104 protein-coding genes, 23 tRNA genes and 1 pseudogene (2 of these 128 running past the window's edge) are annotated in these 115,343 nt (G+C 45.1%); 50 read left to right on the top strand and 78 right to left on the bottom strand.

What is annotated here, in order from left to right; genetic code table 11:
* Positions 1–231: the beginning of a YitT family protein gene (locus J4N44_RS03410; RefSeq protein WP_005447540.1), read on the bottom strand. 372 nt of this gene lie to the left of the window's left edge; 231 of the gene's 603 nt are visible here — the first part of the coding sequence; the start codon lies at positions 229–231; its stop codon lies off the left edge, out of view.
* A gap of 347 nt (positions 232–578) precedes the next feature.
* On the opposite strand from J4N44_RS03410, the gene glyA reads away from it, so the two are divergent.
* The gene (glyA, locus tag J4N44_RS03415) at positions 579–1,829 is read left to right on the top strand and encodes a serine hydroxymethyltransferase (protein ID WP_005440106.1); all 1,251 of its coding nucleotides are present in this window, start codon (positions 579–581) and stop codon (positions 1,827–1,829) included.
* Positions 1,830–2,328: 499 nt separating this feature from the next.
* Here the strand turns inward: glyA and lipA are convergent, their stop codons facing one another.
* From lipA to leuS, 12 genes are all read right to left on the bottom strand, one after another.
* Entirely contained in the window at positions 2,329–3,294 is a 966-nt protein-coding gene (gene lipA, locus J4N44_RS03420) for a lipoyl synthase (protein WP_005447535.1), read from the bottom strand.
* Positions 3,291–3,953 (bottom strand): lipoyl(octanoyl) transferase LipB, encoded by a 663-nt coding sequence (gene lipB, locus J4N44_RS03425; RefSeq protein ID WP_005447534.1) that lies wholly within the window; start codon positions 3,951–3,953, stop codon positions 3,291–3,293. The genes lipA and lipB overlap by 4 nt, the downstream gene beginning before the upstream one ends.
* Before the next feature lie 176 nt (positions 3,954–4,129).
* Complete coding sequence (gene ybeD / locus J4N44_RS03430; RefSeq protein WP_005384135.1) at positions 4,130–4,408, bottom strand: DUF493 family protein YbeD; 279 nt, start codon at positions 4,406–4,408, stop codon at positions 4,130–4,132.
* A 126-nt stretch (positions 4,409–4,534) separates the two neighbouring features.
* Positions 4,535–5,713 (bottom strand): serine hydrolase, encoded by a 1,179-nt coding sequence (locus J4N44_RS03435; RefSeq protein WP_005447533.1) that lies wholly within the window; start codon positions 5,711–5,713, stop codon positions 4,535–4,537.
* Positions 5,714–5,805: 92 nt separating this feature from the next.
* Complete coding sequence (locus J4N44_RS03440) at positions 5,806–6,609, bottom strand: septal ring lytic transglycosylase RlpA family protein (RefSeq protein ID WP_009697737.1); 804 nt, start codon at positions 6,607–6,609, stop codon at positions 5,806–5,808.
* A 3-nt stretch (positions 6,610–6,612) separates the two neighbouring features.
* On the bottom strand, positions 6,613–7,734 hold the full coding sequence (gene rodA, locus J4N44_RS03445; protein WP_005447521.1) for a rod shape-determining protein RodA: 1,122 nt from the start codon (positions 7,732–7,734) through the stop codon (positions 6,613–6,615).
* Entirely contained in the window at positions 7,734–9,659 is a 1,926-nt protein-coding gene (mrdA, locus tag J4N44_RS03450) for a penicillin-binding protein 2 (RefSeq protein WP_252044852.1), read from the bottom strand. The genes rodA and mrdA overlap by 1 nt, the downstream gene beginning before the upstream one ends.
* 29 nt (positions 9,660–9,688) lie before the next feature.
* Positions 9,689–10,159, bottom strand: coding sequence for a 23S rRNA (pseudouridine(1915)-N(3))-methyltransferase RlmH (gene rlmH / locus J4N44_RS03455; RefSeq protein WP_005447517.1), 471 nt, complete (start codon positions 10,157–10,159; stop codon positions 9,689–9,691).
* A gap of 4 nt (positions 10,160–10,163) precedes the next feature.
* A complete protein-coding gene (gene rsfS / locus J4N44_RS03460) occupies positions 10,164–10,481 on the bottom strand; it encodes a ribosome silencing factor (RefSeq protein ID WP_009697738.1) in 318 nt (105 codons plus the stop codon).
* 90 nt (positions 10,482–10,571) lie between these two features.
* Entirely contained in the window at positions 10,572–11,591 is a 1,020-nt protein-coding gene (gene holA / locus J4N44_RS03465) for a DNA polymerase III subunit delta (RefSeq protein ID WP_005447513.1), read from the bottom strand.
* A 5-nt stretch (positions 11,592–11,596) separates the two neighbouring features.
* On the bottom strand, positions 11,597–12,154 hold the full coding sequence (locus J4N44_RS03470) for an LPS-assembly lipoprotein LptE (RefSeq protein ID WP_009697740.1): 558 nt from the start codon (positions 12,152–12,154) through the stop codon (positions 11,597–11,599).
* A gap of 171 nt (positions 12,155–12,325) precedes the next feature.
* Complete coding sequence (gene leuS, locus J4N44_RS03475; protein ID WP_009697741.1) at positions 12,326–14,899, bottom strand: leucine--tRNA ligase; 2,574 nt, start codon at positions 14,897–14,899, stop codon at positions 12,326–12,328.
* Between the two features lie 155 nt (positions 14,900–15,054).
* Here leuS and J4N44_RS03480 point away from each other — a divergent pair, with 155 nt between their 5' ends.
* Positions 15,055–15,525, top strand: a complete 471-nt coding sequence (locus J4N44_RS03480) for a zinc ribbon-containing protein (RefSeq protein ID WP_005447499.1) — start codon at positions 15,055–15,057, stop codon at positions 15,523–15,525.
* 50 nt (positions 15,526–15,575) lie between these two features.
* Here the strand turns inward: J4N44_RS03480 and lnt are convergent, their stop codons facing one another.
* The 5 genes from lnt to miaB form a co-directional block, all read right to left on the bottom strand.
* Positions 15,576–17,096, bottom strand: coding sequence for an apolipoprotein N-acyltransferase (gene lnt / locus J4N44_RS03485; protein ID WP_252044853.1), 1,521 nt, complete (start codon positions 17,094–17,096; stop codon positions 15,576–15,578).
* Positions 17,097–17,133: 37 nt separating this feature from the next.
* The gene (gene corC / locus J4N44_RS03490; RefSeq protein ID WP_005425551.1) at positions 17,134–18,033 is read right to left on the bottom strand and encodes a CNNM family magnesium/cobalt transport protein CorC; all 900 of its coding nucleotides are present in this window, start codon (positions 18,031–18,033) and stop codon (positions 17,134–17,136) included.
* Between the two features lie 106 nt (positions 18,034–18,139).
* Positions 18,140–18,604 carry an rRNA maturation RNase YbeY gene (ybeY, locus tag J4N44_RS03495; protein ID WP_005425552.1) on the bottom strand — a complete coding sequence of 155 codons (465 nt, stop codon included), beginning with the start codon at positions 18,602–18,604 and terminating at the stop codon, positions 18,140–18,142.
* Between the two features lie 2 nt (positions 18,605–18,606).
* A complete protein-coding gene (locus J4N44_RS03500; RefSeq protein WP_005447495.1) occupies positions 18,607–19,704 on the bottom strand; it encodes a PhoH family protein in 1,098 nt (365 codons plus the stop codon).
* A gap of 73 nt (positions 19,705–19,777) precedes the next feature.
* Positions 19,778–21,202, bottom strand: a complete 1,425-nt coding sequence (miaB, locus tag J4N44_RS03505) for a tRNA (N6-isopentenyl adenosine(37)-C2)-methylthiotransferase MiaB (protein WP_005438595.1) — start codon at positions 21,200–21,202, stop codon at positions 19,778–19,780.
* Between the two features lie 258 nt (positions 21,203–21,460).
* Between miaB and J4N44_RS03510 the strand changes: the two genes are divergently transcribed.
* Entirely contained in the window at positions 21,461–22,636 is a 1,176-nt protein-coding gene (locus J4N44_RS03510) for a 2-octaprenyl-3-methyl-6-methoxy-1,4-benzoquinol hydroxylase (RefSeq protein WP_053053229.1), read from the top strand.
* Between the two features lie 160 nt (positions 22,637–22,796).
* Here the strand turns inward: J4N44_RS03510 and J4N44_RS03515 are convergent.
* The 26 genes from J4N44_RS03515 to lolB all read right to left on the bottom strand — a co-directional run bounded on the left by J4N44_RS03515 (position 22,797) and on the right by lolB (position 29,903).
* A tRNA-Leu gene (locus J4N44_RS03515) sits at positions 22,797–22,881 on the bottom strand.
* 54 nt (positions 22,882–22,935) lie between these two features.
* Positions 22,936–23,010, bottom strand: a tRNA-Gln gene (locus J4N44_RS03520).
* Between the two features lie 46 nt (positions 23,011–23,056).
* Positions 23,057–23,141: transfer RNA gene (locus tag J4N44_RS03525), tRNA-Leu, on the bottom strand.
* Positions 23,142–23,162: 21 nt separating this feature from the next.
* A tRNA-Leu gene (locus tag J4N44_RS03530) sits at positions 23,163–23,247 on the bottom strand.
* An 18-nt stretch (positions 23,248–23,265) separates the two neighbouring features.
* Positions 23,266–23,342: transfer RNA gene (locus J4N44_RS03535), tRNA-Met, on the bottom strand.
* Between the two features lie 23 nt (positions 23,343–23,365).
* Positions 23,366–23,450 (bottom strand) — tRNA-Leu (locus tag J4N44_RS03540).
* 53 nt (positions 23,451–23,503) lie between these two features.
* Positions 23,504–23,578, bottom strand: a tRNA-Gln gene (locus tag J4N44_RS03545).
* 31 nt (positions 23,579–23,609) lie between these two features.
* Positions 23,610–23,694, bottom strand: a tRNA-Leu gene (locus J4N44_RS03550).
* Positions 23,695–23,727: 33 nt separating this feature from the next.
* Positions 23,728–23,802 (bottom strand) — tRNA-Gln (locus tag J4N44_RS03555).
* Positions 23,803–23,842: 40 nt separating this feature from the next.
* Positions 23,843–23,927, bottom strand: a tRNA-Leu gene (locus J4N44_RS03560).
* A 52-nt stretch (positions 23,928–23,979) separates the two neighbouring features.
* A tRNA-Met gene (locus J4N44_RS03565) sits at positions 23,980–24,056 on the bottom strand.
* 24 nt (positions 24,057–24,080) lie between these two features.
* Positions 24,081–24,165 (bottom strand) — tRNA-Leu (locus tag J4N44_RS03570).
* A 70-nt stretch (positions 24,166–24,235) separates the two neighbouring features.
* Positions 24,236–24,310, bottom strand: a tRNA-Gln gene (locus J4N44_RS03575).
* Between the two features lie 30 nt (positions 24,311–24,340).
* Positions 24,341–24,425, bottom strand: a tRNA-Leu gene (locus J4N44_RS03580).
* Positions 24,426–24,458: 33 nt separating this feature from the next.
* A tRNA-Gln gene (locus tag J4N44_RS03585) sits at positions 24,459–24,533 on the bottom strand.
* A gap of 31 nt (positions 24,534–24,564) precedes the next feature.
* Positions 24,565–24,649, bottom strand: a tRNA-Leu gene (locus J4N44_RS03590).
* A gap of 25 nt (positions 24,650–24,674) precedes the next feature.
* Positions 24,675–24,759 (bottom strand) — tRNA-Leu (locus J4N44_RS03595).
* Positions 24,760–24,831: 72 nt separating this feature from the next.
* Positions 24,832–24,908 (bottom strand) — tRNA-Met (locus J4N44_RS03600).
* A 79-nt stretch (positions 24,909–24,987) separates the two neighbouring features.
* Positions 24,988–25,062, bottom strand: a tRNA-Gln gene (locus tag J4N44_RS03605).
* 31 nt (positions 25,063–25,093) lie between these two features.
* A tRNA-Leu gene (locus tag J4N44_RS03610) sits at positions 25,094–25,178 on the bottom strand.
* A gap of 39 nt (positions 25,179–25,217) precedes the next feature.
* A tRNA-Met gene (locus J4N44_RS03615) sits at positions 25,218–25,294 on the bottom strand.
* A 285-nt stretch (positions 25,295–25,579) separates the two neighbouring features.
* Positions 25,580–26,671: a redox-regulated ATPase YchF gene (ychF, locus tag J4N44_RS03620; protein WP_005449255.1), complete on the bottom strand. Its 1,092-nt coding sequence runs from the start codon at positions 26,669–26,671 to the stop codon at positions 25,580–25,582.
* Between the two features lie 10 nt (positions 26,672–26,681).
* On the bottom strand, positions 26,682–27,272 hold the full coding sequence (pth, locus tag J4N44_RS03625) for an aminoacyl-tRNA hydrolase (protein WP_005438598.1): 591 nt from the start codon (positions 27,270–27,272) through the stop codon (positions 26,682–26,684).
* A 151-nt stretch (positions 27,273–27,423) separates the two neighbouring features.
* A complete protein-coding gene (locus tag J4N44_RS03630) occupies positions 27,424–28,368 on the bottom strand; it encodes a ribose-phosphate pyrophosphokinase (RefSeq protein ID WP_005449254.1) in 945 nt (314 codons plus the stop codon).
* 27 nt (positions 28,369–28,395) lie between these two features.
* Positions 28,396–29,268: a 4-(cytidine 5'-diphospho)-2-C-methyl-D-erythritol kinase gene (ispE, locus tag J4N44_RS03635; protein WP_009696818.1), complete on the bottom strand. Its 873-nt coding sequence runs from the start codon at positions 29,266–29,268 to the stop codon at positions 28,396–28,398.
* Complete coding sequence (gene lolB, locus J4N44_RS03640; protein WP_005449252.1) at positions 29,265–29,903, bottom strand: lipoprotein insertase outer membrane protein LolB; 639 nt, start codon at positions 29,901–29,903, stop codon at positions 29,265–29,267. Before lolB ends, ispE begins: the two co-directional genes overlap by 4 nt.
* A gap of 134 nt (positions 29,904–30,037) precedes the next feature.
* Between lolB and hemA the strand changes: the two genes are divergently transcribed.
* The 8 genes from hemA to ybaK all read left to right on the top strand — a co-directional run bounded on the left by hemA (position 30,038) and on the right by ybaK (position 38,083).
* The gene (gene hemA, locus J4N44_RS03645) at positions 30,038–31,294 is read left to right on the top strand and encodes a glutamyl-tRNA reductase (RefSeq protein ID WP_005449251.1); all 1,257 of its coding nucleotides are present in this window, start codon (positions 30,038–30,040) and stop codon (positions 31,292–31,294) included.
* A 29-nt stretch (positions 31,295–31,323) separates the two neighbouring features.
* On the top strand, positions 31,324–32,412 hold the full coding sequence (gene prfA, locus J4N44_RS03650; RefSeq protein ID WP_005449249.1) for a peptide chain release factor 1: 1,089 nt from the start codon (positions 31,324–31,326) through the stop codon (positions 32,410–32,412).
* A gap of 3 nt (positions 32,413–32,415) precedes the next feature.
* Positions 32,416–33,273 (top strand): peptide chain release factor N(5)-glutamine methyltransferase, encoded by an 858-nt coding sequence (gene prmC / locus J4N44_RS03655; protein WP_252044854.1) that lies wholly within the window; start codon positions 32,416–32,418, stop codon positions 33,271–33,273.
* Between the two features lie 40 nt (positions 33,274–33,313).
* A complete protein-coding gene (locus tag J4N44_RS03660; RefSeq protein WP_005449241.1) occupies positions 33,314–33,697 on the top strand; it encodes a SirB2 family protein in 384 nt (127 codons plus the stop codon).
* 5 nt (positions 33,698–33,702) lie between these two features.
* Complete coding sequence (locus J4N44_RS03665) at positions 33,703–34,512, top strand: SirB1 family protein (protein ID WP_005449240.1); 810 nt, start codon at positions 33,703–33,705, stop codon at positions 34,510–34,512.
* 54 nt (positions 34,513–34,566) lie between these two features.
* Positions 34,567–35,418 carry a 3-deoxy-8-phosphooctulonate synthase gene (gene kdsA, locus J4N44_RS03670; protein WP_005449239.1) on the top strand — a complete coding sequence of 284 codons (852 nt, stop codon included), beginning with the start codon at positions 34,567–34,569 and terminating at the stop codon, positions 35,416–35,418.
* 438 nt (positions 35,419–35,856) lie between these two features.
* Entirely contained in the window at positions 35,857–37,518 is a 1,662-nt protein-coding gene (ushA, locus tag J4N44_RS03675; protein WP_009696822.1) for a bifunctional UDP-sugar hydrolase/5'-nucleotidase UshA, read from the top strand.
* Between the two features lie 91 nt (positions 37,519–37,609).
* A complete protein-coding gene (ybaK, locus tag J4N44_RS03680) occupies positions 37,610–38,083 on the top strand; it encodes a Cys-tRNA(Pro) deacylase (RefSeq protein ID WP_045488662.1) in 474 nt (157 codons plus the stop codon).
* A gap of 64 nt (positions 38,084–38,147) precedes the next feature.
* Here ybaK and rluF read toward each other — a convergent pair whose 3' ends face one another.
* The 3 genes from rluF to J4N44_RS03695 form a co-directional block, all read right to left on the bottom strand.
* Positions 38,148–39,257, bottom strand: a complete 1,110-nt coding sequence (gene rluF, locus J4N44_RS03685) for a 23S rRNA pseudouridine(2604) synthase RluF (RefSeq protein WP_009696823.1) — start codon at positions 39,255–39,257, stop codon at positions 38,148–38,150.
* Between the two features lie 105 nt (positions 39,258–39,362).
* Complete coding sequence (gene smrA, locus J4N44_RS03690) at positions 39,363–39,944, bottom strand: DNA endonuclease SmrA (RefSeq protein ID WP_005449235.1); 582 nt, start codon at positions 39,942–39,944, stop codon at positions 39,363–39,365.
* Positions 39,945–40,077: 133 nt separating this feature from the next.
* Complete coding sequence (locus tag J4N44_RS03695) at positions 40,078–40,218, bottom strand: DUF3149 domain-containing protein (protein ID WP_005382236.1); 141 nt, start codon at positions 40,216–40,218, stop codon at positions 40,078–40,080.
* Positions 40,219–40,478: 260 nt separating this feature from the next.
* On the opposite strand from J4N44_RS03695, the gene J4N44_RS03700 reads away from it, so the two are divergent.
* Positions 40,479–40,555: transfer RNA gene (locus tag J4N44_RS03700), tRNA-Pro, on the top strand.
* A 718-nt stretch (positions 40,556–41,273) separates the two neighbouring features.
* Here J4N44_RS03700 and J4N44_RS03705 read toward each other — a convergent pair.
* A complete protein-coding gene (locus J4N44_RS03705) occupies positions 41,274–41,696 on the bottom strand; it encodes a hypothetical protein (RefSeq protein ID WP_017188422.1) in 423 nt (140 codons plus the stop codon).
* A gap of 151 nt (positions 41,697–41,847) precedes the next feature.
* Entirely contained in the window at positions 41,848–42,723 is an 876-nt protein-coding gene (locus tag J4N44_RS03710; RefSeq protein WP_252044855.1) for a TraB/GumN family protein, read from the bottom strand.
* Between the two features lie 458 nt (positions 42,724–43,181).
* Here J4N44_RS03710 and J4N44_RS03715 point away from each other — a divergent pair, with 458 nt between their 5' ends.
* Complete coding sequence (locus J4N44_RS03715) at positions 43,182–45,833, top strand: beta-N-acetylhexosaminidase (RefSeq protein ID WP_252044856.1); 2,652 nt, start codon at positions 43,182–43,184, stop codon at positions 45,831–45,833.
* Between the two features lie 450 nt (positions 45,834–46,283).
* A complete protein-coding gene (locus tag J4N44_RS03720) occupies positions 46,284–46,976 on the top strand; it encodes an oligogalacturonate-specific porin KdgM family protein (protein ID WP_005449231.1) in 693 nt (230 codons plus the stop codon).
* A gap of 67 nt (positions 46,977–47,043) precedes the next feature.
* Here the strand turns inward: J4N44_RS03720 and J4N44_RS03725 are convergent, their stop codons facing one another.
* The gene (locus J4N44_RS03725) at positions 47,044–47,493 is read right to left on the bottom strand and encodes a DUF411 domain-containing protein (RefSeq protein WP_005449230.1); all 450 of its coding nucleotides are present in this window, start codon (positions 47,491–47,493) and stop codon (positions 47,044–47,046) included.
* 24 nt (positions 47,494–47,517) lie between these two features.
* Positions 47,518–50,214, bottom strand: coding sequence for a heavy metal translocating P-type ATPase (locus J4N44_RS03730; RefSeq protein WP_252044857.1), 2,697 nt, complete (start codon positions 50,212–50,214; stop codon positions 47,518–47,520).
* Positions 50,215–50,687: 473 nt separating this feature from the next.
* On the opposite strand from J4N44_RS03730, the gene chiP reads away from it, so the two are divergent.
* From chiP to J4N44_RS03750, 4 genes are all read left to right on the top strand, one after another.
* Positions 50,688–51,812: a chitoporin gene (gene chiP, locus J4N44_RS03735; RefSeq protein WP_005449228.1), complete on the top strand. Its 1,125-nt coding sequence runs from the start codon at positions 50,688–50,690 to the stop codon at positions 51,810–51,812.
* A 123-nt stretch (positions 51,813–51,935) separates the two neighbouring features.
* On the top strand, positions 51,936–52,532 hold the full coding sequence (locus tag J4N44_RS03740; protein WP_252044858.1) for a YccT family protein: 597 nt from the start codon (positions 51,936–51,938) through the stop codon (positions 52,530–52,532).
* 237 nt (positions 52,533–52,769) lie between these two features.
* Positions 52,770–54,197 carry a glutamate--tRNA ligase gene (gene gltX / locus J4N44_RS03745; RefSeq protein WP_005449225.1) on the top strand — a complete coding sequence of 476 codons (1,428 nt, stop codon included), beginning with the start codon at positions 52,770–52,772 and terminating at the stop codon, positions 54,195–54,197.
* Positions 54,198–54,801: 604 nt separating this feature from the next.
* On the top strand, positions 54,802–55,761 hold the full coding sequence (locus J4N44_RS03750; protein ID WP_005449221.1) for an OmpA family protein: 960 nt from the start codon (positions 54,802–54,804) through the stop codon (positions 55,759–55,761).
* 429 nt (positions 55,762–56,190) lie between these two features.
* On the opposite strand, the gene J4N44_RS03755 is transcribed toward J4N44_RS03750, so the two are convergent.
* From J4N44_RS03755 to J4N44_RS03765, 3 genes are all read right to left on the bottom strand, one after another.
* Entirely contained in the window at positions 56,191–56,697 is a 507-nt protein-coding gene (locus tag J4N44_RS03755) for a hypothetical protein (protein ID WP_005449220.1), read from the bottom strand.
* A gap of 424 nt (positions 56,698–57,121) precedes the next feature.
* A tRNA-Arg gene (locus J4N44_RS03760) sits at positions 57,122–57,198 on the bottom strand.
* Between the two features lie 68 nt (positions 57,199–57,266).
* On the bottom strand, positions 57,267–58,400 hold the full coding sequence (locus J4N44_RS03765) for a flagellar assembly protein FlgT (protein ID WP_017188417.1): 1,134 nt from the start codon (positions 58,398–58,400) through the stop codon (positions 57,267–57,269).
* Between the two features lie 171 nt (positions 58,401–58,571).
* On the opposite strand from J4N44_RS03765, the gene J4N44_RS03770 reads away from it, so the two are divergent.
* Positions 58,572–59,210, top strand: a complete 639-nt coding sequence (locus J4N44_RS03770) for a FlgO family outer membrane protein (RefSeq protein ID WP_005449216.1) — start codon at positions 58,572–58,574, stop codon at positions 59,208–59,210.
* 9 nt (positions 59,211–59,219) lie between these two features.
* The gene (flgP, locus tag J4N44_RS03775) at positions 59,220–59,651 is read left to right on the top strand and encodes a flagellar assembly lipoprotein FlgP (RefSeq protein WP_005449214.1); all 432 of its coding nucleotides are present in this window, start codon (positions 59,220–59,222) and stop codon (positions 59,649–59,651) included.
* 153 nt (positions 59,652–59,804) lie between these two features.
* Here the strand turns inward: flgP and J4N44_RS03780 are convergent, their stop codons facing one another.
* The 3 genes from J4N44_RS03780 to flgA form a co-directional block, all read right to left on the bottom strand.
* Entirely contained in the window at positions 59,805–60,230 is a 426-nt protein-coding gene (locus J4N44_RS03780; RefSeq protein ID WP_005449212.1) for a flagella synthesis protein FlgN, read from the bottom strand.
* Between the two features lie 26 nt (positions 60,231–60,256).
* Complete coding sequence (gene flgM / locus J4N44_RS03785; RefSeq protein ID WP_005425628.1) at positions 60,257–60,571, bottom strand: flagellar biosynthesis anti-sigma factor FlgM; 315 nt, start codon at positions 60,569–60,571, stop codon at positions 60,257–60,259.
* A 115-nt stretch (positions 60,572–60,686) separates the two neighbouring features.
* Positions 60,687–61,433, bottom strand: a complete 747-nt coding sequence (gene flgA, locus J4N44_RS03790; RefSeq protein WP_045488675.1) for a flagellar basal body P-ring formation chaperone FlgA — start codon at positions 61,431–61,433, stop codon at positions 60,687–60,689.
* Between the two features lie 76 nt (positions 61,434–61,509).
* On the opposite strand from flgA, the gene J4N44_RS03795 reads away from it, so the two are divergent.
* The 16 genes and pseudogenes from J4N44_RS03795 (at position 61,510) to J4N44_RS03870 (ending at position 79,090) form a co-directional block, all read left to right on the top strand.
* Positions 61,510–62,436, top strand: coding sequence for a chemotaxis protein CheV (locus J4N44_RS03795; RefSeq protein ID WP_005449208.1), 927 nt, complete (start codon positions 61,510–61,512; stop codon positions 62,434–62,436).
* 11 nt (positions 62,437–62,447) lie between these two features.
* Complete coding sequence (locus J4N44_RS03800) at positions 62,448–63,275, top strand: protein-glutamate O-methyltransferase (RefSeq protein WP_009696835.1); 828 nt, start codon at positions 62,448–62,450, stop codon at positions 63,273–63,275.
* Between the two features lie 346 nt (positions 63,276–63,621).
* Complete coding sequence (gene flgB, locus J4N44_RS03805) at positions 63,622–64,017, top strand: flagellar basal body rod protein FlgB (RefSeq protein WP_005449205.1); 396 nt, start codon at positions 63,622–63,624, stop codon at positions 64,015–64,017.
* 5 nt (positions 64,018–64,022) lie between these two features.
* The gene (gene flgC, locus J4N44_RS03810) at positions 64,023–64,436 is read left to right on the top strand and encodes a flagellar basal body rod protein FlgC (RefSeq protein ID WP_005393132.1); all 414 of its coding nucleotides are present in this window, start codon (positions 64,023–64,025) and stop codon (positions 64,434–64,436) included.
* 17 nt (positions 64,437–64,453) lie between these two features.
* Positions 64,454–65,161, top strand: coding sequence for a flagellar hook assembly protein FlgD (gene flgD, locus J4N44_RS03815; RefSeq protein WP_005449203.1), 708 nt, complete (start codon positions 64,454–64,456; stop codon positions 65,159–65,161).
* A 31-nt stretch (positions 65,162–65,192) separates the two neighbouring features.
* Entirely contained in the window at positions 65,193–66,506 is a 1,314-nt protein-coding gene (flgE, locus tag J4N44_RS03820) for a flagellar hook protein FlgE (RefSeq protein WP_005449201.1), read from the top strand.
* A gap of 318 nt (positions 66,507–66,824) precedes the next feature.
* Positions 66,825–67,574: a flagellar basal body rod protein FlgF gene (locus tag J4N44_RS03825; protein WP_005449199.1), complete on the top strand. Its 750-nt coding sequence runs from the start codon at positions 66,825–66,827 to the stop codon at positions 67,572–67,574.
* An 18-nt stretch (positions 67,575–67,592) separates the two neighbouring features.
* Complete coding sequence (gene flgG, locus J4N44_RS03830; RefSeq protein ID WP_005449197.1) at positions 67,593–68,381, top strand: flagellar basal-body rod protein FlgG; 789 nt, start codon at positions 67,593–67,595, stop codon at positions 68,379–68,381.
* Between the two features lie 29 nt (positions 68,382–68,410).
* Positions 68,411–69,190, top strand: coding sequence for a flagellar basal body L-ring protein FlgH (flgH, locus tag J4N44_RS03835; protein ID WP_005449195.1), 780 nt, complete (start codon positions 68,411–68,413; stop codon positions 69,188–69,190).
* 44 nt (positions 69,191–69,234) lie between these two features.
* Positions 69,235–70,326 carry a flagellar basal body P-ring protein FlgI gene (locus tag J4N44_RS03840; RefSeq protein WP_005449193.1) on the top strand — a complete coding sequence of 364 codons (1,092 nt, stop codon included), beginning with the start codon at positions 69,235–69,237 and terminating at the stop codon, positions 70,324–70,326.
* An 18-nt stretch (positions 70,327–70,344) separates the two neighbouring features.
* Positions 70,345–71,271 carry a flagellar assembly peptidoglycan hydrolase FlgJ gene (gene flgJ / locus J4N44_RS03845; protein WP_005449191.1) on the top strand — a complete coding sequence of 309 codons (927 nt, stop codon included), beginning with the start codon at positions 70,345–70,347 and terminating at the stop codon, positions 71,269–71,271.
* Positions 71,272–71,438: 167 nt separating this feature from the next.
* Positions 71,439–73,352, top strand: a complete 1,914-nt coding sequence (gene flgK / locus J4N44_RS03850; protein ID WP_005449189.1) for a flagellar hook-associated protein FlgK — start codon at positions 71,439–71,441, stop codon at positions 73,350–73,352.
* 13 nt (positions 73,353–73,365) lie between these two features.
* Complete coding sequence (gene flgL, locus J4N44_RS03855; RefSeq protein ID WP_005449187.1) at positions 73,366–74,556, top strand: flagellar hook-associated protein FlgL; 1,191 nt, start codon at positions 73,366–73,368, stop codon at positions 74,554–74,556.
* A 491-nt stretch (positions 74,557–75,047) separates the two neighbouring features.
* Positions 75,048–76,202: a flagellin gene (locus J4N44_RS03860; RefSeq protein ID WP_005449185.1), complete on the top strand. Its 1,155-nt coding sequence runs from the start codon at positions 75,048–75,050 to the stop codon at positions 76,200–76,202.
* Positions 76,203–76,718: 516 nt separating this feature from the next.
* A pseudogene (locus J4N44_RS03865) lies at positions 76,719–77,851 on the top strand (flagellin).
* 114 nt (positions 77,852–77,965) lie between these two features.
* Positions 77,966–79,090 carry a flagellin gene (locus J4N44_RS03870; protein ID WP_101960880.1) on the top strand — a complete coding sequence of 375 codons (1,125 nt, stop codon included), beginning with the start codon at positions 77,966–77,968 and terminating at the stop codon, positions 79,088–79,090.
* A gap of 98 nt (positions 79,091–79,188) precedes the next feature.
* On the opposite strand, the gene crr is transcribed toward J4N44_RS03870, so the two are convergent.
* The 5 genes from crr to cysZ all read right to left on the bottom strand — a co-directional run bounded on the left by crr (position 79,189) and on the right by cysZ (position 84,102).
* The gene (gene crr / locus J4N44_RS03875; protein WP_005425608.1) at positions 79,189–79,698 is read right to left on the bottom strand and encodes a PTS glucose transporter subunit IIA; all 510 of its coding nucleotides are present in this window, start codon (positions 79,696–79,698) and stop codon (positions 79,189–79,191) included.
* Between the two features lie 105 nt (positions 79,699–79,803).
* Positions 79,804–81,528, bottom strand: a complete 1,725-nt coding sequence (gene ptsI / locus J4N44_RS03880; protein ID WP_005451541.1) for a phosphoenolpyruvate-protein phosphotransferase PtsI — start codon at positions 81,526–81,528, stop codon at positions 79,804–79,806.
* 139 nt (positions 81,529–81,667) lie between these two features.
* Positions 81,668–81,925, bottom strand: coding sequence for an HPr family phosphocarrier protein (locus J4N44_RS03885; protein WP_005436894.1), 258 nt, complete (start codon positions 81,923–81,925; stop codon positions 81,668–81,670).
* 298 nt (positions 81,926–82,223) lie between these two features.
* On the bottom strand, positions 82,224–83,192 hold the full coding sequence (gene cysK, locus J4N44_RS03890) for a cysteine synthase A (protein ID WP_005436896.1): 969 nt from the start codon (positions 83,190–83,192) through the stop codon (positions 82,224–82,226).
* 166 nt (positions 83,193–83,358) lie between these two features.
* Complete coding sequence (cysZ, locus tag J4N44_RS03895; RefSeq protein WP_005451544.1) at positions 83,359–84,102, bottom strand: sulfate transporter CysZ; 744 nt, start codon at positions 84,100–84,102, stop codon at positions 83,359–83,361.
* A gap of 249 nt (positions 84,103–84,351) precedes the next feature.
* Here cysZ and zipA point away from each other — a divergent pair, with 249 nt between their 5' ends.
* From zipA to J4N44_RS03910, 3 genes are all read left to right on the top strand, one after another.
* Positions 84,352–85,338, top strand: coding sequence for a cell division protein ZipA (gene zipA / locus J4N44_RS03900; protein WP_252044859.1), 987 nt, complete (start codon positions 84,352–84,354; stop codon positions 85,336–85,338).
* Between the two features lie 88 nt (positions 85,339–85,426).
* Positions 85,427–87,439: an NAD-dependent DNA ligase LigA gene (ligA, locus tag J4N44_RS03905; RefSeq protein ID WP_017188413.1), complete on the top strand. Its 2,013-nt coding sequence runs from the start codon at positions 85,427–85,429 to the stop codon at positions 87,437–87,439.
* Positions 87,440–87,950: 511 nt separating this feature from the next.
* Entirely contained in the window at positions 87,951–89,357 is a 1,407-nt protein-coding gene (locus J4N44_RS03910) for an OprD family porin (protein WP_005451547.1), read from the top strand.
* 40 nt (positions 89,358–89,397) lie between these two features.
* Here the strand turns inward: J4N44_RS03910 and J4N44_RS03915 are convergent, their stop codons facing one another.
* From J4N44_RS03915 to J4N44_RS03945, 7 genes are all read right to left on the bottom strand, one after another.
* The gene (locus J4N44_RS03915) at positions 89,398–89,580 is read right to left on the bottom strand and encodes a hypothetical protein (protein WP_009698603.1); all 183 of its coding nucleotides are present in this window, start codon (positions 89,578–89,580) and stop codon (positions 89,398–89,400) included.
* Positions 89,581–90,212: 632 nt separating this feature from the next.
* Entirely contained in the window at positions 90,213–90,674 is a 462-nt protein-coding gene (locus tag J4N44_RS03920; RefSeq protein ID WP_005451549.1) for an NfeD family protein, read from the bottom strand.
* Between the two features lie 9 nt (positions 90,675–90,683).
* Positions 90,684–91,598 (bottom strand): SPFH domain-containing protein, encoded by a 915-nt coding sequence (locus J4N44_RS03925; RefSeq protein WP_005451550.1) that lies wholly within the window; start codon positions 91,596–91,598, stop codon positions 90,684–90,686.
* Positions 91,599–91,755: 157 nt separating this feature from the next.
* Positions 91,756–92,610, bottom strand: a complete 855-nt coding sequence (locus J4N44_RS03930; protein ID WP_005451551.1) for a thioredoxin family protein — start codon at positions 92,608–92,610, stop codon at positions 91,756–91,758.
* 199 nt (positions 92,611–92,809) lie between these two features.
* Complete coding sequence (locus J4N44_RS03935) at positions 92,810–92,992, bottom strand: hypothetical protein (protein WP_009698600.1); 183 nt, start codon at positions 92,990–92,992, stop codon at positions 92,810–92,812.
* A 74-nt stretch (positions 92,993–93,066) separates the two neighbouring features.
* On the bottom strand, positions 93,067–93,894 hold the full coding sequence (locus J4N44_RS03940; RefSeq protein ID WP_038898879.1) for an SDR family oxidoreductase: 828 nt from the start codon (positions 93,892–93,894) through the stop codon (positions 93,067–93,069).
* Between the two features lie 37 nt (positions 93,895–93,931).
* Positions 93,932–94,849 (bottom strand): TIGR01777 family oxidoreductase, encoded by a 918-nt coding sequence (locus J4N44_RS03945; protein ID WP_005451554.1) that lies wholly within the window; start codon positions 94,847–94,849, stop codon positions 93,932–93,934.
* A 260-nt stretch (positions 94,850–95,109) separates the two neighbouring features.
* Between J4N44_RS03945 and J4N44_RS03950 the strand changes: the two genes are divergently transcribed.
* The 6 genes from J4N44_RS03950 to yfcE all read left to right on the top strand — a co-directional run bounded on the left by J4N44_RS03950 (position 95,110) and on the right by yfcE (position 98,363).
* Entirely contained in the window at positions 95,110–95,844 is a 735-nt protein-coding gene (locus J4N44_RS03950) for a DUF1538 domain-containing protein (protein WP_005451555.1), read from the top strand.
* Positions 95,841–96,632, top strand: a complete 792-nt coding sequence (locus tag J4N44_RS03955) for a DUF1538 domain-containing protein (RefSeq protein WP_005451556.1) — start codon at positions 95,841–95,843, stop codon at positions 96,630–96,632. The genes J4N44_RS03950 and J4N44_RS03955 overlap by 4 nt, the downstream gene beginning before the upstream one ends.
* Positions 96,622–96,972, top strand: coding sequence for a P-II family nitrogen regulator (locus tag J4N44_RS03960; protein WP_252044860.1), 351 nt, complete (start codon positions 96,622–96,624; stop codon positions 96,970–96,972). Before J4N44_RS03955 ends, J4N44_RS03960 begins: the two co-directional genes overlap by 11 nt.
* Positions 96,969–97,376 (top strand): CBS domain-containing protein, encoded by a 408-nt coding sequence (locus J4N44_RS03965; RefSeq protein WP_252044861.1) that lies wholly within the window; start codon positions 96,969–96,971, stop codon positions 97,374–97,376. Before J4N44_RS03960 ends, J4N44_RS03965 begins: the two co-directional genes overlap by 4 nt.
* A gap of 160 nt (positions 97,377–97,536) precedes the next feature.
* Entirely contained in the window at positions 97,537–97,746 is a 210-nt protein-coding gene (locus J4N44_RS03970) for a hypothetical protein (protein WP_009698596.1), read from the top strand.
* 71 nt (positions 97,747–97,817) lie between these two features.
* Positions 97,818–98,363: a phosphodiesterase gene (gene yfcE / locus J4N44_RS03975; RefSeq protein WP_005446373.1), complete on the top strand. Its 546-nt coding sequence runs from the start codon at positions 97,818–97,820 to the stop codon at positions 98,361–98,363.
* A gap of 43 nt (positions 98,364–98,406) precedes the next feature.
* Here yfcE and J4N44_RS03980 read toward each other — a convergent pair whose 3' ends face one another.
* Genes J4N44_RS03980 through J4N44_RS03995 form a run of 4 tightly spaced genes read right to left on the bottom strand, consistent with a single transcriptional unit; the run spans position 98,407 to position 100,924 of the window.
* The gene (locus J4N44_RS03980) at positions 98,407–98,685 is read right to left on the bottom strand and encodes an Rdx family protein (protein ID WP_005446375.1); all 279 of its coding nucleotides are present in this window, start codon (positions 98,683–98,685) and stop codon (positions 98,407–98,409) included.
* A 34-nt stretch (positions 98,686–98,719) separates the two neighbouring features.
* Entirely contained in the window at positions 98,720–99,475 is a 756-nt protein-coding gene (locus J4N44_RS03985; RefSeq protein ID WP_252044862.1) for a sulfite exporter TauE/SafE family protein, read from the bottom strand.
* Positions 99,476–99,521: 46 nt separating this feature from the next.
* Entirely contained in the window at positions 99,522–100,037 is a 516-nt protein-coding gene (gene toxS / locus J4N44_RS03990) for a transmembrane regulator ToxS (RefSeq protein ID WP_005446378.1), read from the bottom strand.
* Positions 100,038–100,048: 11 nt separating this feature from the next.
* Positions 100,049–100,924 carry a transcriptional regulator gene (locus J4N44_RS03995; RefSeq protein ID WP_252044863.1) on the bottom strand — a complete coding sequence of 292 codons (876 nt, stop codon included), beginning with the start codon at positions 100,922–100,924 and terminating at the stop codon, positions 100,049–100,051.
* A gap of 273 nt (positions 100,925–101,197) precedes the next feature.
* Between J4N44_RS03995 and htpG the strand changes: the two genes are divergently transcribed.
* From htpG to hemH, 3 genes are all read left to right on the top strand, one after another.
* Positions 101,198–103,102, top strand: coding sequence for a molecular chaperone HtpG (htpG, locus tag J4N44_RS04000; protein ID WP_047513006.1), 1,905 nt, complete (start codon positions 101,198–101,200; stop codon positions 103,100–103,102).
* Between the two features lie 317 nt (positions 103,103–103,419).
* On the top strand, positions 103,420–104,064 hold the full coding sequence (adk, locus tag J4N44_RS04005) for an adenylate kinase (protein ID WP_005425498.1): 645 nt from the start codon (positions 103,420–103,422) through the stop codon (positions 104,062–104,064).
* Positions 104,065–104,204: 140 nt separating this feature from the next.
* On the top strand, positions 104,205–105,170 hold the full coding sequence (gene hemH / locus J4N44_RS04010; RefSeq protein ID WP_017818948.1) for a ferrochelatase: 966 nt from the start codon (positions 104,205–104,207) through the stop codon (positions 105,168–105,170).
* Between the two features lie 90 nt (positions 105,171–105,260).
* Here hemH and J4N44_RS04015 read toward each other — a convergent pair whose 3' ends face one another.
* Positions 105,261–106,649 carry a peptide MFS transporter gene (locus J4N44_RS04015; protein WP_005446383.1) on the bottom strand — a complete coding sequence of 463 codons (1,389 nt, stop codon included), beginning with the start codon at positions 106,647–106,649 and terminating at the stop codon, positions 105,261–105,263.
* A gap of 334 nt (positions 106,650–106,983) precedes the next feature.
* On the opposite strand from J4N44_RS04015, the gene rfaH reads away from it, so the two are divergent.
* A complete protein-coding gene (gene rfaH, locus J4N44_RS04020; RefSeq protein ID WP_005446384.1) occupies positions 106,984–107,484 on the top strand; it encodes a transcription/translation regulatory transformer protein RfaH in 501 nt (166 codons plus the stop codon).
* A 111-nt stretch (positions 107,485–107,595) separates the two neighbouring features.
* Here the strand turns inward: rfaH and asnB are convergent, their stop codons facing one another.
* From asnB to nagA, 4 genes are all read right to left on the bottom strand, one after another.
* A complete protein-coding gene (gene asnB, locus J4N44_RS04025) occupies positions 107,596–109,260 on the bottom strand; it encodes an asparagine synthase B (RefSeq protein ID WP_009698590.1) in 1,665 nt (554 codons plus the stop codon).
* Positions 109,261–109,490: 230 nt separating this feature from the next.
* Positions 109,491–111,080, bottom strand: a complete 1,590-nt coding sequence (locus J4N44_RS04030) for a cation:proton antiporter domain-containing protein (protein ID WP_005446391.1) — start codon at positions 111,078–111,080, stop codon at positions 109,491–109,493.
* Between the two features lie 81 nt (positions 111,081–111,161).
* Positions 111,162–112,376 (bottom strand): DNA-binding transcriptional regulator NagC, encoded by a 1,215-nt coding sequence (gene nagC, locus J4N44_RS04035; RefSeq protein WP_005446392.1) that lies wholly within the window; start codon positions 112,374–112,376, stop codon positions 111,162–111,164.
* Positions 112,377–112,378: 2 nt separating this feature from the next.
* Positions 112,379–113,515: an N-acetylglucosamine-6-phosphate deacetylase gene (gene nagA / locus J4N44_RS04040; RefSeq protein WP_005446394.1), complete on the bottom strand. Its 1,137-nt coding sequence runs from the start codon at positions 113,513–113,515 to the stop codon at positions 112,379–112,381.
* Between the two features lie 489 nt (positions 113,516–114,004).
* On the opposite strand from nagA, the gene nagE reads away from it, so the two are divergent.
* On the top strand, positions 114,005–115,343 hold the 5' portion of the coding sequence (gene nagE / locus J4N44_RS04045; RefSeq protein ID WP_005446396.1) for an N-acetylglucosamine-specific PTS transporter subunit IIBC. 236 nt of this gene lie beyond the right edge of the window; the window shows 1,339 of its 1,575 coding nt (coding positions 1–1,339); its start codon is at positions 114,005–114,007; the stop codon falls past the right edge of the window.

Raw genomic sequence — 115,343 nt, forward strand, 5'->3', positions numbered from 1 at the left:
AATGGCAAAGTGACGACCGAAGCGTTTCCATGCGAGCAAGTAAAAAGGACAGTTGGCTAAAAAGTAAAGCACACCAAACGTAAAAGGTGTAAATTGGCTAATAAGCAGAGCCAATCCGGTTGTGCCTCCAGTTAAGAGGTTCGCGGATTGGAGAAAGAAAACGCCTTGAGCTACCAAAAAGGTACCTGTAAGAATTGCCATCCAGTCTTCTTTTCTTGAGTGTTTTTCCATCTAATATGCAGTCGTTTGTGATAATTCGGGCGTGCATAGTAGTAAAAAGATGATCTTTTCGGTAGCTAGAGGGTAAAATTTGCGGTAAACCTATGTAATTGTTGTTTTACAGGGTGTAAAGCACAAAATTGACAGTCAGGGAATCATGGTTAAACGATTGCAACATCGTCATGATATTTCTCGCTTGTCACCATGAAAAAACTGCATGAGAAAAATTGTAAATTTCTCTTTATGACCTAGATCAAATTATGTAGAATGCGCGCCATTAGGTCGACGAAAACGTTTGCGTTAGGTCGTTATTCAGTTTTTTTGCAACTTTCAGTACCAATCTGAGTCAGGAGATACAGATGCTTAAGCGTGATATGAACATCGCAGATTACGATGCGGAACTGTTCGCAGCTATCCAGGAAGAGACTCTTCGCCAGGAAGAACACATTGAACTTATCGCTTCTGAAAACTACACAAGTCCACGTGTAATGGAAGCTCAAGGTTCTCAGCTAACGAACAAATACGCTGAAGGCTACCCAGGCAAGCGTTACTACGGCGGTTGTGAGTACGTAGATAAAGCTGAAGCACTAGCGATCGATCGTGCATGCCAACTATTTGGTTGTGAGTACGCGAACGTACAGCCTCACTCAGGTTCTCAAGCAAACAGCGCAGTTTACATGGCGCTTCTAAACCCAGGCGACACAGTTCTAGGTATGAGCCTAGCGCACGGTGGTCACCTAACTCACGGTTCACCAGTAAACTTCTCTGGTAAGCACTACAACGTTATTCCTTACGGTATCGACGAAGCAGGTCAAATCAACTACGACGAGATGGAACAGCTAGCGCTTGAGCACAAGCCTAAGATGATCATCGGTGGTTTTTCTGCTTACTCGCAAATCGTTGATTGGAAACGCATGCGTGAAATCGCAGACAAAGTTGATGCTTACCTATTCGTAGACATGGCGCACGTTGCTGGTCTAATCGCAGCAGGCGAGTACCCGACTCCAGTTCCACATGCTCACGTTGTGACAACAACGACGCACAAAACGCTAGCAGGTCCTCGTGGTGGTCTTATCCTTTCTAACGAAGGTGAAGAGCTGTACAAGAAGCTGAACTCAGCGGTATTCCCTGGCGGCCAAGGTGGTCCTCTAATGCACGTTATTGCTGGTAAAGCTGTAGCGTTCAAAGAAGCGATGGAACCTGAATTCAAAGCTTACCAAGCTAACGTAGTGAAAAACGCGAAAGCAATGGTTGGTCAATTCCAAGAGCGTGGTTACAAAATCGTATCTAACGGTACTGAGAACCACCTATTCCTAGTTGACCTAATTGACAAAGACATTACAGGTAAAGATGCAGATGCAGCACTAGGTGCAGCAAACATCACAGTAAACAAGAACTCGGTTCCAAACGACCCACGCAGCCCATTCGTAACGTCTGGTATCCGTGTTGGTACGCCAGCAATTACTCGCCGCGGCTTCACTGAAGATGACGCGAAAGAGCTAGCAAACTGGATGTGTGATGTTCTAGATAACATCGGCAACGAGGAAGTTATCGAAGCGACGAAGCAGAAAGTTCTAGAGATCTGTAAGCGTCTACCAGTTTACGCATAGTTCTCTGTGTAAATTCGCTTTCTTTGCAAAGTAGTACAGGCTGACTCGTTCTACTTCTGCGATTCAGTGTGATAATTTGATTGATGAAAGGTCCTCGTTTGAGGACCTTTTTGTTTTTCTAGCGTATGGAAATATCAGCTTAGGCTTTTCGAAATAGCGTGCTTTGGTTTCTGAGAGACAGGTTGTTATGTGGAGGCTTGGGAGTATTTGAGTGGAAAACGAAAAAGGTTATTAGACTCTGAATATACTTTTGATTTACTCAAGAGCCCAACGTTGTCATTCCCTACAAGCGAGGAACGAGCGGGATAGGGAATCTCTAATTATCGTTGTTACTTAGAGAGTGTTGAAACAAGATATCCTGATATCTCGTAGGTTCTTCGAAATAGCGAGTTTGGTTTTAACCAGTAGGGTTATTGTTCGAATGACGATGCTTTATGTTCTATGGAGACAAAAAAGGTTGGCACAGAGCCAACCTTTTCTTATCAAAACAAGCGAGAGCTTATTTCACTTCAATACCTTGAGCCTGCATATCAGCATGGTAAGAAGAGCGAACAAATGGACCACACGCCGCGTGGGTGAAGCCAAGTTCTAGTGCAATCTCTTTTAGCTCATCAAACTCTGAAGGTGGAACGTAACGTTCTACTGGCAAGTGGTGACGGCTTGGTGCTAGGTACTGACCAAGTGTCAGCATAGTTACGCCATGTGCACGAAGATCTTTTAGTACTTCGACGATCTCTTCTTTGGTTTCACCAAGACCCATCATTAGACCTGATTTCGTCGGTACATTTGGATGCTGCTCTTTGAATTTTTGCAGCAATTGCAATGACCACTTGTAGTTCGCGCCTGGGCGAGCTTTACGGTAAAGGCGAGGGGCGGTTTCTAGGTTGTGGTTGAAGACATCCGGCGGGTTGTCTTTCATAAGATCAAGTGCCACGTCCATACGACCACGGAAGTCAGGAACCAGAGTTTCAATCTTGATGTGCGGGTTTAGTTCGCGAATTTCACGGTTACAGTTAGCAAAATGCTCTGCACCACCATCACGCAAATCATCACGGTCAACAGAAGTGATTACAACGTACTTCAGTTTCATGTCTGCGATGGTTTTCGCAAGTTTCTTTGGTTCTTCAGCTTCAACAGCAAGAGGACGACCATGGGCAACGTCACAGAAAGGACAACGGCGAGTACAGATCGCACCAAGGATCATGAAAGTTGCCGTACCGTGGTTAAAACACTCAGCTAGGTTAGGGCAAGACGCTTCTTCACATACAGAGTGAAGGTTGTTCTTACGCATTGCTGATTTGATGTCTTGAATACGTTGGCTGTCGGCTGGTAGCTTGATCTTCATCCAATCAGGCTTACGTAGCACTTCTTTCTGCTCTGTTGGCATGTTCTTTACGGGAATCAATGCCATCTTGTCGGCGTCGCGGTATTTAACGCCTTTTTCCATCTGGATTGGTTTGCTCATGCTTTGTTACCTTGAGAAGGTGCTTCTGTGCTGAAATCTACTTGCTCGTAATCAAGCAAAGTAACGAGTTCTTGTATTAGTTGTTTTTCCACGGCTTCGATGTCTTCAGGACCGCCAACTTGGCTGACTTGAACCATCTCCATTCCTTCGTAGCCACATGGGTTAATACGTAAAAAAGGACCTAAGTCCATATTGACGTTCAACGCTAGGCCGTGAAATGAGCATCCTTTTCGAATGCGAAGTCCGAGAGAACATATTTTTTTACCGCCGACATAAACGCCAGGGGCATCAGGTCGTGCAGCAGAATCGATATTGTATGCCTTAAGAGTGTTAATAACGAGGTTCTCGATGTGCGTAACGAGATCTCGCACTCCTAATTTTTTGCGACGTAGGTTGATCAAGAAGTACGCGACTAATTGACCCGGACCATGATAAGTCACCTGACCGCCACGATCGCTTTGAACAACAGGAATATCTCCGGTATTAATCAGGTGCTCGGCTTTACCTGCCTGACCTTGAGTGAATACTGGGTTATGTTCTACCAACCAAACTTCATCAGGCGTGTCGTCTGTGCGTTGGTCAGTAAACTCATGCATCGCCTTCCATACAGGCTCATAATCTTGGCGTCCAAGTCGTTTCACAACAAGTTGGTGTTGCATGGGAATTCCTGTCGATAATATATAAAGTTTTTGGATTATAAACCGGATGACCCTGATGCTCTACAGCTGAGTAACAGATTTTTAACTGAAAGTTCGAGTGGTTTGTATTATCTGTATGATAAATAAAAAGAAAGCAGCCGAAGCTGCTTTCAAAAAAAATTTAATTTATCAAAAAATTATAGAACCATGCGTACGATGTCGATTTCACCCAGTTCTTTGTATAGGGTTTCAACCTGCTCGATAGACGTTGCAGTGATGTTGATAGACACCGAGTGGTAGTTGCCCTTAGCACTTGGTTTTACTGTTGGGCTGTAGTCACCTGGAGCATGGCGCTGGATAACTTCTAGAACTAGCTCTGGAAGCTCAGGCTTTGCATGACCCATTACCTTGTAAGTAAATGAACAAGGGAACTCAAGCAGGTCTTTCAATTTTGCATCAGAGTTGATGGTTAGCATATCGGTAACTCCAGTTGGTATTCGTTGCGGTGCGAAATAGTACAGTCAAATTAGGGTGAACTCAAGATTAACAAAGCCGCCCTAGTTGGCGGCTTTGTAGACTTGTTTGTTGGTCAGAAGCGACTGTTAGAAGAAGCTCTTAAACAACAATACGATGTAGTCCCACATGCGGCTAAATAGGCTGCCTTGGTCTACTGTTTCCAGTGCCATTAGTGGGTACTCAGCAATATCTTCACCATCAATTTGATAGTATAGCTTACCAACTACATCACCTTTCTTAATTGGGGCTTCAAGTTCTTTTTCAAGTACGAAGCTTGCTTTTAGGTTCTTTGCTTCGCCCCGAGGTAGGGTTACGTAGGTATCTTGGTCAAGACCCAGAGCAATGGTGTCTTTGTTACCCATCCAGATTTTTTCTTCTACGAAAGTTTCACCCGCTTTATGAGGTGCCACTGTTTCGAAGAAACGGAAACCGTAGCTCAGAAGCTTTTTACTTTCTGATTTACGTGCATTCGCATCTTTTGTTCCCATCACAACCGCAACTAGGCGCATTTGACCTTCTGTTGCAGAGCTTACTAGGCTGTAACCAGCATTGCTTGTGTGACCCGTTTTGATACCGTCAACATTCATGCTCTTATCCCACAGTAGACCGTTACGGTTGTACTGAGTGATGCCGTTGTAAGTGAACTTCTTTTGAGAGTAGATACGGTACTCGTCTGGTACGTCACGGATCAGTGCTTTACCAAGCAGTGCCATATCGTAAGGTGTTGAGTATAGGTTAGGGTTGTCTAGACCGTGAACGTTCGCAAAGTGCGTGTTCGTCATACCGATCGTATCCGCCCAAGCATTCATTAGATCAACGAATGCGTCTTCTGAACCAGCAATGTGTTCAGCCATTGCCACACACGCATCGTTACCAGATTGGATGATGATGCCACGGTTCAGGTCTTTTACTTTTACCGTCGTGCCAACTTCAATGAACATTTTTGAAGAGTCAGGGAAGTTTTTCGCCCAAGCATTCTTACTGATGGTTACATCATCGTCTTCTGAAATATTACCACGCGCTAGCTCTTGGCCAATTACGTAGCTGGTCATCATTTTTGTCAGACTAGCAGGAGACAATTTTGTGTTCATCTCTTTCTCAGCCAGAACTTTACCTGAGTTGTAATCCATAAGTACGTAGCCTTTGGCTGCGATTTGAGGAGCATCTGGGACAACAACTGGTGAAGCAAAAGCAGATTGAGCGATGGTTGCTGATAGTGCAACCGAAGAAACGAGAATAGATTTCACAAACTTATTTTTATTCATGGTAATTCAAATTTTTTGGTTAACTGCCGACATCTTAACAGAATCCCCACTTATGTAAGAGGGGCTCTGCATAGAAAATCATGACACCAAGGTCATTTGCCAGTTTTGTGTTTTTTAATAAATGCGGACGAATAGCCGAGCAACTTTACTTTATCCAGTGTGGCTTGCGTCAGAGAATAGTCAGTATATGGACCTAACAACAAGCGATACGAACCTTCCGTGGACTCCAAGAAAGTTTCCGTATCCAGCTTTTGACCAAGCTCTTGGCCTAAAGTTCGCGCTCGATCTTCATATTTTGAAGAAGCAACCTGAATGACGTACTTAGGATGGGCCGCTAACGACTTTTCATCGGTCGGTTTATCCACCATGATGACTTCGATCTCTACGTTCGCCGTCCCAGTTTTCACTACGTCAAGCTTGTAAGCTGCCGCGTAGCTCAAATCAATGATGCGACCCTCATGGAAAGGACCTCGGTCGTTAACTCGCACAACCGTGGATTTACCATTGTCGGTATTGGTGACTTTCACGTAGCTCGGTAATGGCAGCGTTTTGTGCGCAGCAGTCATCGAGTACATGTCGTAAATCTCGCCATTCGAGGTTAAATGACCTTGGAACTTCTTGCCGTACCAAGAGGCACGACCTTTTTCCGTAAAGCCTTTTGCATCACGAACGATTTTGTAGTCTGAACCTCGAAGGTTGTAATCGCTGTTACCACCTAAGCTGTATGGTTCGTATTTTGGGTGCGCATCCTCAATGTGCTCGACTGATAATGGCTTTTCTGGAGCTACATCAGATTCAAGTTCATAACGTCCTTCCTGCGTTTTTTGATCGGTGGATGAACAACCCGCCAAAATCAAAGCAGAAAAAACTAAGGAATATAAAGCGCGTTTTTGCATGGTCTAGGTCGCCTTAGAGAATGCTTTTCGGTGTGTATGGATCGACATAAGAATGCCAAAACCAGCCATCAGTGTCACCATTGAAGTACCACCATAACTGATCAACGGTAAAGGTACGCCTACTACAGGTAGGATGCCACTTACCATGCCGATATTTACAAAAATATACACGAAGAAGCTGAGTACAATACTGCCCGCCATCATTCGACCAAACGCTGTTTGTGCTTGGCTTGCGAGGTAGAGACCTCGACCGATAATAAATAGGTAGATGGCTAATAGGCAAAGGAAGCCAATCATACCCCATTCCTCAGCGATTACTGCAAAGATAAAGTCAGTGTGTCGCTCTGGAAGAAATTCTAATTGAGATTGTGTACCTTGCAGCCAACCTTTGCCTGAAATACCACCAGAGCCGATTGCTATCTTACTTTGGATAATGTGATAGCCGGCACCAAGAGGGTCTGACTCTGGATTAAATAGAGTGCGCACACGTACCTTTTGGTATTCGCGCATCAGGAAGAACCACAAAATAGGAATAAAACCACCCAGAGCAATGGCGGCTGCGGCAATGATTTTCCAACTAATACCCGCAAGGAAGATAACGAAAATACCAGAAGCGGCGATCAGAATTGAAGTACCAAGGTCTGGCTGTTTTGCAATAAGAATGGTTGGTAGACAAACCATGATTAGTGCAACAATGAGCGTTTTGAACGTCGGAGGAAGTGGTTGACGACCGATGTAGCGCGCCACCATTAAAGGTACGGCAAGCTTAAGGAGCTCTGAGGGCTGGAAACGAACAAAGCCAAGATTGAGCCAGCGTTGGGCGCCTTTGGAGGCTTCACCAAAGAAGAGCACGCCAAACAACAGAATAACGCCACCAACAAACATTAATGGAGCAAGGCTCTCATAGGTTCTGGGCGAGATCTGTGCCAATACGATCATGACAACCAGTGACAGCACCATGCGCATTGCTTGACGATCCATCATCGCCAAACTTTGACCACTGGCACTGTACATGATGACAAGACCAAAGCCCATCAACGCAAAGATGCCGAGTAACAACGGCAAGTCGATATGGAAGCGTTCAAACAGAGCACGGTTTTTGCCTGTAGAGGGATCCATTTTCATCACTGCGCTACCTCTTTCTTCGCATTGTTTTGTTCTTCATCTGACTCGATTTTTTCAGGACCAAGGATGACACGGTCGAAGATCTTTCTCACAACAGGCGCGCCGTTACTCGAACCACCACCTGCGTTTTCCAGTACCACTGATACGACGACTTTTGGATCATCGAATGGCGCAAAACCGGTAAACAACGCGTGGTCACGTAAATGTTCTGCGACTTCATCTGCGTTGTACTCTTCGTCTTCTGCAAGACCAAATACCTGAGCGGTCCCTGACTTACCACCAGTTTGGTAATCCATATTATAGAAAGAGCGACGAGCAGTACCTTTTGGACCGTGGTTAACCAAACGCATGCCTTCCTTCGCCATATTCCAGTATTTGTCTGGCACATTTTGGATAGGAGGGTAGGTTTCGTATTCAGAGCTTTCTTGCTCCTCAAAGTCGCCACCGTTGTCGATGGTTGCTTTTAGCAAGTGAGGTGCTGTTACAGCGCCTTCGTTAACCAATACTGAGGTCGCTTTCGCTATCTGCATTGGTGTTGCTGTCCAGTAACCTTGCCCAATACCAACAGGGATAGTGTCGCCCTTGTACCAAGGTGTTTTATGACGAGCCATTTTCCATTCACGAGTTGGCATGTTTGCCTTACTTTCTTCGTAAATGTCGATGCCCGTATAATCGCCAAAACCAAACATCATCATCCAATTCGATAGGCGATCAATGCCCATGTCGTAGGCAATTTGGTAGAAGAAGGTATCGACGGATTCTTCAATTGATTTGATGATGTCGACGCGACCATGACCCCAACGTAGCCAGTCACGGAATGGACGAGTATCTGAATTTGGAATTCGCCAGTAACCAGGATCGTTTCGGGTGGTTTTCGGTGTCACAACACCTTCTTCCAGAGCCGCTACAGCAATGAAGGGTTTGATGGTTGAAGCTGGTGGGTAAATGCCAAGCGTTGTGCGGTTCACCAATGGACGGTTTTTATCGTTTAATAGTGCTCGGTATGCTTTACCTGAGATCCCGTGTACGAACGCATTTGGATCGTAGCTTGGGCTAGAAACCATAGTCAATACACCATTGTCTCGAGGGTCGAGTACTACCGCGCTACCACGACGTCCATCTAATAACTGATGCACATAGAGCTGTAGGTTGATATCGAGGTTTAAGACGATGTCTTTACCTGGCACAGGTGGAACGTATTTCAAAGTACGAATGACACGTCCGCGGCTGTTTACTTCCACTTCTTGGTAACCCGCCGTACCGTGCAATAGGTCCTCGTAGTACTTCTCGATACCTAACTTACCGATGTCACGAGTTGCTTGGTAGTTGGCGTCTTTTTCTTCGCGCACTAAGCGCTGCATGTCGCGGTCGTTAATACGAGAAACATAGCCAATCACATGGGTCAGTACTTCGCTGAATGGGTAGTAACGCTTTAGCGTAGCGCTAATCTCAACGCCCGGGAAACGGTATTGATTGACAGAGAAAACCGCAACTTGGTTTTCATCCAATTGAGTCAACAACGGAACTGACTTGAAGCGACGAGTACGCTTACGCTCACGTTGGAAGCGTTCGATTTGCTCTGGTGTGATTTCAAGGATTGTTTGTAGCTCTTTGATGGTGCCGTCAATGTCTTTGATTTTTTCTGGGGTCAGTTCCAGGTTAAAGACGGGGCGGTTTTCAGCGAGCAGAACACCATTGCGGTCGTAGATCAAACCACGGTTTGGTGCAATAGGAACCACTTTAATGCGGTTGTCATTAGAACGGGTTTTATAGTCTTGGAACTGGTTTACCTGAATGTTGTACATGTTGGCAACCAGCAAGCCCATCAAAATCACGATACCTATAAATGCAACAATAGCGCGACTAGAAAATAGACGCGCTTCTGCTTGGTAATCTCGAATTTGACTGCGGCGTTTACGAATCATTAACGCTTGTCTCTACAGCTAAGTAGCGATTATTCGCGGTGGTAAGGGTGGTTAGCAGTAATGCTCCACGCTCGGTATAAACTCTCTGCCATCACGATACGCACAAGTGGGTGTGGCAGTGTCAGTGCTGACAGTGACCAACTTTGATCTGCTGCGGCTTTACAAGCTGGCGCTAAGCCTTCAGGACCACCGATTAGGATCGACACGTCACGACCATCTAGTTTCCATGCTTCTAGCTGTTCTGCTAGCTGTGGGGTATCCCACTTTTTCCCTGGAATATCGAGAGTGACGATACGCGCACCTTTAGGTACCGCAGCCAACATCGCTTCGCCTTCTTTTTGTAAGATGCGTGCGATGTCTGCATTTTTGCCACGTTTACCCGCAGGGATTTCAACCAACTCAAGTGGCATATCATGTGGGAAGCGACGACGGTATTCTTGAAAACCTTCTTCGACCCATTTTGGCATTTTGGTGCCAACGGCAATTAGTTGAATTTTCAAAAGATTAACCCCAGAGTTTTTCTAGTTGGTATAGCTCGCGATGCTCTTCTTGCATCACGTGAAGCATTGCGTCGCCCATGTCTAGGACAACCCATTCACCTTCATTTTCGCCTTCCATACCTAGTGGCTCTAGACCAGCTTTCTTCACTTCAGATGCGACGTGATCAGCGATAGATGAAACGTGACGCTTCGACGTGCCAGTACAAATGATCATGTAATCTGTCACGCTTGATTTGCCTTCTACATTCAGAATAACAATCTCTTCCGCTTTCATGTCGTCGGCTTTATCGGCTAAAAAGTCTTTAAGTTCTTCGCGAAGCACTCGGTTTTCCTCGGTATTTTCTTTTTTGTCTGTGGGCGTTTTAATCTCGTTGAGTTAAAACTGGTCGCGCACTATATCACGCTTTGAAAGCTAAATTGCCAGCTTAATATCAGGAGAGCAGGTTTCTAGGCTCAATTGATGGATAGTTGGCCACACAGATTCATCGTATTGGGTTTTGGCTTTTATCTCAGCATGTGTGAGCAAGGATAAAAGGGCACAAATTCTTGAGGCTGACAGGCGAGTCAGCGCAGCATTATAGAATGGGCGTTTATTTTGCCACACTCGATGCTTTTCAAACACCTGACTCATGCCCATTTGGGTAAGGTCTCGATGCATGTTAAGTAATTGGTTGAACTCTTTCTGTACACTACGGATAAGGATAACAGTCTCTGTGCCTTCGGCTTCAAGCTGGCGCAAAATGCGTTGTGCTCGGTTGGCTTTCCCAGCAAGGAGAGCGTCAATCCAATGGAAAGTCGTAAAGTGGTTGTGTCGGCTCAAGGCTTCTTCAAGGCGCACAACCGTCAGTTCGCCATCTGGGTAGAGTAAAGCGAGCTTCTCTAAGCTTTGTGAGAGTGCGAACAAGTTCCCTTCATGCCACTGTGCCAACATTTGCAGTGATTGCTGATCTGCTTTTAGCCCTAATGTGCGGCAACGAGCCTGTACGAACATCGGCAAACGTTGCAGATCTGGTGTTTGGCAGCTTACCCAATCACCTTTTGCACTCAGCGCTTTAAACCATTTTGCGTTTTCTTGGGCTTTTGTCAGTTTACTGCCCACGATCACCAGCATAATGTCGTCGTGTAGCATTTCACATAGGGTTTGCAGTTCTTTACTAACTGTTGTCGTTACGCCGCTTTCTGGTAGCTCAAGTTCAATTAGTTGGCGACTGGAAAATAGGCTTAGTGCTTGGAAACAATCATATACTTGGTTCCAATCTAAACTAGCGTCAACCGCGAAACGGTGTCTTTCTTCAAAACCTTGCTGGTGCGCCATTGTTTGGATCGCTTGGCGACTTTCTTGAATAAGCAGAGGTTCATTACCAAAAATCAGGTAAACCTGTTTGATGTGTTTCGCTAGATGGTCAGCCAGCTTGTCGGCAAAAATTCGCATTCTGATTAAGAGTTAGTGTTCGTAGAGTTAGTCTTCATCACATCAGGGGTAGGTTGACCTTGTTCGTATTCCGCACGAACTCGACCTAGCTGACGCATCATTTGACTCGCCGCTTGTTGACGCATTTCGTCTTCGATAACGTCACGTTCTACCGACTTCGCCAATGCTGTTAATGGGTTATCAAGGTAGTTGCGGTTTACGGTTGTTTTGAAGTCTTTTGCACCGAAGCCAGGAATGGTCACACGGTATTTCACTACATAAGTAAGTTCTTTCTCTGCCGCACGACTGTTTTGGTACAGCGATAGTGTACGTTCGTCGATAGTCGCTTCGATCAGGTGCAGATTTGGTGTACTTGAAGATGGTTGTACTAAATCTACTTTGTTCAATTCAAGTTGAGCGCGAATATAACGCGTCAATGGGCTGTATTCATCGTAGCTAGTGAAAGACATGGTATGCAGTTCTTCCGGAACCGAGTATTCGCCACGAAGGTGGAAACCACAGGCAGAAAGAAGCCCCGCTAATACCAATACCACTGGTAGTTTAATCAAAGAGAAAAAGCGCATTGATTGTATTCATCCTAAATTGAAGGGGTTATTTACCTTAAACCACTCAGCATGAATGGCTTGAGGTAAATAAACAGGGTAGCGAACTACCCTGCTTAATGACTCTTTACAGGCGAATAAGTTCGCTCTGCTTTGAGTTATTGCTATCTACGTATCGTTTGTCGTGAAAGACTAGTTAGCAACGATGTTCAACAGTTTACCTGGTACGTAAATTACTTTACGGATTGTTAGACCATCTGTGAACTTAGTAACGTTTTCGTCATTTAGACCAAGCTCTTCAACTTGTTCTTTCGTTGCGTCAGCCGCTACAGTCAGTTTCGCACGCAGTTTACCGTTAACTTGAACAACGATAGTCTTCTCGTCTTCAACAAGTGCTTTCTCGTCGAACGTTGGCCATACAGCATTGTCGATGTCTGCTTCACCTAGCGCAGCCCATAGTTCGTATGAGATGTGCGGAGTGATTGGGTAAAGCATTGCAACAACAGCTTTTAGAGCCTCATCAAGGATTGCACGATCTTGCGCAGATTCTTGAGGCGCTTTCGCTAGCTTGTTCATCAGTTCCATGATTGCAGCGATTGCTGTGTTGAACGTTTGACGACGAGCAATATCATCAGTCACTTTCGCGATAGTTTTGTGAACGTCACGACGAAGAGCTTTTTGGTCACCAGAAAGTGCTGCTGCATCTACTGCTTCTGCTGCACCTTTTGATGTGTGCTCGTTTACTAGTTTCCAAACACGTTTCAGGAAGCGGTTAGCACCTTCTACGCCAGACTCTTGCCACTCAAGTGTCATGTCTGCTGGAGACGCGAACATCATGAATAGACGTACTGTGTCTGCGCCGTACTTGTCTACCATCTCTTGAGGGTCAATACCGTTGTTCTTGGACTTAGACATTTTGATCATGCCTGAGTGTTCAACGTTGCGACCTTCGTTATCCGTTGCAGAAGTGATGCGACCTTTACCGTCACGTTCAACTTTAACGTCAGTTGGTGCAACCCACTCTTTACCGCCTTTCTCGTTCTCGAAGTAGAACGCGTCCGCTAGTACCATGCCTTGACACAGTAGTTGCTTGAACGGCTCGTCAGACGTTACGTAGCCTGCATCACGCAGCAGTTTGTGGAAGAAGCGAGAGTACAGTAGGTGCATACAAGCGTGCTCGATACCACCGATGTACTGGTCTACCGGTAGCCAGTAGTTTGCTTTTTCTGGATCTAGGATGTCATCAGCTTGTGGTGAACAGTAACGAGCGTAGTACCAAGAAGACTCCATGAACGTATCGAATGTATCTGTCTCACGTAGAGCAGGTTCGCCGTTAAAGGTTGTCTTTGCCCACTCTTTGTCTGCTTTAATTGGGCTAGTAACGCCATCCATTACTACGTCTTCTGGAAGAATAACAGGTAGCTGGTCAGCGGGTACTGGGTGAACTTCACCGTCTTCAGTGGTTACCATTGGGATTGGTGCACCCCAGTAACGTTGGCGAGATACACCCCAGTCACGTAGACGGAAGTTAACAGTCTTAGTGCCTTTGCCTTCTGCTTCTAGCTTCGCTGCAATTGCATCGAATGCCGCTTGGAATTCTAGACCGTCGAATTCACCTGAATCGAACAGCACACCTTTCTCAGTGTATGCCGCTTCAGAGATGTCTAGCTCGCTGCCATCAACCGGCTTGATAACAGGCACGATGTCTAGACCGTACTTAGTTGCGAACTCGAAGTCACGTTGGTCGTGTGCAGGTACTGCCATTACAGCGCCTGTACCGTAGTCCATCAGTACGAAGTTTGCTACGTAAACAGGAACTTCACGACCGTTCAATGGGTGAATAGCAGTAAGGCCAGTCGCCATACCTTTCTTCTCCATTGTCGCCAGTTCAGCTTCTGCTACTTTGGTGTTCTTACACTCTTCGATGAACGCAGCAAGTTCTGGGTTGTTCTCAGCCGCGATAGTCGCTAGAGGGTGACCTGCAGCGATACCAACGTAAGTGACGCCCATTAGCGTGTCTGGACGTGTTGTGTAAACTTCTAGGTCTTGTTGACCCTTGACTTCAAACTTGAGCTCAACACCTTCAGAACGGCCGATCCAGTTGCGCTGCATGGTTTTCACCATTTCTGGCCAACCTTCAAGTTTGTCTAGATCATCCAGCAACTCTTGAGCGTATTCTGTGATCTTAATGAACCACTGAGGAATTTCTTTTTGCTCTACTGGAGTGTCACAACGCCAGCAGCAGCCATCTTCAACCTGCTCGTTCGCAAGAACAGTTTGGTCGTTTGGACACCAGTTAACAGAAGAAGTCTTTTTGTAAACCAGACCTTTCTCGTAAAGCTTAGTGAAGAACTCTTGTTCCCAACGGTAGTACTCAGGTGTACATGTTGCGAATTCACGGTTCCAATCGTAACCAAAGCCAAGAAGCTTAAGTTGGTTCTTCATGTATTCGATGTTTTCGTAAGTCCATGGTGCAGGTGCAGTGTTGTTTTTCACTGCTGCGTTTTCTGCAGGTAGACCAAATGCATCCCAACCGATTGGTTGCATTACGTTTTTGCCTTGTAGGCGTTGGAAACGAGATACTACGTCACCGATGGTGTAGTTGCGCACGTGACCCATGTGCAGTCGACCACTTGGGTATGGGAACATGGATAGACAGTAGAATTTTTCTTTATTTGGGTCTTCACTTACAACAAAGGTCTTGTTGTCATCCCAGTGCTTTTGAACTTTCTGTTCAAGGTCTTGTGGATTGTATTGTTCTTGCATCGATGGTATCCGGTTATCTTGGAATTTGTGAGTTCGGTTAGAACAGACTTAAATAGATCGTCATAGAATACCTAAAGCTAGGGATCACAACAATAGCCAATCTGTACCCATACGCCTTGAAATGGTGCTTGGTAGTAGAAAGATGGAGGTCAGTTATGCCTAAACGTAAAGCAGGTTATGAGGAAATGCTCGAGGATGTGATTGAAACCTTGAAGCACAGTCCGGATGAAGTTAACAAAGTATTCGAAACGTCGGGCAAAGTGGTGGATGCTGCCAACGACATGACCAAAGACGAGCTCTCACTGATATCAGCTTATGTCAAAGCCGATTTAAAAGAGTTTTCTGATAGCTATGAAGAAGGTAAGAGTGGACCCTTCTATCTCACAATTGCCGATTCCGTTTGGCAAGGTTTGCTCGAAATTACAGACCGAACCAAAGTGGAGTGGGTTGAACTGTTTGATGACTTAGAACATCAAGGTCTTTATGAGGCGGGAGAGGTTATTGGACTTGGCACATTGGTCTGCGATGAATGTGGTCATAAGACGACATATAACCACCCAACTGTGATCATTCCATGCATTAAGTGCAATCATACTGGCTTTAGTCGTCAGTCTCTCAAGCCATAAGAACAGCTTTAACAAACGTAAAAAAAGAGGCCTAAGAGCCTCTTTTTCACTTATGACTTTTTCTTCCTTGATAACCACCAAGCCAACATCAAACTTAATCCAGCCCAAATATACAGAGGCCAAGTGCCGACGATGCGATACGGAGTTTGACCATCGGTAGGAACAAGTTCTGCGCGAAGCACTGCGGTTTCAAATTGAGGGATTTGTTCAATCACCTTACCTTTATGGTCGGTCACTGCGGTTACGCCATTGTTGGTCGAACGAATAAGTGGCTTACCCAGCTCTAGAGCACGCATTCGAGCGATTTCCATGTGCTGTAGTGGACCAATTGAATGACCGAACCAAGCGTCGTTAGAAAGCGTTAGAATGAAATCAGTATCGTCGGTCACGTTCTGACGAACTTGTTCGCTAAAGATGATTTCATAACACAGTGCAGGATCCATGTGCTTTCCATTCGCCACGATGTTTGGCTGAATGAAATCGCCACGGCTGAAGGAAGACATTGGCAAGTTGAAGAATGGTGCAAGTGGGCGCAATACGTCTTCAAACGGCACGAACTCACCAAACGGAAGTAAGTGGTGCTTGTGGTAGCGCTTGTCCATATCAAAGCTGTAATCACCGTATGGATTTACACCCAGCGATAAAATGCTGTTGTAGAATTGACCGTCTTTTCCTTGGTTTACCACACCCGTAATAATGGCGCTGTTGTTCATTTTCGCCGCAGTATCGATGTTTCTCAAGAACGACGGGACTTCAATTTCAAATGCAGGAATGGCAGCCTCTGGCCATACGATGATGTCAGCATCCCAGTTCTCACGAGTGAGGTCTGCGTATTTCATGATGGTTGGCCAGCGTTGGCTCGGTAGCCATTTTAGGTTCTGGTCAACGTTACCTTGGATCAGCGCTACTTTGGTTGTGTCTTCAATGCGAGGAGTTACCCAATCGTATTGGCGAATACCAAAGCCTGCACTTAACAGTACCACAGGGATGATGATCATTAACCATTGCTTGTGAATCCAAGCATACGCCAATGCACCAGCACTGATCATGATGAACAGTGTTAGTAGTTCTACACCACCGATGGGTGCAAAGCTGGCAAATGGTGCGTCAATTTGACTATAGCCAAGCCATAGCCAAGGGAAACCTGTCATAACCCAGCCACGCAGCCAGTCGGTCACTAGCCATAACGCAGGAGCAGCAAGCAATGCTTTGCTTAGGGTAAATTCAGGGAAAAACTTGTTAGTGAGCCACGCAAATAAACCGGTGTATATGGATAGGTAGGCGATTAACAAGCCCATGAGGAATAGGTTTGCAATCAGCGGCATGCCGCCAAAGCCTGCAATGCTAACGTAAACCCAGCTTACTCCTGTCGCAAATTGCCCTAAACCCCATGAATAACCGATCCAAAGCGCACGCCTAGGTGACTGGTCTGCAAGAAGAATAAGTAGGATAGCAGGGCTAAGTATGGCAAGCGGCCATAGCTGATAAGGAGCAAATGCTAGGGTAGTGGAGGCGCCAACAAAAGCGGCCACTAAGGGCCGCTTGAGGCGATGAAAGAGTACATTCATCATTTTATTTTTCTGATATTCCCGATGTTAGGGTATCGCGTTACTCTTGAGTGGCTTCAACCAGCTTTTCTTCGTCTGGAATCGTCACTTGAAGTTGAATGACACGACGGTTGTCGGCTGCCGTTACTTTGAAGCTGTATGCTTCAATATCCACGACTTCGCCACGCGATGGTAGGTGACCAAAAGCAGTCATTACCATGCCGCCAACGGTATCCACTTCTTCATCACTGAAGTTGGTACCGAATGTCTCATTAAACTCTTCAATGGTTGTCAGAGCTCTGACAGCAAACGTGTGTTTGCTCAGCTTACGGATATCGGTTTCTTCATCATCATCGAACTCATCTTCAATATCCCCTACGATTTCTTCAAGGATATCTTCGATAGTTACAAGACCAGAAACACCGCCGAATTCATCGACAACAATCGCCATGTGATAACGTTCTTCACGGAATTCTTTTAGCAGGCGGTCTACACGTTTACTTTCCGGTACTACGACTGCTGGTCGAATCACTTCTTCGATATCAAATGGGTTACTGCCTGAGCCCAAGTATTTGAGTAAGTCCTTCGCTAGTAGAATGCCTTCCACATGGTCTTTATCTTCGCTGATCACAGGGTAGCGAGAGTGTTGAGCATCAGTAATTAGCGCGATCAAAGTATCAAGATCGTCTGTGCGCTCAACGGTAACCATTTGCGAACGCGGGATCATGATGTCACGCACGCGCATTTCAGAGATTTCCATAACACCTTCAAGCATGTCGCGGGTGTCGTGGTCAATCAGGTCATTAATTTCAGAGTCGCGGATTACATCCACAAGCTCTTGGCGGTCTTTTGGTTCGCCTTGAAATAGTTGACCTAGACGTTCAAAGAAGGACTTTCTACTCGGACCTTCTGCCTTTTCTTTCTTGCCTTCATTAGAAGAGGGAGAATTATCTTCGTTCATTGTTTCTCAATTAAGTAACGCTATCAGATGTGTGATAGCTCACATAGAAAGACGAGCACGAGATGGTTATCTGGGTGGTTCGCCTTTCCCTGTCGAGCAACCAAAGTTACTCTTTTTCAGCAATATACGGGTCTTCGTAACCCATACCTTGCATGATTTCTGTCTCGAGGGATTCCATCTCTTCAGCTTCATCATCCTCGATATGGTCATAACCTAGCAGATGCAAGCTGCCATGTACAACCATATGCGCCCAATGTGCTAGTAGAGGCTTGTTCTGCTCTACTGCCTCTTTTTCAACAACTTGGCGACAGATAATCAAATCGCCCAGTAGGTCCATTTCCATACCCGGTGGTACTTCGAATGGGAAAGATAGCACGTTGGTCGGCTTGTCTTTACCACGGTATTCGTGGTTTAGCTCGTGACTTTCTTGCTCGTCGACAATACGAATCGTCAGTTCCGCTTGTGGTTGGAAAAGAGGAATGGTCTTATCTAGCCACAATTGGAAATCTTGCTCAGAAGGTAAGCCTTCTTCATTTTCGACTGCCAGTTGCAAATCAAGTTCAATTGCCATGGTTATTCCTTAGTTGCCGCGACTTGTGCGCTCAGTTCTGCTTTTGCTGCTTCTAGCAATTTGGCATCACGCTCTTCACGACGGCGTTTTTCGAACTCTTTACGTTCTTTCTGGTCTTGCGCTTCCCACTTCTCATAAGCGTTAACGATACGAGCAACCACTGGGTGGCGCACTACGTCGTCAGCTTGGAAGAAGTTAAAGCTGATGTCGTCAACTTCGCTCAGTACCTCAATGGCATGACGAAGACCTGATTTCGCGCCGCGAGGTAAGTCAATCTGTGTGACGTCACCAGTGATAACCGCACGAGAGTTGAAGCCAATTCGCGTTAGGAACATCTTCATCTGCTCGACGGTGGTGTTTTGGCTCTCATCAAGAATGATGAAGGCGTCGTTTAGAGTACGACCACGCATGTAAGCAAGAGGTGCTACCTCAATCACGTTACGTTCAATCAGCTTTTCTACGCGCTCAAAGCCCAGCATTTCAAATAGGGCATCGTAGAGAGGGCGTAGGTATGGGTCGACTTTCTGGCTCAAATCACCAGGTAGGAAGCCCAGTTTCTCCCCCGCTTCAACCGCTGGACGAGTAAGTAAAATACGGCGGATCTCTTGGCGCTCTAGTGCGTCGACGGCTGCTGCAACCGCGAGGTAAGTTTTACCTGTACCAGCAGGACCGATACCGAAAGTGATATCGTGCGTCACCATGTTCATCAGGTATTGACCCTGATTTGGTGTACGAGGCTTGATCACGCCTTTTTTCGTTTTAACAAAGACTTCTTTACCGTGTTCGAAATGTGACTCGGTGTTTTGCTCCAGTACACCTGATTCTTTGATTGCCAGATGGATCTGCTCTGGTTCGATATCAGGCGTTTCGCCGCGGACAGGAGCGGTGTCTACGTAAAGGGTTTTCAGGATATCCAGCGCAGCAGCTGCGGTATGAGGTTTACCGACAATGGTGAAAAGGTCGCTACGGTGGTTAATTTCAACGCCTAGACGACGTTCTAAATGCTTGATGTTGTCATCGAATGGACCGCACAGGCTTGCTAGTCGGCGGTTGTCTGAAGGTTCTAGATTGATTTCTAGCGTTACGATTTTATTGCTCAATGTTGCCTCTCATTTTATGCCACTTAACGAGAGCCTGATAACGACCAGGCTCTCAATGGCTATTTGTACGAGCTTATGGCGTAAAAGTAGCTACACCTAGCTCATCTTCGCGACGTGTTTTCGCCATCATTTGCGTTGGTGAAATCACACTACGAAGGTCCATGTCTTTTTCAGTACGTACTAGCTCACCACGTAGCGAGTTAGCAAATACATCCGTAATCTTCACGTCAACGAACTGACCGATTAGGTCTGCGCTACCTTCAAAGTTTACTACACGGTTGTTTTCTGTACGAGCGCGAAGCTCCATTAGGTTCTTCTTAGAAGGACCTTCAACCAGAACGCGTTGCTCAGTGCCTAGCATTAGACGAGAGTAGCGCATTGCTTGTGCATTTACGGTTTGTTGTAGCTCGTATAGACGCTCTTTCTTCACTTGCTCTGATAGGTCACAAGGGTAGTCTGCCGCTGGCGTACCTGGACGTGGAGAGAAGATGAAGCTGAAGCTCATGTCAAAGTCTACGTCTTTGATTAGCTTCATTGTGTCTTGGAAATCTTTGTCTGTTTCACCAGGGAAACCAACGATAAAGTCTGAACTGATTTGGATATCAGGACGTGCTTTACGCAGTTTACGGATGATCGACTTGTACTCAATCCCAGTGTGAGGACGTTTCATCATAGTCAGCACTCGGTCACTACCACTTTGTACCGGTAGGTGAAGGAAGCTTACTAGCTCAGGTGTGTCTTCGTATACTGCGATGATGTCATCAGTAAACTCTAATGGGTGGCTTGTTGTAAAGCGGATACGATCAATACCATCGATAGACGCAACCAAACGAAGCAGTTCTGCAAATGAACAGATTTCGCCGTCGTGCATAGGACCACGGTATGCGTTTACGTTTTGACCCAGTAGGTTTACTTCACGTACGCCTTGATCTGCTAGCTGTGCGATTTCGAACAGTACGTCATCCATTGGACGGCTTACTTCTTCACCACGAGTGTACGGTACTACACAGTAAGTACAGTACTTAGAACAGCCTTCCATAATAGAAACGAATGCCGTTGCACCTTCAGCACGAGGCTCTGGTAGACGGTCAAACTTTTCGATTTCTGGGAATGAAATGTCCATTACTGGTGCTTCATCCGATTGAGATTGTTTAATCATCTCAGGAAGACGGTGAAGAGTTTGTGGACCAAAAATTACGTCAACGTATGGAGCACGCTGACGGATGTGATCCCCTTCTTGAGTTGCTACACAACCACCTACGCCGATAACTACGCCAGGTTTTTTATCTTTTAGTGTCTTCCAACGACCAAGCTGGTGGAAAACTTTCTCTTGCGCTTTTTCACGGATCGAACAGGTGTTAAGTAGAAGTACGTCTGCTTCCTCTGGCTCTTCGGTCAGCTCATAGCCGTTTGCAGCATTAAGCAGGTCGGCCATTTTTGATGAATCGTATTCGTTCATCTGGCAGCCCCAGGTTTTAATTAGCAGTTTCTTACTCATCTCACTTTCGCTCGTTCAGTTGTACTTAAATCGGAGAGCTATTGCTCAAATTATAGCCGCCATCTCGGCGGTAAGCGGCGTATTGTACTGCTTTAAAAAGCACCTGACTAGTGATCTGACGAATTCTCTGCAAACCCTGATGAAATCTAGTTTTTTGCCCTATATACAGCAAGGTTTTTTGTTAAACAATTTTGTAAAAATAGCCATGGAACGTACAATTAAAAAACGCCAATTAATCAATATGATGAAGAGCAAAAAATGAACAAGTATGACATCGCCGTAATCGGTGGCGGCATGGTCGGGGCAGCGGTGGCTGTTGGGTTTGCCAAGCAAGGCAGAAGCGTTGTAATGGTAGAAGGCGCAGAGCCAAAGGCGTTTGAGTCTTCTCAAGCGTTGGATATTCGCGTTTCCGCGATTTCTCATCAGTCGGTGAAGCTACTTGATTCATTAGGTGCATGGTCCGCGATTGAAAGCATGCGTGTGTGCCCTTATCGTCGTTTGGAAACGTGGGAACATCCTGAGTGCCGTACTCGTTTTCACTCTGATGAACTGTCATTGGAGCAGTTAGGATACATTGTTGAAAACCGCCTAATCCAACTGGGGCTTTGGCAAACTTTCGCACAATACGACAACTTAACGGTGATGTGCCCAGAGCGATTGAAAGATATTCAATTTGCCGAAGTAAACTGTGTAACGCTAGAAAGCGGCGAGCAGTTTGAAGCTAATTGGGTGATTGGTGCCGATGGCGCGAACTCGAAAGTTCGTCAATTGGCGGGTATTGGTGTAACCGCATGGGATTACCGTCAACACTGCATGTTGATCAACGTAAAAACCGAACTCCCTCAACAAGACATCACTTGGCAGCAATTTACTCCCTCAGGTCCACGTTCGTTCTTGCCGTTATGTTCACTAACTGAGGATGGTAAAGAAGTCGGGCAGGGGTCGCTGGTGTGGTATGACTCGCCAAAACGCATTAAACAATTGTGTGCGATGACGAAACCTCAGTTAAAAGAGGAGATCCTACGTCATTTCCCTGCTGAGTTAGGCGATATTGAAGTTTTACAATTTGGCTCATTCCCACTCACTCGTCGCCATGCCCAAAGCTATTCAAACAAGAATTGCGTGTTAGTGGGGGATTCTGCTCATACAATCAACCCACTTGCTGGGCAAGGTGTGAATCTCGGCTTCAAAGATGTTGATGTTCTGCTTTCGGTTACCAATCAGCAAGAGCAACTTAATGATGCTTTGCTCGCCAAGTATGAGCGCGCCCGTCGACCAGATAACTTATTAATGCAAACGGGCATGGATGTGTTCTACAAAGGCTTTAGTAATGATTTAGGTCCATTGAAGTTCGCTCGTAATGCAGCATTGAAGCTGGCGGAAAACTCAGGACCGATCAAAGCGCAAGTATTGAAGTATGCGCTAGGTATGTAAAAGACTTCTGATCACATAGAAAGCGGTCGATAGGAAAGCAATAGATAGAAAAAAAGCGAGCCATGAGCTCGCTTTTTTAATTCGATAAATCAGAGATCTACCGAGTCCAGAATTAGAAAAAAGAAAAAACCCAGCAAACTAATGCTGGGTTTCTTAAGAATGGTGCGGAAGGAGAGACTTGAACTCTCACACCTTGCGGCGCCAGAACCTAAATCTGGTGCGTCTACCAATTCCGCCACTTCCGCAACTTATTCTGTAGTTATCAAGGTAATTGGTAAAACCTCAACAACGTTGTGTAATGGCAGGGCTACCTGGATTCGAACCAGGGAATGGCGGCATCAAAAGCCGCTGCCTTACCGCTTGGCGATAGCCCTACAAGTCTTAGCCTTTCAACTAAGTGCTTTCCGATAAAGGAAAGTATGGTGCGGAAAGAGAGACTTGAACTCTCACACCTTGCGGCGCCAGAACCTAAATCTGGTGCGTCTACCAATTCCGCCATTTCCGCAAAGTATAGATTATTTTTAGATGGTGCGGAAGGAGAGACTTGAACTCTCACACCTTGCGGCGCCAGAACCTAAATCTGGTGCGTCTACCAATTCCGCCACTTCCGCATCTAAAATCTATATTAATGGTGGCTACGACGGGATTCGAACCTGTGACCCCATCATTATGAGTGATGTGCTCTAACCAGCTGAGCTACGTAGCCATTCTATATTCTTTAATCAAGTATGGTGCGGAAGGAGAGACTTGAACTCTCACACCTTGCGGCGCCAGAACCTAAATCTGGTGCGTCTACCAATTCCGCCACTTCCGCAACTTGATCTGTAGTTATTGATGTAATTGGTAAAACATCAATAGCATTGAATATGGCAGGTCTACCTGGATTCGAACCAGGGAATGGCGGCATCAAAAGCCGCTGCCTTACCGCTTGGCGATAGACCTACGGGCGATAGTCCTAAGACATATCAAATAATGGTGCGGAAGGAGAGACTTGAACTCTCACACCTTGCGGCGCCAGAACCTAAATCTGGTGCGTCTACCAATTCCGCCACTTCCGCATAATTACTGAGTAAACTCAATAATCAAAATAGTGGCAGGTCTACCTGGATTCGAACCAGGGAATGGCGGCATCAAAAGCCGCTGCCTTACCGCTTGGCGATAGACCTGCAGGCGATAGTCATAAAGACTAATCAAGTTAGAAAAGCATGGTGCGGAAGGAGAGACTTGAACTCTCACACCTTGCGGCGCCAGAACCTAAATCTGGTGCGTCTACCAATTCCGCCACTTCCGCAACTTTTCTGTCGTCATAAAGGTAATTGGTAAAACCTAAACAACGAAATAAATGGTGGCTACGACGGGATTCGAACCTGTGACCCCATCATTATGAGTGATGTGCTCTAACCAGCTGAGCTACGTAGCCAACACAATATTCTTTAAATCAAGATGGTGCGGAAGGAGAGACTTGAACTCTCACACCTTGCGGCGCCAGAACCTAAATCTGGTGCGTCTACCAATTCCGCCACTTCCGCAACTTGATTTGTCGTTACTGATATAATTGGTAAAACATCAATAACATTCCTATGTTTCAAGGAAGAATAATGGCAGGTCTACCTGGATTCGAACCAGGGAATGGCGGCATCAAAAGCCGCTGCCTTACCGCTTGGCGATAGACCTACAGCGCTCTAATAAAAGAGACTTTAATAATGGTGCGGAAGGAGAGACTTGAACTCTCACACCTTGCGGCGCCAGAACCTAAATCTGGTGCGTCTACCAATTCCGCCACTTCCGCATAATTACTGAGTAAACTCAATAATCAAAATAGTGGCAGGTCTACCTGGATTCGAACCAGGGAATGGCGGCATCAAAAGCCGCTGCCTTACCGCTTGGCGATAGACCTGCAGGCAATAGTCAAAAGACTATTCAATATATGGTGCGGAAAGAGAGACTTGAACTCTCACACCTTGCGGCGCCAGAACCTAAATCTGGTGCGTCTACCAATTCCGCCATTTCCGCATATATTGTTTAGAGCATTTCAAGATGGTGCGGAAGGAGAGACTTGAACTCTCACACCTTGCGGCGCCAGAACCTAAATCTGGTGCGTCTACCAATTCCGCCACTTCCGCATCTTGAACTCTATAAGTTGTCAGTTAATTGGTAAAAACTAACAACTAAATTTTGTCTTTCAAAAGAAAGAATGGTGGCTACGACGGGATTCGAACCTGTGACCCCATCATTATGAGTGATGTGCTCTAACCAGCTGAGCTACGTAGCCATCTTTTTGAGCGAGACAATATAAACCTTCACGCTCTAAGTGACAACCCTTTTTGTCAAAGGAATCCCACTTTAAATAATGGCAGGTCTACCTGGATTCGAACCAGGGAATGGCGGCATCAAAAGCCGCTGCCTTACCGCTTGGCGATAGACCTGCAGACAGTAGTCGTAAAACTACTTAAAACATGGTGCGGAAGGAGAGACTTGAACTCTCACACCTTGCGGCGCCAGAACCTAAATCTGGTGCGTCTACCAATTCCGCCACTTCCGCATCTATTCCTAATTGCTCTTAAAAAAGAACCTTTAGGAATGGTGGCTACGACGGGATTCGAACCTGTGACCCCATCATTATGAGTGATGTGCTCTAACCAGCTGAGCTACGTAGCCAAAACCATGTTTTCTCGTTCTCGTCGCTAAGTTGCCTTGTCGTCGGGAACGGCGCGCATTATGCGAAGTTGAGTGAGATCCGTCAACAGTTTTTTTCAATAAATCCTGCAAAATCCATCGTTCGCTTCCTTTTTAAACAAAGAGGCGCGTTTATGATCTAAAACTGGAAATAAAATGGCTTGCAGTAAGGGACTTAATTTCTTGTTGTTTTAGAAAGGTATAAAAAAAGCCAGCGCTATGGCTGGCTTTTTATGTAAATGAAGTGTTTAGAATTCATTCACTTAATTATACGTTGAAGCGGAAGTGTACAACATCACCATCTTTAACGATGTATTCTTTACCTTCTAGACGCCATTTACCTGCGTCTTTCGCGCCGCTTTCACCGTTGAATTGGATGAAATCATCGTAACCAACAACTTCAGCACGGATAAAGCCTTTTTCGAAGTCTGTGTGGATCTTCGCTGCCGCTTTTGGTGCCGTAGCGCCAACAGGGATAGTCCATGCACGAACTTCTTTCACGCCAGCTGTGAAGTAAGTTTGTAGGTTCAGTAGTTCGTAACCTGCGCGGATAACGCGGTTTAGACCTGGTTCTTCGATACCTAGGTCTGCTAGGAACTCTTCACGCTCGTCATCTTCTAGTTCAGCCATTTCTGATTCAATAGCTGCACATACAGGAACAACAACGTTGTTTTCTTTCGCTGCAAACTCACGTACTGCATCTAGGTATGCGTTGTCTTCAAAACCATCTTCGTTCACGTTAGCGATGTACATTGTTGGTTTTAGCGTTAGGAAGTTTAGGTAGCCAATTGCTGCTAGCTCTTCTTTTGCAAGATCAACAGTACGCGCCATGCCACCTTCTGTTAGTACAGGAAGCAGTTTTTCTAGAACCGTCAGTTCGAATTTCGCGTCTTTGTCACCGCCTTTTGCTTTCTTAGCGTTACGCTGGATAGCGCGTTCACAAGAATCAAGGTCAGCCATTGCTAGTTCAAGGTTGATAACTTCAATATCTTCGATTGGAGATACTTTACCTGCAACGTGAACGATGTTGTCGTTTTCGAAACAACGTACAACGTGGCCGATTGCGTCAGTTTCACGGATGTTCGCTAGGAACTTGTTACCTAGACCTTCACCACGAGATGCGCCCGCAACTAGACCTGCGATGTCTACGAATTCCATTGTGGTAGGTAGAACTTTCTGTGGGTTAACGATCTTTGCTAGAGCATCTAGACGTAGATCTGGCACAGGAACCACACCAGTGTTTGGTTCAATGGTACAGAACGGGAAGTTTGCTGCTTCAATACCCGCTTTAGTTAGTGCGTTAAACAGAGTTGATTTACCAACGTTAGGTAGACCAACGATGCCACATTTAAAACCCATGATAGTAACCTTATTCAGCTTTGAACGTGTGGAGGCGATTTTGTGCTTTTGATAGACCATCCTTAATTAGGATATCTAGACAGCGCACTGATTCGTCAGCTGCGGCGTCTAGTAGCTCTTGCTCTTTCGCTGGAGCTTTGCCTAGTACAAAACCCGCCACTTTATCTTTGTGTCCCGGATGGCCAATGCCGATACGAAGACGATAAAAATCTTTGTTATTGCCCAGTTTGCTAATAGTGTCACGCAGACCATTGTGACCACCGTGACCACCACCTTTCTTAAACTTAGCGACACCTGGCGGTAAGTCTAGCTCGTCATGAGCAACCATGATCTCTTCTGGCTTAATTTGGTAAAACTTCGCAAGTGCTGCGATTGCTTTGCCAGAGAGGTTCATGAAAGTGGTTGGGATTAGCAAACGGAGATCCTGGCCATTGACCATAATGCGTCCTGTTAGGCCAAAGAATTTTGGTTCATTCTTCAGGGTAACGTTGTGAACGCGTGCTAATTCTTCTACAACCCAAGCGCCCGCATTGTGGCGAGTTTTGGCGTATTCTGGTCCCGGATTAGCAAGACCAACAAGAAGTTTGATTGGTTGAGTCAAGGTTAGGATCTCTCTGGAATCTCAAAAAGCGCAGTATGATAGCACAGAATTCTCGCAGTGGGCGACCAAGGGATTTTCTGCCTATCGATACAAATAAAAAAACACCCCAAAGAGGGGTGCTTTTGAAATCAGTTTAACTGAAATGTTCGTATTAGTTGAACATTGCAGAGATTGACTCTTCGTTGCTGATACGACGAATCGCTTCAGCTAGCATGCGAGATAGGCTTAGTGTGGTTACTTTGCCAGTTGCAGCCATCTCTTTAGATAGAGAGATAGAGTCAGTCACGATAACTTGGTCAAGAACAGAGTTCTTAATGTTGTCCGCAGCGTTACCAGAGAATACAGCGTGAGTTGCGTAAGCGAATACACGCTTAGCACCGCGCTCTTTTAGCGCTTCAGCTGCTTTACATAGAGTGCCACCTGTATCGATCATGTCATCAACGATCACACAGTCACGACCTTCAACGTCACCGATTAGGTTCATTACTTCAGAAACGTTTGCACGTGGACGACGCTTATCAACGATAGCGATGTCGATGTCGCCTAGCGCTTTTGCAGTTGCACGAGCACGAACAACGCCACCTAGATCAGGAGAAACCACTACTGGGTTTTCTAGACCACGAGATTGCATGTCTTCTAGAAGTACTGGTGTACCGAAGATGTTATCAACTGGTACATCGAAGAAGCCTTGAATTTGCTCAGCATGTAGGTCGATAGTTAGAACGCGGTCTACGCCAACGTTAGATAGGAAATCAGCAACAACTTTTGCAGTGATTGGCACACGCGCAGAACGTACACGACGGTCTTGGCGAGCGTAGCCGAAGTAAGGAATTACTGCAGTGATACGACCTGCTGAAGCACGGCGCATTGCATCAATCATAACAACCAATTCCATTAGGTTGTCGTTAGTCGGTGCACAAGTGGATTGAATGATGAAAACATCACTACCACGAACGTTCTCATTGATTTGAACTGCAACTTCGCCATCAGAAAAGCGAGAAACAGATGCATCACCAAGAGAGATGTAAAGACGATCAGCAATACGTTGGGCTAGTTCAGGTGTTGCGTTACCAGCAAATAGCTTCATATCAGGCACGGTGGAAACCTCGGGTTTGCGTCCAGTTTAAATAGGTCGGTGTGAGGCTGATTGGTATTCAGCCAAAGTCTCTTTTAGTGGCGAAATATTTCGCCCTTGAGCGACAAATGCCGAGACTTTATCAGAGAGTTGTGCAAGGATAGTTTCTGCTTCGGATTTGCTCGAAAATTCAGCAAAAACGCAAGATCCTGTCCCCGTCAATCTTGACGGCGCGTATTGTAGCAGCCATGAAAGTTGCTTATCAACCTCTGGGTAGAGCATTCGTACAATTTTTTCGCAATCGTTTACGCTTGGCGTGTTCAAAAGCGTTTCTAAATCGCGTTTTGGCGTGTTTCGAGTCAAATCCGGATGTCCGAATATGTCGGCGGTTGCAATAGAAACATTTGGACGAACAACTAAATACCATTTCTCATCTGGATGAGCAGGAGAAAGTTTCTCACCAACGCCTTCAGCAAATGCGGCAAAACCACGCACAAATACAGGCACATCTGCACCAAGTGCAAGACCAATTTCGGCTAATTCATCATCACTAAGATGGGTTTGCCATAGGTAATTGAGCGCAACCAAAGTAGTTGCTGCGTTGGATGAGCCGCCGCCAATGCCACCGCCCATAGGTAAGATCTTATGAAGATCGATATGTGCCCCATAAGAGCATTTCGCATAACGTTGAAGTGCGGTCGCCGCTTTCCAGATCAAATTGTCTTGCAGAGGAACACCTTCGATCTCTGGCGAAATCGTGATCTCACCTGAATCGTTTGCTTGAATGGTTAGTTCATCGCCGTGATCGACGAACTGGAATAGAGTTTGTAACTCGTGGTAACCGTTTTCGGTCCGACCATTGATATAAAGAAAGAGATTCAATTTCGCTGGTGATGGCCAACGGGTTGAAAGATCGATCATTGGGTGATGTTCCATTTTGTGATCACTAAATTAATTTTTACGTCAGACGTACTGAGTTTTAGCTTGTTTGGGAGAGGTAACGTCTGGTTATGCCACTCAATATCACCGTAACGCTGGTAAGCAATATTCCAGTCGTTCAAACCGATCTGTTTGTCCAGTGCTTGGAGAGTATTGGTCGGTGATAGTTGGAAAGAGTCGGCATCTGTTGGTAAGCCAAGTAGCCAATCAGGTAAATGGTCAACTGGCATCATTAAGCCAGTTAATCGGTAAATCAGTTGGTTAGCATCACGAGCGGAGAGTACTTGGTCATCATAGGTTTCGACGGTTGCGCCTTGTGGCGTAATAGTGAGCTTTAATGCGGTTTGACCAAGTAAGGTCGTTAAGCGTAACTGGCTTAGTGACGAAGAGTGCTTCCAGAAGAAATTCAAGCTTTGTCTTTGATCGGGACCAATGTAGCCAAGTTTACCTGTGGCTTGAAAATTTTTAATGGTTTCAAGTCGCTGCTCGTGTGCCTGCCACTCTACGCTGGTGACACTTTCAGGAACAGAACTACAACCTGCGAGAACAATGCTCGACATGAGCAAGATGAGAAAGGAGCGTAAGGTCATGTTTGATGGCTTATTAATCAGTTTCATCGGTAATCGCTCACAACTATAGCATTGAAAAGCCGAGTGAAGGAAAACAAATCCGGCTTACCCTTTCAATAAATGCGTGCTTACAGTAAAATTCTGAACCTATTTTATAACCGATCTCAGAGATACCACGTTAGATGTCCTTGCTTGCTATTGGAATCAATCACAATACAGCGTCTGTTGACTTGCGAGAGAAAGTGGCGTTCGGACCCGATAAATTGGGACCAGCACTTGAGCAACTCAGAGACCATGAAGCCGTCAATGGCAGTGTGATTGTTTCTACCTGTAACCGTACCGAAGTGTACTGCGACGTGAAGCAAGGAGCGCGAAATAAGCTTATCGACTGGTTAGCCCAGTTCCATCAAGTTAGTCAAGAAGACTTGATGCCGAGCCTTTATGTCCATGAAGAGCAAGCGGCGATTAAGCACTTGATGCGTGTTTCTTGCGGCCTTGATTCACTGGTACTAGGTGAGCCTCAGATTTTGGGTCAGGTAAAACAAGCGTTTTCTGATTCCCGAGATCATCAGGCGGTGGATGCGTCGATTGATAAGTTGTTCCAAAAGACTTTCTCAGTCGCAAAACGTGTTCGAACAGAAACTGATATTGGTGGTAACGCCGTGTCGGTGGCTTATGCTGCCTGTACATTGGCGAAACACATCTTTGAATCACTGTCTGACTCAACCGTACTGTTGGTTGGTGCAGGTGAAACCATCGAATTGGTGGCAAAACACTTAGCGTCGAACGGCTGTACTAAGATGATTGTTGCAAACCGAACTCGAGAGCGAGCTCTTGGTCTAGCAGAACAATTTGGAGCAGAAGTGATCAGCTTGAATGAAATTCCTGACCATTTACCAAGAGCAGACATCGTCATCAGCTCAACGGCGAGTCCTCTACCTATCATTGGTAAAGGCATGGTTGAGACCGCGTTGAAGAAACGTCGTCATCAACCGATGTTATTGGTCGATATCGCAGTACCTCGCGATGTGGAAGCTCAGGTTGGGGAATTGAGTGACGCTTACTTGTACTCGGTGGATGACTTACAGTCGATCATTGATAGCAACATCGAACAACGTAAAGTAGAAGCCATTCAAGCAGAAGCGATCGTTAGCGAAGAAAGCGCGGCATTTATGACGTGGCTGCGTTCACTTCAAGCTGTGGATAGCATTCGTGATTATCGCAAATCGGCCAACGAAATTCGTGAAGACTTACTAAGTAAAAGCCTACAATCATTGGCAACCGGTGCAGACCCAGAGAAAGTGCTGCGCGAACTTAGTAATAAACTCACCAACAAACTGATTCACGCTCCAACTCGCGCGCTGCAAAGTGCGGCAGAGCAGGGCGAACCAGCAAAATTAACGGTTATCCGTCAGACCCTTGGTTTGGATGATCTGTAACTCACGCTTTTTATTAAGAAAACGACACTATGAAAGCCTCTATTCTGACTAAGCTAGAAACGCTAGTAGAACGTTACGAAGAAGTTCAACATCTTCTTGGTGATCCTGATGTAATTGGAAATCAGGATAAATTCCGCGCTCTATCAAAAGAGTACTCTCAGCTAGAAGAAGTTACTAAGTGCTTCCAAGCGTATCAACAAGCGCAAGACGATCTTGTCGCTGCTGAAGATATGGCGAACGAAGACGACGAAGAAATGCGTGAAATGGCGCAGGAAGAAATCAAAGAAGCAAAAGAAACGATTGAGCGTCTAACTGATGAGCTACAAATTCTTCTTCTTCCAAAAGATCCAAACGATGACCGTAACTGTTTCCTAGAAATCCGTGCAGGTGCGGGTGGTGACGAAGCAGGTATCTTCGCTGGTGACCTGTTCCGTATGTACAGCAAATACGCAGAAAAGCGTGGTTGGCGTATCGAGGTGATGTCTTCAAACGAAGCTGAACACGGTGGTTACAAAGAGATGATCGCGAAAGTGAGCGGTGACGGCGCATACGGTGTGCTGAAGTTTGAGTCAGGCGGTCACCGTGTACAACGTGTACCAGCGACAGAATCTCAAGGTCGTGTTCATACTTCTGCGTGTACCGTAGCGGTTATGGCGGAAATCCCAGAAGCGGATCTGCCAGAAATCAAAGCAGCAGACCTAAAAATCGATACATTCCGTGCATCTGGCGCGGGTGGTCAGCACGTTAACACCACGGATTCTGCAATCCGCATTACCCACTTGCCAACTGGTACAGTAGTAGAGTGTCAAGACGAGCGTTCACAGCATAAGAACAAAGCAAAAGCGATGGCAGTACTTGCTGCTCGCATCGTTCAAGCAGAAGAAGAACGTCGTGCAGCAGAAGTTTCTGATACACGTCGTAACCTATTAGGTTCTGGTGACCGTAGTGACCGTATCCGTACTTACAACTACCCACAAGGTCGTGTTTCTGACCACCGCATCAACCTAACCATCTACCGTTTGAACGAAGTGATGGAAGGTGACCTGCAAAGTTTGATTGATCCTGTGGTTCAAGAGCACCAAGCAGACCAACTTGCGGCGCTCGCAGAGAACAACTAATCGATGAGCCAAGTTCAATCTATTGAGCAAGCGCTGAAAAGTGCGACGGCAATATTGACTGAAGGCGGCAAAGAGTCGCCTTCTCTCGATGCAGCCGTACTTCTTTGCCATGTCCTTGGCAAACCAAGAACCTATCTTCTGACTTGGCCTGAAAAAGCATTGGACCCCGAGCAACAAGCTCAGTTTGATGCGTTATTGGCTCGTCGTATCACGGGTGAGCCTGTGGCTTACATTATCGGTGAACGCGAGTTTTGGTCTTTACCTCTTAAAGTCTCTCCATCCACATTAATTCCAAGACCGGACACGGAACGTTTGGTTGAAGTTGCATTGGATAAAACTTACGAGCAGACAGGACCAATCCTTGATTTAGGCACTGGCACTGGGGCGATTGCATTGGCATTGGCGTCTGAGTTACCCAAGCGCCAAGTGATGGGGGTTGACCTTAAACATGAAGCGAAAAAGCTCGCAGAGTACAACGCATCGCAGTTAAACATCAAAAATGTGACTTTTGATCAAGGTAGTTGGTTCGAACCTATTGCCAGCGGAACAAAGTTTGCTTTAATTGTCTCCAACCCACCGTATATCGACGAAAAAGATCCACATCTCGCGCAAGGTGATGTGCGTTTTGAGCCAAAATCGGCACTCGTTGCGGATGAGAATGGCTTGGCGGATATTCGCCATATCTCTGATCTTGCTCGTCAATATTTGGAAGAAGATGGGTGGCTCGCGTTTGAACATGGTTATGACCAAGGCGAAGCTGTTCGTGAGATCATGACTCATTTTGGTTTTGAACAAGTAGTCACGGAAAAAGACTACGGCGGTAACGACCGAGTGACACTTGGTTGTTACAAGCCTTCATAATAACGAGCAAGTCAGCAGTAACTTATAAAAGAGAAATGAAATGTACGTAGCTCTAAAACACATTCACTTAGTAACGATCGCATTGAGCGCGACGCTACTATCGATCCGATTCGTATTGTTGATGATGGATTCTCCAAAGCGCAACAACCGATTCCTAAAAGTTTTCCCACATATTGTTGATACCGCGTTACTCCTTTCCGGTATTGGTCTGATCATGGTGACAGGCTTTATTCCATTTACGGATGCAGCGCCTTGGTTAACCAACAAGATCACTTGTGTGCTTGCGTACATTGCTCTTGGTTTCTTTGCTTTAAAGATGGCAAAGAACAAGCTGCTGAGAATTTTCGCCTTCTTTGGTGCTCTAGGCTGGCTAGTGATGGCCGCTAATATTGCCGTATCTAAAAATCCAAACTTATTTGGGTAATCTTCATGCTTGAGTTTTTTGACGAAGATTTTGACAACATGGCGTTGGTGGAAGGCGCGTTAGAACTGAACCACTCCATCAATCCAGACACTAATGTGCATTGGGCAAAGCAAGAATTAGAACGTCTTTATAAAGAGGCGGAAGCTATTCTGGTTCACGAGACGGACGAAGAACAACGTTTTGATTCGTTTCTCCGTTTGTTCTTTTATGAATGGGGCTTTAAAGGCGACGATCAAGAGTACTTTATCTCTGACAATAGCTTCATTGATAAAGTGTTGGAGCGTAAAAAAGGCATTCCCGTTAGTTTGGGGGCGGTCCTACTTTACTTGGGGAACCGACTTGGTTTTCCGATGAAAGGCGTGACCTTTCCGACGCAATTTTTGATCAAAGTAGATTGGATGCACAAAACGCCGGACTACATTAATCCATTTAACGGTGAATACGTCGGTGAGAAAATCCTTCAAGCTTGGCTGATTGGTCAAGAAGGTCCACTTGCAACCTTGAAGCCTGAGCACTTTGAAGAAGCGGATAACCCAACAGTAATAGGTCGTTGGTTGGCATTAATTAAAAGTGCGATGTTGCGTGAAGAGCGTTATACGTTAGCACTACGGTGCACCAACCTTGCGCTGACTTTCGTACCGGACGACCCATACGAGATTCGTGACCGAGGCTTTATCTTCCAACAATTGGAGTGCCATCAGGTAGCGGTTTCAGATTTTCAGTACTTTATTGACCAATGCCCAGACGATCCGGCATCAGAGCTACTAAAATCACAAGTTAACGCGATGAGCGAAAAGCACGTTACGCTTCACTAAATTTTATCGGCATGCTGAAAGCGGCGTGTTGAAGACAGACAAAAGAGAATCAAAATGGAACAGAAAATCGTTAATATTGGCGACATTCAGGTTGCTAACGACAAGCCATTCACCCTATTTGCAGGTATGAACGTTCTTGAGTCTCGTGATCTTGCTATGCAGATCTGTGAGCACTACGTAAAAGTAACCGACAAACTTGGCATCCCATACGTGTTCAAGGCATCGTTCGATAAAGCAAACCGCAGTTCTGTTCATTCATACCGTGGTCCTGGTCTGGAAGAAGGCATGAAAATCTTCCAAGAGCTGAAAGACACGTTTGGCGTGAAGATCATCACTGATGTTCACACTGAGGAACAAGCTCAACCTGTCGCTGATGTGGTTGATGTTATCCAACTTCCTGCATTCCTAGCTCGTCAAACTGACCTTGTAGAAGCAATGGCGAAAACAGGCGCGGTGATCAACGTTAAAAAACCTCAGTTCATGAGCCCTGGTCAAGTAGGTAACATCGTTGAGAAGTTTGCTGAGTGTGGTAACGAAAACATCATTTTATGTGAGCGCGGCTCTTGCCATGGTTACGACAACCTAGTGGTTGATATGCTTGGTTTTGGTGTCATGAAGAACGCATCAAAAGGCAGCCCAATCATTTTTGACGTAACGCACTCGCTACAAATGCGCGATCCGTCGGGCGCGGCATCTGGTGGTCGTCGTGAGCAAACCGTTGAACTTGCGAAAGCGGGTCTAGCAACAGGCATCGCAGGTCTGTTTATTGAAGCGCACCCGAACCCAGATCAAGCTCGCTGTGATGGTCCGTCTGCACTGCCTCTAGATAAACTTGAGCCATTCCTAGCGCAAATGAAGTCACTAGATGACCTAATTAAGAGCTTCGACAGCATCGATATCAAATAATCAGTTTACTGAATGTTTGTGGGAAATGGTCAGCCAATGTGCTGACCATTTTTGTATTGGCATATTCATTCTGCCAAATTATTCTTTTGTCGCTTCTCGCTTCTCGCTTCTCGCTTCTCGCTTCTCGCTTCTCGCTTCTCGCTTCTCGCTTCTCGCTTCTCGCTTCTCGCTTACCAATTGCATTGAAATACCTGCCAATATCACAGCAAAACGATTGCCTGTGAATGGGTCTATAATCTGTTGAAACGTAGCGTCAGAGTTGCAGTTGTTAAAATAGTCATTAGTGATCCATGCATCATAATTATGAAATCAATATGTTAGCGTGCAATTCTTCCTATAAACTACGTCAAGTTTTAGCGCTCTTAATTATATGGACGGAGCTCCTTTAAAGGGTTAAGAGCGTCTGCAGTGGACCCCAGACGATAAAAAGGTAAAACAATGAAGCAACGCCTGATTGTAAAAACCGCTTTGAGCGCGGCGATTCTGGCAACTCTTGCCGGATGTGCAACGCAACCAGCACATGAATGGAATGAAGATACAACATACAAACTGACTGTACTGCACACGAACGACCACCACGGTCGCTTCTGGCAAAACAAATACGGTGAGTATGGTATGGCAGCTCGCAAGACATTGATCGACGAGCTACGTACAGAAATTCAAGCAGAGGGTGGCAGCGTTCTTCTACTGTCAGGCGGCGATATCAATACAGGTGTTCCTGAATCAGATCTGCAAGATGCGGAACCAGATTTCAAAGGCATGAGCAAAATTGGTTACGACGCGATGGCGTTGGGTAACCATGAGTTCGATAACCCACTTGACGTGCTATTCAAGCAGCAAGAGTGGGCTAACTTCCCAATGCTGTCTGCGAACATTTACGATAAGGAAACCGGTGAGCGCTTGTTCCAACCTTACGCAATGTTCAATAAGCAAGGCATCAAGATTGCCGTGATCGGTCTAACGACAGAAGACACAGCAAAACTAGGTAACCCAGAGTACATTGGTCAAGTTGACTTCCGTGATCCGAAAGAAGAAGCGAAGAAGCTGATCGCTGAGCTAAAAGAAACTGAGAAGCCAGACCTTATCTTTGCAGTGACACATATGGGTCACTACGAAAACGGCAACCGTGGTGTGAACGCTCCGGGTGATGTTGCATTGGCTCGCTACCTAAATGAAGGTGATTTGGACATGATTGTGGGTGGTCACTCACAAGAGCCTGTATGTATGGAAGGTCCAAACGTTATTAAGAAGAACTTCAAGCCGGGTGAAGAGTGTAAACCAGATGAGCAAAACGGCACTTACATCGTACAAGCGTACGAGTGGGGTAAGTACGTTGGTCGAGCTGATTACGAATTCCGCAACGGCGAATTGTCTATGGTGAGCTACGATCTGATCCCTGTGAACCTGAAGAAGAAGATCAAAGTTGATGGTAAATCTCAACGCGTGCTTATCCAAGATGAGATCGCGCAAGATGAAGCTATGCTTGATTTCCTACGTCCTTACCAAGAAAAAGGTCAAGGCAAGCTAAACGTTAAGATTGCAGAATCCAATGGCAAACTGGAAGGTGATCGTAATGTGGTACGTTTCCAACAAACGAACCTTGGTCGTCTGATTGCAACAGCACACATGGAGCGTGCGAAAGCAGACTTCGCTGTAATGAACTCAGGTGGTGTTCGTGATTCAATTGAAGCGGGTGACATCACGTACAAAGATGTGCTGACCGTTCAACCATTTGGCAACATGGTTTCTTACGTAGATATGTCTGGTAAAGAAGTACTAGACTACCTAAATGTTGTTGCAACGAAACCTGTTGATTCTGGCGCTTACGCTCAGTTCGCTGGTATTTCAATGACTGTTGAGAATGGCAAAGTAGCAAATGTATTTATCGGTGGCAAACAGCTTCGACTTGATGGTGAGTACCGCTTTACTGTACCAAGTTACAACGCTTCAGGCGGTGACGGCTACCCGAAAGTTAACACTCACCCAGGTTACGTAAATACAGGCTTTACGGATGCTGAAGTACTGAAAGAGTACCTAGAGTCACACAGCCCAATTGACGTAAACGAATACGCGCCTTCAGGTGAGATGGTTTACAAGTAAAAAGCGATTGACTCAAAGTCGCTGATACCATTAACTTAAAGCGCTGCTCCTCACTAGGGGCAGCGTTTTTTGTTTTATAAGGAGAATCTTGATGACTCCGGCCATTAATCTTGCGAAAAAGAAAAAAGTTTCACACACCATTCACCAATATGAGCATGATCCCAGAGCAGACAGCTACGGATTAGAAGCTGCAGAAGTATTGGGACAAGATCCAAAGAAAGTATTTAAGACTTTGCTGTTTTGCTTAAACGGCGAGCCTAAGAACCTTGCCGTTGCGATCATTCCTGTCGATCAAAAATTGAACCTAAAATTGGCTGCGAAAGCTGCGAAAGGTAAGAAAGCGGACATGGCAGATCCTGAAATTGCTCAAAAGACCACAGGTTATGTTGTGGGTGGAATCAGCCCATTGGGGCAGAAGAAAGCGCTGCCTACTTTTCTGCATGAAAGTGCAACGCAGCAAGAGACGATCTGTGTGAGCGCAGGTAAGCGTGGTTTAGAAATTGAATTGGCACCCCAAGATTTGTTGAGTCTAACACGTGGTCAATTTGCTCCTCTTTGTCTGTAAATACATGACCAATAAAAAGGACGCTGATGAGCGTCCTTTTTTGATCTTGTGATGGAGCGAATGGTTACTTCTTCAGGCTCAACGTGCCGCCTGTGCGTTTCGTTGGTTTGCTTGGCTTCGCTGCATTTGGATTCATGTAATGCTGCTTAGGCTTGCTCGGTGATTGAGGTTTATTGTGATCACCTTGAGGCTTACTGCGTTCACCTTGTGGTTTCGCTTTGTAGTGCTCTTTTGCAGGGCGTGCATTCTCATCATCACGTTGGCGACGTTTTTGCTGACCTTTTTTAGAATTTGGCGCATGTCGGAATTCATCCGCGTTGTTACCACGGAAGGTACGTGTTTTTTGGTTACGGCGTGCCGTTGAACCTTGGTTTTCTTCGCGGCTATCAAATAGCTTGGCATCGGTCGCTTTACGAATGTTACGACCTTTAGAATCTGTCTTTGACGCTTCCTCTGTGCCCACTGAACCTTCACACATTGCTAGGATCTCTGCCACTTCATCGTCACTCAGGTAACGCCATTTACCATTTGGAATGCCATCAAGTGAGATGTTCATGATGCGCACGCGACGCAGTTTAAATACTTCGTAGCCGAGCGCTTCACACATACGACGGATTTGACGGTTCAAACCTTGCGTTAACACGATGCGGAAAGAGAATTTGGTTTCTTTTGTTACCTGACAAGGTAGCGTGACTGTATCGAGGATTTTCACACCGCTCGACATCTGTTTTAGGAATTCGCCAGTAATAGGCTTATCAACACGCACCACGTATTCTTTTTCGTGGTTGTTACCTGCACGCAGAATCTTATTTACGATATCGCCATCGTTAGTCAGAAAGATCAAACCATCTGAGGGCTTATCCAGACGACCGATAGGGAAGATACGCTTTTTATGACCGATGAAATCAACGATGTTGCCCGGGATGTCGCGTTCAGTTGTACAGGTGATGCCCGTTGGTTTGTTCAACGCGATATAAATCGGTTTTTCTTTTGCTGCAACAGGGTTTCCATCGACACAAACGTCATCGCCTGGAAGTACTTTTGTTCCCATTTCTGGTTGTTGACCATTAATGGTGACACGACCTTGCTCGATAAGACGGTCGGCTTCACGACGTGAGCAGAAGCCCGTTTCGCTGATGTATTTGTTTAAGCGTTTTGCGTTGTCTTGTGACATGTTGGTCTCCTAACGTTTCACAACGGCGGTTAATAAAGGTTGTCTTGCCGCAGTTAATTGCAGCAAGACAAGATAAGGTCGGGCATTCTAGCACCGAGATTCGAGTTAGCCTAAACGTTTTTGATGACGTTCACGCGTCTCCATTTTCTTTTCAGCACTCTTTCTTAATAGAACGTAAACGGCGCCGCTGCCACCGTGGAATCGTTGTGCACTATGCACGCATTGCACTTCACGGATCTGTTGTAACCAACTGCTGACGAAACTTTTCATTAATGCTGGTGGATTAGAGCGCTCGCCACGACCATGTACGATCACGACGGTACGGATATCCATCTCAATACATTGCTTGAGGAATTTGACTACTTCGTCACGTGCTTCTTTCAGTGTCTTACGGTGCAGATCAAGTCGAGCTTGAATTGGGTATTTACCAAGGCGTAGTTTGCGGTATACACCATCTTGTACACCATCCCGTTTGAACTCGATAAAGTCATCGGGTTTGAGCATTTCTGCATGGTCAATCGACAGGTACTCTGGGTCGTCTTCAGTAAGCCAAATTGCGGCTTCGCGTTTCGCCATCTGAGCGTCCGTCACTTGGTGCACTTTTTTGTGCTCTGCAGTATCGTGGTCGATAGGCTTTACGTCGCCCATCATCTGTTGAAACAGATCAAAATCGTCGTCTTGAGACATAACGGCAATCTCATAAAGAACAGGGTAGGAATAGTAAGATTATATCAATGAGTAGTGCATTGAGATCAAATAAAAAACCGGAGCAGGCAAGTAACCAACTCCGGTGCAAAGCGTTTCTAGAGCTAAGCGAGATCTAGTGAGGAGATTTGTCGTTCATAATCTTGTAAATGAAGAAACCGCCGTAAAACAACATCAGACCAATTGCCCCAAAGATTACTATCATTGACGATAGTCCCACCGCATTACCAAATAGGAGATCAAGCCAAAAGTCCATACGTTTCCTCCAAGATATTTCCGACATGGATAACGTTAATGGGTGGTGTTTTTTTGCACACTGATCTGGATCAATTATGTTGCCAAGGTTAATAAACTGTGTTTTATTGTGGGTTCTTAGTCACATTTCACGTGCTAGTGTTCAGTAAATCGTCAAACGAATTAAGACATTACGTTTTTTTGTAAAAAGCGCTTGCGTCTAACTAAAGAATCCGTAATATACGCATCCGTTGACGGGGATAAGTCCTCAGTTAAACATCTCGGTGAATAGCGCAGCTTGGTAGCGCATCTGGTTTGGGACCAGAGGGTCGGGGGTTCGAATCCCTCTTCACCGACCACTTTCAGAAAGCCTGCTCAATGAGCAGGCTTTCGTCGTTTTAGCGGTCGCAAATTTGGCTTTGATAGTAGTGAACCAAATGGGGTTCGCCTGAAGTTAGAATATGGCTCTTCACCGACCGTATTAGAGAAAGCCGTAGCAGAAATGCTACGGCTTTTTTGCGTTTTACGGCTTTTTGAATCGAGAACGCTTCGCTTCGGGAACAGACTCTGCTCTTCGAGATGCGAGAGAAGGAACGCTTTGAGGCAAATCAGCTTTCATCAACTGGTAAATGAAAACGTAAGAGATCCCCAACTCGCTCGTCCCTCGCTCTTGAGGATGACGAATAAAAAGCACTGAATTCAAAGGCGTCATTCCCGAAAGCGACGAAGGAGTGCAGTCGGGAATCTCTCAGTTAGGAACGCTACGCTCCGAGAGGCGGGAGCGTTTCACTTTTGGAATCGAGAGGTACTCGTTGAGAGTATAGGAAAAGGTATTTTTATTAAGGAGGTGTTGACGGAACTTGTTCCTAGAAAAGCAAAATAAAGTCGAATCCCGAATCCCGAATCCCGAATCCCGAATCCCGAATCCCGAATCCCGAATCCCGAATCCCGAATCCCGAATCCCGAATCCCGAATCCCGAATCCCGAATCCCGAATCCCGAATCCCGAATCCCGAATCCCGAATCCCGAATCCCGAATCCCGAATCCCGAATCCCGAATCCCGAATCCCGAATCCTGTTACTTCACATCACAACTAATGTCTTTAATCGGAGTTTCGGACGTCGTGAAACAAACGTAAGCCGTTTTTGGATGGTTTGGACCGATTTTAATGTACCCAGCTTTTAGCTCATCTTCATCAAAAGTAGCGGAATGAGACTGACCAGTTTTGCCATCAAAGTAAGTAGCTTCAAAGTTCTGGTTCATCATATGAGCGACGCGGTTACGAGTATGGGCGGTTGAAAAAGTGATGTTTGCACAACGCATCATAGGCTTTTGGTTAATGAGAAACTGTCCACTTTCTTTATCCAAAACACCGCCTTTTGTATCCGGCGTAATATCAATAGGTTGGAAGTCTTCAATCGTACAAGACGATTTTGCATGGGCAAGCGATGGCAATAGTAGCGCGCTAGCAAGGCATAATAATGAGGCTTTGAACGTCATAAAGGCTCTTATCAAATTTGAAGTTGTTTAAGGATTGACTCGATAGTATCCAATAGGTGACCGCATTTGTCAGCGTGATGTAAGCGTCATTTGCCTACAAATACAACACGATAAGTAGATGTAAGCATACCAGCAAATGGAGCTATCTTCTTTATCCAATATCGCAGTCTGCTTTGTGAGTTTTTGCTAGTGGTTTGACAGTGAAACCGCGTTTTTCTAATAGTTCGATTACATTGTCTTTACCTACTAGATGTAAGCTGCCTACCACCACGGTGTATTTACCGGATTTTTTCGGTAGTACACTACCTGTATCGAGTTTCTGAGCCCAGTCGCGGTTACGGGAATAGAGAAAGGCGTCATTGAACTCATCACTTGATTGTTCACTCGCCGATGCTGCTTCAAGTGAGCTACCATCGCCGCTCTTCCAACTGTCGATTAAGCATTGTACTAGTTTGTCGCCACCGTCATATTCTTCAATAGAAGAGAGCAGAAACTCTTTACCGCCATCTTTTTGTCCTGTGATTAAGTCCAATTGGAATTGCACACTCTCCAAAGCAAGTACTGGTACTTTTTGTTGGTCAGCTAAGTTAATTAGGTGCATGTCTACACCTTGATCAGACGCGTAACCAAGTTTGTTCACCAACATTAATTGGATTGTCAAAGCCGCAGACCATGGCGGTGCATTGAGTAACTGTGCTTCTTGTAGACCTAGGTCATTGGCTATTTCAGCAAGATGTTTGCGCTGTGTTTTATCTAAAACATCCCTAGCGTGAAGCGAGGTTTCCGGGTAAGTCACCCCTTCTGTATTTCGAATGTCTGCTTCGATGATTAAACCATTACTGTTTGTCAGGAACCGAGTCACAGCTTCTGGTAATGGATACATGTTTTTATCGCCGACATGTACAGACCCGATAATCATGTATTCCGTCTCGCCCTTCTTTGCCAGCCAGTGTTGTGGTTCGGCTTGAACAGAATAAGAAGTAAAAAAGACGATCAGAGATGACATCACGGACAAGAGTCGAAACATATTTTGCTCCTCGAATTCAATAAGCACTTTATCTATAACATGGTTCGGCAAAATCGTCATTTTTTAAAAAATTGACGAGTTTTAACGGCTAGGAAATGAGAGGTAATTCACGAAAGTGTTTCAATTGAGTTTGTTGTTAATGGTTCACTTAATAACCAATAGTGATCAGAATCCTACAAAATCAGTCGAAACCCATCGATATTCGTGATTGAGATCGCAACAAACTCGTCAAAAAAAGTTAGCCGCTTTTAACGTCAAGTTTAACTTGTTGAAATTATTATGTTTATATTTTTGAATGCTTGGCTTAATTTGAGCCAGATCACTTCTTAGTTTTATTAATTTTACGCTTAGAAATAACTGCTTGTATGTTGAATGCAACTGTTAAGCGCCTCGCATTTAGGTGCTCACCATTTTTAATAAATGTCGTTTTGAACCACTGACTTTTTGGGGAAAGTAAGATGTTGAAACATAGTCTGATTGCTGCTTCTGTTATCGCTACATTGGCAGGCTGCTCTTCACTACAGAGCTCTGAGCAACAAGTTGTAAACTCACTGGCTGATAACCTTGATATCCAATATGAAGTGTTAACTAACCATGGTGCTAACGAAGGTCTTGCGTGCCAAGATATGGGCGCAGAATGGGCTTCTTGTAACAAAGTAAACATGACGCTTGTTAACCAAGGTGAAGCTGTTGACTCAAAAGATTGGGCTATTTACTTCCACAGCATTCGTCTGATTCTGGATGTTAACAACGAGCAGTTCAAAATCTCTCGTGTAACGGGTGACCTACATAAGCTAGAACCAACAGATAAGTTTGACGGCTTCGCTGCCGGTGAAGAGGTTGTTCTTCCATTGGTTGGTGAATACTGGCAACTATTTGAAACTGACTTCATGCCGGGTGCATTCGTTTCTGCTCCAAACGCAGAACCTAAGATGATTGCTTCTCTGAATACTGAAGATGTTGCGTCTTTTGTGACGGGTCTTGAAGGTAATAACCTAAAACGTACACCAGACGACAACAATGTATTTGCAAACGCTGTGTCTCGTTTTGAGAAAAACGAAGACCTAGCAACACAAGACGTATCAACCACGTTACTACCAACACCAATGCACGTTGAAGCGGGTAAAGGCAAAGTAGATATCGCGGATGGTATTGCGTTGCCTAAAGACGCATTCGATGCGACTCAGTTCGCAGCGATTCAAGATCGTGCAGAAGTGGTAGGTGTGGACGTTCGTGGTGATCTTCCTGTAAGCATCACTGTTGTTCCTGCAGACTTCACCGGTGAATTAGCAAAATCTGGTGCTTACGAAATGAGCATCAAAGGCGACGGTATTGTGATTAAAGCGTTCGACCAAGCAGGCGCTTTCTACGCAGTACAATCTATCTTTGGCCTGGTAGATAGCCAAAATGCTGATTCTCTACCACAACTGTCTATTAAAGATGCGCCTCGTTTTGATTACCGTGGTGTGATGGTGGATGTGGCTCGTAACTTCCACTCTAAGGACGCAATCCTTGCAACGCTAGACCAAATGGCAGCGTACAAGATGAACAAACTTCACCTTCACCTAACCGATGATGAAGGCTGGCGTTTAGAAATCCCGGGTCTGCCTGAGCTGACAGAAGTGGGTGCTAACCGTTGTTTCGATACACAAGAGAAAAGCTGTTTACTGCCTCAGCTTGGCTCTGGTCCAACGACAGACAACTTTGGCTCTGGCTACTTCAGCAAAGCAGACTACGTGGAAATCTTGAAATACGCGAAAGCACGTAACATTGAAGTGATTCCAGAAATCGATATGCCAGCTCACGCTCGTGCAGCAGTAGTTTCAATGGAAGCTCGTTACGACCGCCTAATGGAAGAAGGTAAAGAAGCTGAAGCGAACGAATACCGTCTGATGGATCCTCAAGATACATCAAACGTAACGACGGTTCAGTTCTACAATAAGCAAAGCTTCATCAACCCATGTATGGAATCTTCAACTCGCTTTGTTGATAAGGTGATTTCAGAAGTGGCAGCAATGCACCAAGAAGCTGGCGCTCCACTAACAACTTGGCACTTCGGTGGTGACGAAGCGAAGAACATCAAGTTAGGTGCTGGTTTCCAAGACGTTAACGCAGAAGATAAAGTAAGCTGGAAAGGCACGATTGACCTGTCTAAACAAGACAAGCCGTTTGCACAGTCTCCACAATGTCAGACGCTAATCACAGATGGCACAGTCAGTGACTTTGCTCACCTACCAAGCCACTTCGCGGAAGAAGTGTCGAAGATTGTTGCTGAGAAAGGCATTCCAAACTTCCAAGCTTGGCAAGATGGTTTGAAATACAGTGACGGCGAAAAAGCGTTCGCTACAGAAAATACTCGCGTAAACTTCTGGGACGTTCTTTACTGGGGCGGTACTTCGTCAGTGTACGAGTGGTCTAAGAAAGGTTACGACGTGATTGTTTCTAACCCAGATTACGTGTACATGGATATGCCATACGAAGTTGACCCGAAAGAGCGTGGTTACTACTGGGCAACACGTGCAACGGATACTCGTAAGATGTTTGGCTTTGCACCAGAGAACATGCCTCAAAACGCAGAAACTTCTGTAGATCGCGATGGCAATGGCTTTACTGGTAAAGGTGAAATCGAAGCGAAACCTTTCTACGGTCTATCTGCACAACTTTGGTCTGAGACAGTACGTAACGACGAGCAATACGAGTACATGGTATTCCCTCGCGTCCTCGCTGCTGCTGAGCGTGCATGGCACCGCGCTGACTGGGAAAACGACTACAAAGTTGGTGTTGAGTACTCGCAAAACTCTAATCTAGTTGATAAAGCATCGCTAAACCAAGACTACAACCGCTTTGCGAACGTACTTGGTCAACGTGAACTGGCTAAGCTAGAAAAATCAGGTATCGACTACCGCCTACCAGTACCAGGTGCAAAAGTAGAAGATGGTAAGCTAGCAATGAACGTTCAGTTCCCTGGCGTAACGCTTCAATACTCTCTGGATGGTGAGAACTGGTTGACTTATGCAGACAACGCTCGTCCAAATGTAACTGGTGAAGTCTTCATCCGCTCGGTATCTGCGACAGGTGAGAAGGTAAGCCGTATCACTAGCGTGAAATAATAGTGCTCAGTATTCACTAAAATCATAGTTCCTTACTCAAAGCCCTCAACTTATGTTGGGGGCTTTGTTTATTTTTCTTCGGAAAATAAGCGTGATCAATGTCTAATTATTTTTTATTGATAATTAAGTTTCTAATTTAGGGTGTCTGTCATAGTGTGATCTGGATGTGTATTTAACTGTCAAATAAAAGGGGAGATATGCCTTACTTCACACTTTATTTTTTTGACGAATTTTTAGTTTTTATATCAACCCACTGTATTTAATAAACTTTTTTTATTTTCGAAAATCACGATTTGAATTTGATCACTGTTTTAAACGATTTATTTTTCAATGCGAATTAAATTGCGCAGTATTGCCGTCGCCAGGGAGGCACATCCCAAAGTATGTGATGAGAGGCAAGTGATAGCCAAAAAACTCGTCGCATAACGTGAACAAATAAAGGCAGTAATTATGAAAAACGTTTTAGCACTAAGTGCACTTTCTCTTGTTTTCGCTTCAAGCGCTTTCGCGGGTTCATCTTATGTAACTGGTAACATCCAATTCCACGATGACGGTCGAATTCACGGTTCAGACATGACATCTACGCTAGAAGCGGGTCATACGTTTGATAACCAATTCGGCGGTCTTACGGTTTACACTGAGTTTGATGGTATTCAGCTAGGCAAACTAGAAACTGAAAATGGCGGCGCAGGCAACACAACGCCAGCCATCACTGTAGGTGGTGAGCAATCTTTCAATATCACTGATCATCTATGGGTTGCTGCGGGCTACCAACACCTATTCTCTGCGGGTGAGAGCATCCAGTACCGTCCACTTGTAAAGATCGGCTACAACTTTGATAACGGCATCTCATTGAGCAACCGTACTCGCGCGCACATCGATGCAACGTCTGCAGACGCGAAAACAGACTACCGTATGGATAACCGCATTGGTTACGTAATGAACGAAGATGTGACTTTGAGCTACAACAACGTTTACATGATTGAAGCAGAAACGATGGACCACGAGCTACGTGCAACATGGACTCGTAAGGGCGTTCAGCCTTACTTCGAGTTCCGTAGCCAAGCACACGGTGCGGAAAATGCGGCGGGTGATAGCCTAGTGAACAACGCATTCGTATTTGGTGCGTCTTACGGCTTCTAATTAAAGAGTTTTGTCTTAACTGTCCATTAAGAAAAAGCCCAGCGGTATGTCTCGCTGGGCTTTGTTTTTACTGGTCGTTGCCTTTGTGGAAGCGGTATTCGTAAACCTGACCTTTGTCGTTGTAGGCGTAGACGGCGTAACTGTCTTTTTTATCGCCATACTCCATACCCGGTGATCCCATAGGCATGCCGGGTACCGCAAGGCCTTTTGCGTTGCGAGGTGGGTTTTCTAAAAAGGCTTTAATGTCGTCAGCAGGAATATGACCTTCAAATACGTAGCCATTAATTTCTGCGGTGTGGCACGAGTAAAGCTGTTCATTCTTGATGCCCAAGTCGCGTTTAACCGCGTTCATGTCATCGTGTAGTTTTTCTTCGACGGTAAAGCCGTTCTCTTCCATGTGTTTCGTCCATTCTCCACAGCAGCCACAGTATGGCGATTTGTGGTTGATGACATCAGCGGCTAATACGTTCGCCGATGTGACAGCAAGCATTGTAAAGGTCAATAGTTTCAACTTCATAATATCCTCTATAAGAAGTGTCGCTTACTTAATGGTAAACAGTCGTAGTCGATTTGCATTACTCACGACTGTGATTGAAGACAGTGCCATTGCTGCGCCAGCAACAACAGGACTGAGTAGGAATCCGAATGCTGGGTAGAGCACGCCAGCGGCGATTGGAATACCCAACGAGTTATAAACAAAGGCACCAAACAGGTTTTGTTTCATGTTCTTCAATGTTGCACGAGACAGTTCGATGGCATGAACAATTGCCATTGGTGATGTATTAAGAATCGTCATTTGTGAACTTTCGATCGCCACATCACTGCCGCTGCCCATTGCAACGCCGAGATCGGCGAGGGCGAGAGCGGGTGCGTCATTAATACCATCACCAATCATGGCGACGGTTTGTCCTTGTGATTGTAGTTGTTTTATATGTTGCGCTTTCTCATCTGGCATCACCTGAGCAATGACTTCATCAATGCCTAATTCGTTGCCGATGGCTGTCGCTACGTGTTGATTATCACCAGTGAGCATCACTGTGTTGATACCCTGTAATTTTAGTGCAGTGACTGCTTGTTTGGCATCAGATTTAATTGGATCAGCGATGGCAATTAAACCAATCAGTTCGTTGTTGAGGGAAATGGCAACCGGTGTCCATGCGTTGTTGGCACAATCTTGAATGGCTTGCTCCATCGCGGAAGTATCTACCTGCTCTGTTTGCATAAACTGCAATGAACCAATCAGCAGTGGTTGTGCTTGGTAAGTTGCAAGAATGCCGCGACCGCGAATGTTTTCAAAAGCGTCCAACTCGATATCTTCAGCCGCATTTTCCTTAGCGTAATCACACACGGCTTTTGCTAATGGGTGCTCAGATTGACGCTCTGCTGCGTATGCTAATGCTAACAAGTGTTCTTGGCTGGTGGCGTGAGTAAATACTTGCTGCACACTGGGTTTGCCCTGAGTTAACGTACCTGTTTTGTCGAATACGACGGTGTCGACTTTGCTCGCCAATTGCAGTGCGTCTGCATCTTTGATCAAGATACCCAGTTCTGCGGCTTTGCCCACGCCTACGGTGACCGACAATGGTGTTGCTAAGCCCAGAGCACAAGGACAGGCAATAATCAGTACAGTCGTCGTTACCACAAGCATGTAGCTGGCTTTAGGTTCTGGACCTACTGCGAACCAAACCAAAGCAGCAAGGATTGCGATACCGACAACCACAGGGACAAATACAGAAGAAATCTGATCCGCTAATTTGGCAATTGCTGGCTTACTGCTTTGTGCGGTGCGCACCATACGGATAATACGCGCTAGCATGGTATTTGCGCCGATGCCGGTGGCTTCAATAATCAGAGCGCCATCGGTATTTAGTGTGCCCGCAGAGACTTGAGCCTCTTGCGCTTTTAACACGGGTACGGGTTCACCAGTTAGCATAGATTCATCAATGTACGATTCCCCCTGAATCACGATACCATCAACGGGCACTTTCTCACCCGGTTTGATGCGTAGCTTCATGCCCAACGTGATTTGCTCAACCGCAATTTGCTGATCGCCATTTTCAGTAATGACGGTGGCTTGCTGAGGTTGTAGGTTAATCAGAGCTTGCAATGAGCGTGTTGTATTTGCCTTTGCTTTTGCTTCTATATAGTGACCAAGAGAAATCAGACCGACGATCATCGCACTTGCTTCAAAGTAAACATGGCGAGAGGCGAGTGGGAACCAATCAGGAAAAATCACCACAAGCATTGAATAGAACCACGCGGCACCAGTACCTAGGGCAACTAAAGTGTCCATGGTGGCACGTTTGTGAGTGGCTGCTAACCATGCGTTAGTAAAGAAGTGCTTACCTGCTGTCGCCAGCAATAATAGACAGAGAATACCTATCGCACCCCAAACCATTTGATCACTGGCATCTCGGATAACCATGTTGCCACCAAATACCCCCCAGAGCATCAATGGTGCACCAACGACTAAGCCTGCGATAGCATCAAGTTTAAAGCGCTTTTGTTGAGCAAGTTGCTGTGCTGCTTGTTTTTCTTGTTGCGTTGCTGCGTCTTGAAGGATTTCTGCTTGATAGCCCGCTTGTTTTACCGACTCGATGATGGCTTGATGAAGCATTTCACTATCTTGGTTTGCAAATACTAACGCGCTCTGCTCTGCAAGATTGACCTGTGCTTTCTCTATGCCTTCGACATTAGTGAGTGCTTTCTCGACCGAAGATACACAGCTGGCACATGTCATGCCTTGAATCAGCATCTGTAGCTGAACATTGGCAGATTCGGGTTGGTTACGATCGAGATGCGCTTCTTTTATTGCGGGCGTTATTTGCTCTGTGACTTCTTCTTTAGCCTCGATAGTCTCGATGCTAGCGGTATAGCCCAATGTCGCAACGAGATCGATCACTTGCTGCTCAGAGAGTAGGGTTGTGATGTCAAGTTGTGTTGTAGCGGCTTGGAATGTAATGACGTCTTGATTTGATTCTAATAAAGAAGAGAGCTTTTTCACGCAGCCACCACAGCTCAAACCCGTCAAATGGAATTGATATTGGTGACCGGCGCGGTAGCCCAGCGATTCGATGGATTCGATAATAGAAGAGAGTGAAGATTCGGTTTTCACCTCTACCATCGTCGGGGACAAATTAATGATCTCAACACTGTGATTGGCATGTAAAGCTTTCTCAACTTTTCTCGCACAGCCCATGCAGTTGAGTCCCGACATAGGTACAACAAACTGATACATAATTTGTCCTCAATAATAGTAATGTGCAGAGCATAAACCTTCCTGCAAGGGGAAGGTCAAGCTTTTCGACGCGAAACAAATTCGTCAAAATCCACTTTATTGAGCCGACCTTACGCCCCTATTGTTGCGAGTTATCTCAAAGTTTTTTCTCTCTGAATATAAAGTTCCGTTAAAACGCCTAAAACCTGAGTGAAGTCGCTCACGATTTTTGAGCTTTTTATATAAAAACGAAGTTGATTAGAACGATTTTGACGTTTTTATATTTTTATTTGTCACTATAAGTGGCTGTTATTTAAATGTTTATATTCTTTTTGATCTTCTCATTTTGAACTTGCTCAGATTGCCGCTGGGAAAGTTTTTTACTGCGAAAAAAGTTTGTCATATTTGCCCCGTCCACACATTGTTTCAAGTTCCTGCAATGTCCTAGTTAGCGAATTTGAAAATGGAAAAAACTAAAAATATAGGGGTTTAAAATGTCTTACCTAAAGAAAAGCCTACTTGCTACTGCAATCACAGGCATGATGTTCAGTGGTTCAGCTTTTGCTGATGGTGCAAACAGTGATGCAGCGAAAGAGTACCTAACTAAAGACTCTTTCTCTTACGAAGTTTACGGCATTATCGCGATGCAGGCCGCGTACCGCGATTACGATTCTGGTGATGCAAAACAAGATGATAACCTTGGTGGTATGCAGCTAAACAACGAATCACGTATCGGCTTCCGTGGTAAAAAGCAATTCGCTAACTTTGAGCCAACGTTCATTTGGCAAATCGAAGGTGGTTACGTAGACCCAAGCTTCGGTGGTGAAGGTGCAGGTCTTGGTGAACGTGACACATTCGTCGGTTTTGAAAGTGCTTCTTGGGGTCAAGTTCGTCTAGGTCGTGTTCTAACTCCAATGTACGAGTTGGTTGACTGGCCAGCATCGAACCCAGGTCTAGGCGATGTTTACGACTGGGGTGGTGCGATCGGTGGTGCTAAATACCAAGACCGTCAATCAAATACTATTCGTTGGGACTCTCCAATGTACGCTGACAAATTCTCTATCGACGCAGCAGTTGGTGCTGGTGATAAAGCTGGTCTAGGTGCGGGTGATGACTACTGGGGCGGCATCGCGGCTCACTACAAGTTAGGTCCACTACAATTGGATGCAGCTTACGAAGGTAACCGCAACATTGAAGCTGAAGGTCAAACTTGGGAAAACAACACATACCTAGTAGGTGTTCAAGGTTGGTTTGAAAACGGTATCTCTTTCTTCGCTCAATACAAATACATGGAAGCTGACGCAAGCAACGGTGTAAACGAGAAGCAAGATGCAATGTCAGCAGGTCTGATGTACACAACAGGTGACTGGCAGTACAAACTGGGTTACGCAGCGAACTTCGATCTAGAACGTGACGGTAAGACACTATCTAACACATCTGATGATGTTGTTTCAGCACAGATCATGTACTTTGTTGACCCATCTGCAGTGCTATACGCTCGTGCACGTATGAACGATTTCAACGAAGGTCTAGATGGTCTAGATGATGCAGCTCGCTGGACATCAGGTACTAACGGTGACTACAACGAATACTCTGTAGGTGTTGAATACTACTTCTAATAAAGAAGCAGCAAAAAGGGCGGAAACGCCCTTTTTGTCTTGATACTTATTCACATAAGCCATTGGAATGACTGGCCTGTTAGTTTCAGTGGCTTATCTAAATTGGTATAAAACGAGAAAACCATGATGAAAAAAACAACCACACTATTAGGACTTTGCGCAATCCTTTCTGCGCCTGCATTTGCTGCTCAACTGACTCTGCAAGCGGAATTGGTTCCTCGCGTTCTCAACAGTGAGTTCGTCTACCCTGAGTGGATCTCTGACAACAACAGCATCAAAGTTGAAGATGGTGCAAACCAACTTGCTGTAAATGTTGGTCAAATTGTGTTTGAAGATGGCAAGCGTCGTAAGTTTGATTCACAGCCGCTTTTACTTGAATTTGATGCACCGAAAGATGCTGAGCTTACGCTGACATACAACAAGTTCCGCACTATTGAAGAAGCCAAGGCTTTTGAAATGGACCCTAAACTGACGCTAAAAGATGCGAACGGCAAAGACGTTAAGTTCTCAATGGTTCAACTTCGCAAAGGTGGTTTACAAGGTTTCCGTGACTACGAACGTGAAGTCGCTGACTACAACCAAGCAATGAACAAGCATACGACAAAAGCGAGCATTGCAGCTTCTCCAGCGGTAACAAAAACACTGAAAGAGTCGTTCAACGATCTAAGCCGTGAAGAGCAGCAAGAGTTCATGCAATGGGCAATGCGTAACCTAAAGTAATCTGGTTTTCTTCTTTTATATAGGCTTTCTATAGCGATAGTAGTTATCTAGCAACAATTGTACTTAAGAGATAAATCAAAGGGCAGCATCGTGTTCGGTGGCTGCCCGTTTTTATTTCTGGCGTTAAACCACAAGGAAGGATTGTAGTATTGACTTACGGTGGTAAAATGTCGCCACTTTTATCCTTGACATTACAACGAGAGCCTTCTCGTTGCTCATTATCCCTAAGGAACTCAAATGACGGTTAAAACTCGTTTTGCTCCTAGCCCAACTGGCTACCTACACGTTGGTGGTGCTCGTACTGCACTTTACTCTTGGCTATACGCTAAAAACCAAGGTGGTGAATTCGTTCTACGTATCGAAGATACTGACCTTGAGCGTAACTCTCAGGAAGCGGTTGATGCGATCCTAGAAGGCATGGAATGGCTAGGTCTTGAGTGGAACGAAGGCCCTTATTTCCAAACTCAACGTTTTGATCGTTACAACGAGATGGTTGATAAGCTTCTAGAAGAAGACAAAGCATACAAATGTTACGCGTCTAAAGAACTGCTAGACGAAGTTCGTGCAGAGCAAGAAGCAAACAAAGAAATGCCTCGCTACGATGCTAACCATCCAAAAATTAAAGCGGCAAACGAAGCGGCAAAAGATGGCGATCCATGTGTTATCCGTTTCCGTAACCCGAAAGAAGGCAGCGTAGTATTTGATGACCAAATTCGTGGTCGCATTGAAATCCGCAACGACCAAATGGATGATCTGATCATTCGTCGTACTGACGGCTCTCCAACGTACAACTTCTGTGTTGTGGTTGACGACTGGGATATGGGTATCACTCACGTTGTTCGTGGTGAAGACCACATCAACAACACACCTCGCCAGATCAACATCTACGAAGCGCTAGGTGCGCCAGTACCAACATTTGCGCACTGTGCAATGATCCTAGGTGATGACGGCGCGAAACTGTCTAAGCGTCACGGTGCAGTATCTGTAATGCAGTACCGCGATATGGGTTACCTACCTGCTGCGCTAAACAACTACCTAGTGCGTCTTGGTTGGTCTCATGGTGATCAAGAAATCTTCACTCAAGAAGAGATGATCAACCTATTTAGCCTAAACGCAGTATCTAAGTCAGCGTCTGCATTCAACACTGACAAACTGCAATGGTTGAACAACCACTACATCAAAAACTCAGATCCAGCGTACGTTGCACAGCACCTACAATGGCACCTAGATCAACAAAAACTAGACGTAACTAATGGTCCAGCTATCACGGAAGTGATCAAGCTTGTTGGTGAGCGTTGCAACACGCTTGTTGAGCTAGCTGAGCAGATCCGTTACTTCTACGAAGATTTCTCTGAGTTTGAAGCGGGCGCAGCGAAGAAGCATCTACGCGGCGTAGCTAAAGAGCCTCTAGAGCTTGCTCTAGCGAAAGCTGAAGCACTGACTGAGTGGACGACAGCGAACATCAAGGATGGCGTTATCGCAGCAGTGTGCGAAGAGCTAGAAATCGGCATGGGCAAAATCGGTATGCCACTGCGTGTTGCAGTAACAGGTGGCGGTCAATCTCCTTCTGTAGACGCAGTAATGGAACTGATTGGCAAAGAGCGTTGTGTTGCACGCATCAAAATGGCTCTTGAGTTCATCGCTGAGCGCGAAGCAAACGCATAATTACTTGAATAAATAATCAGAAAGCCGCGATATATTTCGCGGCTTTTTTGTGCCTGACGTTAAGAAAACATCTTAACTCAACATAAATGACGTCGAAATCTGTATGTTTTCCCAACAATAGTTCGAAAGGTTAATAAGTTTTACTTATCCAAATATATCCTCGACGAATGTTTTTTTGTCCTTTTAATACAAAATATCTCTCTGACTTAGCACCAAAATCCATAAAGTTCCTTAAATATCGTCTCATTAATGAGAAGTTAATTTGCTTTACTTATTTTATTTTGAAATGACACGCAAACGTTTGCGTCATTGCTATCACTCGTATTTGAGTGCTCTAGATCACATAAAGTCATGCTTTTCGATGACATTAAATTGACAGTTTTGGGATTTGTCTTGGGATTTCTTGGAGTTATAGTGCTCGCCGTCAGTGAAGCAGCAATATGCATCACTGGTCAGGATCCATACCCAAGTAACTTTTATGCAAAATTGCGGAAGTTACTTCGGTATCAAAATCAAAGGATTTGAATAAAAGAATTGAAATACAACGTCAGTCAGGCGGCGCATTTCGTTACGAACAAGAGAACTTCTTTTAGAGGAATCAATAATGAAAAAACTAGCAGCGGTAATTTCAGCTTCTTTACTTATGGCTTCAGCAGCACACGCAGAAGTGTACGTGGGCGGTAAGATGGGTAAGTCTTGGATGGAAGACGCTTGTGTAGCTGGTCAAGCTTGTGACAAAGATGGCTCTACTCTAGGTGCTTTTGTTGGTTACGAAATGAATGACTACTTCTCAGTAGAAGCAGGCTTCGACAACCTTGGTGATTTTGACCAAACTTCTTTCGGCGGTCACGTAGAAGCAATCACTCTTGCTCCTAAATTCAGCCTACCAATCACTGAAGACATCGCTCTTTACGGTAAAGTTGGTGGCGCATACCTAATGATGAACGACGGTAAAGACGATTACTCTTACCTAGGTGCGGCTGGTCTTGAGTTCAACGTTAGCCAAAACGTAACAGCACGTGCGGAATACCAAACAATCACAGACATCAACAACGATTCAGTAAAAGCAATGGGTAACACAGCAACTCTAGGTGTGTCATTCAAGTTTGGCGGTCAAGACGAAGTGGTTGTTGAAGAAGAGCCAGTAGTTGAAGAAGTAGTAGTAGAAGAAGTTGTTGCACCAGTTGTTGTAACGAAAACTTTCGAAACTCAAACAATCGGTACAGGTAGCTTTGCGTTAAACAGCACAACGCTTAAACCTGCGAGCGCAGCAAAACTAGACGACCTAGTAGCGTTCCTAAACGAGTACCCACAAGCAAACGTTGATGTAATTGGCTACACAGATACTTCTGGTCCAGCGGCATACAACCTAAAAGTTTCTGAGAAGCGTGCTGAATCTGTAGCAAATGCTCTTGTAGAGAAAGGTATCGATGCTTCTCGCATTCACGCTCGTGGTGAAGGTGAAAACAACCCTATCGCTTCAAACGACACTCGTGAAGGTCGTGAGCAAAACCGTCGCGTAGAAATCGTTGTTCCTGAGTTTGAATACCAAGTTCAACAATAATCGCGAAATCTAACACTAACCGTTAGAAAGCTAGATACGAAAAGCCCCAAAGAGTTCGCTCTTTTGGGGTTTTTTTATATACCCAAGTGACTTTAAGATTCCGGATTCAGAGCGTTGTCATTGATTCCCTATTTACCGAAAGCAAGCAAGGAAAACAACGTAGCGTACCTGCTCATTCCAAGTTGTTTGCGCAGCCATTGGTTTAATAAAAAAGCGAGTCAATGACACACTCCCAAAGGGTACTCTTTGCAAATAGCAAGAACCTTGGCTTGTATACTTTGTTGTCGATTCTTGATTTAGGTCCACTAGACCTTTAAATCGTCGCCGCGTCTACAAAACAAGTCATTCTCGCTGAACCCTGCATCTCGAGGTTACTTGGGTATATCTGTTTATCAGCGAAGAACACTCAATGAAAGGAAGGAATAAAGGTCACTTGAGGTCAATGCTGTTGAGACGCCCCATAAACGTCAGGATTTCCAGGTTATCTTTGTGTGCATCCAGCAACGCTTTCTTTGTTTGCATATAGGCGGCCAATTTGCCGTACTTGTTAATAGAGCGCACGACCGTTTTATACTTGTACTCGCCAGCATCGTTAAACTCACGCCATTTCGCAATGTAGCAGGTGTCTCTATTATCAGGATCCTCTAGAGTAGGGTTAGGCTTATGGACAATCTTTGGTTCGACGCTATGCGGCAGTCTGGTCATTAAATAAGGGTCTTTCAGCAGACGACGCCAAAATTTACCCCACATCTCCCGTCCAAGCTCGTTACGCAGCTTGATAGCCTTTTTAAGCCCTTTCTTTTCTCCAATGCGAACGAAACCTACGGAGCGGTGTAAAACCGTGTCATCCGGTGTGTGGATATGAATCTTGAAGGCCGTTTTGCCCTTCGAGATGAAGCGGTGTCCAGTGTTTGTAATTAAATTGCTCTTAGACATAGTGCTAACTAATAGTTTTGTTAATAGCTAAAAGGGTAAGCAAAACTCATAGATAATTAAAGTAATAAAATACAAAACTGTAAATAGCATGAGTATTGAATCTTTTCTGATACATCTAAATCAAGACAGAATTCTTGAGTTAGGCACTCCCTCAAAGCCGGCAAAAAGTTTGTCTGCTAAGAGTAGTCGATAAAGGCAAGGCGTCATCATGCAATCGTTTATTAACGTTTTGACAAGCAAAGATCGCCTTCAAAAAAGAATATGAAATGAGTTATGAAGACTTAAAAGAATGGATGGCTCAGTTTTACCTTGAGTAAGGTTTGCTTATTGGGAGAATTCGGGGCATCAACCTCAATGCATGGACATTTTGTGGATACAAACAAAAACGCCTTAGCTAAAGTTATAGCTAAGGCGTTGATCTATGTGGCGCCCCCAGTAGGATTCGAACCTACGACCTGTCCCTTAGGAGGGGACTGCGCTATCCAGCTGTGCCATGGGGGCGTAATCAAATAAGATGCGTTGCCTATGATATTCAAAAGTAGGCATATGGCAATGCTTTATACGTGCATCTACAACATCTTGTTCATTACGTCGCCAATTTGCACGCTAGATGCAAGGTTTGGCTGGTCAATCGTGAGCTCCGCTTCGTGTTCGTAAACACGAGAAACCGTTAGGGTAATTTCACTCTGAGACACCTTGTTACGCGGCAAGCCATTTTGATCGATGAACGACGCCGTGTGCCAAAGTTGTAGCTGGTCGCCTTCTTTTACGCCGTGCATACGACCAAGATCCATGGTTACGGTATTGCCAAATACTGCAACGACCTCAGGAAGCGTGATCTTACAAGATAGCTCTGATTCTAGGTCTAGCATGATATTGCGGCTCACACGCAGCATCATCTCACCGTAAGTCGATGCCCAGAAACGTGCGCTACGAGTATCTACTTGACTGGTTTTTGCAAAAGGCCAGTGTGCCACTTCACGATAGTTTTTGTGGTAGACCTCGTGACCTGTCTTGCCATCAAAGACTTTCATCTCTAGTGCAAACTGACGGTTGATCACATCATCTTGGAGTAGTTTGGCATCAATGGTTGCAGTTAAGTCTGTAATCACACCACCGATGATGTACTGAGCGCCATTATCTTGAGCAATCATCTGGGTGCGTTCTGGTGACTTCGCTGAGATCGAATAGTCTGTGGTGCCGACAGAAACAAAGCTGCGCGATGTTTGATCTAACTGGCGGTTGACGACGTGACTAAAATCATTGCCCACGTTGTAGATCTGTCCCATCACCGCTTGCTGCGGAGAGGCAACATCAATATTGCCGACTAATACCGTCTTCTTGTATTGATTCACGTGGCAACCCGTTGCCGACGGATAGATGTCCACTCGGATCCTCATTTCCATCTTGCCGCCACGTTTACGTTCAGATTCTACCAAGATGTAACGTACTTCATGGTTCGTGAATTGGTACTCTTTACGGCTTTCTTCTAGCAGTGGCATCAAGTTACTGATGCTACCGATATCCGCACCCGAAAAGTTGACGGCTTTAAAGAGTGCGTCCTCTAACGCATGTAGCCTTGCCGCTTCATCTGAAGAAACGATCGTGGCAACGCCTGTCACTTCATACCAAGATGCCACCGCACGAAATGGTAGGATCAATATGAAAGTGATTGATATAAGGCTAAAAAATATTTTTTTCATTGTTTGTAACCGTTCGGGTATAAATATTGCTTTACCAATTTCAGTGAAGTTTGGTGAGCTTTCTTTCGTTCGACAAACAGAAGAAAAGCAAAGACTGTTCCAAGATTGCACTTTATAGAAATGAAGTCAGTAAAGAGCAGTAACACCTAAGATTATCTGGAGAATCAAACCATGAAAAGATGGCTTGTTGCCGCATCGATGATGACGCTTTTAACATCGTGCGCATACTCACCAATTTATAATGGTAAAGAACCGTACTCTGGCAGTCAGTTCATGTTAATGGACAGTCCACGCCATACGATGGATTTCTTTATTGAAAGCATGACTGAAGAGTTGATGGTTTCAAACGTTGCAGTGTCGTCACGTACGCCCGTTGCGATTACTTCTTTTGTCGACCTGCAAAACATGGATTCAACCAATTGGTTGGGTAACTCAGTATCGGAAGGGTTTATCCACCAGTTCCAACGTCGCGGTTTTAAAGTTGTCGACTTTAAAACGACAGGTTCAATCCAAGTAACCCAACAGGGTGATTTCGCTCTGAGCCGAGATTGGCAAGATCTGGCACAAGAGCAAGAGATCCAGTACGTATTGACGGGCACAATGCTACGTCAAGAAGGCGGTGTCCTCGTCAACGCACGCATTGTCGGTATGCAGAGCCGCATTGTTGTTGCTACGGCGCAAGGCTTCTTACCTGCGGACCGTATCGGTCGTGATCTGGATACGCTTAATAGCATCCGTACTCAAGATGGTGTGTTAATTCGTTCTGACCCAACTATCCGTCAGCCATACACAGTGATTCTCCGCCCGTAGGAAACAGACATGAAGAAGTTATTATTTATTATCGCGACCTTAGTGCTGGTGGGTTGTCAGCCTCTGCAGCAGATGCGTCAAGACGAAATTTTAGTGGCGGTGGGTTATGCAAGCGTTAGTGAGCAAACCGGTCGCACAATGGAAGAGAAGCGCGTTCGTGCAATGCGTGCATCTAAGATCGATGCGTACCGCGAACTTGCCGAGCAAGTATATGGCATGCGCGTAAGTGGTCGTGCGCAGTTGGAAGACCAACGTTTAGGCATTGAAAGCACAAGCGGTGCTGTAGACGGTGTGATTCGTGGTGCAGAAGTGGTACGTAGTTACTTAGTTGAAGACAGCTATGTGACAGAGTTGCGTTTGGATATCCGTAAGATGGATAAATTGCGCGACTACGGTGAAGTGCAGCAGGTGCCTGAGAAGCGTCAGCAGACCTTGTTCTAATTCAATCTTCACTAAACAGATGATCTTTTTGAGCGGCTGATTGGCAACAATTGGTCGCTTTTTTATTCGTGATACTTTTTGGGAATGAGTGAAGCTAATAAGCTTGCTGTATTAGACGGCAGTTTAAATAGACTGAGGGACAGAAGAAAAGAGCTAGGCTTTGATGTTGGTGCCTAGTGTGGAGATGGTGTGAGTTTTACCGCCGGAGTTGTAAGTCATGCCGACCTTTCCGTGCGTGCGTTGAAGCATGTTGTTGAGTTTATTGAAACTCGATTGGGCACGATTGAGCGATTCACCATTCATTTGGTTTACTTGCTGACAATCGAGAACGATAGATTGGATTTGAGCGACAACCTGACTCAGGTTTTCATCTTCGGTAAGTTGATTGACGTGCGGGTGAGAGGCGATTCGCTGGTCGGTGGTTCTTAGTTGACCAATGAGTGTCATCTTTTCCTTGGCGAGTTTTTCGATCTCAGTAGATACACGAGCGCTGATCGCCTGTGTTTCTTGACGTAACACACCAGAAAGTGCTTTTGCATTTTCTAGTTGGAAGTTTACAAGATCGACTAATGCTGCCATGAATACTTACCTTGGGCCTAAGTCAGTTAGCTTTTGCCTTGCAATTCATTTTCAAACTTAATCATATTGTCAGCCAGTTTTTCTGGGTCAACTTTGTATGAACCGTTTGCAATTGCTTCTTTAATTGCCGCCACTTTCGCGCTGTCATAAGCCGGAGAAGCTGCCATATCCTTTTGGAGTTTGCTGACTGCTTTGCCTTGTTGGCTTAATGATACCGCGTCTTGTTGTGCTGGCGCTTTCTTTGATTCTGTTGTGCTGGTCGCACTAGAATCAGTACGTGCAGGAGCGCGACTTGTCGTCGTCATCATCTGACCTGAACGTATATTATCTATACCTGCCATATCTCAACCTTAAACTCGTATCGTAATACTGGTATCCAGACTATCGACCAAGCGCAAAATAACTTTAGAGATTTTTTGCATTTTTATTGATCGATTTGCCGTACACCAGCCTACCTTAGAAGGTGATGGTGATTTCCGCAATACCTGTCACAATTCCTTCTATTATACGTTGGGACTTATCATTTTTCACTCTTACTTGATCACCAGATGATCCATCTTGCAATGCCGTACCCTGTGTGGTGATGGTCATGCCGCCTTTTACGGCTCGAATCGTCACTTTTTCATTTCGGCAAACTACGCACACATCGTTACGTTCGACCACGTCACCCAAGCGAACATTGCGTTTTAACTTTGCGCCAACTACTTGCTCAAAGTTAGTAAAGCCATCTTTGCGAAAACGCTGAAGCTCGATCATTGATGTGGTGACATCTGAAGCGCTAATGATCTCGCCGCGACCCAATTGGCGGGTAGAAACGATCATTGGCACTGACGCTGAGATCCTAACTGGGACATAAACTTTCCAGTTGTCAGCCAGACACTCGACTAAGACGTTGATGTTGCTACGTGTGCTACTGGTTGATGATGCAGACGTTTCCAGTGGCTCTGGGCAATCCGTGGCTTTGATACGTGGATCAATATTTGCTGCATTGACTGTTAATTTCCCTCCCGCTGGCTGCTCTACCGTGCTAAGAATGTGCTGTTCAGCGGCGGTTCTGATTTGCTCAATTTGACTTTCCGTTGCTGAATGAACAAAAAAGCTAAACATACTGAGCAAAATGCCGATAAACTTAGCGTACTTTGTAAATAACGCTCTACATATTGTCATAGTAAATGGTGTCGAATTTATATTATGATACGCCATACTGTTTCTCTGGTATTATGCCTGCCAGTGGTAGAGTATCATTTAAAAACAAAAAGTTTGAGATGGAGATGAGCATATGACGGGGATTCTTGACTCGGTGAATCAGCGTACGCAACTCGTCGGCCAAAACCGATTGGAGCTACTTACTTTCCGATTGATGGGTCGACAGCGCTACGGCATTAACGTATTCAAAGTAAAAGAAGTACTTCAGTGCCCTAAGCTGACTTCGATGCCAAATCTACACCCGCTGGTTAAAGGTGTCGCTCATATCCGTGGCCATACCGTGTCAGTGATCGATTTAAGCTTGGCTATTGGTGGTCGTCCGACGACTGATATCGACAAGTGTTTTGTTGTGATCGCTGAGTTCAACCGAACAATCCAGGCGTTTTTGGTATCTTCTGTTGAGCGTATCATTAACATGCACTGGGAAGCGATTTTGCCGCCGCCAGATGGCGCAGGTAAAGCACACTACCTAACGGCAGTCACTAACATCGACAACGAGCTAGTTGAAATTCTGGACGTTGAGAAGATCTTGGCTGAGATTGCACCAGTAGATGAAACCATGGATTCAACCATCGGTGAAGAAATTGCAGTCGCAGAACAAGAAAAGCCAATCGTACGTCGTATTTTGATTGCGGATGACTCTACGGTTGCGCGTAAACAGGTTGAACGAGCAATTACTTCTATCGGATTTGAAGTTGTCTCTGTGAAAGATGGTAAAGAAGCGTACAATAAGCTGATCGAAATGGCACAAGAGGGTAGTATCTACGATCAGATCTCCTTGGTGATTTCGGATATCGAGATGCCAGAGATGGACGGCTATACCTTAACAGCTGAAATTCGCAGAAATGCAGATTTGAAGAACCTTTATGTTATCCTTCACTCCTCATTGAGTGGCGTCTTCAACCAAGCCATGGTTGAGCGTGTAGGTGCGAACACCTTCATTGCGAAATTTAACCCAGACGAATTGGGTAACGCGGTTAAATCTGCTTTAACACAATAAAAGAGACATTAATGACTGCTATTACAATCAGTGATCAAGAGTATCGTGACTTTAGCCGTTTTCTAGAATCACAATGTGGCATCGTATTAGGTGACAGCAAACAGTACCTAGTGCGCAGTCGACTGAGCCCGCTTGTGACTAAGTTCAAGCTTGCTTCTTTGTCGGATCTGCTGCGTGATGTCGTGACAGGTCGCAATCGTGAGCTGCGTATTGCTGCTGTTGATGCAATGACGACTAACGAAACATTGTGGTTCCGAGATACTTATCCGTTCACGGTATTAGCTGATAAACTATTGCCGGAGATGGCGGCAAACAAACGACCAATCAAAATTTGGTCTGCAGCCAGCTCGTCAGGTCAAGAACCTTACTCAATGGCGATGACTGTTCTGGAAACACAACAACGTAAACCAGGACTGCTTCCGAACGTATCGATTACGGCTACGGACATCTCATCGAGCATGTTGGATATGTGTCGTGCGGGTTTGTACGACAACCTAGCATTGGGACGTGGTCTTTCTCCTGAGCGTCGCCGCACCTTCTTTGAAGATGCGGGAGACGGTCGCATGAAAGTGAAAGACAACGTAAAACGCCTAGTGAACTTCCGTCCTCAGAACTTGATGGACAGTTATGCACTTATGGGCAAATTCGACATCATCTTCTGTCGCAATGTACTGATTTACTTCTCGCCAGAGATGAAGTCTAAAGTACTAAACCAAATGGCAAACAGCCTTAACCCAGGTGGTTACTTATTGCTTGGTGCGTCAGAATCGCTAACAGGTTTGACTGACCGATTTGAAATGGTGCGCTGCAACCCTGGCATTATTTACAAGTTAAAATAGCGGACTCTTTAACCCATTCCAAAGCCTGACCTTGTGTCAGGCTTTTCTTTTTTATTCGATTTTCTTTTTCCTTGTCTTTTTTCACGTCTCTTATTCTTACATCGCTTTTTCGCGCCCTTGTCCTAAAAGCTCACGCCATTTTTGCCTGCTCCCGACCATAGGGTGTATATTTTTTAAAGAGTCGAGCTGATTACTCGATTCGTATGACACTCCATCAATAACATTGGCTTGCTTATTGCAAACCACTACGTCGATAACTGAAGCGGCAAAATGGCATGTTCTATTTTTGGCACGCTAATTGCTTTTTAGTTATTAATTACGGTCAGTTCTTAATGTAGAGGCAAACATGGCTATATCTTTTGACAACGCACTAGGCATCCACCAGTACACGGTGGGCGTACGTGAGCGCAACGCGGAGGTGATTTCCACCAACATCGCGCAAGCAAACACGCCTGGTTATAAAGCAAGAGGTTTAGACTTTGCCAAGGAATTGCAGGCGGCAACATCTGGGGCAAGCATTGGTCTTAGCCGCACAGATGGTCGGCACATTCCTGCCACTACAACGTTGGTCGGGGACAAGCTATATCGTCTACCTACGCAACCAGATACGGGCGATGGCAACACGGTTGATTTGGATTTAGAGCGTAACTTGTTTATGCAAAACCAAATTAGACACCAAGCATCACTCGACTTTCTAGGCAGCAAATTCAAGAACTTAACCAAAGCAATCAAAGGGGAATAATTTAGATGAGCTTATTTAACGTTTTCAATGTGACAGGTTCCGCAATGAGCGCTGAGTCCGTTCGTCTGAATACTACCTCAAGCAACTTGGCGAATGCCGACAGTGTCAGCAGTTCTGCGAAAGACACTTATAAGGCTCGTCATGCTGTGTTTGGTGCTGAGTTAAGTAACGCCATGCGTGGCGGTGATACGGTGCCAGTGAAAGTGATGGGTATTGTAGAAAGCGATAAACCGCTTAGTGCGGAGTACAACCCTGACCATCCCCTTGCAAACGAGGAAGGCTACATCTACAAGCCTAACGTGAATGTAATGGAAGAAATGGCAAACATGATTTCAGCTTCTCGCGCATACCAAACTAATGTGCAAGTGGCTGATTCTAGTAAACAAATGCTGCTGCGTACGCTGCAGATGGGTCAATAAGGATAAGGGGGTAGCGTATGGCCGGAATTAACAACGTTGGTCAAAGCGGCTTGTCCTATATCGACCAGCTTAAAAGCCTACAAGAGAACAAGAAGACTGAAGAGAGTACTGGTAAGCAGGACCTGAAACAGGAAGACTTCCTATCTTTGCTCACTAAGCAATTGTCTCAACAGGACCCTTTTAAGCCGGTAAGTAATGACCAGATGATTGCGCAAATGGCGTCATTTGCGACCGTAGATGGCATTGGCAAGATGAACTCTCAGTTCGAGAGCTTAAACTCGTCAATGACATCAAACCAAGCGTTACAAGCCTCCTCTCTGGTTGGTCGTGACGTATTGGTCCCAGGTGCGGCGGGTGTGAAGCAAGACAATGCGGCAATGGCGGCAATGGTTAAGCTAGCACAACCGATCGACAACTTATTTGTCCGAGTAGAAAACGAAGCGGGCCAACTGGTGCGTACTTTTGAGGTAGGTGCGAAACCAGCCGGTGATACTCGTGTACTTTGGGACGGTAATGATGAAAACGGTAATCCGATGCCTGCTGGCAAATACAATGTGAAAGCGTCTGGCTTGGTAGAAGGGGAGTCTCAAGAGTTCCCAGTATCTACGTACGCGAACGTGAACAGTGTGTTGCTAGGCAAGGGTGACGGTAACGTATTACTCAATCTGGCAGGCTTTGAATCGCCAGTTCGACTTGCAGAAGTTTTGGAAGTTGGCAAAGCGTAATCAATAGCACGTCAGGTTAGGAGATTTTGGAATGTCATATGTATCTTTAAGCGGTTTGTCCTCCGCTCAACTGGATTTGAACACCACCAGTAACAACATTGCGAACGCCAACACGTACGGCTTTAAAGAGTCTCGTGCGGAATTCAGCGATGTGTACTCAAACTCTTTGTTCACTAACGCAAAAACCACTCCGGGTGGTGGTGCACAAGCGAACCAAGTGGCGCAACAGTTCCACGAAGGTTCAAGCATTTACACCAATAACCCAATGGATTTGCGTGTATCGGGTACGGGCTTCTTCGCGGTAGCGAAAGATCGTCTTATCCCACAACAAAATGAAATGACACGTAACGGTGCATTCCATTTGAACAAAGACAACTACATGGTAACAGCGAACGATGAGTTCCTACTTGGTTACCAAGTAAACCCAGAGTCTGGTGAGGTTTCATCTTACGAGCCACAACCAATCAATATTCCTGCAGAATTTGGTAAGCCAAAACAAACAGCGAACATTGAAGTGGGTGTGAACTTACCTGCTAACGGTGATTTGAAAGATCCAACTCAGTTTGATTTTTCTGACCCGGATACATATAACCGCTCTACGTCTTCGACGATTTATGACTCAATGGGTCAGTCTTACAAGTTAACTACGTACTACTTGAAAGACCAAACTCAACCGAACACGTGGCAAACCTACTACACCGTGACAGATAAAGGTGGTGAGAAGCCATTGAACATCGCAAACGGTGATGCGGCAACGCCAACGGGTCATGTTGGTCACACAATGAAGTTCAACAACGACGGTACATTGGCGAGCCTAAACAATGGTCAGCCAATCACATCGGTAGCGTTGGGCGATCCTGCGACAAACACGACACCACTTGATCTGAACGGTGCGGACATTGCGCAAACACTTAACTTTGGTCTAGGTTCAGCAACACAGTTTGCCGCTCCATTTGAGCTAACTAAGTTCGATGAAGATGGTGCGACAACAGGCTTCCTAACCAAAGTCGACTTTGATGAGAACGGTAGCGTGTTGGGTACTTACTCAAACGGTGAAAACGTAACATTGGGTCGTGTAGCGCTGGTTCGTGTTCCTAACGAGCAAGGTTTGGATAAAAAAGGCGGTACTCAATGGGATTCAACACAGTTCTCTGGTGACAAGATCTGGGGTGAATCTAACAAGGGCTCTTTCGGTACTATTAACAACGGTATGCTAGAGCAATCAAACATTGATATGACTCAGGAGCTGGTGGATCTGATCTCTGCTCAGCGTAACTTCCAAGCGAACTCTCGTGCGCTAGAAGTACATAACCAGCTACAACAAAATATCCTGCAGATTCGCTAGAGCGCTAATTGATAGCTCACTAGGTAATCTGTTTAATCAAACGCTGCGTGCGCTTGCCGCTTCGTTTGATAACATCATGACATTCATCTGATGCTCAACCTGAAATTACCTCAATTCAGGTTGGGCATGCTTTGATCTCCAGCTTGCCGCTATTGCCGCTAAGCGGATCAAAACATTGCCTCTCTTTTGGTTGATTCTCATTGAATTGCCATCTTAAAGACTACATTTCACATTCAAGTCTTTGATTAATAACATTATTTTAATGTTGGCATAACTATTGCTTTTACTCCTTCGTACAGAGAATTTTTGGAGTAATTTATGGATCGCGCACTGTTTCTCGCAATGAGCGGCGCCAAGCAAAATATGCAGGCCCTGCAATTGCGTGCCAACAACTTGGCAAACGTGAGTACAACGGGTTTCCGTGCTGACTTGGCACAAGCTCGTTCTATGCAAGCTTATGGTGAAGGTTTACCTTCACGTGTATTCAGCATGACGGAACGTCCAGGGCACAACTTTGCGCAAGGTAGTGTGATCACTACAGGTCGCGATCTTGATATTACAGTGGAAGGCAGCGGTTGGATTGCGGTTATGGACCAAACTGGTAAAGAAGGTTTGACGCGTAACGGTAACCTAAAAGTTGATCAAAATGGCTTGCTGACAAACGCTAGTGGTCATGTGGTACTGGGCGAAAACGACGCGCCAATTACGTTGCCCATTCCAGTCTCCAAAATCGAAATCGGTCGTGATGGCACCATCTCTGTACTGCCTCAAGGTGCGCCTGCCGAAGAATTAGAAGTGGTTGATCGTATTAAGCTTGTACGCACAGACGATCAAAGCTTATTTAAAGATACCAATGGCTTATTCCGCCATAAAACTCCAAACCAGCCTTACGAAGCAGACGGCACTATCAGCATCCAAACCGGTGCAATTGAAGGTAGTAACGTAAATGCCGTGGGTGAAATGACTGCTCTGATTGACCTTCAGCGTCAGTTTGAAATGCAAGTCAAGATGATGAGCACCGCTGAAGAGATGGATAAATCTTCAGATTCATTGCTTCGTATGAGTTAACAGAGTTAGAGGTTCACAATGCATCCAGCACTATGGGTAAGTAAAACGGGTCTAGATGCCCAGCAGACCAACATCGCAACGATTTCGAACAACTTGGCGAACGCCTCTACCGTGGGCTACAAAAAAAGCCGCGCGGTATTCGAAGATCTTTTCTACCAAAACATTAACCAGCCTGGCGGTCAATCGTCTCAAAACACTGAACTGCCAAGTGGTTTGATGCTGGGTGCCGGCTCTAAAGTGGTTGCGACACAAAAAGTGCACACGCACGGTAACGCGCAAACTACAACTAACGCTCTCGATATGATGGTAGAGGGTGATGGCTTTTTCCAAGTGACACTGCCAGACGGCAACATTGGTTACACTCGTAACGGTCAGTTCACGCTAAACGGCGAAGGTACGCTAGTGACCTCTGGCTCCGGTTACCCAGTTGAGCCAGAGATCGTGATTCCTGAAGATGCTATCTCGATTACTGTCGGTACTGACGGTGAAGTCTCTGTACGTATCCGTGGTGAGCAAAACAACGTTGTTGTTGGTCAGTTAACCATTACCGATTTCGTAAACCCTGGTGGTCTAGAGCCAATCGGTCAAAACCTTTACCTACCAACAGGCGCAAGCGGTGACCCACAAGAAGGTGTCCCAGGTCTTGATGGTTTGGGCGAAATTCGTCAATCCATGCTTGAAGCATCAAACGTGAACGTAACTGAAGAGTTGGTCAACATGATCGAAGCGCAGCGTGTGTATGAAATGAACTCAAAAGTGATCTCATCTGTCGACAAGATGATGAGCTTCGTTAACCAGCAGCTTTAATCGCTAGAATCGGGATTTAGGAGCCAATGATGAAACGTATTTGTCTACTTGCACTTATCGCTACGATGTCTGGCTGTACGATGCTAGAGCCTATCGAAACAGATGAAGTCAGCCAAGCAACAACAGTGGTTGATGCGGTTGAAGGCGATAAGTCGAAAGATGAGAGCAGCGGCATCATTGATACTCTGCGTGGCAGAAGCGATCCAGTAGCAGGCGATCCGGCATGGGCCCCGATTCATCCTAAGCAAAAGCCAGAGCATTACGCGGCGGCAACGGGCTCTTTGTTTAGCGCAGAACACATTACTGACCTGTACGATGACTCTAAACCTCGTGGCATTGGTGACATCATTACCGTGACGCTCGATGAGACGACTCGTGCGACTAAGAGTGCAAATGCGGATCTATCGAAAACCAACGACGCGAAGATGGAACCGCTGTCGGTGGGTGGTCAAGAGCTGCAAGTGGGCGGTAAGTACAACTTCTCTTACGATTTGAACAACACCAACACGTTTGCTGGTGATTCCTCGGCGAAACAGAGTAACAGCATCAGCGGTTACATTACGGTGGAAGTGATTGAGGTGCTGGCAAACGGCAACCTAGTGATCCGTGGCGAAAAGTGGATGACGCTAAATACGGGTGACGAGTACATTCGCCTGAGCGGCACAATTCGTCCTGATGACATCAACTTCGACAATACTATTGCGTCAAATCGCGTATCTAACGCAAGAATTCAATACTCTGGCACGGGCCTACCACAAGATATGCAAGAGCCTGGTTTCTTGGCACGATTCTTTAATGTAGCCCTATAAAACGCCGCATTGACGGCAATTTGACTGCAAGAGATTAAGTAAGCATGAAAAGAATCCTATTAGCACTGATGAGCGTTGCACTGTTCGCAACCACAGCCCAAGCTGCACGTATCAAAGACGTCGCACAGGTGGCAGGTGTGCGTAGTAACCAACTCGTGGGTTATGGCTTGGTTTCAGGCTTACCAGGAACGGGTGAATCCAATCCGTTTACAGAACAAAGCTTCGCGGCAATGCTGCAAAACTTCGGCATTCAGATGCCGCCGGGCACAAAGCCAAAGATCAAAAACGTTGCCGCAGTAATGGTAACGGCTGAGCTACCTGCGTTTTCGAAACCGGGTCAGCAAGTTGACGTGACGGTTTCTTCAATCGGTAGCGCGAAAAGTTTACGTGGCGGTACCTTGTTACAAACTTTCCTAAAAGGTCTAGATGGACAAGTTTATGCGGTTGCTCAAGGTAATCTTGTTGTCAGTGGTTTCAGTGCAGAAGGTGCCGACGGCTCAAAAATCGTTGGTAACAACCCGACGGTCGGCCTTATCTCTAGCGGTGCAACAGTAGAGCGTGAAATCCCAAACCCATTTGGGCGTGGCGACTACATCACATTTAACCTACTGGATTCTGATTTCACGACTGCGCAGCGTATGGCTGATGCGGTAAACAACTTCCTTGGTCCTCAGATGGCAAGTGCTGTCGATGCCACGTCTGTGCGTGTTCGTGCTCCACGAGACATCAGCCAACGCGTTGCATTCCTATCGGCAATTGAGAACCTAGAGTTTGACCCGGCAGATGGCGCAGCAAAGATCATTGTTAACTCTCGCACTGGCACTATCGTGGTCGGTAAGCATGTCCGTCTTAAACCAGCGGCCGTAACGCATGGTGGTATGACAGTCGCAATCAAAGAAAACCTTAACGTTAGTCAGCCGAACAGCTTCTCTGGTGGTCAAACGGTTGTCGTGCCGGATTCTGATATCGAAGTGAGTGAAGAAAAAGGCAAGATGTTCAAGTTTGAACCGGGTTTGACACTGGATGATCTCGTTCGTGCGGTTAATGAAGTTGGTGCAGCACCTTCTGATTTAATGGCGATTCTGCAAGCATTAAAACAAGCTGGTGCCATTGAAGGCCAGTTGATCATCATCTAATCGATTAGGAGGCAAACCATGGTGAACAATCCTAACGATATCGGCTTTATTCACGACATCAGCTCCCTTGATACGCTGCGTCAGAAAGCCGTAAAAGAAGGCAAAGACGGCGAGCATGAAGCACTGCGTGCGGCTGCTCGTCAGTTTGAATCTATCTTTACGTCGATGATGCTGAAATCAATGCGTGAGGCGAATGAAGGCTTCGAATCGAACTTCATGAATAGTCAGAACGAAAAGTTCTACCGCCAAATGCTTGATGAACAAATGGCAAGTGAACTGAGTGCTTCAGGTTCAATGGGGCTAGCTGACATGATTGTTAAGCAGTTGACGGTAGGCCAGGGCGATGACAAGAGTGAAACAGCAATGCGCGATGCGGCAAACAATGCTGTGGAATATCGTCGTGTAGACCCTAAAAAAGCGCGCGAGATTGAGCAGCGCTTGATTGAATCGGGTCAGCTGTCTCGTCCAGGTTCAGAGCCGTCACGTTTTGATACACCAGAATCCTTCGTTAACTCGATGAAGCCTTACGCTGATCGCGCAGCAAAAGCACTGGGTGTCGAGCCGTCATTACTGCTTGCTCAAGCCGCGCTAGAAACAGGCTGGGGGCAAAAGGTGGTGAAGAATGCGCGTGGTAGCAGCAACAACTTATTCAACATCAAAGCGGACAGAAGCTGGCAGGGTGATAAGGTAACGACTCAAACCTTGGAATTCCATGACAATACGCCAGTGAAAGAGACTGCCGCATTCCGCTCTTACTCTAACTACCAAGACAGCTTTAATGATTATGTGCGTTTCTTGAATGAAAATCCGCGCTACGAAACCGCTCTTCAACAGAAAGGTGATTCGGAATCATTTATTCGTGGTATCCATAGTGCAGGTTACGCAACCGATCCAAATTACGCAGACAAAGTACTGCAGGTGAAGCAGAAAATCGAGAGCATGTAATTCATAACGATTTTGAATGCTTAAGACACTTCTTGATAAGGCTTGCTATGGTGCAAGCCTTTCTTTTTTCCTAGGTTTCTCTTTCTTTTCTAAACTGGCACATCTTTTGCTAAGTGCTAACTAGGTGATCGGTCAATACCGATTTTATTTCGTTTTTGGGGGCATGTATGGCGTCAGATCTGTTGAATGTGGGTACACAAAGTGTGCTTACTGCTCAGCGACAGTTGAATACGACTGGTCATAACATTTCTAATGCTAATACAGAGGGTTACAGCCGTCAGTCTGTTATCCAAGGCACCAATGACCCACGCCAATTTGGCGGCTCTACCTACGGCATGGGCGTGCATGTGGAAAATGTTCGCCGCTCATGGGATGAATTTGCCGTTAAAGAGCTTAATTTGTCCACCACCAACTACGCCAATAAGCTAGATAACGAAAAGAACCTCGATTTGCTGTCTGGCATGTTGTCTTCTGTGGCATCGAAAAAGATCCCAGAGAACATGAACGAATGGTTTGATGCTGTGAAAACCATGGCGGACACTCCCAATGACATGGGGGCGCGTAAAGTAGTATTGGAAAAAGCCAAACTACTTAGCGATACCTTAAACGAATTCCACGAAACCGTACGTCAGCAATCCGATGTGACGAATAAGTCACTGGATATGGGCATTGAACGCGTGAACCAACTTGCCGTTGAGATCCGCGATGTTCATCGATTGATGATGCGAACCCCAGGTCCTCATAACGATTTGATGGACCAACATGAAAAGCTGATTAAAGAGCTGTCTGAATACACCAAAGTTACCGTGACCCCGCGAAAAAACGCTGAAGGTTTCAATGTGCATATTGGTAACGGACATACGCTTGTTTCAGGCACGGAAGCTAGCCAGCTGAAGATGATTGATGGCTTTCCTGACGTCCATGAACGTCGTCTTGCTATGGTTGAAGGTGGCGGCATTAAAGCGATCAAATCGGACGATATTGACGGCAAAATTGGGGCACTATTGAAAATGCGCGACGAGCACATCCCTCAAGTGATGGATGAACTTGGTCGCCTATCGGTTGCTTTTTCAAGTGAAGTGAACCACTTGCAATCACAAGGTTTGGACCACTACGGCAATGTCGGTGACCCTTTGTTTACCGATGTGAACTCAGAGCCGTTAGCGAAATCTCGTGTAGTAGCCGGACCTCAATCTACTGCTGATATGGCGGTATACATCAACGACATTAGTGCGCTGAAAGGCGGTGAGTATTCGCTTCGTTACGATGGCGACAGCTACAGTGTGACGAAGCCGAATGGTGAAACCGTTAAGCTGAACACCGATTCAGGGAATGCGTTCTATCTTGATGGTATGCGAGTGGAAGTGCGCAATGAACCTAAAGTCGGTGAGCACATTTTACTTCGCCCAACGCGCAGCAGTGCGGCACAGATAAAAGTTGAAACCAACGACCCAAAAGCCATTGCAGCGCAAAGCTATGAAGCGTCAACCACATTCGCTCAAGGCAACGCGAAGTTTGAAATCGTTGACGCAGGTGACCTACGAGAGTTTGAGGTAGTGGTTTCTCCTACCGGCGATCAATTTGCTGTTACGGACACCAAAGGCAATGTGCTTATGGCTCCGCAGCCATACCCTCCAACTGGACCTGTGTCGGTAAGCCTACCAAGTAACCATCCGGGTTATAAAAACGGTGGCGCGACGGTATTTGAGCTCACGAGTGGTGCACTACCTAACGATAAGTTTACGGCCAACCTTGTGCCTTCTGAAGGTGATAACGGCAACTTACGTAAGATGCTGAATATTCAAACCGACAAGAAGATGAACGGCAATGAGTCGACTCTGGTTAGTCTTTACTACAACTTGAACACAGATGTGGGCTTGAAGACATCCACTGCAAGTCGCTTAGCCGATGTCGCTCAATTAGAAAGTGAAGCAGCGCAAGAGCGAGTGGCGTCGATCTCGGGGGTAAACCTCGATGAAGAAGCGGCAAACATGATGAAGTTCCAACAGGCGTATATGGCCTCTTCTCGTGTGATGCAGGCGGCAAATGACACCTTCAACACCATCTTGCAATTGCGATAACAGGAGGCCGTAGATGTTAACTCGAATTTCCAGCTTCCATAACTACCAGTCGGTGCAAAACGATTTGCGCCGTCAGGAAAACAAAGTTCACCACAATCAGGAGCAACTTGCTTCTGGTAAGCAGTTGACCAAGCCGAGCGATAACCCGTTGGCGACGCACTACATACAGAGTATTGGTCAACAAGAAGAACAGCTAAAGCAGTACCTTGATGCAATCGTTCTGGTTCGTAACCGACTAGAAAACCAAGAGGTCGTGATTGCCAATGCTGAGGAGTTCACCGATGAATCGAAGCGTATTTCGATGGAAATGATCAACGGTGCTTACTCTCCAGAAGACCGTGCCGCGAAAAAGCGCGAGCTTGAAGAGATTGCCAATAACTTCTTGGCGCTAGTGAACACTCAAGATGAATCAGGTAACTACGTTTTTGCCGGTACTAAGCCGAAAACTCAGCCGTTTTTTAGAGATAACGATGGCAGCGTTGTGTACACCGGCGATGATTACCAACGCAAGATGAAGATTGCGAGCAATATTGAGCTAGGCATCAACTACCCGGGTAACCACTTGTTTTCAGAGATCCCGAATCCGTTTGGTGATTTCGAACCACAATACGATTTACAAGAAGGCTCTGAGTTGTTGCTTGGTCAAGCAACGAGTGCGTCAGAAGATAACTCAAACTACAAAGTGACCTTTGTGGATATGAGTAACGGCAAGTTTGGTTATCAGTTAGAAAAAGATGGCAGCATCGTGCAGGTTGATGATTATTCACCTGTTGATGGCATCAAATACGAAGGCGTGAATATTCAGCTTAAAGGTCAAGTATCGGCTGGCGACAGCATTACGTTAGAGCCACGCCAAACCTTTAGTATTTTTGATGCGTTTAGAGAAACCATGCAATGGTCGGAGAGCTCAGTATCAGACGCTTCGGCGACCGCGAAGCTGCATCAAATGACAGAAGAATTCCAAGCGGCATTTGTTCACATGAACAAAGTAAGAACCGATTTGGGTGCTAAGTTGAGCACGCTCGATATTCAAGAGCAAAACCACGAAGATTTTAATTTGTCTCTGGCGAAAGCAAAGAGCAATTTTGAGGATTTGGATTATTCCAAGGCGGTCATCGAGTTCAGCGAGAACTCACGTGCACTGCAAGCCTCGCAACAGGCTTTTGGTAAAACCAAAGACCTAACGCTATTTAACTATATTTAGCGACACTTAATTCGATCTAGCGCTGCTGAAACCTAGCGAGATGCCCATAGCATCTGAATGGAAGAGTAACGCCTTTAATCCGTAATTTTAATGCCTTATGTGCAAAGCCTTAAGCGCGAGAAATCAACGGAAAATGCCGAGTAATGCGAGCCAAGCGGCACGATTTTACCGAAAGCGGCAATGAGGTTCGCGGCAAATCAAGCGGCAATAGATCAACAACTGGCTGATAACGTAACTCAGCAGAAGGAAAAGGCGAATACGCCCTTTCATTGCTGAACTAACTTGTTGTTTATTTGCTCGTTTTTAAAAGAGTGAGTTATTAAACTCAAGTTGGCACACAAATTGTATTGATGTTGTCAGAACAGACTTACGAGATTCTAAACCCTGCCATATAGGCAGATTTAGCAAGTAATTTTTACGGTCAGTGCTTATCCAAATGAGAGTAAAGCTGGCCGCTTCGCAAAAGCTTGCGAACTCAAAAGGAGAGCAAAATGGCTGTAACAGTTAGTACTAACGTCTCCGCGATGACCGCGCAGCGTTATTTAAACAAGGCGACCAACGAACTTAATACTTCGATGGAACGTCTTTCATCTGGTCACAAGATTAACAGTGCAAAAGACGACGCAGCAGGTCTACAGATCTCTAACCGTCTAACGGCTCAGTCTCGTGGTCTAGATGTGGCAATGCGTAACGCAAACGACGGTATCTCGATTGCCCAAACGGCGGAAGGTGCGATGAACGAAGCGACGTCAGTAATGCAACGTATGCGTGACTTGGCGATCCAATCTTCAAACGGTACTAACTCTCCGGCTGAGCGTCAGGCGATCAACGAAGAGTCATCAGCGTTGACGGATGAACTAAACCGTATCGCAGAAACGACATCATTTGGTGGTCGTCGTCTATTGAACGGTTCGTTTGGTGAAGCAGCATTCCAAATTGGTTCAAGCTCTGGTGAAGCAATGATCATGGCCCTAACAAGCATTCGTGCGGATGACCAACGTATGGGCGGTGTGACTTTCTTCTCTGAGAATGGCAAAGACAAAGACTGGGGTGTTGATCCTGCTAAAGCAGATCTAAAAATCACACTACCAGGTATGGGTGAAGATGAAGATGGCAACCCAGATGATCTAGAAATCAGCATCAATGCGAAAGCAGGCGATGATATTGAAGAGTTGGCAACGTACATCAACGGCCAATCTGATATGATTAACGCATCGGTGAGTGAAGACGGCAAGCTGCAAGTATTTGTAGCGCACCCGAACGTTCAAGGTGAGATTTCAATCTCTGGTGGTCTAGCTTCTGATTTGGGTTTAAGTGATGAGCCAGTACGTACATCAGTACAAGACATCGATATGACAACCGTGCAAGGTTCTCAAAACGCGATTTCAGTATTGGATTCAGCACTTAAGTATGTTGATTCACAACGTGCAGACCTAGGTGCGAAGCAAAACCGTCTAAGCCACAGCATCAACAACTTGGCAAACATCCAAGAAAACGTCGATGCGTCTAACAGCCGAATTAAAGATACGGACTTTGCGAAAGAAACAACGCAAATGACCAAAGCGCAAATTTTGCAACAAGCAGGTACTTCGATTCTTGCTCAAGCGAAACAATTGCCAAACTCTGCGATGTCACTATTGCAGTAGTTTACCTAGCCTGTACTCAATACATTCAGACGTGGATGGGAATGCAGGCTTTTGGCAAGCAACTTTATAATAGAATGTGCGGCTCTCTCATCTCTCACCTGCCAATCATTTTCAATGTAAGGTTGCACCCGGTGTGTCGGATATGTGTTCATTTCTCTTGATCTCCACATAGGCTCTGGCTACCAACCTAGCCCCGGTTCTCTCAAAGGAAAAGGGGCTTTTTCTTTTCTTTCTTCCAGCAAATCTCCTTACTGATACCGCTCTAACTGACTGCTTTTATTCGCTTTTGGTTGTTTTATGTACAAAACATTCCGCTCGGCGTGAATCTAAGAAACTTGAGCGCTTTTTTCTACTTTTCTCCCATTTTTCTAGCCAAATCTCGCTAATTCACTTTTTTTTATTTTTTTCTAAAGCTTCTGAAATCCGAGTCGTTAATAGAAGTAACTTTGAGAGAACTACTTGGTTTTCCGAGACGTCGGAAACCGCTACATCGGAAAATCAATTGGAGAAATCACCATGGCAGTGAATGTAAACACTAACGTATCAGCGATGACCGCTCAGCGTTACCTAAACAACGCAAACTCAGCACAACAAACTTCAATGGAACGTTTGTCTTCAGGTTTCAAAATCAACAGCGCGAAAGATGACGCTGCGGGTCTTCAAATCTCGAACCGCTTGAACGTACAAAGCCGTGGCTTGGATGTGGCTGTTCGTAACGCGAACGACGGTATCTCGATTGCACAAACAGCAGAAGGTGCAATGAACGAGACAACCAACATCCTACAACGTATGCGTGACCTATCTCTTCAATCAGCGAACGGCTCTAACTCAAAATCTGAGCGTGTTGCGATTCAAGAAGAAGTAACGGCACTAAACGACGAACTAAACCGTATCGCTGAAACAACATCATTCGGTGGTAACCGTCTACTTAACGGTACTTACGGTACTCAGTCTTTCCAAATCGGTGCAGATAACGGTGAAGCCGTGATGCTAAACCTAAAAGACATGCGCTCTGACAACAAATGATGGGCGGCGTGAGCTACCAAGCTGAAAAAGGCAAAGATAAAGACTGGGGTGTTGAAGCGGGCAAAAATGACCTAAAAATCAGTCTGACAGACAGCTTCGGTAAAGAGCAAGAAATCAACATCAGCGCAAAAGCGGGTGACGATATCGAAGAGCTTGCGACTTACATCAACGGTCAAACAGACCTAGTGAAAGCGTCAGTAGACCAAGACGGTAAACTGCAAGTTTTCGCTGGTAACAACAAAGTTGAAGGCGAAGTAGAGTTTTCTGGCGGTCTTTCTGGTGAGTTAGGTCTAAGCGATGGTAAGAAAGTAACGGTTGATACCATCGATGTAACATCAGTAGGTGGCGCACAAGAATCTGTCGCTATCATTGATGCGGCGTTGAAATACGTAGATAGCCACCGTGCAGAGCTAGGTGCTTTCCAAAACCGTTTCAACCACGCAATCAGCAACTTGGACAACATCAACGAGAACGTGAACGCGTCGAAGAGCCGTATTAAAGATACCGACTTCGCGAAAGAAACGACTCAAATGACTAAGTCACAAATTCTATCGCAAGCGTCAAGCTCAATCCTTGCGCAAGCGAAACAAGCGCCTAACTCAGCGCTAAGCCTACTAGGTTAATCAACCTAATACGACGCGATACAAAAGCCAGGTTCATCCCTGGCTTTTTGCATATTCGAATCACGCATTAGGGACACCGAATAGGATAGGTGACAAGGAGTTTGTATCGATTAGATGGTCTCTTTAAATACCAATGTCACTGCGATGATGACGCAGCGACATCTCAGTCATGCGGCTGAGCAAAACATAGAGTCTCAGCGAAACCTCACCTCGGGTTATCGGATTAATTCCGCCAGTGATGATGCTGCAGGTCTGCAAATCTCCAATACTCTTAATGTCCAAACGAGAGGGCTTGATGTCGCCTTGAGAAATGCGCACGATGCGTATTCGGTGGCACAAACCGCAGAAGGCGCTTTGCATGAGAGCAGTGATATATTGCAACGCTTGCGCTCTCTGGGGCTTCAAGCGGCAAACGGCAGTAATGACTCAAGTGATCGGCAAAGTATTCAATACGAGGTCGTAGCGCTGCAAGATGAGCTTGATCGTGTCGCGATCACGACGACATTTGCAGATAAAAACCTGTTTGATGGTTCTTACGGCTCGCAAAGCTTCCATATTGGAGCGAATGCCAACTCTATCTCTCTGACACTGCGGAATATGCGCAGTCACATCCCGGAGATGGGAGGGCAGCATTATGTTGGTGATGCGGTCGATAAAGATTGGCGAGTCACTAAAGATAATCAAACCCTTAAATTTGAATACCAAGACAGTAAAGGGCAAACCCAAACAGAATCTATTGGGCTCAAACTAGGAGATCGCATCGAGCAGGTTGCCACTTACATCAATGCACAGCAATCGATAGTGAGTGCCTCAGTGACTGAAAACAATGAACTGCAATTCTTTGCCTCGACGCTGAATGCACCTGAAGGTGTAACGTTAGAGGGTAGTTTGGCGGATGAGCTTGATGTTACTGCTGATGGGCTCATCACAATGGACGACATCGATATGTCGACTGTTGGTGGGGCGCAGCTTTCGATTGGAGTGATTGATGCGGCAATTAAGTATGTTGATTCGCATCGAAGTGAAATAGGTGGCTTCCAAAACCGGGTTAGCGGCACGATGGATAACCTTAACACGGTGAACCGGAGTGTGACCGAATCAAAAGGGCGGATACGCGATACTGATTTTGCTCGTGAGTCGACGGAGATGGTACGGTCACAAGTGCTGCAAGATGCGACTACCGCATTATTAGCCCAAGCGAAGCAGAGACCGAGCTCGGCACTTGGATTGCTCAGTTGAACGGGTTACAGCGATGAACATCGCTCAGGAACAAAAGTTTCAGGTAATAAAAAACGCTGCCAATGGCAGCGTTTTTTTCGTGTTCAGCTAAGTAAAAATTACTTAGTTACACGTAGAACTGGAGTTTCACCAACAGTAACAGAACCAGAAAGCTTGTTTAGCTCTTTGATTTCGTCCATGTTAGAGATAACAACTGGAGTTAGCGTTGATTTCGCTTTCTCTTCTAGAAGAGCTAGGTCGAATTCAATTACAGTGTCGCCAGCTTTAACAGTTTGACCTTCTTCAGCGATACGCTTGAAGCCTTCGCCTTTAAGTTCAACAGTATCGATACCGAAGTGAACGAAAAGCTCAACACCGTCGTCAGACTCGATAGAGAACGCGTGGTTCGTTTCGAAGATCTTACCGATAGTACCGTTTACAGGAGCTACCATTTTGTTACCAGCAGGTTTGATAGCAATACCATCACCAACGATTTTCTCAGCGAAAACAACATCTGGCACATCTTCAATGTTCACGATCTCACCAGAAAGTGGTGCGATGATTTCGATTGCACCTGCGTCAGCGCTGTCGTCAGATACTAGCTTCTTAAGTTTGTCAAACAGACCCATTGTGTCATGCTCCTAACGTTTTATTTAATTCTGTCGAATTATAGTATACCAATCTTTCGAGATAGACGACTTTTTTTAACCGCCTATCTCATTGGAATTAGTTGATTATTGAGTTTTCTCTGCAATGAACTTTTCTACAACTGCTTCGATTTCCGCTGCTGTTGGTAGAGAAAGTGCTTCTTCAGCCATTGCTTTCACTTCTGCGAAGTTAGAGTTACGGATAACTTTCTTCACTTTAGGGATAGAGATGCCGCTCATTGAGAACTCGTCTAGACCCATACCTAGAAGTAGAAGTGTTGCTCGCTCATCACCTGCTAGCTCACCACACATACCAGTCCACTTACCTTCAGCGTGAGAAGCGTCGATAACTTGCTTAATCACAGTAAGTACAGCTGGTGATAGTGGGTTGTATAGGTGAGAAATCATCTCGTTACCACGGTCAACCGCTAGTGTGTACTGAGTTAGGTCGTTTGTACCGATAGAGAAGAAAGATACTTCCTTCGCTAGGTGGTGCGCGATAGCTGCTGCAGCTGGAGTCTCAACCATTACACCGATTTCGATGTTTTCGTCGAATGCATGACCTTCAGCGCGTAGTTCTGCTTTGTACTCTTCGATCGCTTTCTTAAGCTCACGGATTTCTTCAACAGAGATGATCATTGGGAACATGATACGCAGTTTACCGTGTGCAGATGCACGTAGGATACCACGTAGCTGGTCACGTAGGATTTCACGACGATCCAAGCTGATACGTACTGCACGCCAGCCTAGGAACGGGTTCATCTCTTTTGGAAGATCCATGTATGGAAGATCTTTGTCGCCGCCGATATCCATAGTACGGATGATCACAGCGTGACCGTTCATTGCTTCAGCAACTTCTTTGTAAGCTTGGTATTGCTCTTCTTCAGTTGGAAGTGCGTCACGGTCCATGAATAGGAATTCAGTACGGTACAGACCAACACCTTCACCACCGTTACGGATGATACCGTCACAGTCTTTAACAGTACCGATGTTACCGCAAACTTCTACGCGGTGACCGTCAGTTGTTTCTGCGTGTAGGTCTTTTAGCTTAGCTAGCTCTTCTTTTTCAGCAAGGAATGCAGCTTTAACTGCTTTTGCTTCTTCTAGCTCAGCGTCAGATGGGTTGATAACGAGCTTGTTGTTCATCGCATCAAGAATCAGCATGTCGCCGTTCTTAACTTGCTTAGTGATGTCGTTAGTACCAACGATAGCTGGAAGCTCAAGAGAGCGAGCCATGATTGAAGTGTGAGAAGTGCGACCACCGATGTCACAAGCAAAACCAAGAACGTAGTCTAGGTTGATCTGCGCAGTTTCAGATGGCGTTAGGTCGTAAGCTACTAGGATAACTTCTTGATCAATATCGCTTAGAGAAACGATGTTGATACCTAGAGCGTTCTTAACGAAACGAGAACCGATATCACGGATGTCAGTTGCACGTTCTTTCAGGTATTCGTCGTCTAGAGACTCAAGAGCCGTTGCTTGCTCTTCGATCACAGAGTGGATCGCGTGGTCAGCAGACATTTTGTCGTTTTTGATAAGTGCTAGGATTTCTTCTTCTAGCTCTTCGTCTTCAAGAAGCATGATGTGACCTTCAAAGATCGCTTCTTTTTCTTCGCCAAACGTTTCAAGCGCTTTTTGCTTGATAGTTTCTAGTTGAGCAGAAGATTTGTTACGAGCGTCAAAGAAACGTGCAACTTCTGCTTCTACTTGATCATCAGAAATAGTGTTTGTGTTTAGGACAATTTCATCTTCTTGAAGTAGTAGTGCTTTACCGATTGCAATACCAGGAGATGCTAGGATGCCTGAAATCATAGCCTTACCTTAAGTTGGTCAACTTTATAAAACGGGAGAATAATGGGTGCGCTAACGAATAGTTTTAGCTTAGTTTTGAGTCTATTTCCAACGAAGCCATTTTGCTTTCACAAAATGGCTTCTGAAATAGGAGACCGAATTAGTGTAGTTGGTCCATTAGAGCAACTAGGTGGTCAACTGCTTGCTGAGCTTGTGGGCCTTCAGCTGAGATAGTTACTAGAGTACCTTTTACTAGGCCTAGTGTTTGTAGCTTGAATAGGCTCTTAGCGCTAGCGCTTTTACCGTTAGAAGTCACAGTGATGTCCGCGTCGAATGCTTTAGCTTCTTTAACGAACTGTGCAGCTGGACGAGTGTGAAGACCGTTTTCTGCTGTGATTTCTACTTGCTTCTCGTACATGTGATATACCCCAATAAATGTATTTTTTTGTTAGTTTGTGACTAAGTTTTAGCTTAACTGCTTTACACCTTGTGCGCTAGCACGGGAGAGTTCAAAGCGTGTCAGAACTGATACTAGTCAAAAGTTTGGTAATTACGCAACTGTTTGCGTGCGTAATTACACTGAAACCTTTTTGGTTTAGATTCTTTATTTTGAACCTAAAAATAAAACACCCTGATATTACCAAAGGTGGGGCAGGGATCAACAAAAAAGCCCCTGAACGGGGCTTTTTTAAACGAAAAATTGATTTGACCACATATTACTGTTGGTTCTCTTTCTCGGTAAAGATACCAGCAAATAGTGCTGTACTTAGGTAACGTTCACCAGAGCTTGGTAGAACTGTTACGATTGTTTTTCCTTCAAATTCAGGAAGTTCCGCGAGGCGGTTTGCTGCAACGACTGCTGCACCTGATGAGATGCCAGCTAGGATGCCTTCTTCTTCCATTAGGCGACGAGCCATCTCGATCGCTTCTTCAGAAGTCACTTGCTCAACACGGTCTAGAAGTTCTAAATCTAAGTTACCAGGGATGAAACCTGCACCAATACCTTGGATTTTGTGAGGCGCTGGTTGGATTTCTTCACCTGCTAGCGCTTGCGCAATTACTGGTGATTCTGCTGGCTCTACTGCAACAGATGTGATGGCTTTGCCTTTCTCACCTTTGATGTAGCGGCTTGTGCCTGTGATGGTACCGCCTGTACCTACACCTGCTACGAATACATCGATTTCACCGTCTGTTGCTTCCCAGATTTCTGGACCAGTTGTCTTCTCGTGAATCTCTGGGTTGGCAGGGTTGTTAAACTGCTGTAGAAGAAGATATTTGTCTGGATTGCTTGCAACGATTTCTTCCGCTTTAGCGATCGCGCCTTTCATACCTTTTGCTGCTTCTGTTAATTCTAGGTTTGCACCTAGCGCTTTAAGAAGCTTACGACGCTCAAGGCTCATTGATTCTGGCATTGTCAGAGTGAGCTTGTAACCGCGAGCGGCTGCTACGAATGCAAGTGCAACACCTGTGTTACCACTGGTTGGCTCAACTAGCTCAACGCCCGGCTTAAGAGTACCTGCCTTTTCTGCTTCCCAAATCATGTTCGCACCAATACGGCACTTAACACTGAAGCTTGGGTTACGCGCTTCGATTTTCGCCAAAACTTTACCTTTGCTCACTTTATTCAAGCGAACAAGAGGTGTGTTACCGATAGTAAGAGAGTTGTCTTCGTAGATCTTGCTCATAGTGATGTTCCTTCATTACACGATATTGTGAATATGAGTAGAAGAATATGCGGTCTCAAAAAAAGGGAAAAGGATTAAAAAGTTATATCTTATGAGGTTGGTCGAGAATTGAGCAAAATGAAAGGGGAGGCGTCTAAAACCTCCCCGTATCGAATGAAAGTGTGAGTTATTGTTGATGCTTAAATTCGTTCACCCACATTGCAGTTGCACCGCAGACAGCAACAGGCATAACAATTAGGTTAAGAATTGGAATCGTGGTAAACACCGAAACCAACACTCCAAAGCCATAGGCTTTCCCTTGCTTTTGTTTCAATTTGTAACGCATCTCGTTGAAAGACACTTTATGGTTATCAAACGGATAGTCACAGTACTGGATAGCAAGCATCCAAGCGGTGAAGATGAACCACAAGAAAGGTCCAACCGTTTGCCCGAGTGCAGGGATCAACAGAAGAAGAAACAAGCCAATTGCTTTTGGTAGGACATAAAGCAATTTTCGCCATTCTCGTGCCAGCACGCGAGGGACATCTTTTATCACCGCAGCCATGCCATCATCATTCACTTTTTGACCCGTTAAGGACTCTTCGACTTTTTCAGCGAGTAAACCATTGAATGGTGCGGCGATGAAGTTAGCTAATGTACTAAAGAAATAAGAGAATGTGGCGAGAATAGTTAACACCAATATTGGCCATAATATGTAGGTAAGCCAAGAGAGAAAATCTGGTAACTGACCAATCCAGTTCTGGATCCAAACATCGAGATGGGAGAATAGATAGAAAATCGCGCCACCCACGAGTAATACGTTGGCAAGTAATGGCAAAACCACAAAGCGACGGATCTCCGGAGAGAGTGCTATTTGAATCCCATATAGGAAGTAACCGAATCCGGTTCTAGGCTGATTATTCAACTTCATATCTATTTTGTTTCGTGTAAGTGAAAACTCATTGTACCTGTGGATGGTTTTCTTTCAATGCCCTAACATTTTGGGTCTTGTAAAGTGGAATCGTGGCAAGAATCACAACAAAAAACCGAACTTCTTGCATTAAGTTGTTCTAAACCTACATATAGTTTTGGTAAAGTAAAAGCATCATTCGGATTTATTGCACTTGGGTTACTGCTCAAGGATGTGCGAGTAGTAGAACAAGTAGATTGAGAGTAAATAATGCAGGAATTGCGATTCGTACTCATTGTTGTTGGCGCATTAGCCATCGCCGCATTGCTATTTCATGGTCTGTGGACAAGCAAAAAAGAAGGCAAAGCAAAATTTGGTAACAAGCCGCTTGGTAAGTTGGATGTTGACCAAGAGGATAAAGAGTCTCCAGAACAAGAGCGTGATTTTGCTCCTGCTCCAGAAGACGACTTCGAAATCATCCGTAAAGATCGCAAAGAGCCAGACTTTGGGATGGAGAATTCATTTGATAATAAATTCGCTTCTGATCCTCTGATCGATGATGTTCTTGATGTAAAAGAAGAGAAAGAGCATAAAGAAGAGAAAGAGCATAAAGAAGAGCAAGAAATCCCAGCTTTTGTTGCGACAAAAACAGAAGAAGACGTGGTAGAGCTTGTTTTACAAGAGTCAGTAGACACTTTTGCTGAAAACGAAACTATCGCGGAAAAAGAAGAAATTATCGAACCGGTATTTGAAACAACGGTTGTACCAGAATCGGCAGAAGTAGAGATTGCGCCTGTAATGACAGAGGTAGCGGTTGAAGAGCCGAAGCCAGAGCCAGAAATGCAAGTGATTGTGTTAAATGTGCACTGTGCAGGCGAAGAGCCATTTATTGGTACTAAGCTATTCGATAGCCTTCAGCAAAACGGTTTGATTTACGGTGAAATGAATATCTTCCATCGTCATGTGGACTTGTCTGGCAATGGTAAAGTGTTATTCAGTGTTGCAAACATGATGCAGCCGGGTACGTTAGAGCACGGTGACCCAGCAGAGTTTTCAACGAAAGGTATTTCCTTCTTTATGACTCTCCCTTGCTATGGTGAAGCAGACCAAAACTTCAACCTTATGCTGCGTATTGCACAGCAAGTCGCGGACGACATGGGGGGGAATGTACTGGATGATCAACGTAACCTGATGACACCTGATCGATTAGCATCATATCGACGTCAAATAGTTGAGTTTAATGCTGCTAACGCATAACCTTAACACCAAATAATGATAGGGCTCCGTTAGGAGCCCTTTTTCTTAGATTCCCAACCTCATTAATGAATATACACGGGGCTTTAATATGTCTGAATCAGTACATCAGCGACTAGAAGAGCTAAAAGAGTCGTTGCATTACCACGCGGTTCGTTACTACGTGGAAGATAACCCAGAGATTCCAGATGCAGAATACGATCGTATGATGCGTGAATTATTGGATATTGAAGCCGAACACCCAGAACTGGTTACCGTCGACTCTCCAAGTCAACGCGTAGGAGGTCAGCCACTGTCTGAGTTCAGCCAAGTTACTCATGAAGTGCCGATGCTATCGTTGGATAACGCTTTTGATGATGCGGAACTGGATGGTTTTCATAAACGCGCTCAAGATCGCGTTGTCGGTCATACCATCAAACAGTACTGCTGTGAGCCTAAGCTTGACGGTTTGGCTGTAAGTCTATTGTACGAAGATGGTGTCTTGGTTCAGGCTGCGACACGCGGTGATGGTACTACTGGTGAAAACATCACGGAAAATGTGCGTACCATCAGCGCAATTCCATTAAAGCTGCAGGGTAAAGACTGGCCGACACGTCTAGAAGTTCGCGGTGAAGTCTTTATGCCAAAAGCGGGTTTTGACAAACTTAACGAGATCGCTCGTCAAAAAGGCGAGAAAGTTTTTGTTAACCCACGTAACGCGGCGGCGGGCAGTCTGCGTCAACTAGATTCACGTATTACCGCTTCGCGTCCATTGAGCTTTTATGCTTACAGCGTTGGCGTTGTTGAAGGTGCTACGTTAGCAAACAGCCACTACGAGCGATTCTTACAAATCAAATCTTGGGGCTTACCAATGTGCCCTGAAACCAAGCGAGTCGATAACTTGGAAGAGGTAAAAGCCTACTACCAAGACATTCTTAACCGTCGTGAAGCTTTGGCGTATGAAATTGATGGCGTCGTCATTAAAGTTGATGATATTGCAATTCAAGAGCGTTTGGGTTTTGTTGCTCGTGCTCCTCGTTGGGCAATCGCGTATAAATTCCCTGCGCAAGAAGAAATTACCACGCTAAATGATGTGGAGTTCCAAGTTGGTCGTACCGGTGCCATTACGCCAGTAGCTAAGCTTGAGCCAGTATTTGTTGGTGGTGTCACGGTAAGTAATGCAACTCTTCACAACGCAGACGAGATTGAACGTTTACAAGTGATGGTAGGTGATCAAGTAGTGATTCGTCGTGCTGGTGATGTGATTCCGCAAGTTGTCTCTGTTATCAAAGAACGTCGCCCAGAAACGGCGCGCGAGATCCTATTCCCCAATGCTTGTCCGGTATGTGGCTCTCATGTTGAACGTATCGAAGGTGAAGCCGTTACACGTTGTACTGGTGGTTTAGTATGTCAGGCTCAACGTAAAGAAGCGTTAAAACACTTTGTGTCTCGTAAGGCGCTAGATGTAGACGGATTGGGCGAGAAGGTCATTGAACAATTGGTTGATCGTGAGATGGTCGAAACACCAGCTGACCTGTTCAAGCTTTCTGCAGGCGTACTGACGGTCTTGGAACGAATGGGACCGAAATCGGCAACCAACGTTGTTAATGCTCTTGAGAAATCAAAACTAACAACATTGCCACGTTTCTTGTACTCACTTGGTATCCGAGAAGTCGGTGAAGCTACAGCTGCAAACCTTGCACAACATTTCAAGAATCTTGAAATCATTGAGCAAGCAACAGAAGAGCAGTTGGTTGAGGTTCAAGATATTGGTGTGGTCGTAGCAAAACACATTACCACTTTCTTCAGCGAAGAGAAAAACCAAGCGGTTGTACAAGACCTACTGGCGCAGGGCATTCACTGGCCAGAAATCGCCACACCACAGGAAGGGGTCGAATTACCTTTGGAAGGTAAAACCGTGGTGTTAACCGGTACGCTTTCTCAGTTAGGTCGTTCAGAGGCGAAAGAAGCACTACAGAATTTAGGCGCAAAAGTAACTGGTAGTGTTTCGAAGAAAACAGATATTTTGTTTGCTGGAGAAAATGCCGGTTCTAAGCTAGCTAAAGCTCAAGAACTTGGAATTGAGATTCAAACTGAGCAAGACTTACTCAATTTGATGAAATAACTCTCCTCAAAAAAGATAAAAAATACCTAAAAGCCCCAAGTGTCAGTCGCTTGGGGCTTTTTCTTGGCAATTAAAAAGTCACTCAATAACCGTTCAAATACCACTTTTCCTGATTTCAGTGATCAGGATCTCTCCTTACGTTATTCTTCTTTTATAACTAAAACTCTGCGATCGACTTCAAAATAGAATGGATGAGTTTTCATTATGTGTTTGATATTTAAAGTCTTTTCTTTAGTTTGTGTCTTTGGTGTTAAAAATAAGATCTGGATCAACAACTTATATGGAACTTTGGCGTTGGTCATATTTTTTTAGAAAAAAAATAAGTTCCATTTGGATGTTTTTAGATGCGAAGTTAGTCTTAGAAGCGTGGATACACGGTGTGTATGCAGGAACTAAAAAGAACCAATTTAGAAATATTGAGGTTCACTCAGGAATTTACTTCTCTCCTTCGGCGGCCAACTTAAGGCGAGATAGAAAAATACAGCTATATCCATTTTTAGGAGTTTTTTCCATGGACAAATTTTTCAAGGTTTCAGCGTTAACAGCTGCGATGTTTGGTGCGGTTGCAGTAGCTCCGGCTACAGCATCTACTGAAAGTGCAGCTGGTGGTGAGTATGTAGAAAAAGTTAACGAATTTATGCAAGACTCAAGTCTTAATGCAATGTTCGTTGTTGATACTCGTTCTCGTACTCGTACAACAGGTAAACCTGGTGGTGAGAATGGCGACCGCTGGAGCCGTCTAAACTACTCATCTTACAACGCGATCATTGACTTCACTTCTGGCTACCATGATGGTTGGTTAGGTGCAGACGTAGCAGCTTACTACTCTGGCGACCTATACAACGATAGCTTGAAAGGCGCAGACGGTTACCTATGTAACGAGATCTCTACTTGTACTAACCTAGACTGGGGTGCAGGTGACGGTGATCAACTTAAAGTTTACAAAGCTGCTCTGAAGTTTAAGACTGGCGAAAACTTTAACGCTCGCTTCGGTATGTTGCAAGCTGGTGGTAATGGCACAATCGGTAACGTTTGGAGCTTCGTACCAGGTACTTACCGTGGTTTCGAACTAAACGCGAAGCTGGGTGATTTCAACCTAAGCTACTTTGGTGCAGACCAATTTACAGCACCATGGTTGCTACACGAAGATGACTACGCGCCAGCACTATGGTCAGACACTTCTTGGAGCTACCTACACTCTCTAGGTTTGAACGGTAACATTACTGACGCTCTATTCTTCCAAGTTGGTCTTGGTCAAGCGACAGGCGTTAAATATGCTAACGGTATCGACTGGGGTGCAGGTCAAGTAACTAGCTACCATGACGAAACTGATAACACGTCATACAAAGCTTACTTGAAGTACACAGTAAGTGACCGTACTACTCTTGCATTTGACTTCTACGGTGTTGATGACGATGTGAAATACGATGGTCTAGGTTTCCACACTGGTCTATCTCTAAACCAATCGTTCGGTAAACTGTCTTGGATGTCTGAACTACGTTACACAGACACAGACAACCGTTCAGATTTCGTTCCTCGTACAATCCATACTTACGGTATGAATAATGGTACTTGGTCACAATGGTGGGATGCTCTATCTGACTGGAACAAAGCTGGCGAGCTAGCTTGGTACAACCGTCTATCTTACAACCAAGGTAACGGCTGGAACTACTACCTAGGCTTCGGCTACGGTTCTGGTGCAGACTCTGCAGCAAGCGGCGCATCTGGTGACTGGGATTACGAGAGCGAGTACGCAGTTAACGCAACAGTTTCTTACTCTCTACAAAGCGGTTCTCTTAAAGGTACAACCGTGCGTCTACACGGTACTATCCTAGAGCGTGACGAGTTTGCTGGTGCAGCAGACGCGGATGAGACAGACCTACGTCTACAAGTTCTTATCCCATACAGCTTCCACTAATATTTAGAAGTTAAGAAAAAGGAGCCAATCGGCTCCTTTTTTATTTTACTTCTTTTCCGTCATACATTTTGCAATATAGGGGAGGAAGCATGTGTACGTTGCCGTTGGGCAATTCACACTTTATTTCTGGTGCTAATGTTCTACCACCAGAAGCGCCATTTGCTAGCGAAGTCAATGGCATTAATGCAGCGATAGCGACTAATAATCCAGTTACCAGTTTCATATTATTTACCTTGTAATCTAGAATGTATTTTCTTTTTAATTTCACTTAATTACTTGAGTTCGTTGTATAGGTGGGAAATATTAAAGCGTAGCGTTCTGCTCCTTAATCTAACCTACGATTTAGTTGTCCCATGAACCACCTTGAAAGCGGCACATCTCACTAGGTAGATGGGCAACATCGCCACTTGGTAAAACACATTCAACGATAGGTCCTAGATTTGTGGTGCCTCCATTCCCGTTGTTATAGGCGAATGAAGAAAACGCAAACGCGCTGCACGCTAAAAACAAAAAACACTTCTTCATAGTACATCCTCTTACTTACCTTAAAAAAATATAAGCATTTAATTGCCATGCTTATGCGTTAAGTATGTATAGAGACCTAGAAAGATCAAAAATTAATTCAACAGTGTTTTATTTTTTAAAATGAATTTAGATTTTAAATCTTGGGATATATTTATCTATGTACTTGAAATTTTAATTTAGTAGGAGAAGCTATTTTGATAAAGGAGAGAATATTAATAATATTTTTATTACTTAATTTTTGTGGTTAATTTAAATAAGTAGATGAAATAAAAGCATTAGTCACGGAAAGGAAATAAAAGGATGCTGAGCACCCTTTTATTTTGACACAAATCAGCGAGAAACCGGTTTAATCTTCAAAATTATGCCGTCTACGGCGATAATTTCGACCCGAGTTCCCGTCGGCAATTCGTGTTCGCATTCAGCTGACCACGTTGTATCTGCCACTCTAAGACGATTCATTCCAATGTGAAAATCTTCTTCGAGCGTGACAATATTACCTATCAGCTGTTTGTGTTTTTGATTGAGATCTCTGGCTTGATCACTTTTGCGATCCTTGGACCATTGCTTTCTCCACCATAGCCAAGTGGTAACCAAACTGAAAGCCACAAAGGCAAGCCACTGCATCTGCCAACTCATTGGTAAGAAAGATAGGATAGCGCCAACGATCAGGGCGGAAATGCCTAGCCAAAGAAAATAGCCTGCTGTGCCCAATAGCTCTACAGCGAGCAAGGCTAAACCAAGCGCAATCCAATGCCAGAATGACACGCTTTCTAATAGGCTAAATAAATCCATAGGCAATCCTTAGTCCTTACTTTGTTTGAACATTTCAGCAATACCCGCGACTGAGCCCATTAAACCTGTCGCTTCGATCGGCATCATGATGATCTTACCATTTTCCGCTTGACCGATACTCTTCAGTGCATCGGTATAACCTTGGGCAATAAAGTAGTTAACCGCCTGAACATCACCTTTAGCGATTGCTTCAGATACCATGTAAGTCGCTTTTGCTTCTGCTTGAGCTGCACGCTCACGCGCTTCCGCATGTAAGATCGCCGATTGCTTTTCACCTTCCGCTTTCAGAATTTCCGATTGTTTTTGACCTTCTGCTCGTAAGATTTCTGCCTGACGTATCCCTTCAGCTTCTAGGATTTCAGCACGCTTATTACGTTCTGCTTTCATCTGAGCGTTCATTGCTGCTGTTAGATCCGCTGGTGGCTGAACGTCTTTAATCTCGATACGGGTTACTTTTACGCCCCAAGGGTTGGTTGCTTGGTCAACGATAGAGAGCAATTTGGTGTTGATCATGTCACGCTGGCTAAGCATCTCATCCAATTCCATTGAGCCGAGCACGGTACGAATGTTCGTTAGTGTTAGGTTACGGATAGCGTGTTCTAGATCGTTGACTTCATACGCCGCTTTGGCTGCGTCGATGACTTGGACAAAGCCGACTGCATCGATAACAACATTCGCATTGTCTTTTGAGATGACTTCTTGTGCCGGGATGTCCAGTACACGTTCCATCATGTTGACTTTTTGACCTACGCGATCAACGAAAGGAATGATTAGGTTTAGACCTGGCTTTAAGGTGTGGGTATAACGTCCGAAGCGTTCGACGGTCCAGTTGTTCCCTTGTGGTACGGTTTTGATCCCAGAAGCGAGGACAATAATGGCTAGTACAACTAAGATCCCGATGGTGATCAATGAGTCGATTGGCATGTTCTATTCCCTTAAGTGCATAATGTTTGTTTCATTTTTACTCATTTAGGCTTATGACACAATCGTAGAAATGAGAGCCTCGATAAATTATAGACAGAATAAAGGCCGGATTAATCCGACCTTTTTATATTTTTAATTCAGCAGGTTAGTACTTTAATTAGTAGAGAATAGAGTACAACTGACGACGGAATTTACTTGCTAATGCATTGCCTTGACCCAATGCACTTAAGATATCCATAAAAGTTTTCTTCACTTCACCGTCTTGTGCGCCGAGGTTGGTTTTTAAAATATTCCAAAGTAGCTCCAACGCTTCTTCATCGCGACCAACTTGGTTGTATTGAACTGCAAGCTCACATGCCAATTCGAAGTTATCTGGGTTTGCGGCTAGCTCTTGTTCAAGGCGTTGAAGCTCTGGGCTATCTGCTGCTTGGAGGTGCAGATCTAACTTGGCAATCAATCCCTTATAGTAGTTATCTTGATATTCCAGTGGGATTGCACTTAATAGCGTTTGTGCCAATTCAAATTGTTTGGTTTCTAGCAAACAATCTGCCATCGCTAGTTTTACATCACCGCGGTTTTGCAGATCTTCTGAAAGGGTTTGCAAAATAGCTAGAGCTTGAGCATGTTCGCCTTGTTGTAGCAACTCGCTTGCTTGCTTTAACTGCATTTCGTCTTGGCTTGGGAGGTGTTTTTGCAGCATGGCTGAAATGGCATCAATCGGCTGAGGACCACCCATACCATCTACCGCTTGACCGTTCATAAACAACGCGATAGTTGGTAAGACTTGTACGCCAAACTGTGATGCTAAAGCTGGTTGCTGCTCACAGTTCAATAGAGCAAGGGTGAATGCACCGTTGTATTGCTGAGTTAGCATTTGTAGCTCAGGGATCACTTGCGCACTCTCTGGTTGAGCATTCGCCCAGAAGTGGATCAACACTGGCGTGTTCATTGACCCTTCAAGAGTCTCGCGGAAATTTTGTTCTGTTAACTCAACGATAAATGGGGATTGCATCAGAGTGTCCTTGCTTTTTGTTTCTTGTCGTTGATTGTAGATATGGAGTTGATATTTGGGAAATTCAAGCGATAGAAAGGAAAAACGCTGCCGAAGCAGCGTAATCCTGATAGCAAGCGAAAGTGCTATAAAACTTTGGCTATTCCAGCACGAATTAGGGAGTCTTGTTAGACATTATCTTTGTGTGCTGGGTGAGGTATCAAAATAGGATGAACACAGTCAACACTACACCCACACTAAGCCAGTTGAGCTGATTTAATGTCATTATTGTCTCGCGTAAATACAAAACAGAAAGGGTGGCGATACCAAATCTAAAGTGAGTATCAACATCGTGTTCAGGCTCGATAGATGAAGATACTAACTTAGAAATTGATTCGAACATTGAGGCTTTCTTAACCTACATGCTCATAATGACATCACATTGTTACGGTAAAATTACATTGTGATAAAAAGTTTTTATGCTGCTTGTCGCAGAATCTTATCAAGAATACGCGTTGGTAATAGGCGCTTTAACACGGCAAATACTTTAGTTGGCGTTGTAATGCGGTAGCGGATTTTTGGTTTATCGCTTGTGAGCGCATGAAGCACTGGCTCGATGCAAGATTCTGCAGGAAGCACAAATCTATTGTTCGACTTGTCGTTATCTAGACGCTGCTTCTGACCTTCGTAAGCGGCTTTGTGTGGGCTGTTCTCGACATCAATCCATCGCTCGAAGGCTTTTAATGCATTGTGTCTAAATTGGGTTTCAATAGGTCCCGGCTCTATCAGTGCGATTTTGATGTTGGTGTCCATCAATTCCAAACGTAGTGTGTCGGTCCAGCCTTCGAGTGCGAACTTAGAGGCATTATAGGCACCACGATATTTCATGGCTGCAAACCCAAGCACAGAGCTATTTTGGATGATTCTTCCTTCACCCTGTTTGCGCATATGTGGCAGTACTTCTCTGACTAACTGATGCCAGCCAAAAAAGTTGGTTTGAAACTGAGCTTGGAGCGCCTCTGTCGGCAAGTCTTCTAGCGCGCCAGGCTGACCATATGCCCCGTTATTGAATACGGCATATAACTTTCCGTCGGCTAGTGTTAATGCTTGCTTGACTCCCGAAGAGATGCTTTCAGAATCGTTAAGATCCAATTGAATACAGGTTAGTCCTTCGCTTGTTAAGCGTTCGACATCTTGTTCGTGCCGGCAGGAGGCAATCACGTGGAAGCCCTCTTTTTTCAAAGCATGGGCACAAACGTAGCCGATGCCAGTGGAGCATCCGGTGATAAGAATGGATTTTTTCATATTAGAGGGCTCACGAAAGTATAGTGAGCCTTATGATTCAATAACTTCGATCTTGAAGCAAGTTCTTGAGTGCAGGTTCGACGCGAGAGTAGCTGAATTGAAAACCCAATTCGGTCAGCTTTTTCGGTTTGGCGCGAATGCTATCAAACAGTAAGCAAGAGGATTCTCCCATCGCCATATTCATCACCCATTTAGGGGTGAAGAGAATATGTGGACGTTTTAGCGTTTTCGCCAGTGTGCCACTAAAGATTCGATTGCTAACAGGGTGGGGAGCACATAAGTTGAATTCACCATGAGCGTGTGGCGTTTCAAGCAAGTACATAATGGCACGAACCATATCCAAAATATGGATCCATGGCATGTATTGTTTACCGCTACCCAATGGTCCCCCTAAACCTAGTTTGTAAGGCAAAATCATTTTGGCAAGTGCGCCACCATTTGGACCAAGGACAACGCCAGTACGCAACAAGCATACTCGGGTTTGTTCGGATTCTGCGCGTTTTGCTATCTGCTCCCAACGAGCACAAACGGAGTGAGCGAACGCCTCGCTATTGACGTGTAAGCACTCATCAAAAGGATGGTCTTGCTGGTCGCCGTAATAACCAACGGCAGATCCACTGATGAACACCGATGGTGGCTCTGTACTTGCGTGGATCAGTGCGACAATACGTTCGGTAACCTTCCAACGGCTGTTACAAATGATCTCTTTCTGCTCCTTGCTCCAGCGCTTGTCTGCGATCGGTTCACCTGCGAGGTTAATCACGGCATCAACATCATTAAGATCTTCAAGTGAATCAAGGGAGTCGAGATATTCAATATTACCGACATCGGCATGATTAAGTCGTTGTTTTGCTTGCTCTGGGTTACGCGTAAGCAAAATGACTTGGTGAGTGGTCAGTAACTTAAGTAGCTCTGAGCCAATAAAGCCTGTGCCGCCGGTCAGTAGTATCTTCATGTCATCCCTTTGATGGTAAAACTATTCAAACATTATAGTCGTTATACGCCTAGCGTGATCATATCAATGACTTGCAGTGTCGATTTTATTATTAGTTCCTAAGGAGTTAGAAGCATTTTGTTGGGAAGCGATGCGAAGTTCACAATTTGAAAGAATGTAACAAAATGTTATCAAGCCTTTAGCAAAGCTCACACTTAGCTTAGGGAAACTGTGTCATGCTGAACTTAAAGGAGAATAACAGTCAGTAGATAGGAGGGAGTATGGAGGCATTTGTTGCTCTATTTAGAGCGTTGCTCAGTAGTGCTCGTGACTTGCTACCTATTGTTATTGTCATCACCTTTTTTCAGTTGGTCGTGCTTCAGGAACCGCTGCCTAATCTCGTCTCTATTCTATTTGGTCTTCTTCTGGTTATTCTCGGTTTAACCTTCTTTATCTTTGGATTAGAGCTTGGTTTGTTTCCCATTGGGGAAAATATGGCACAAGCGTTCGCTAATAAAGGCAGCGTTTTCTGGTTACTGATCTTTGCGTTCTGCTTGGGTTTTGGTACCACCATTGCAGAACCAGCCTTGACCGCTGTTGCAGAGGAAGCATCAGAAGTTGCGGCTGAAGGGGGCATGATTGCCAATACAGAACAATCTATGGAAGAGTACGCAGATGGATTACGCCTAACGGTTGCTTTGTCGGTAGGTGTAGCGATTGTGCTCGGCGTGTTGCGAATTCTCAAGGGCTGGCCGATTCAGTACATGATCATAGGTGGTTATATTGGCGTTGTGATACTAACGGGATTTGCGCCTGAATCAATCATTGGGGTGGCTTATGATTCTGGAGGAGTGACGACATCCACCATCACGGTTCCTTTGGTCACAGCGCTTGGCGTTGGGCTCGCTTCTGCGATTAAAGGGCGAAACCCTATGATTGATGGGTTTGGTTTGATCGCCTTTGCCTCATTGCTACCAATGATGTTTGTGATGGTATACGGGATGGTGGTGGCATGATTTCGTTTGAGCACTTCTTCGATACCTTTGTTTCTACTATCAGTGACGTGATCCCGATTGCGACCATTATTTTTGGCTTCCAGCTTGCAGTATTACGACGTCCCATCTCTAACCTGCCTAAAGTCCTGCTTGGATTTGCCTACGTTATCCTCGGTTTGTCGCTGTTTTTGCTTGGATTAGAAATGGCGCTGTTTCCGTTGGGTGAAACCATGGCAACGCAGCTTACTGCCCCTGCATTTCTACGCGAGTTTAAAGTATCCATCGGTCAAGCCTTAAGTTGGGTAGACTACTACTGGGTGTATATCTTTGCTTTCTTTATCGGTTTCAGCACGACAATCGCAGAGCCTTCTCTTATTGCAGTGGCGATAAAGGCAAACCAGGTTTCTGGTGGCAGTATTAGTGTGAATGGATTGCGCGTTGCCGTTGCTTTGGGGGTGGCAGTTGGTATTGCTCTAGGCAGCTATCGGATTGTCGTTGGTGATCCTATTCACTACTACATTATCGCCGGTTACATCGTAGTGGTGATTCAAACCTTCTATGCGCCAAAGTTGATTGTACCTTTGGCTTACGATTCAGGCGGTGTTACTACCTCGACGGTGACCGTACCTTTAGTGACCGCGCTTGGGTTGGGGTTAGCTTCAACCGTACCAGGTCGAAACCCAATGATAGATGGCTTTGGCTTGATAGCGTTTGCCAGCCTGTTTCCAATGATTTCTGTGATGGGCTATGCCCAGATTACCCAGTGGTTGAATAAAGGAACCGCGGAGGAAAAAGAAAATGCGCTTTAAATTGATTTTGGTCTTTGTTGAAGACAGCAAAACCGACAAGGTGCTCGATGCAGCAAGAGATGCAGGAGCTACGGGGGCTACGGTGATCAACAATGCCCGAGGACAAGGTTTAAACCAGAAACGAACTTTCTTTGGATTAACCTTGGAGGTGCAAAAAGATGTGCTGTTATTTGTTGTAGAGGAGCATTTGTCGAGACACATTTTAGAAACCATCAGTGACGTTGGAGAGTTCGATCAGGAATCCGGTCAAGGGATTGCCGTGCAGATTGATGTCGAGGATGCTGTCGGTGTCGCACACCAAGTCGAGAAGCTAACTAAAGTGGTAGAGGATGAGTTATGAGTAGTCATGAGCTGATTAGAGTCAGAGACGTAATGGCGGCAACATACATCATTGTCGATGGGTTGATTACGGTTCACGAAGGGATCACGCTAGCGAGGAAGAGTGAAGTGAAAGCGCTGGTGGTGAAAAAGCGTGATGACGATGATGAATATGGCATCGTCTTAATGAACGACATAGCGAAAAAAGTGTTGGCAAAAAACCGTTCACCACAACGCACCAACATCTATGAAATCATGACCAAACCTGCGTTAACCGTCGACCCCAAGATGAATGTGAAATATTGTGCGCGTTTGTTTGAGCGTTTTGGTATCAGCCGCGCGCCAGTCATTGAAAATGGAGAGGTCATTGGCATGGTGAGTTATAACAATATTGTTATCAATGGTATGGCTCGGGAAGAAGTATAGCGACGGTTTTGAGTGTGGTTCGCGCGCTGCTGGTAAAGATAATTTCTCAGGTCAGCGACATTTTGCCTAGCTAAGAAGATTAGCGTATTAGCGCCATTGCATATCCTCGATCTGAGGCTTATCCTTTGAGAATTAAAGAAATAATTGAGGATGTCATGTCATGCCGCTAGTTGCTTGTCCTGTGTGCGAGAAACAAATTTCAAAACGAGCTCATACTTGTCCTGGCTGCGGAGAGCCAGATCCACTTAACCATCTTGCTAAGTCAAAGTTCTTGTCCCTCATTTTCTGGATGATTGTCTTAGTGGGCGTTGGTTATGTCGCGTGGTTCTACCTGGTTCCGATGCTGGTGGAAATGTTGCGTGGTCATTAGAGGTTTCACTGTGGTTGAGCTTCTATAGGAATGCCGTAGAATACCCTCATACATTTTGAGGAGACGATGTCGTGAAACTATTTTTTGCCTCAGACTTGCACGGTTCTTTGCCAGCCACAGAAGAAACCATCAAGCTTTATTTAGCCTCTGGTGCAGAGCACCTAATCTTATTGGGCGATACGCTTAATCACGGACCAAGAAATCCAATACCAGAAGGCTATAACCCACCACAAGTGGCAGAATTGCTGAATCAATACAGTGAGCGCATTATCTCTGTGCGCGGTAACTGCGACAGTGAAGTGGATCAGATGCTGTTAAATTTCCCAATGATGACGGAGTATGCTTGGCTTCTGTTAGAGTCTGGTAAGCGTATGTTCTTGACTCATGGTCACCTATACAACACTACAAAGCGACCGCCGTTGCGTGAGGGCGACATCATTGCCCATGGTCATACTCATGTTCCTGTGGCGGAGATGCAAGATGGTGTCATCATTTTCAATCCGGGCTCAATGACGTTCCCGAGAAATGGCTTACCACGCAGTTATGGTGTACTCGAAGGTAATACGCTAACAGTTCAAACTCCAGAAGGCGAAGTACTAGCACAAACTACGATTTAATAGCCTTGCGAGTAAAGAAAAGATAAAGGGAGCGAATGGCTCCCTATTTTGTGTCTGAATGTCCTAGATCGCGTTCTGGGTCGATGATGTCTCTAACGCGTTGTTTGAGGACTTTCGCCTCAGGAAAGCCACCATCTTTCTTACGCTCCCAAATCTGGGTGCCATTACAAAAGATTTCGAACCGACCGCCCGTATCTGGGTGCAAGCTCATCGTTTTTATTTCTTCACTAAAGGTATGTAATAGCTCTTGTGAGAGCCAGGTTGAACGTAGCATCCAATTGCACTGGCGACAGTAATAAATGTCAATGATGGCTTTATCCATTTCCGAATTCCTTAATTTCAAATTTTTTAAAACGTCAGAGGAGCAATTTGATTCCAACGGCGAAGGTGAGCACTTCAAAGGCAACTTTGATGACGCGATTGCTGTATCGAGTTGCTGCCCATGCGCCTAAGCTGCCACCTAGAAATGAGCTGAATAATAAAACAGGTAACCAAGCCCAATGAATAGGAGCACCAGCTTGCACAACGGCAATACCTCCAATGCCATTCCAAAACAGACCGACACAAATCATGGTGTAAGCTACCGCTTGCTTGTAATCGTAACCAAACCAGCGGACAAGAAAGAGTGTCACAAGCAACCCAGAACCTGCTGTGAGTGAGCCGTTTACAATCCCAATCAGCAGTAAACCCAGTCCACCAATAAGCCAACCGGCACTGTCACGATGTGTTTTAGTTTCCCTTTGACCGAGCTCTTTCTTAAACCGAGAGTAAATACCAAGAGCTAAGATCATCGCGCCAAGCATTTTTTCAGCAACGCCATCTGGGATTTGTACAATGAGATTAGCGCCAATCACCACGCCAATACTGCCGGTGAGTATGAGATAGAGGGCGACTTTTGGTTTAATCGTACCGGCTTTAAGGTGTGTACTTGCTGCGCCTAAACCGAGTGCGACTGAAGCGACTTTATGCGTACCTAGTGCGACAGAAAAGGGAAGACCAAGAAAGATAAGAAGTGGAAACTGCAGTAATCCCGCACCACCGCCAGAGAGTGAAGCAAGCGTATTTGCGACAAGGGAACCGAAGAAGAGGGTGAGGGTGTCTAGCCAATCCATATGCAAAATAAAGGGGGCATCTTGCCCCCTTCTTATCGAATCAAAATCAGTTTCTAAACAGTACCGTAGAACCGTGATTCAGGCTAGTCAGTAGTAGAGTTTTTTCGTTAACGACGTCAATACGACGACTCTGTTCAGCATCTAGCTTAAAGATTTGAGTGATAAGACGAAGTTGAGACTCCGAAAAATCTTTAGATTGTGATGCGGAGATGTCTTTAAACTCAGAAGGAGAGACCAGCAAATAGTTATCACTGACTTCCCAACGACCTTTTTCAGAGATATTGATCGTAGACTCGACGTTTGAGCCCTGTGCAAATAGCTTGATGTTTGCCACGCGAATATAGTCACCATTAGGTAGGTACTTCACATTCGACTCAACGTTGACTTTGCGTAGCGGACCTACGGTATCATCTGGCAAGTTATCAGTAATAAGTGTCACCATGGTTGATTGCCACTCATTTGACGTAAGGACTTGCTCAACTTTAAGGTCACTACCCCAGTACAACCAACCACTAAAAAGGATGGATACGGCTAAAACCGCAGATGCTATTCTTATCTTCATTTCAGCCTCCCTTAATTGCAGATGTCAGTTGGGTCGTTACGACCAGCAAAAATACGCAGTGTTACATTCTCATATGAGTGATCACTGTCGTGAATGTAGTTCAGAATCAATTGATTGTTTTGACCACCTGTTGCAATGACTTCGACTGGTGAAGACTCAGCAGCATGGTGTTCAACATAGCGTTGAATGCATTGCTCAATGGACGGCAGCCAATTGTTTAATTGAGGGTGGTTGATCGGTGTCATCACTGGCACGTTGTGATATTCACCAATTTGACGAAATTGTGATTCTGCAGGGTTGGTTAGCATTAACACGCCAACAGGAAGTAGCAGGGCAACTAACACGATGATTCTGAATAACCAGTTTGTGTTCTTTTGTGCAGGTGCAGATTTTAATGGTTGAGCTGTCGGTACTTGTTCGACGGCTGTTTCTGCTTTTGTCTCAGCAGTGGGCTCTGCGAATTGCTCTAGATCAACGACTGGAGCTTCATTTTCTTCCTCTTGAGCATCAACATCGGTGAGTGCTGCTTCAGAAGATAGTGGGCTTAAACGTTCAACTGAACAAATCAGTTGGTAACCGCGCTTTGGCACCGTTTTTACAAATTCAGGCGACTTCGTAGAGTCTTTCAACATTTTACGTAGAGTGGAAATCGCTTGAGTAAGGCTTGAGTCATCCACCTCAAAACCCTGCTCCCGCCATACGAACTCGTGAAGCTCGTTACGCGTTAATACTTCATTGGGTCTCTCTGCCAACATGAGTAGAATACGGCTTTCGTTGCTTCCTAATCGTACAACTTCGTTGCCATTTTGTTGGTCAGCGAGCGAATTACTATTTGGGTCAAAGACAAATCTTTGAGCAAGCAGAAATTTGGTGCCGATGTTAGTCATTTAGTTCTTCTTAGATGGATGATTCTGTAATTATAAGTGATTTGCGTCACATAATAAGGCGTGCGCAAAAAGACATGTGCTACGTTTTAGATGCTTTTAGGGACGTAGGATAATTAAAATTTTCTAAAAAAACACCGTTTTTAGCAATATTGACCTTGAATTTACATTTGTCAGCCACATGTTAAATGACATCTTAGTAATGCTGCTTTTTTAAGGTGGCGGTTAGGACTTTGTCATTAAAAGTCTTTTTAGTTTAGATGTTATGGAGCAAACATGAGCGAAACCGTATCACAAAACAAAGAAACTCGTGGCTTTCAATCAGAAGTAAAACAACTACTTCATCTGATGATTCACTCTCTTTACTCAAACAAAGAGATTTTCCTACGCGAGCTGATTTCAAACGCGTCTGACGCATCAGATAAGCTTCGTTTCCAAGCGCTATCTAACCCAGATTTATATGAGGGTAACGCGGATCTGGGTGTTAAGCTGGCGTTTGACGAAAGTGCTAATACACTAACAATCTCTGATAACGGCATCGGTATGAGCCGTGATGATGTGATTGAACATTTAGGTACCATTGCAAAATCAGGTACAGCAGAGTTTTTCTCTAAATTATCCGATGAGCAGAGCAAAGACTCTCAGCTTATTGGTCAGTTTGGTGTGGGTTTCTATTCTGCATTCATTGTTGCTGATGCTGTGACGGTACGCACTCGTGCCGCAGGTATTTCTGCAGATGAAGCGGTTCAATGGCATTCTGCGGGCGAAGGCGAATACACTATTGAGACGATCACGAAAGAATCTCGTGGTACTGATATCGTGCTTCACATGCGTGAAGAAGGGAAAGAGTTCTTAAATGAATGGCGTCTACGTGACGTGATCAGCAAATACTCCGACCATATCGGTATTCCAGTTTCTATCCAAACTGCTGTTCGCGATGAGGAAGGCAACGAAACAAGTGAGAAGAAGTGGGAGCAAATCAACAAAGCTCAAGCACTTTGGACTCGCAACAAATCAGACGTCTCTGAAGCAGAATACCAAGAGTTCTACAAACACGTTTCTCACGACTTTGCAGATCCTCTAACTTGGAGTCATAACCGCGTAGAAGGCAAGAACGATTACACAAGCTTGCTTTACATTCCAGCGAAGGCACCTTGGGACATGATGAACCGCGATCACAAGTCGGGTCTGAAATTATACGTACAACGTGTATTCATCATGGATGACGCAGAGCAGTTTATGCCGTCTTACTTGCGTTTCGTCCGCGGCTTAATTGATTCGAACGATCTGCCACTGAACGTTTCTCGTGAAATTCTTCAAGACAACAAAGTGACTCAGTCATTGCGTAACGCTTGTACTAAGCGTGTACTGACAATGCTGGAGCGCATGGCGAAGAATGACGAAGAGAAATACCAATCATTCTGGAAAGAGTTTGGTCAGGTGATGAAGGAAGGTCCTGCTGAAGACATGGCAAACAAAGAGAAAGTTGCCGGTCTATTGCGCTTCGCATCTACTGAAGTGGACTCAGCTGAGCAATCTGTTGGTTTGGCTTCTTATGTTGAACGCATGAAGGAAGGTCAAGATAAGATTTACTTCTTAACAGCAGACAGCTACGCAGCGGCGAAAAACAGTCCACACCTAGAGCAATTTAAGGCGAAAGGCATTGAAGTTATTTTGATGTTCGATCGAATTGATGAGTGGTTGATGAACTACCTGACAGAGTTTGACGGCAAGCAGTTCCAATCGATCACCAAAGCGGGTCTGGATCTGAGCAAGTTCGAAGACGAAGCAGAAAAAGAAAAGCAGAAAGAAACAGAAGAAGAGTTTAAGTCTGTTGTTGAGCGCACTCAGTCTTACCTAGGTGACCGCGTAAAAGAAGTTCGTACAACCTTCAAGCTTGCAACAACACCTGCTGTTGTGGTGACGGACGATTTCGAAATGGGGACGCAAATGGCGAAGCTTCTTGAAGCTGCAGGTCAAGCGGTACCAGAAGTGAAGTACATCTTCGAAATCAACCCTGAACATGAGCTCGTGAAGCGAATGGCGGATGAAGCAGACGAAGAAGCGTTTGGGCGCTGGGTAGAAGTGTTACTGGGTCAGGCAATGTTAGCCGAGCGTGGCTCGATGGAAGATCCTTCTCAATTCTTAGGTGCCATCAATAAGCTTTTGACTAAGGTTTAATAACTAAATACCACTAAAAAGCTCGCGAAATGCGAGCTTTTTGTTTGTAAACGCATAGATTCACACTTTAAGTGTTGAGTTAGTAGTCAATAAGACAGGAAAGCTGGCATCGCTAACATTCTTTAGTCTTAATCTGCTCATTACACAGTGAACCTATGTTAGAATCTCAACACTTGAATGTGAGTAATAAGGCGTGTATTTTGGCTCGCCTAAACGTTATACCGAAACTTATCGTTGCCAGTGCTTCGAGGGTGATTCCTAGAAGTCCAGCTATTGTGAGCTTCGGTATAAATCTTAAATATTAAAGAGGATAAATCATGCGCATCATTCTTCTAGGTGCTCCAGGTGCAGGTAAAGGCACACAAGCAAACTTCATCATGGATAAATACGGTATTCCACAAATCTCTACTGGTGATATGCTTCGTGCTGCTATCAAAGCAGGTACAGAGCTTGGTAAACAAGCTAAAGCTGTTATCGACGCTGGTCAGCTAGTTTCTGATGAAATCATCCTTGGTCTAATCAAAGAGCGTATTGCTCAAGACGATTGCGAAAAAGGTTTCCTACTAGATGGTTTCCCTCGCACTATCCCTCAAGCTGATGGCCTAAAAGAAATGGGCGTTGACGTAGATTACGTGATTGAATTTGACGTAGCTGATGATGTGATTGTTGAGCGTATGGCTGGTCGTCGTGCTCACCTTCCTTCTGGTCGTACTTACCACGTTGTTTACAACCCGCCAAAAGTGGAAGGTAAAGATGACGTAACTGGTGAAGATCTTGTTGTTCGTGATGACGACAAAGAAGAAACAGTACGCGCACGTCTAGGCGTTTACCACGAGCAAACTGCACCACTGATCAACTACTACGGCAAAGAAGCAGAAGCTGGCAACACTAAGTACCTTAAATTCGATGGCACTAAGCAAGTTGCAGAAGTAAGCGCAGATATTGAGAAAGCGCTAGCATAATTTGCTAACGGCAAAATTTAATATTTTGATATATTTAAAAGCGACCTTTGGGTCGCTTTTTTTATTCTGCCTGTTAGTACGATGAACTTTTCTCTTAGATATGCCGTACAAATCAAGCCGTTTACCATGAATAGGATGTTATGAAAAACAACAATAAGAAGCAGGGCGTGTTATTGGTCAACCTTGGGACGCCTGATGAGCCAACTCCGCCAGCCGTTAAACGCTTTCTAAGTCAGTTCCTTCATGATCACCGTGTTGTTGATATGACACGGTGGCTCTGGTGCCCGATTTTGCATGGCATCATTCTTCCAGTTCGTTCTCCAAAAGTTGCCAAGCTGTATGAGTCGGTGTGGATGGAAGAGGGATCACCTCTCATGGTGTATTCAAAACGCCAGGCAAAGAAGCTGAGCACAGCTTTAGACATGCCAGTAGAGCTAGGAATGACATATGGCAACCCTAGCTTGCAAACCGGTTTTGAGGCGCTATTAGCCCAAGGCGTTGAACAAGTGATCGTTTTGCCGCTTTACCCTCAATACTCAGGAACAACGACAGCTGCAGTTTCTGACGGGATGACAAAGGCATTTAAGAATATGCCTGTGATGCCAGAGTTTAGTTTTATTCGCGATTACCACAATCACCCTAAATACATTGAAGCTTTAGCTCAGTCGGTACGCGAGCATTGGGAAGCAAATGGTAAGGGTGATTACTTGCTATGTTCTTACCATGGTATTCCGAAGCGATACGCGGACAATGGTGATATCTATCCTCAACATTGTGCTGAGACAACTCGCTTGCTTGGTGAGGCCCTTGGTTTGAATGAGGATCAAATTGGTATGACCTACCAGTCTCGATTTGGTCGCGAAGAATGGTTACAACCATACACGGACAAGACATTAGAAGTCCTACCTAGCCAAGGTAAAAAAAAGCTGAATATCGTAACGCCAGCTTTTTCTGCTGACTGCTTAGAGACACTGGAAGAGATCTCAGAAGAGTGCCGTGAAATTTACTTAGAAGCTGGTGGTGAGAGCTTTAGCTACATTCCGTGTTTAAATGACAACGAGTTACACATCGAGATGATGGTGGATTTGGTTCGCTCAAAGTTGTAAAGCGTCTGTGTCCTACATTCTTTCACTTAGAGCTTTGAATACAAAAAGGGTCGCAATTGCGACCCTTTGTTTTTATTTGCACTTTATATATTAAGCAACTTGAGTTTGCTGCTCTTCAATTTGTTCTGCTGTGCTATGTGTGTTTTCAGCACCGTGCATCCAACGAACAAGCGTGTTAGAGAACAACAGAAGAATGACACCAGAAACCATCGCTGTTACTGCAATACCGCTGAAGATAGCCAGTGCACCTAGCTCACCAACGTGAGAGCCCACATAACCAGCAACGTAGTTTGCAATTGCATTACAGCCAAACCATGCACCCATCATTAGTGAAGCAAGACGCAGCGGAGCCAGTTTAGTAACAAGAGACAGACCAATCGGAGATAGACACAATTCGCCCAGAGTATGGAAGAAGAATGCACCAACAAGCCACAACATGGATGTCTTAACTGTAGTGTCACCGCCTTGCTCAATAACCGCACCAACCATACATAGGAAACCAAGCGCTAGGAAGAACATCGCTAAAGCAAATTTCACTGGTGAGTTTGGCTCACGTTTACCTAGTTTCACCCATAGTACGGCTAGTACAGGTGCTAGCGTGATGATGAAGAATGGGTTTAGTGATTGGAACCACGCAGCAGGCACTTCAAAGCCACCGATCATTCGATCTGTGTATTGCTGAGTGTAGATGTTCATTAGACCGCCAGCTTGTTCAAAGCCTGCCCAGAATACGATAGTGAATAGGCTCATCACTAGGATTACTTTGATGCGATCCGTTTCTTCTTTTGTTAACGGTTCTTTTTGAGAAGATTTTTTAATCGCTAGATCACGTTTTGCAGCTGGAACACGACCAATATCACCAAGCCATGCTTGAGCAAACGTCATCTGCATGACTAGACTGATAAGCATACCGATACCAGCAGCCACGAAACCCGCTTTCCAACCGAATTCAGTTGTTACAGAGCCAGAAACAACACCAGCGATTAATGCACCAAGGTTAATACCCATGTAGAAGATAGTGAAAGCACCATCACGACGGTTGTCACCTTCTTGATATAAGTCACCAACCATTGTAGAGATGTTTGGCTTAAATAGACCGTTACCACAGATAAGTAGAGCAAGACCTAAATAGAATGTGTGTAGAGCACCAAGACCTAGAGCGTCAGCAGGCATTGCTAGTGTAAATTGACCGATTGCCATCAACGCGCCACCAATCAAGATAGAACGGCGTTGACCTAAGTAGTTATCCGCAAGGTAACCACCGATGAGAGGAGTAATGTAGACAAGTCCAGTATAGATGCCGTATAGGTCTAGGGCATCTTTAGTCGACCAGCCAAGGCCACCGTTCATTGTTGTGTCAGTTAAATACAGTACTAGAATGGCGCGCATTGCGTAGTAAGAAAAGCGTTCCCAAAGTTCAGTACCGAACAATAAGAACAAGCCACGTGGGTGACCAAAGTATTGATGTTGGTTTGACATAAGCTCTTCTAATAGTAGTTATTACATTTTTTAAAGAAATCTACGTATACATGTCATTTTGATGACTTACAAACAATAAAATTTTATGTGACGATTCATTTGCCTTATTAAATGATGGCTCCGCGTTGATTTTGTGGGGTTTTAATCGGCGAATCGTTCGTGTTACAAACTTACTTTCCATTTTTGCCTATAGACTTATTTTCTTAATGCTTCGAAAAAGTGTAAGTTATGCATGTTATGTTTAAGAGGCTTACTGATAGGTTTCTTGAATACCCATGACTCGTTCTAGGCTTAATGCTAGGATGAAATAAAAATATAATTGGCTAGTAATAAAATGAAACGTTGGTATTTATTGTATTGTAAACGAGGAGAGCAAGTTAGGGCGAAGCAACACCTTGAAAACCAAGGAGTAGAGTGTTTTTACCCAACTGTGGAGGTCGAAAAGATCTTACGCGGCAAGCGACAAAAGGTCGAAGAACCATTATTCCCTTGCTATGTTTTTTCTCGATTTGATTATGAACAAGGACCGAATTTTACATCGGTACGTTCCACTCGAGGTGTCGTTGACTTCGTACGCTTCGGAGCACAACCAAAAGAGATTCAAGGTGATCTTGTTTATGAACTAAAGCAGATTGAAAAGTGTGCTGAGGAGCCGACAAGCCCAGAATGTATGCCGAAACCAGGCGATCATGTTCGTGTTATGAACGGACAGTTTGCTGGTATTGATGCGATTTATCACGAACAAGATGGTGAAAAGCGTTCGATTATGTTGGTTCAAATGCTCTCTAAGCGAGTGCCTGTCAGCATTGACAATAATGATTTGGAATTTATGTAAACCAACTCATTGAAAGATCAAAAAGAGGTGCGTAATGCACCTCTTTTTGATCGTGTTAACTTACCAGTGTTCAAGGGCTGGTGACTCAGCCCTATTTAACACGTGATACGATTAGTATGCATCGTTGTGTACGGTTTGAACGGCACGACCTGATGGGTCAACACAGTTTTGGAATGACTCATCCCATTCAATCGCTTTCGCTGAAGAACACGCGACTGATGGGCCACCAGGAACACATTCCGCAGCTGATGGTAGAGGGAACAACTCTTCAAAGATCTCGCGGTATACATAACCTTCTTTAGTTGTAGGTGTGTTGTAAGGGAAGCGGAATTGAGCCGTCTCCATTTGCTGATCTGTTACTTTTTGCTCTGCGACTTCTTTTAGCGTATCAATCCAGCTGTAACCAACACCATCAGAGAACTGTTCCTTCTGACGCCATGCAATCGACTCCGGTAGGTAGTGTTCGAAGCACTCACGTAAAATGTGCTTCTCCATCTTACCGTTGCCACACATCTTATCGGCAGGGTTCAAACGCATTGCTACGTCAATGAACTCCTTATCTAGGAATGGTACGCGACCTTCAACACCCCATGCCGCTAGCGATTTGTTTGCACGTGCACAGTCAAACATGTTCAGAGCTAGAAGCTTACGTACGGTCTCTTCGTGGAACTCTTGCGCGTTTGGCGCTTTATGGAAGTATAAGTAGCCACCGAAGATTTCATCAGCGCCTTCACCAGAAAGTACCATTTTGATTCCCATTGCTTTGATCTTACGACCCATTAGGAACATAGGTGTTGAAGCGCGGATAGTCGTTACGTCATATGTTTCAATGTGGTAAATCACATCACGAATCGCGTCCAAGCCTTCTTGGATGGTGTACGTCATTTCATGGTGAACCGTACCAATTTGTTCTGCAACTTCGCGAGCGGCTTTCAGATCTGGTGCTCCTTCTAGACCTACAGCGAAAGAGTGCAGCTGTGGCCACCAAGCTTCAGACTTTTCGTCGTCTTCAATACGCATTGCTGCAAATCGTTTTGCTACAGCAGATGTAATCGATGAATCCAGACCACCAGAAAGAAGTACACCATATGGCACGTCAGTCATTAGTTGGCGTTTTACCGCAGCTTCTAAAGCTTCTGTAAGTTCTTCTTTGCTTGTGCTGTTGCCTTGAACTGCTGCGTACTCATTCCAGTCACGAATGTAGTAACGTTGAGGTTCTGCATCTGCACTGCCGTAGTGACAACCCGGAGGGAACTCGCTCACGGTCTTACATACTGGTACCAGTGCTTTCATTTCTGATGCAACGTAGTAGTTACCATGTTCATCATAACCTTGGTAAAGAGGAATGATACCAATGTGGTCACGACCTACTAAGTACTCGTCTTTTTCTTCATCGTAAAGTACGAATGCAAAAATACCGTTTAGTTCTTCAAGAAGGTCTGCACCCATGTCTTGGTATAGCGCTAGGATAACTTCACAGTCTGAGTCAGTTTGGAATTCGTATTTACCTTCGTAGCGAGCACGAATTTCTTTGTGGTTGTAGATTTCACCGTTTACAGCAAGGATGAGTTTTTTATCAGGGCTGTATAGTGGTTGAGCACCACTATTTAGACCAACGATCGCCAAACGTTCATGCGCAAGAATCGCGCGCTCTGATGAGTAAATACCAGACCAGTCTGGACCGCGGTGACGAAGCTTTTTCGACATCTCAAGTGCGATAGGGCGCAATGCTGCTGCATCGCTCTTAATGTCTAAAATGCCAAATACTGAACACATACAACATCCTTTTTAAACTAAATAATTTTTAATCGGTATGGGTTCAATTTGCCATTCTTAGTAAAAAAAGCAACGTTTGATGATGAAAAAAATGATAAAAAGGCTTGATGGTTAGATTTTGTTTAAAAATAACCTTAATCTGGTGAATGAGATCAAGGTTTGGTTTAAAAAGTGCACAAAAAAGCCCTCTTATTAGAAGAGGGCTCAATAAGGAGAGTTACGTTTGATGCTTATTTCATCGGTGTAAATTGAGGTTGAAGTTGTTCGCAAACATGGCGTGCGAAACCACTACCAGCTTCGCTATAGATGTTGAATGCGGCGTCGACCCCTGTCTCTAGTAAGCCTTCAAGTTGATCTGGGTATTCGGCAATTGCTGCGATTTGCCCTTTATAGTTTCGGCTTTGAAGCTGTTCAAGCGCGGTTTGGTTACCTTGGTGGTGTGGCATCGCCAATAGGACCAACTTTACGTTTGCTGTATCTAAAATGCGTTCCCAAAAGTCAGGGTCTGTTGCATCGCCTGAAATAACGTTACGACCTTCAGAGCGGTGTTTATGCGCAGCTTCTTCTCTTACTTCAACACCAAGAGAAACTTTGCCATAGCGAGATCGTAATTCGTCGTAAGCACCGGTGCCAATTCGACCCATACCTAGGATCAATACTTGGGCATGCCCTGGATTGATTAATTGATCTCGTTGGTTCAATTTCTCTGCCGCCGTTTCTTGTAACCATTTGCCCGAGTGTTGGTAGATTTGGTGACCAAGACGATTTAACGGTGCTGAGATGATAAATGAAATCGAAACAGCCACAGCGATAGCCGCTAGCATGTCACTAGGCATCCAGCCCATCTTGTAAGCCAGTCCACCGACAATCAACCCAAATTCACTGTAGTTGAAAAGAGAAAGAGACGTCAGTAATGAAGTCCGAACACGGAACTTAAAGTGGTTGATAGTAAGGAAATACAGCAGACCTTTGATTGGCAGCAACAAAATGAATAGCAGCGCAAGACCCACACCAGTGAAGCTCAATGATGCTGACAAACCAATATTGAGGAAGAAGCACACGAGGAAGAGCTCTTTCATATTAAAGAGCGATTTTGATAACTCTGATGCTTTACGATGCCCGGCTAGTAACATGCCTAAAATCAGCGCGCCTAAATCTGGCTTCATACCGACGAGTTCAAACAAACCAGCCCCGACGACGAGCGCAAAGAAGATACCAAATAGAACCAGCATCTCGCCGTGACCTACTTTATCTAGGAGTTTGTAGAACAATGGGCGGATAAGAGGGAGAGCAAACAAACCTATCGCATACCACTCCGGAATTTTACCTGTTGAAGCGGTAAGGAAGACCACAGCAAAAATATCCTGCATGACCAGAATACCAATTGCTAGGGTGCCGTAAGTCGCATTCATCTCACCTTTTTCTTGCAGGGTTTTTACCGCGAAGACAGTACTAGAAAAAGACAGAGCGAAAGCCAACAACAGAATCTGGCTGTGTTCCATAGTGGCCAGTGATGACAAACCGAGCAGTTTTAGACCAACGAGAACCAGCGCAAAGAAAAGGGTAGAAAGAATATTGTGCGCGGTTGCGCCACCCCAAATCTCTTTGGAAAGTAGCGTTTTTACGTCCAACTTTAGACCAATAGTGAAAAGCAGCAAGGTCACACCAAGATCAGCAAGCGTGACAATGACGTCATTACTTTGGTAGCCAAACGCGTGAAGACCGAAGCCTGCGAGTAGGAAACCAACCAAGGGCGGAAGGTTACATTTTAGAGCGATGAAGCCGGCGAGAAACGCCGTTGTAATTAGAATAATTTCCATACTATTGAGCTATATTCCTGATATACAAAAACGGGCTGTGAAACCACAGCCCGAGATTGTAACTCAATTGGTTGTATAAACTTAGTCTTCTAGTAACTTTTGTAACAAAACTCCGTTCAACATGGCGCGCTTTATCATTGCGAATGCGCCCATTGTTGGTTGCTTATCAATATGAGAAGCAACAATCGGAAGTTCGTTATGGAAAGTCTTCAAAGATTGGTTTTCAACATTGCGCTGGATTGCTGGGAAAACAATTTCTTCAGCCGCCGTAATGTCACCGGCAATGACGATTTTTTGTGGGTTAAACAAGTTAATCGTAATTGCGATAGCTTTACCAAGTTGGTTGCCTACGCGCACTAAGCTTTGCTTAGCAAGTTCATCGCCGTTCATCGCATGAGTACAAACGTCATCGATTGTGATGTGCTCTAGTTGAGTAAGGCTTGATTCATAGCCCTGTGCAATAAGCTTTTTAACGCGTTGTACGATTGCTGGGTTTGCTGCAACCGTTTCTAGACAGCCAAAGTTGCCACATTGGCATTGCTCGCCAAGTGGGTCGATTTGGATGTGACCAATTTCACCGACGTTACGGTTGAAGCCAAGGAATACTTGACCATTAACAATGATGCCGGCACCAGTACCACGGTGAACACTGACAAGAATTGAGTCTTGGCAATCTTGGCTTGCACCAAAGTAATGTTCAGCCAATGCCATACCACGAACATCGTTACCGACAAAACAAGCGGTATTGAACTTTTCACGGATGATTTCACCCAGTGCAAGGTTATCGATGTCTGTATTCGGCATGTATTCCACTACGCCTGTGGTTGGGTTCACCAAACCAGGCAGTGTAATACCGATAGCAATCAGTTGGTCAATTTTATCTTGGCAGCGACTCACGAAGTCCTTTAGCAAGTCAATCAAACCTGCGATAAGGTCTGCTTGATTGGTATAGTGAAGTTCGTGCTGGTCTTCTGCAAGTGCCGTTCCGCCTAGGTCGTACAAACAGAATTGCACATAGTCACGACCTAATCGTACAGCGATAGAGTGAAAAGGTTTTACTTCAGTGGTCAACGAGATGGCTCGACGACCACCGGTAGAAGCTTGTTGCGCGACTTCTTTGATCAAGCCGCGCTCTAATAGTTGGCGGGTTATTTTGGTAACACTCGCTGGGGCGAGCTGACTAACATCCGCGACTTGAATACGGGAGATTGGACCTTGTTGGTCAATCAGCCTGTATACCGCAGCACTGTTAAGCTGTTTTACTAAATCTACATTACCAATCTGTCCGCCATTCATGCTTAATTTTGCTCGTATTGTCCGTTAACAACCGTCGCTTTTACATTGAAGTCACGATCGAAAATGGTCAGGTTAGCTACCATTCCTTTTCGAACTCGGCCAAGACGCTCCTCAACACCGATTGCGGTTGCTGGGTAAAGCGTAGCCATTCGTAGAGCTTCTTCTAAAGCGATGCCTGCGTGCTCAACTGAATTCTGAACTGCTTCAATCATAGTCAGAGCTGAGCCGCCTAGTGTGCCATTTTCATCAACACACTTACCATCTCGGTAATATACTTTCTTACCGACAAAAATAAAGTGATCAATGTTAGCACCTGCTGGAGCTGTGGCATCCGTCACCAAAACAAGCTTTTCGCCTTTGATTTTATGAGCGATTCGGATGTTTGCGTAATCAACGTGGAAACCATCAGCGATGATACCAGCGTAGACTTCAGGGGTGTCATAAATCGCACCAACTACACCTGGTTCACGGCCAACCATCGGTGTCATCGCGTTGAATAGGTGAGTGGCGAATGTGATGCCTGCATCGAAACCTTGGCGAGCTTCTGCATAAGTTGCATTCGTGTGGCCGATAGAAACAACAATGCCAGCTGCTTTCAAGCGTGCAATGTGTTCAGGATCATTTTGTTCTGGTGCAAGCGTTACTTTCGCGATGATGTCTGCGTTAGCACAGATTAGATCGATCATACCGTCATCAGAAGGGCGGATGAAGTCAACGCTATGAATACCTTTTTTCGCTACGTTAAGGTACGGACCTTCAAGATGCAGACCTAGCGATTGGTTTTGGTATTTGTTGTGGTACTCGCGAGCAGCAGTGATAGCAGCACGCATATCTTCGTCTGAAGATGTGATTAGGGTAGGTAGGAAGCTTGTACAACCCGACTTTAGGTTAGCTTCATGCATGATCTGCATTGTTTCTGGTGTGATTTCGTCGTTAAGCATCACACCACCACAGCCATTTAGCTGTAGGTCGATAAAACCAGGGCTTAGATTAGCACCGTCCAGGTCTTTTACTTCAATACCTTCTGGTAGTTGAGTCACTGGTACAACTGATTGAATCTGGTCATTGTCGATGATGACAGCATGATCGGTAAGAACATCACTACCGGTATAGATTTTACAGTTACTTAGCGCGTACATAGTCAGCTAGTCCTTATAGATGAGAATTCATTTTCTGTCCCGTTATCTAACTGGTGACTCTATGAGTCAGGCTGGTACTTAGTTTGTATCACTGAATTAGATAACGAGTCACATACAGCAAGTCGCGTTTTATCGATGTCATTATCAGAGTAACTAACTGAAAAATAATAAATGAATTAGTTTTTATGATTGTTTTCCAGAGCGAAGTTACTGCGAATCATCTGTAGAGATACCAAAATAACACTGATTCTGTCTTGCATAAAGTACGAGAATCTTATCTCTAAAACGCCATTTTTTCGTATAATAAAATAAGTTTTATGATCTCGCTAGCAAAAACCTTCTGAATGACCAATTTCTGGTGATTATGATCACAAACAATGAGGTTTTAATTTGCGGAGCAAAATTAATATCATAAACTGATAGCGACTAAATTGAACGACTGAAATAAGTCATTCAACAAAACATAAAATCCTATAGGGGGAACTTAAGGTGAATATTCTTGGATACGCGCAGAAGTTAGGTAAAGCTCTTATGCTTCCTATCGCAACGCTTCCAGTTGCAGCGCTTTTACTACGTTTGGGTCAGCCTGACCTTTTAGATATTGCGTTTATGGCATCTGCTGGTAATGCAATCTTTAGTCAACTTCCACTACTATTCGGTCTAGGTATCGCGATTGGTCTTTCTAAAGACGGTCAAGGTGCTGCAGGTCTAGCTGGTGCAGTTGCTTACTTCGTTCTTACTGCGACAGCAGCAACGATCGATGCAAGCGTTAACATGTCATTCTTCGGCGGTATCATTGCAGGTATCATCGCTGGTCACTCTTACAACGCTTTCCACGCTACTCGTCTACCTGAGTGGTTGGCATTCTTCTCTGGCAAACGTCTAGTACCAATCATGGCGGGTCTATTCTCGCTAGTTGCTGGTGCAATTGCTGGTGTTGTATGGCCAACAATCCAAGGCGGTCTTGACGCGTTAGCGCACGCAGTTTCTACTTCTGGTGCTATCGGTCAATTCGTATACGGTACGCTTAACCGTGCACTAATCCCTGTAGGTCTACACCACGTACTAAACTCGTACTTCTGGTTCGGTATGGGTACGTGTCAAGAAGTTCTAGTATCTGGCGCAACAGCGGCGGGTCAAGCGCTTCCTGCTCTACAACAGCTTTGTGTTGACCCAGCTCTAGCTAAGACTCTTGTTGCTGGTCAAACTCACACATTCGAATTCGCTAACTCTGTAACTCCAGAAATCACAGCAACAGTTAAAGAAGTAACTGAAACTCTGAAATCTGGTGACCTACACCGCTTCTTCGGCGGCGATAAGAGCGCTGGTGTATTCATGAACGGTTTCTTCCCTGTAATGATGTTCGGTCTACCTGGTGCAGCACTTGCTATGTACCTAGCAGCTCCGGTTGAGAAGCGTAGCCAAGTTGGTGGTGCACTATTCTCAGTAGCATTCTGTTCATTCCTAACAGGTATCACTGAACCTCTAGAGTTCATGTTCGTGTTCCTAGCTCCTGCTCTATACGCTATCCACGCTGTATTTACAGGTCTATCTCTAGTACTTGCAAACATGCTTGGCACGCTACACGGCTTTGGTTTCTCTGCAGGTCTAATCGACTTCGTACTGAACTACGGTCTAGCAACTAAGCCTCTAGTACTACTTGCTCTAGGTTTGGCTTTCGGTGCTCTATACTTCTTCACATTCAGCTTCGCAATCCGCGCTTTCAACCTGAAATCGCCTGGTCGTGAAGATGACGAAGATGAAACATCTGCAGCTCCTGCTGGTGATGCAGCAAAAGGTGACCTAGCTCGTCAATACCTAAAAGCGC

Origin of the sequence: Vibrio sp. SCSIO 43155 (genome assembly GCF_023716605.1) — a bacterium.
GTDB classification, from domain to species: domain Bacteria; phylum Pseudomonadota; class Gammaproteobacteria; order Enterobacterales; family Vibrionaceae; genus Vibrio; species Vibrio harveyi.

Coding starts and splice junctions, on each gene's coding strand:
- cysK (WP_005436896.1), bottom strand. CDS start 83,192: ATGAGCAAGATCTACGAAGACAACTCTCTTACTATCGGTAACACACCT.
- flgM (WP_005425628.1), bottom strand. CDS start 60,571: ATGGCAGGTATAGATAATATACGTTCAGGTCAGATGATGACGACGACA.
- J4N44_RS03725 (WP_005449230.1), bottom strand. CDS start 47,493: ATGAAGTTGAAACTATTGACCTTTACAATGCTTGCTGTCACATCGGCG.
- J4N44_RS03755 (WP_005449220.1), bottom strand. CDS start 56,697: ATGTCTAAGAGCAATTTAATTACAAACACTGGACACCGCTTCATCTCG.
- J4N44_RS03860 (WP_005449185.1), top strand. CDS start 75,048: ATGGCTGTAACAGTTAGTACTAACGTCTCCGCGATGACCGCGCAGCGT.
- lnt (WP_252044853.1), bottom strand. CDS start 17,096: ATGATGAATGTACTCTTTCATCGCCTCAAGCGGCCCTTAGTGGCCGCT.
- ushA (WP_009696822.1), top strand. CDS start 35,857: ATGAAGCAACGCCTGATTGTAAAAACCGCTTTGAGCGCGGCGATTCTG.
- lipB (WP_005447534.1), bottom strand. CDS start 3,953: ATGCAACACCAACTTGTTGTGAAACGACTTGGACGCCAAGATTATGAG.
- J4N44_RS03870 (WP_101960880.1), top strand. CDS start 77,966: ATGGTCTCTTTAAATACCAATGTCACTGCGATGATGACGCAGCGACAT.
- crr (WP_005425608.1), bottom strand. CDS start 79,698: ATGGGTCTGTTTGACAAACTTAAGAAGCTAGTATCTGACGACAGCGCT.
- adk (WP_005425498.1), top strand. CDS start 103,420: ATGCGCATCATTCTTCTAGGTGCTCCAGGTGCAGGTAAAGGCACACAA.
- J4N44_RS03925 (WP_005451550.1), bottom strand. CDS start 91,598: ATGCCAATCGACTCATTGATCACCATCGGGATCTTAGTTGTACTAGCC.
- J4N44_RS03720 (WP_005449231.1), top strand. CDS start 46,284: ATGAAAAACGTTTTAGCACTAAGTGCACTTTCTCTTGTTTTCGCTTCA.
- J4N44_RS03955 (WP_005451556.1), top strand. CDS start 95,841: ATGATTTCGTTTGAGCACTTCTTCGATACCTTTGTTTCTACTATCAGT.
- mrdA (WP_252044852.1), bottom strand. CDS start 9,659: ATGATTCGTAAACGCCGCAGTCAAATTCGAGATTACCAAGCAGAAGCG.
- J4N44_RS03910 (WP_005451547.1), top strand. CDS start 87,951: ATGGACAAATTTTTCAAGGTTTCAGCGTTAACAGCTGCGATGTTTGGT.
- gltX (WP_005449225.1), top strand. CDS start 52,770: ATGACGGTTAAAACTCGTTTTGCTCCTAGCCCAACTGGCTACCTACAC.
- nagA (WP_005446394.1), bottom strand. CDS start 113,515: ATGTACGCGCTAAGTAACTGTAAAATCTATACCGGTAGTGATGTTCTT.
- asnB (WP_009698590.1), bottom strand. CDS start 109,260: ATGTGTTCAGTATTTGGCATTTTAGACATTAAGAGCGATGCAGCAGCA.
- J4N44_RS03730 (WP_252044857.1), bottom strand. CDS start 50,214: ATGTATCAGTTTGTTGTACCTATGTCGGGACTCAACTGCATGGGCTGT.
- ychF (WP_005449255.1), bottom strand. CDS start 26,671: ATGGGTTTTAAATGTGGCATCGTTGGTCTACCTAACGTTGGTAAATCA.
- J4N44_RS03715 (WP_252044856.1), top strand. CDS start 43,182: ATGTTGAAACATAGTCTGATTGCTGCTTCTGTTATCGCTACATTGGCA.
- J4N44_RS03770 (WP_005449216.1), top strand. CDS start 58,572: ATGAAAAGATGGCTTGTTGCCGCATCGATGATGACGCTTTTAACATCG.
- leuS (WP_009697741.1), bottom strand. CDS start 14,899: ATGCAAGAACAATACAATCCACAAGACCTTGAACAGAAAGTTCAAAAG.
- flgC (WP_005393132.1), top strand. CDS start 64,023: ATGAGCTTATTTAACGTTTTCAATGTGACAGGTTCCGCAATGAGCGCT.
- hemA (WP_005449251.1), top strand. CDS start 30,038: ATGTCCTTGCTTGCTATTGGAATCAATCACAATACAGCGTCTGTTGAC.
- J4N44_RS03995 (WP_252044863.1), bottom strand. CDS start 100,924: ATGACTAACATCGGCACCAAATTTCTGCTTGCTCAAAGATTTGTCTTT.
- cysZ (WP_005451544.1), bottom strand. CDS start 84,102: ATGAAGTTGAATAATCAGCCTAGAACCGGATTCGGTTACTTCCTATAT.
- J4N44_RS03970 (WP_009698596.1), top strand. CDS start 97,537: ATGCCGCTAGTTGCTTGTCCTGTGTGCGAGAAACAAATTTCAAAACGA.
- J4N44_RS04030 (WP_005446391.1), bottom strand. CDS start 111,080: ATGGAAATTATTCTAATTACAACGGCGTTTCTCGCCGGCTTCATCGCT.
- J4N44_RS03440 (WP_009697737.1), bottom strand. CDS start 6,609: ATGCAAAAACGCGCTTTATATTCCTTAGTTTTTTCTGCTTTGATTTTG.
- J4N44_RS03740 (WP_252044858.1), top strand. CDS start 51,936: ATGATGAAAAAAACAACCACACTATTAGGACTTTGCGCAATCCTTTCT.
- J4N44_RS03940 (WP_038898879.1), bottom strand. CDS start 93,894: ATGAAAAAATCCATTCTTATCACCGGATGCTCCACTGGCATCGGCTAC.
- J4N44_RS03710 (WP_252044855.1), bottom strand. CDS start 42,723: ATGTTTCGACTCTTGTCCGTGATGTCATCTCTGATCGTCTTTTTTACT.
- chiP (WP_005449228.1), top strand. CDS start 50,688: ATGTCTTACCTAAAGAAAAGCCTACTTGCTACTGCAATCACAGGCATG.
- holA (WP_005447513.1), bottom strand. CDS start 11,591: ATGCGAATTTTTGCCGACAAGCTGGCTGACCATCTAGCGAAACACATC.
- miaB (WP_005438595.1), bottom strand. CDS start 21,202: ATGAGTAAGAAACTGCTAATTAAAACCTGGGGCTGCCAGATGAACGAA.
- corC (WP_005425551.1), bottom strand. CDS start 18,033: ATGAACGAAGATAATTCTCCCTCTTCTAATGAAGGCAAGAAAGAAAAG.
- prfA (WP_005449249.1), top strand. CDS start 31,324: ATGAAAGCCTCTATTCTGACTAAGCTAGAAACGCTAGTAGAACGTTAC.
- J4N44_RS03480 (WP_005447499.1), top strand. CDS start 15,055: ATGCCTAAACGTAAAGCAGGTTATGAGGAAATGCTCGAGGATGTGATT.
- J4N44_RS03985 (WP_252044862.1), bottom strand. CDS start 99,475: ATGGATTGGCTAGACACCCTCACCCTCTTCTTCGGTTCCCTTGTCGCA.
- J4N44_RS03935 (WP_009698600.1), bottom strand. CDS start 92,992: ATGTTCGAATCAATTTCTAAGTTAGTATCTTCATCTATCGAGCCTGAA.
- J4N44_RS03435 (WP_005447533.1), bottom strand. CDS start 5,713: ATGAATAAAAATAAGTTTGTGAAATCTATTCTCGTTTCTTCGGTTGCA.
- J4N44_RS03825 (WP_005449199.1), top strand. CDS start 66,825: ATGGATCGCGCACTGTTTCTCGCAATGAGCGGCGCCAAGCAAAATATG.
- J4N44_RS03965 (WP_252044861.1), top strand. CDS start 96,969: ATGAGTAGTCATGAGCTGATTAGAGTCAGAGACGTAATGGCGGCAACA.
- J4N44_RS03840 (WP_005449193.1), top strand. CDS start 69,235: ATGAAAAGAATCCTATTAGCACTGATGAGCGTTGCACTGTTCGCAACC.
- rfaH (WP_005446384.1), top strand. CDS start 106,984: ATGAAACGTTGGTATTTATTGTATTGTAAACGAGGAGAGCAAGTTAGG.
- rodA (WP_005447521.1), bottom strand. CDS start 7,734: ATGAAAATGGATCCCTCTACAGGCAAAAACCGTGCTCTGTTTGAACGC.
- J4N44_RS03800 (WP_009696835.1), top strand. CDS start 62,448: ATGACTGCTATTACAATCAGTGATCAAGAGTATCGTGACTTTAGCCGT.
- J4N44_RS03920 (WP_005451549.1), bottom strand. CDS start 90,674: ATGGATTTATTTAGCCTATTAGAAAGCGTGTCATTCTGGCATTGGATT.
- J4N44_RS03915 (WP_009698603.1), bottom strand. CDS start 89,580: ATGAAACTGGTAACTGGATTATTAGTCGCTATCGCTGCATTAATGCCA.
- J4N44_RS03960 (WP_252044860.1), top strand. CDS start 96,622: ATGCGCTTTAAATTGATTTTGGTCTTTGTTGAAGACAGCAAAACCGAC.
- J4N44_RS03470 (WP_009697740.1), bottom strand. CDS start 12,154: ATGCGCTTTTTCTCTTTGATTAAACTACCAGTGGTATTGGTATTAGCG.
- J4N44_RS03795 (WP_005449208.1), top strand. CDS start 61,510: ATGACGGGGATTCTTGACTCGGTGAATCAGCGTACGCAACTCGTCGGC.
- smrA (WP_005449235.1), bottom strand. CDS start 39,944: ATGTCTCAAGACGACGATTTTGATCTGTTTCAACAGATGATGGGCGAC.
- J4N44_RS03660 (WP_005449241.1), top strand. CDS start 33,314: ATGTACGTAGCTCTAAAACACATTCACTTAGTAACGATCGCATTGAGC.
- ispE (WP_009696818.1), bottom strand. CDS start 29,268: ATGATCGATCTTTCAACCCGTTGGCCATCACCAGCGAAATTGAATCTC.
- hemH (WP_017818948.1), top strand. CDS start 104,205: ATGAAAAACAACAATAAGAAGCAGGGCGTGTTATTGGTCAACCTTGGG.
- J4N44_RS03980 (WP_005446375.1), bottom strand. CDS start 98,685: ATGGATAAAGCCATCATTGACATTTATTACTGTCGCCAGTGCAATTGG.
- flgJ (WP_005449191.1), top strand. CDS start 70,345: ATGGTGAACAATCCTAACGATATCGGCTTTATTCACGACATCAGCTCC.
- ligA (WP_017188413.1), top strand. CDS start 85,427: ATGTCTGAATCAGTACATCAGCGACTAGAAGAGCTAAAAGAGTCGTTG.
- flgH (WP_005449195.1), top strand. CDS start 68,411: ATGAAACGTATTTGTCTACTTGCACTTATCGCTACGATGTCTGGCTGT.
- flgG (WP_005449197.1), top strand. CDS start 67,593: ATGCATCCAGCACTATGGGTAAGTAAAACGGGTCTAGATGCCCAGCAG.
- flgD (WP_005449203.1), top strand. CDS start 64,454: ATGGCCGGAATTAACAACGTTGGTCAAAGCGGCTTGTCCTATATCGAC.
- htpG (WP_047513006.1), top strand. CDS start 101,198: ATGAGCGAAACCGTATCACAAAACAAAGAAACTCGTGGCTTTCAATCA.
- J4N44_RS03945 (WP_005451554.1), bottom strand. CDS start 94,849: ATGAAGATACTACTGACCGGCGGCACAGGCTTTATTGGCTCAGAGCTA.
- J4N44_RS03705 (WP_017188422.1), bottom strand. CDS start 41,696: ATGACGTTCAAAGCCTCATTATTATGCCTTGCTAGCGCGCTACTATTG.
- ybeD (WP_005384135.1), bottom strand. CDS start 4,408: ATGCTAACCATCAACTCTGATGCAAAATTGAAAGACCTGCTTGAGTTC.
- J4N44_RS03510 (WP_053053229.1), top strand. CDS start 21,461: ATGAACAAGTATGACATCGCCGTAATCGGTGGCGGCATGGTCGGGGCA.
- kdsA (WP_005449239.1), top strand. CDS start 34,567: ATGGAACAGAAAATCGTTAATATTGGCGACATTCAGGTTGCTAACGAC.
- flgA (WP_045488675.1), bottom strand. CDS start 61,433: ATGGCGTATCATAATATAAATTCGACACCATTTACTATGACAATATGT.
- lipA (WP_005447535.1), bottom strand. CDS start 3,294: ATGAGCAAACCAATCCAGATGGAAAAAGGCGTTAAATACCGCGACGCC.
- J4N44_RS03930 (WP_005451551.1), bottom strand. CDS start 92,610: ATGCAATCCCCATTTATCGTTGAGTTAACAGAACAAAATTTCCGCGAG.
- ybeY (WP_005425552.1), bottom strand. CDS start 18,604: ATGGCAATTGAACTTGATTTGCAACTGGCAGTCGAAAATGAAGAAGGC.
- flgE (WP_005449201.1), top strand. CDS start 65,193: ATGTCATATGTATCTTTAAGCGGTTTGTCCTCCGCTCAACTGGATTTG.
- flgB (WP_005449205.1), top strand. CDS start 63,622: ATGGCTATATCTTTTGACAACGCACTAGGCATCCACCAGTACACGGTG.
- J4N44_RS04015 (WP_005446383.1), bottom strand. CDS start 106,649: ATGTCAAACCAACATCAATACTTTGGTCACCCACGTGGCTTGTTCTTA.
- J4N44_RS03780 (WP_005449212.1), bottom strand. CDS start 60,230: ATGGCAGCATTAGTCGATCTTGTAAACTTCCAACTAGAAAATGCAAAA.
- J4N44_RS03665 (WP_005449240.1), top strand. CDS start 33,703: ATGCTTGAGTTTTTTGACGAAGATTTTGACAACATGGCGTTGGTGGAA.
- flgK (WP_005449189.1), top strand. CDS start 71,439: ATGGCGTCAGATCTGTTGAATGTGGGTACACAAAGTGTGCTTACTGCT.
- zipA (WP_252044859.1), top strand. CDS start 84,352: ATGCAGGAATTGCGATTCGTACTCATTGTTGTTGGCGCATTAGCCATC.
- lolB (WP_005449252.1), bottom strand. CDS start 29,903: ATGAAACTGATTAATAAGCCATCAAACATGACCTTACGCTCCTTTCTC.
- J4N44_RS03750 (WP_005449221.1), top strand. CDS start 54,802: ATGAAAAAACTAGCAGCGGTAATTTCAGCTTCTTTACTTATGGCTTCA.
- J4N44_RS03765 (WP_017188417.1), bottom strand. CDS start 58,400: ATGAAAAAAATATTTTTTAGCCTTATATCAATCACTTTCATATTGATC.
- J4N44_RS03950 (WP_005451555.1), top strand. CDS start 95,110: ATGGAGGCATTTGTTGCTCTATTTAGAGCGTTGCTCAGTAGTGCTCGT.
- toxS (WP_005446378.1), bottom strand. CDS start 100,037: ATGAAGATAAGAATAGCATCTGCGGTTTTAGCCGTATCCATCCTTTTT.
- rluF (WP_009696823.1), bottom strand. CDS start 39,257: ATGTCACAAGACAACGCAAAACGCTTAAACAAATACATCAGCGAAACG.
- J4N44_RS03885 (WP_005436894.1), bottom strand. CDS start 81,925: ATGTACGAGAAGCAAGTAGAAATCACAGCAGAAAACGGTCTTCACACT.
- glyA (WP_005440106.1), top strand. CDS start 579: ATGCTTAAGCGTGATATGAACATCGCAGATTACGATGCGGAACTGTTC.
- ybaK (WP_045488662.1), top strand. CDS start 37,610: ATGACTCCGGCCATTAATCTTGCGAAAAAGAAAAAAGTTTCACACACC.
- nagC (WP_005446392.1), bottom strand. CDS start 112,376: ATGAATGGCGGACAGATTGGTAATGTAGATTTAGTAAAACAGCTTAAC.
- J4N44_RS03695 (WP_005382236.1), bottom strand. CDS start 40,218: ATGGACTTTTGGCTTGATCTCCTATTTGGTAATGCGGTGGGACTATCG.
- flgL (WP_005449187.1), top strand. CDS start 73,366: ATGTTAACTCGAATTTCCAGCTTCCATAACTACCAGTCGGTGCAAAAC.
- prmC (WP_252044854.1), top strand. CDS start 32,416: ATGAGCCAAGTTCAATCTATTGAGCAAGCGCTGAAAAGTGCGACGGCA.
- ptsI (WP_005451541.1), bottom strand. CDS start 81,528: ATGATTTCAGGCATCCTAGCATCTCCTGGTATTGCAATCGGTAAAGCA.
- flgP (WP_005449214.1), top strand. CDS start 59,220: ATGAAGAAGTTATTATTTATTATCGCGACCTTAGTGCTGGTGGGTTGT.